We start from the raw sequence: 115,343 nt of genomic DNA on the forward strand, positions 1-115,343 counted from the left end.
CCGGTGAGAACACCCCGCTGCGAACAGCCTGCAACACGTCGTTCAGGCGGCTGGACGCGGCAATCGCCGCACTGGCGCCAAAGTCACCGTCGCGCCGCCTGGCCTCCACCTGCTGCGCAGTAAGGCCGAAGATGAACATGTTTTCGGTACCCACCTGCTCGCTCATCTCGACATTGGCACCATCCAGGGTACCGATGGTCAACGCGCCGTTCAGGCCGAACTTCATGTTGCTGGTGCCGGACGCTTCGTAACCGGCGGTGGAAATCTGCTCGGAAAGGTCCGCCGCCGGGATGATGCTTTCAGCCAGACTGACGTTGTAGTTGGGCAGGAACACCACCTTCAGCAGGCCGCGCACGGTGGGGTCGTTGTTCACCACCCGGGCGATGTCGTTGGCCAGCTTGATGATCAGCTTAGCCTGGTGATAGCTGGCCGCGGCCTTGCCGGCGAAGATCTTCACCCGCGGCACCCAGTCGGTACCGGGGTCGTTGCGCATGGCCTGGTACAACGCCACGGTGTGCAGCAGGTTGAGCAACTGGCGCTTGTATTCGTGGATGCGCTTGACCTGCACGTCGAACAACGCCTCGGGGTTCACCGTAACGCCCAGGCGGTCCTGGATGATGCTGGCCAGGGCACGCTTGCTGTGCAGGCGCTGCGCGGCGAACTGCTTGCGGAAACCGCTCTTGTCGGCGAACGGTACCAGATTGGCCAGGCGTCCTTCGGGGTCGTCCAGCAGATCAGGGCCCAGCGCCTCGATCAGCATCGCGGTCAGCTGCGGGTTGGACTGGTACAGCCAGCGGCGGAAGGTAATGCCGTTAGTCTTGTTGTTGATCCGTTGCGGGTAGAGCTTGTGCAGCTCGGCGAACACCGTGCTTTTCATCAGCTTGCTGTGCAGCGCCGACACACCGTTGACGCTGTGCGAGCCGAGGAACGCCAGGTTGCCCATGCGCACCCGGCGGCCATTGTCTTCCTCGATCAACGACACAGCCCGCAACACGTCGAAGTCGTGCAGGCCTTTCGCCCGCAGCGCGTCGATGTGGTAGGCGTTGATCAGGTAGATGATCTGCATGTGCCGCGGCAGCATGCGTTCCATCAGCGCAACGGGCCAGGTTTCCAGGGCTTCGGGCAGCAAGGTGTGGTTGGTGTAGGCCAGGGTGCCGACGGTCAACTCCCAGGCGGTATCCCAAGGGATCTCATGCTGGTCGACCAGCAGGCGCATCAGCTCGGCCACGGCGATCGACGGGTGGGTGTCGTTGAGCTGGATGGCCGCCGCATCCGGCAGGTTGAGCAGGTTGTCGTGCATGTTCAGGTGGCGGCGCAGCAGGTCCTGCAACGAGGCCGAGACGAAGAAGTATTCCTGGCGCAGGCGCAGTTCCTGGCCCGCCTCGGTACTGTCGGCCGGGTACAGCACCCGCGAAATGCTTTCGGCCCGTGCCACCTCGGCCACCGCGCCCAGGTGGTCGCCGGCATTGAAGCGTTCCAGGTGCAGCTCTTCCAGCGCCCGCGCACGCCACAGGCGCAGGGTATTGACGCTGGCCCCGCGCCAACCGACCACCGGGGTATCGTAGGCCACCGCCCGCACGGTCTCGCCCGGCCACCATACCTGGCGCTGCTGGCCGTGGGTGTCGTGCACCGTTTCGACGCTGCCGCCAAAGCTGATGGGGTAGATCACCTCGGCGCGCTCGAACTCCCAGGGGTTGCCGAAGTCGAGCCAGTTCTCGGTCTGCTCCTGCTGCCAGCCATCGACCATGGCCTGACGGAACAGCCCGTGCTCATAGCGGATGCCATAACCGTGAGCAGCGATGCCCAGGGTCGACATGCTCTCCATGAAGCACGCTGCCAGGCGACCCAGGCCACCGTTGCCCAGCGCGGCATCGGGCTCGAGCAGGCGAATGCGCTCCAGGTCCACGTTCAGCCCTTCCAATGCGTCGCGGGCAATGTCGAGCAGGCCCAGGTTGCTCAGGCTGTCATACAGCAGCCGGCCGATGAGGAATTCGAGAGAAAGGTAATAGACCCGCTTCTGGCTGCGGCGATACGCCTGGCGGGTGTGGTCCATCCAGTGATCGACCATGTGATCGCGCGCGGCCAGGGCGATGGCCTCGAACCAGTCGTGGTCGAAGGCGTGCTCTGGGTCCTTGCCAACCGCGTAGGTCAGCTTGTCCAGTACAGCGGCGCGAAATTCGGCCACCTCGGCGTCACGAGCTTTGGGTTCCTGGGACATGCGGCATCCTCGGGCAAGTTGACGAAAACGGAGGGAGACTGTTGAGCCTAGACCCTTCGACAGGGAGTGACAGTTAGCGTTCGCAGTTTTCATGCCCACTTTGCGATTCCGGCAAAAGGTTGTTCATAAATTGAACAATTCCGGTATGATCGCGCGCCCCAAGACCGTGATACACCCCATAAAGATGAAAACGACCCTGATCGCCGCAGCCGAAGTCGACCGCCTGGAGACCTGGCAGCGCTACACCAGCAACATGTGCCATGGCTGCCATTCGACCTGCTGCACCCTGCCGGTGGAGGTGAAGATCAAGGATCTGATCCGTATCGGCGTGGTCGACGAGTTCGAGAAAGACGAACCGCCGAAGAACATCGCCAAGCGCCTGCAGAAGGATGGCATCATCGAACGCTTCAACCAGAAGTCGGGGATCTTCACCCTGACCCGGATGAGCAATGATGACTGCCTGTATCTGGATCGTAAAAGCCGGCTGTGCACCATTTATGACAAGCGGCCGGATACCTGCCGCAACCACCCCAAGGTCGGGCCGCGGCCGGGGTATTGTGCGTACAAGCCCAAGGTGGTCGGGCGCTGATCGCTAGCCTTCAAGGGCCTCTTCGCGGGCTTGCCCGCTCCCACAAGGGTCGCGCAAATCATGGGCTCAGCGACACACCTGTGGGAGCGGGCAAGCCCGCGAAGGGCCGCAAAGCGGCCCCAATTCGCTTAGCTTACTGGCATTAGGACACGCCCGTGAAAAACGGTGAAGCCGGTGCAATCCATTTCAGTATTCAAGCGGCCACTGCTGGCCAATTATGTGCCAAGCCAGATTTCTACTTTCCGCCAGAGGGAAAGCTCCTGCATGCACCACCCTGCTCCGCCGGTGGATGTTCGGGATAGGTCTGCGGCAGCACGCTGACCGGGCTGGTAGCGATAAAGCCATCAGCAAACTTCGCTTCGACGAACTGCGCCCGCCATCCCACCGCCGGCGGCGTGCGCTGCAGGGTGAAGCTCTGCATGGGAGCGAGCGTCTCGGATTGGTAGCGCACCCCGCAGGCAAAACGGAAGTCGCGGTCCTGGCTGTTGCTCGCCGTCCACACCTTCACCGCCACTGGCGGCTCAGAGAAGTCGACGCTCATCTGCCCGGCATACCCGCTGGCCGACACCTGCACGCTTGGCAAAGGTGTGCCATCGCGCAGGCGCGTCACTGCAGGTACCAAGGTACTGACTACCGCTTGACGCACCCCGCCATGGTCAGAGTTCGGCAATACCCTGAGGCTGGTCTGGCCCGGCAGGCGCTGCTGATAATTGGTGACCGGGTCAGGGGCGAAGAAATCGTCACCACTGGCGGACACCAGGTACTTGGGAATGGCCAGACGCTGCCTTTTCTCGTTCAGGTACTGCATCGGGTCCATCATCGCCATCAGCCGCTCGAATGCCGGGGTGCCCAGCTGCTGCAGGACACCAGCCTGCTGGTAGGAACCCAGCGCCAAGGGCCAGTGACCACCATAACGCTTGCGCAATCCGGCCAGCATGTCCGAAGTATCCGCGACGTCGATCACACTGGGCACGATGGCCACCACCCGCTCATCGGCCAATGCCGTGAGCCATGCGCTCCAGCCGCGCTTGGAGGCACCCGTGATAATGAAGCGGTCCACCGTGAGCCCTTGCCCTGCCAGCTCTTGCTCGGCCAGATCCATCGCCCGGCTTGCCGCCGCGGCCATCGGCACGTGCAGTGGCAATTCCGGCGCGGCGCCGCGAAGCGCATGAGCCCAGGTATGGGCCACGGCGTCATCCTCGCGCAAGGGCTTCTCGTTATCGTTGAAGGTCACGTACTGATTGGGCACATCGCTGATCATGACCACGGCCATCCGTGCCTTGAGGGCGACCTCGCGCAATGCCTCGCGGGTATAGTCCGGGGTTTGCGCCGGTCCGAACCGTACACCGTTGTTCACCACCAGCAAGGCTTTGCCGGGCACGGCATTGTGCGGGATATGCAGCTCGACATCATGCTCCCAGCGGCGCGGCTCAACCACCGGCGCTGGTTCCCAAACCTGCGAAACCATCTGCAAGCGACGGAACGCATACCCAGGCTCGGAGGCTTGCTCGAGCAATACGGCTTCCAAGGGTGCCTGACGCACCTTGCCAATATGGCACTGGACAACATCCTGCGGACGCAGGCTGGCACAATCCTGCATGGTGCAAGCCTGCAAGCCTGCCATCAGGCAGGGGATGGCCAGCGCTAAACGGTAATTCATGTGCATGCTTCCGGCTTCGAGAAAGCACTTCACGCTAGGGAAGGTCTGAAAAAGACTTCCTGAATCTGGTGAAATACGCCGATCCCGCCAGCCGAGTTTTTCCATGAAGCAGATGACCTTCGCCGACGCCGAGTACGCCGGCAAGCGCAAGCAGACCCGTAAGGAATTGTTCCTGATCGAGATGGATCAGGTGGTGCCGTGGAAGGGATTGATTGCCCTGATCGAGCCACACTACCCAAAGGGTGAAGGTGGTCGTCCAGCCTATCCGCTGATGGCCATGTTACGTATCCATCTGATGCAGAACTGGTTCGGCTACAGCGACCCGGCCATGGAAGAAGCGCTCTACGAGACGACCATCCTGCGTCAGTTCGCCGGGCTGAGCCTCGAGCGTATTCCCGACGAAACCACCATCCTCAAGTTCCGTCGCTTGCTGGAGAAACATGAGCTGGCAGCCGGCATCCTCGGCGTAATCAATGGCTACCTGGGGGATCGCGGCCTGTCGCTGCGCCAGGGCACTATCGTCGATGCCACACTGATCCACGCGCCCAGCTCGACCAAGAACCAGGACGGCAAGCGCGACCCGGAAATGCACCAGAGCAAGAAAGGGAACCAGTATTACTTTGGCATGAAGGCGCACATCGGCGTGGATGATGAGTCGGGGCTGGTACACAGCGTGGTAGGCACGGCAGCCAACGTGGCGGATATCACCCAGGTCGAAAAACTGCTGCACGGTGACGAGAACGTCGTCTGCGCCGATGCCGGCTACACCGGCGTCGAAAAGCGCCCCGAACATGCTGGCCGCGAAGTGATCTGGCAGGTCGCAGCACGCCGCAGCACCTACAAGAAGCTCGATAAACGCAGCGCCCTGTACAAAGCCAAGCGCAAGATCGAGAAGGCCAAGGCACAAGTGCGAGCGAAGGTCGAGCACCCGTTTCGAGTGATCAAGCGCCAGTTCGGTTACGTGAAGGTGCGCTTCCGTGGCCTGGCCAAGAACACCGCTCAGCTGGTGACGCTGTTCGCGCTGTCGAACCTATGGATGGCGCGCCGACATTTGCTGACTACCGCAGGAAAGGTGCACCTGTAATGCGGAAAATGGCTGCTGCGAGGTGCTCGCGGCGGCCAAAAACGGAGAACTGAGCGGGTTACCTGGTCGAATTTGATCGACGGCCCGCTTTCAAAAGCAGCGAGGGCTGAAGTCGACCGGAAATACAGGGCTACTTCAGACCTTCCCTAGGCATCACAACAAGCGCGCACAAGTCGCAAAAGGCCGTGAAGGATGCAACCTACATCAGCTTGAGATATCACCTACAAAAAACCTGCGTCATACAAACAAAAACGCCCCCGGCGATGCGTGCGAGGGCGTTTTGACTCGAACGAGCAAAATGGGAATAGCTCTATTTCTATATCAACCCTGCCGAGCAAGGTCGCGCAGATGAAGTACAACCATAACGATCGCGGCTATGGCGGTCACTATTGATGCCAAGGTACCCAACACGACCGTGGACATTATCGATTCATTGTTCCAAACCACGACCTGTTGATTGAGACGATCGTCGTAGAGTATTTGCCCGTCCAACGTGGCGAGTTCACGCACGGTGCTACCATCATCCCCACGTTCCACTGTAAGAATAACCTTCGCATTGATACGAAGCCCCGATGCCTCATACAACTTCCGGTAAGTATAAACACGTTTACCCTCCCGCCTTCCATCAAGCTTATATGCTACGCCAAAATGTACTAGCGAACGGTTATGCTCCCAAACGTCTGGATAACCGGATACTCGCCCCTCGATAACTAGTAGCCTAGACGAATCAGGGGCCTTATATACTTCCAGCTGACTGAAATAAAGCGCAACACCTGCAAGCATCGTAATCACGACAATCGCAAGCAATTGAGCTCGCTTTAAAGGAGGGGACACTCTGAGCAACTTTATGAATCCAGAAAATGACTGCACACGCCCCTCCTGCTATTTTAAATAGGAAAATCACCTAAAAATCTTTAATGATACCTATCAACTCCACCTACGCCCCCGCCAGGCGGGATGATCTCTATAGGACCTATATCAATATTCCACTTGGGGAGTTCCGGCAATGGGAATACCATAGGCCCGCCACCGAAGTCCGGCTCAATATAGCCACCCCCGCCGCCGCCAGATATTCCGTACAGGTGAGAAAGGTCGCTTCCAAGCAGCACGCCTTGCGTATCCGGGTTCCACTGGGTTACCGCAACTCGGCCCGCATAGATTGCGCTGATTTGGGCGAGCGATGCAAGGGCCAAGTCCGGCGCTACCCAGTAATCAGGGTAGGTGGCATTTGTATTTGCAACGAAATGTTTTTGCACTACAGGTGCGATAAAAGAATGATACAAATTTGTTGCCGCATCGGAATTGAGTATCCCCAAGGCATTAGCCCCAACGCCCACAGCAGTGAAAATAACTGCGGGAGTGCCAGCCCCAGCAAGCAAGCTTATACTGCCGACAATCCCCGCAACATTTCCAACCAGGCTCAGGACGTCACCTTTTTCAAATTACTGGTCGGTCTTGTACTGAGCAGTAATTTTTAGAAATACTGTAGTCGCAGCAAGCGTATTCACCTTGATATTGAGGAAGGGTGTAAAACCCGCAGTCAGCTTTACTATTGACGTGATCCCGGCGACTGCAGCTCCGGTTTGGGCACTCTGATTCACTAGAACGAACCCTGACTTGTCGCTATTGTACTGATCCGTCAGGGAAGTAGCTGCCGCACCCACCGCTACCGGTTTTTCAACGTAGCCCAAGATAATCTCAAGTGTTTTGATCATCTTTCGCTACTCCCTGATCAATGTCTTGAAGGCGATGCTCATACGCAGCCGATTACAACTCACACCAGGCGCCCGAGCACCATGCGGCACTTCCCCATTGAAGATTACAACCCGCCTCGGCTTAGGCTGTACCGACAGCACAATACTTTCTTTGTCAGCGTCGTAGAATACAAGCTCACCACCCCAGCAGGTGGCCCAGTACTCGCTGCAAAACAGCATTACAGTTTTCCCTGGCGCCTCGGCTGTATTGTCACGATGAATAGGACCATCCTGGCTGCTTGTTTGACCATTGGCGTATACCCCTAACAGGGTCGCCGAAGGCATATGCGCAGCCTTGATACGTGCCCAGATATTCGCCAGAAAAGCCCAGTCCGGTCGCTCTCGTAGTTCTTGCTCACAGTCTTCCAATTCATTTCTGCGAGTACCGGCGATAAAACTGTGCCAACATGGACGATCAAGGGGAGCATACGGATAGGGCCAGCCATAACGCCAGAGCGAGCCAGTTAGGAGCCTCAATATTTTCGTGTGCTCTTCGTCCGTTATTCCATCATCAATCACACAGATATTTTTACAAGCAGTCAAACCTACCATTACTTCAATCTCCTGATCTCAACATAGCGATTGGAGACTGAAAGTTAAAACACCTTTAGATATTCTCACACAGGGAAACAGCCGCTCAGCCGGTGACCTTTACCATAGCCTTGACGTGATAACAGATTTAGTCGCCATAACGAGTTCCAATTTTCTTTACCTCAAAAAAACTTTTTTCAGACTGACACCAACCTGAAGCTTTACCAGCCCCCAAGCATTTACCATGATAAAAGCACGTGTGCGTGAGAGACCGCAGGCAGCCACTGCCCTTGGCTTCACTCAGAATTGGACATAAAAAAACGCCCCCGGCATTTCGACCGGGGGCGTTTTCGTTTCAGCTCAAGCTAGACGATCAAGCCTTGGCTTTCTTGGCAGCGCGGGTACGCTCGCCTTCGTCCAGGATCTTCTTGCGCAGGCGGATCGACTTCGGAGTCACTTCGCACAGCTCATCGTCCTGGATGAATTCCAGGGCCTGTTCCAGGGTGTGGCGAACCGGCGGTACCAGGGCGATGACTTCGTCTTTGCCCGAAGCACGCATGTTGTCGAGCTTCTTGCCTTTGGTCGGGTTCACGCCCAGGTCGTTGTCACGGCTGTTCAGGCCGATGATCTGACCGTTGTAGATGTCCTGACCGTGCTCGATGAACAGCTTGCCGCGAGCCTGCAGGGTTTCCAGCGAATAGGTCAGCGCCTTGCCGGTCTCGATCGAAACCAGTACACCGTTCAGGCGACCGGACATCTGGCCGGCTTTCATGGTGTCGTAGCGATCGAAGATCGAGGTCAGGATGCCTGCACCGTTGGTCAGAGTCAGGAACTGGTTACGGAAACCGATCAGACCACGAGCAGGTACGTTGTACTCCAGACGTACACGGCCTTTGCCATCCGGCGCCATGTTGGTCAGGTCGCCCTTACGCAGGCCCATTTCTTCCATGACCTTGCCCTGGGATTCTTCAGGGATGTCGATGGTGACGTTCTCGAACGGCTCCTGCTTCACGCCGTTGACTTCGCGGATGATCACTTCAGGGCGGCCTACAGCCATCTCGAAGCCTTCACGACGCATGGTTTCGATCAGAACCGACAGGTGCAGCTCACCACGGCCGGAAACCTTGAACTTGTCAGCCGAGTCGCCTTCTTCAACGCGCAGTGCAACGTTGTACAGCAGCTCTTTGTCCAGACGTTCCTTGATGTTACGGCTGGTGACGAACTTGCCTTCCTTGCCGCAGAACGGCGAGTCGTTGACCTGGAAGGTCATCGAAACGGTCGGCTCGTCAACGGTCAGTGGCTTCATCGCCTCGACGTGGTTCATGTCGCACAGGGTGTCGGAGATGAACAGCTCGTCGAAACCGCTGATGCAGACGATGTCGCCAGCCTGGGCTTCTTCAACGTCGACGCGGTGCAGGCCGTGGTGGCCCATCAGCTTGAGGATACGGCCGTTACGCTTCTTGCCTTCGGTGTCGATGGCAACAACCGGGGTGTTCGGCTTGATACGACCACGGGCGATACGGCCAACGCCGATAACACCGAGGAAGCTGTTGTAGTCCAGAGCGGAGATCTGCATCTGGAACGGGCCATCGACGTCAACGTTCGGCGCCGGTACGTTGTCGACGATCGACTGGTACAGCGGGGTCATGTCTTCGGCCATGTCGGTGTGGTCCAGACCGGCGATGCCGTTCAGGGCCGAAGCGTAGACAACCTGGAAGTCCAGCTGATCATCGGTGGCACCGAGGTTGTCGAACAGGTCAAAGATCTGGTCCAGAACCCAGTCAGGACGCGCGCCCGGGCGGTCAACCTTGTTGATCACGACGATCGGCTTCAGGCCAGCTTCGAAAGCCTTCTTGGTCACGAAGCGGGTTTGCGGCATCGGGCCGTCCTGGGCATCGACCAGCAGCAGCACGGAGTCGACCATCGACATTACACGCTCAACCTCGCCACCGAAGTCGGCGTGGCCGGGGGTGTCGACGATGTTGATGTGGTAGCCGTTCCAGTTGATGGCGGTGTTTTTCGCCAGGATGGTAATGCCGCGCTCTTTTTCCTGGTCGTTGGAGTCCATCACGCGCTCGTCGTTGAGCTCGTTACGCTCCAGGGTGCCGGACTGGCGCAGGAGTTTGTCGACCAGGGTGGTTTTACCATGGTCAACGTGGGCGATGATGGCGATGTTACGCAGATTTTCGATCACAACTGTATCTCGATCAGAGGATTCGGTTGCCGCCAGTGTAGGCGGCGAATATGTATGGTTTGAGGCTCAGCGGGCCCGGTGGTCGGGAGGGCGATGGCGGATGCTGCCGCCATACAGCCCTGGCGTCTTATGCCGGACGATAAACACGCACATTGGCATGTCCCTCACTGAGCAGGTGGTGTGCGTGCAGACGGCTCATCACACCTTTGTCGCAATACAGCAAGTACTGGCGGTTGGCATCCAGCTGCTTGAACTTGCTGTTGATGGCATAGAACGGCATGGCCTGGACTTCGATACCGTCCAGCACCAGAGGTTCGTCTTCCTGGGCATCGGGGTGACGAATGTCGATAACGATCTGGCCGGGCAGCGCCTCGGTCACTTCCTCAATTTCGATGTCCTTGCCCAGTTCGTCGATCACATGGTCGATGGAGATCAACCGGGCGCGTTCCAGGGCGCGCTCCAGCACGGCCATGTCGAACTGCTTCTCTTCATGCTCCATGCGGTGGCGCTTGGCGTGAGTGGTCGGGTTTACCGAGATCACGCCGCAGTATTCTGGCATGTGCTTGGCGAAGTCGGCAGTGCCGATCGCGTAGGCCTGGTCGATGATGTCCTGCTTGTGGCTGGCCAGCAGGGGGCGCAGCACCAGCTTGTCGGTGGCCGAGTCGATGATCGACAGGTTCGGCAAGGTCTGGCTGGACACCTGGGAAATCGCTTCGCCGGTGACCAGGGCATCGATCTCCAGGCGGTCGGCCATGTGCGCGGCACCACGCAGCATCATGCGTTTGAGGGTCACGCCCATGTAGCTGTTGTCGACCTTGTTCAGAATCTCGCCGACCACTTCCTCGAACGGCACGCTGATGAACAGCACGCGCTGGCTGCTGCCGAACTTCTTCCACAGGTAGTGAGCCACTTCCATCACGCCCAGCTCGTGGGCACGGCCACCGAGGTTGAAGAAGCAGAAGTGGGTCATCAGGCCGCGGCGCATCATCTGATAAGCCGCCACGGTCGAGTCGAAGCCACCGGACATCAGTACCAGTGTCTGCTCCAGGGCGCCCAGCGGGTAGCCGCCGATGCCCTGGTGCTGGTTATGGATCACGTACAGGCGCTGGTCGCGGATTTCGATGCGCACCAGCACTTCCGGGTTCTTCAGCTCGATGCCGGCGGCGCCGCACTGCTGGCGCAGCTGGCTGCCGACGTAACGGTCGACGTCCATAGAGGTGAAGTCGTGGTGACCACCGCGCTTGCAGCGCACGGCGAAGTGCTTGCCGGCCAGCAGGTGGCCGAAGTGCTGCTTGCACTTGGCGACGATGTCATCGAAGTCGCCGAGCGGGTATTCCTCTACCTGCAGGAAGTGGGTGATACCCGGGGTGCAGGTGAGGCGCTCGATCATCTCGCGCTGGACCTTTTCGTCTTCGACGCGGGTGACCACTTCGAGATTGTCCCAGACACCATCGACCACGAGCTCAGGATCGAGGTCCTTGAGCACGTTGCGGATGTTCTTGCCGAGCTGGCGGATGAAGCGCTTGCGCACCGGCCGGCTCTTGATGGTGATTTCTGGGAAGACTTTGACGATAAGTTTCATTGGTTAACAGCGCGCGCAGGGCCTGCCGAAAATGAGGGGCGCGAATTATAGCGGAAATTGCTCAGGATTTGACCAACTTTTGTACAGAAGGTCGGATTTATATTGCCTGCACCGGCCTCATCGCCGGCAAGCCAGCTCCCACAGGCTATCCACAGTTCTCAAGACCTGCGCCCTACCTGTGGGAGCTGGTTGCCGGCGATGAGGCCCTCAAAGAAAGCACACAACTCAAGCAATGCACACTATTGGTGCACCGCTACCAAAATTCGCATCTTAAGAGTGCACTTCTCCCCAGCAACCCACCCCCAGATGCCCGCAAACGCCCCCTTTTATCCCGCCCTCGCCATTTTCGGGCACTGGCATGCAATTTGCTCCCTTGTGAGGCAGGTAAGCTTGGCCGACTATCCGCGCCCGGCAACACCCTTTTTCCAGGGCAGCGGCCCACCGCGCTCTAGACCATCCGGAGGACAACATGTCGAAGTCGGTTCAACTCATCAAAGATCATGACGTCAAGTGGATTGATCTGCGTTTCACGGACACCAAAGGCACTCAGCACCACGTGACCATGCCGGCGCGTGATGCACTGGAAGACGACTTCTTCGAAGTCGGCAAGATGTTCGACGGTTCCTCCATCGCTGGCTGGAAAGGCATCGAAGCCTCCGACATGATCCTGATGCCGGTCGACGAAACTGCCGTACTGGACCCGTTCACCGAAGAGCCGACCCTGATCATCACCTGCGACATCGTCGACCCGTCGAGCATGCAGGGCTACGATCGTGACCCTCGCGCCATCGCCAAGCGCGCCGAAGAGTACCTGAAGAGCACCGGCATCGGTGACACCGTATTCGCAGGCCCGGAGCCAGAGTTCTTCATTTTCGACGAAGTGAAGTTCCAGTCGGACATCTCCGGCTCGATGTTCAAGATCTTCTCCGAGCAAGGCTCGTGGATGACCGGCGCTGACGTGGAAGGCGGCAACAAAGGCCACCGTCCAGGCGTGAAGGGCGGCTACTTCCCGGTTCCGCCGTTCGACCACGACCACGAAATCCGTACTGCCATGTGCAACGCACTGGAAGAAATGGGCCAGACCGTCGAAGTTCACCACCACGAAGTGGCGACTGCCGGCCAGAACGAAATCGGCGTCAAGTTCAACACCCTGGTGAAGAAGGCTGACGAAGTACAGGCGCTGAAGTACGTCGTGCACAACGTTGCCGACGCCTACGGCCGCACCGCTACCTTCATGCCGAAGCCACTGTACGGCGACAACGGCTCGGGCATGCACGTGCACATGTCGATCTGGAAAGACGGCAAGAACACCTTCTCGGGTGAAGGCTATGCCGGCCTGTCCGACACCGCCCTGTACTTCATCGGCGGTATCATCAAGCACGGTAAGGCCCTGAACGGCTTCACCAACCCGTCGACCAACTCCTACAAGCGTCTGGTCCCAGGCTTCGAAGCCCCGGTAATGCTGGCCTACTCGGCTCGCAACCGTTCCGCCTCGATCCGTATTCCTTACGTCGGCAGCCCGAAAGCCCGCCGTATCGAAGCTCGCTTCCCGGACCCATCGGCCAACCCATACCTGGCCTTCGCGGCCCTGCTGATGGCCGGCCTGGACGGTATCCAGAACAAGATCCACCCAGGCGATGCTGCCGACAAGAACCTGTACGACCTGCCGCCTGAAGAGGCCAAGGACATTCCGCAGGTTTGCGGCAGCCTGAAGGAAGCTCTGGAAGAGCTGGACAAGGGCCGTGCGTTCCTGACCAAGGGCGGCGTGTTCTCCGACGACTTCATCGATGCCTTCATCGAGCTGAAGAGCGAAGAAGAAATCAAGGTCCGCACCTTCGTTCACCCGCTGGAATACGAGCTGTACTACAGCTGCTGATCTGATCGGCGCCTCGCGCCGATGACATGATCACGAACGGCCTCCTTCGGGAGGCCGTTTTCGTTTCCGTGGCTGCGTCCTCGATTTCATACAGAACCGGCAGATGCCGCTGACATTTCGCCGCCCCCCTCAGCACGCAGGGTAGGCGTCCCTTCAGTCAAAGGACATCACGCCATGCGCAAACTTCTACCTGCAATGATTACCGTATCCGCCCTCCTCACCGGCTGCGCCAGCAATGGCACCGCGCCAGGCCAGGCAACGTCACAGGTGCTTCACCGCGCCACCGGCAGTTGGGACGGTACTCCCTATCTCGATTACCCCGAAGGACGACCAGTGCTGTCGCTTGTGAAAGTCAGCATTCCCGCCCACACCACCCTTGGCTGGCACTGTCACCAGGCGCTCAATCTAGGCTATCTGACCGAGGGACGACTCGAGGTGGAAACCCGCGACGGCAAGCGGACAAGCCTGGTTGCAGGCCAGACGCTGGCCGAACTTCAAGGGGAAGTGCACCGCGGGCACACCACTGGGCAGCCCGCCACTGTCATGGTGTTCCACGCAAGCAATGAAGACCTTGCGTTTTCAACGCCAGAAGCCGAATGCCCGCCAACTGTGCGATAAACCCTGAAACCACCTATGCTCCATATTGGTGCGCGCTGTGGACTAACGCCCCCGAATGCACCCCAAAAGCGATCACATGAACCGTTTAATCAGTTCATTCTGGTGCGAATTTTCCCGTTTCCAGGGCTTTATCGGCAAATTCCGCTTCTTTTCGGAGCCTTGGTTTGGTTCTTGCATTTTTTGCCCAAAGACTGGAATCAGCGGATCCACCGCGCGCCCGACCATGGCCGCGCCCATGCCCGACACGCGCCAAAAGAGGTCGACGACGCCCTATGACCATCAGCGATGCCCAGCACCGTCTACTTCTGGACAACCTGACCACCGCCACGCTGCTGCTCAACGCCGAGCTGCGCCTGGAGTACATGAACCCGGCCGCGGAAATGCTTCTGGCAGTGAGTGGCCAGCGCAGCCATGGGCAGTTCATCAGCGAGCTGTTCACCGAGTCGACCGAAGCGCTCAGCTCGCTGCGCCAGGCGGTCGAGCAGGCGCATCCGTTCACCAAGCGCGAAGCGCAGCTCACCTCGCTGACCGGGCAGACCATCACCGTCGACTACGCGGTTACGCCGATCCTGCACCAGGGCCAGACCCTGCTGCTGCTCGAGGTGCACCCGCGCGACCGGCTGCTGCGCATCACCAAGGAAGAGGCCCAGCTGAGCAAGCAGGAAACCACAAAGATGCTGGTACGCGGCCTGGCCCATGAAATCAAGAACCCCCTCGGCGGCATTCGCGGCGCAGCTCAGCTGCTGGCTCGCGAGCTGCCTGAAGAAGGCCTGCGCGACTACACCAACGTGATCATCGAGGAAGCCGATCGCCTGCGTAACCTGGTCGACCGCATGCTCGGCTCGAACAAGCTGCCGTCGCTGGCCATGACCAACATCCACGAAGTGCTTGAGCGGGTCTGCAGCCTGGTCGAGGCCGAAAGCCAGGGTTGCATCACTTTGGTGCGCGATTATGACCCCAGCCTGCCTGACGTATTGGTCGACCGCGAGCAGATGATCCAGGCCGTGCTCAACATCGTGCGCAATGCCATGCAGGCGATCAGTTCGCAGAACGAACTGCGCCTGGGCCGCATCACCCTGCGCAGCCGTGCCCTGCGCCAGTTCACCATCGGCCATGTGCGCCATCGCCTTGTGGCGAGGGTGGAGATCATCGACAACGGCCCGGGCATCCCGCCGGAACTGCAGGACACCCTTTTCTATCCCATGGTCAGCGGTCGCCCGGACGGTACCGGGCTGGGCCTGGCCATTACCCAGAACATCATCAGCCAGCACCAGGGCCTGATCGAGTGTGAAAGCCATGCAGGCCACACCGCATTCTCGATCTACCTGCCCCTGGAACAAGGAGCCACCGCCTCATGAGCCGAAGTGAAACCGTATGGATCGTCGACGATGATCGCTCCATCCGCTGGGTCCTGGAAAAAGCCCTGCAACAGGAAGGCATGACCACCCAGAGCTTCGATAGCGCCGATGGCGTCATGGGCCGCCTGGCACGCCAGCAACCTGACGTGATCATTTCCGACATCCGCATGCCGGGCACCAGCGGCCTCGACCTGCTGGCACAGATCCGTGAGCAGCACCCGCGCCTGCCGGTCATCATCATGACCGCCCACTCCGACCTGGACAGCGCCGTTGCGTCGTACCAGGGCGGTGCATTCGAGTACCTGCCCAAGCCATTCGATGTGGACGAGGCGGTCTCGCTGGTCAAGCGCGCCAACCAGCACGCCCAGGAGCAACAAGGGCTGGATGTGCCGCAGAGTCTGGCGCGCACCCCGGAAATCATCGGTGAAGCACCGGCAATGCAGGAGGTGTTCCGCGCCATCGGCCGCCTCAGCCACTCCAACATCACCGTGCTGATCAACGGTGAGTCCGGTACCGGCAAGGAGCTGGTGGCCCACGCCCTGCACCGCCACAGCCCGCGTGCGGCCTCACCGTTCATCGCCCTGAACATGGCGGCCATCCCCAAGGACCTGATGGAGTCCGAGCTGTTCGGCCATGAAAAGGGCGCCTTCACCGGCGCCGCCAACCTGCGCCGAGGGCGCTTCGAGCAGGCCGACGGCGGCACCCTGTTCCTCGACGAGATCGGCGACATGCCCGCCGACACACAGACCCGCCTGCTGCGAGTGCTGGCCGATGGCGAGTTCTATCGCGTGGGCGGCCACGTACCGGTCAAGGTCGATGTGCGCATCATCGCCGCCACTCACCAGAACCTGGAGTCGCTGGTGCAGGCCGGCAAGTTCCGCGAGGACTTGTTCCACCGCCTGAACGTGATCCGCATCCACATTCCGCGGCTGGCCGACCGCCGCGAAGATATCCCTGCCCTCGCCCGCCACTTCCTCGCCCGCGCCGCCCAGGAACTGGCGGTCGAGCCGAAGATCCTCAAGCCGGAAACCGAGGAATTCATTCGCAATCTGCCGTGGCCGGGCAACGTACGGCAGATGGAGAACACCTGCCGCTGGATCACCGTGATGGCCTCCAGCCGCGAAGTGCTGATCGGCGACCTGCCGCCGGAGCTGCTGAACCTGCCACAGGACGCCGCACCGGTAACCAACTGGGAGCAGGCCCTGCGCCAGTGGGCCGACCAGGCGTTGGCGCGTGGGCAGACCAGCCTGCTGGACAGCGCAGTGCCGAGCTTCGAGCGGATCATGATCGAGACAGCCCTCAAGCACACGGCTGGCCGTCGGCGCGATGCGGCACTGTTGCTGGGTTGGGGACGCAACACCCTGACGCGCAAGATCAAGGAACTGGGGATGAATGTGGCGGGGGGCGATGATGAGGAAGGTGACGAGCACTGAGTTCCAGGTAAACCCATAGTTCTCTGGGGCTGCTGCGCAGCCCATCGCGACACAAGGCCGCTCCTACAGGAGAATGCGATCCCCTGTAGGAGCGGCCTTGTGTCGCGATGGGCCGCAAAGCGGCCCCAAACATTTCAGCCCTTCGATGCACCGATCCTGTGCCCGATGCACCTCACTAAGGCACAAATCCCCTCAAAAAACGGCCAATTCACCCTGAAAGCCCAGATTCACGGGCTTTTCAAAACTGGCACGCCCCCTGCAATAAACAATACATATCCAGTTTCGGGGGCCCTGGTACAGGCAGGCCGGGTGAACCCCTCTTTTATTCGCAACATCGCCAGTTTTGGGGACCTCGGTACAGGCAGGCCGGGCCATCCCCCCTTTATACGCAGTACCCCTTTCGGGGACCCTGGTACAGGCAGGCCGGGATATCCCCTCTTTTATTCGTGCAGTTTCACCTGCAACCGCCAGCGCCCAGCGTCCTCTGCACCGGCCCACTCGCCGTGCAGGGGGCGCGCAGCCACCACCGTCAGCAACAGCCCTTCCTTGCTATTCTGCACCCGCCAACTCACAGGCTTGCCCTGCAGGCTCAGTTGCCCTTGCCGGGCCTTGCCTTGGGCCTGGAACAACAGTGCTACCGTACCGTCCACATTCTCGCCATGCAGCTGAGGCTCTTCGTTGAACCACAGCTCCAGGCCATCCTGCACCACCTCCACCTGCTGCAACTCGCGCTCGTCGGGTGTAGTCAGGCGGCCGATCATCAGCCCTACCATCAAGCCGACGATCGCCAGCGACAGCATCACCCGCGGGAACGCCTTCGAACGCACGTCCGGTTCGGGGGTAGAATGCCCGTCATCTTCACGCTTGGAGCCGTGCATGTTTCACGTCATCCTTTTTCAACCAGAAATTCCGCCGAATACCGGCAACATCATTCGCCTCTGCGCCAACAGCGGCTGCGACCTGCACCTGATCGAGCCCATCAGCTTCGAGCTGGACGACAAGCGCCTGCGGCGCGCGGGGCTGGATTACCACGAGTATGCCACGCTCAAGCGCCACGAAAGCCTGGCCGGATGCCTGGAAAGCCTGGGCAACCCACGGCTGTTCGCCTTCACCACCAAGGGCTCGCACCCGTTCCACGAAGTGGCTTACCAGCCGGGTGATGCCTTCCTGTTCGGGCCAGAAAGCCGCGGCCTGCCGGCCGAAGTACTGGACAGCCTGCCGGCCGAACAACGCCTGCGCCTGCCCATGCGGCCCGGGTGCCGCAGCCTGAATCTGTCCAATACCGTGGCTGTGACGGTGTATGAGGCGTGGCGGCAGAATGGGTTTGCCGGCAGTTGATGCGCTGCCTGCACTGACTCTATCGCCGGCAAGGCAGCTCCCGCAGGGACCGCACCGCCCTTGAAACCTGTGCAGTACCTGTGGGAGCTGGCTTGCCGGCGATAGGGCCGGAACAGGCCAACAAAAAAGGCGACCGAAGTCGCCCTTTTTCAAACGCAGCTATTACTGCACTGTCGGCGCTTCGCCGGCTTCCTGCATGCGCTGCATTTCTTGCGCGTACAGGGCGTCGAAGTTGACCGGCGACAGCATCAGGGCCGGGAACGAACCGCGGGTCACCAGGCTGTCCAGGGTCTCGCGGGCGTACGGGAACAGGATGTTCGGGCAGAACGCACCCAGGGTGTGGCTCATCGAAGCCGCGTCCAGATTCTTGATCAGGAAGATACCGGCCTGCTGCACTTCAGCGATGAAGGCCACTTCGTCACCGTTCTTGACGGTAACCGACAGGGTCAGCACCACCTCGTGGAAGTCGCCTTCCAGGGCTTTCTGCTTGGTGTTCAGGTCCAGGGCAACGCTCGGCTCCCAGGTCTGGCGGAAGATCTGCGGGCTTTTCGGGGCTTCGAACGACAGGTCGCGCACATAGATGCGCTGCATGGAGAACTGAGGGCTGTTGTCTTCTGCAGCAGCGCCGTTGGTCTGTTGGTCAGTCATGGCAGATCCTTATCCTAATGTTTTTGAATGCAGTGCAAATCAGGCCGCCAGCAGCGCGTCGAGCTTGCCAGCGCGCTCCAGGGCATAAAGGTCATCGCATCCACCGACGTGGGTGCTGCCGATCCAGATCTGCGGCACAGATGTACGGCCGGCCTTCTGGCTCATCTCGGCACGAACCTGTGGCTTACCGTCGACCTTGATTTCCTCGAAGGCCACGCCCTTGCTCTCGAGCAGGTACTTGGCGCGCATGCAGTAGGGGCAGTAGTCGCTGGAATAGACGATGACGGGCTTCATATCACTTCACCAGGGGCAGGTTATCGGCTTTCCAGCTGGAAACGCCACCGCTCAGTTTGGCGGCGTTGTAACCAGCCTTGAGCAGCTCGCGGCAGATGGTGCCGGACTGCTGGCCCATCGAGTCGACGACGATCAGGGTCTTCTCTTTGTGCTTGTCCAGCTCGCTCATGCGGTTGACCAGCTTGTCCTGCGGGATGTTCACCGCACCGACGATGTGACCGGCGGAGTATTCCTTGGTCGGGCGAATGTCGATGACCAGGGCTTTCTCGGCATTGACCAGGGCAGTCAGCTGGCCGTTGCTCAGGCTCTGGCCGCCGCGACGGATTTCGTTGACCAGCAGCGCGACCAGCAAAACAACGAAGATCGCCACCAGGATGTAGTGGTTTGTCGCAAATTGAATCAGGTTAGCAACCATCTGGGGTGTTCCACGCGATTGAAAATGCCGGCCAGTATACACAGGCCCTTATTGCCACCAAAGCCCGACGGGCCGGCCGGAAAGGTACCTTCATGTTGCCACATTGGCCACGCTGGTCAGGGAACAGGACGAATATTCGCCGCCGGTGGCGCATTTGCCCTAAAATGCGTGTCTTTATCATCTTTGAACAACCGTGAGTTTGATTGATGACGAGTACGCCCAAACCCCTGGTCCTGATCATCCTGGATGGCTTCGGCCACAGCGAAAGCCCCGAATACAACGCCATCTATGCCGCCAACACACCGGTCTATGACCGCCTGCGCGCCAGCCAGCCGCATGGCCTCATTTCCGGCTCAGGCATGGATGTCGGCCTGCCGGACGGGCAGATGGGCAACTCCGAAGTCGGTCACATGAACCTCGGTGCCGGCCGCGTGGTGTATCAGGATTTCACCCGGGTGACCAAAGCCATCCGCGACGGCGAGTTCTTCGAGAACCCGGTACTGACCGGCGCCGTGGACAAGGCAGCCAGTGCCGGCAAGGCTGTGCACATTCTCGGCCTGCTGTCCGATGGCGGCGTACACAGCCACCAGGACCACCTGGTAGCCATGGCCGAACTGGCCGCGCAGCGCGGCGCGCAGAAGATCTACCTGCACGCCTTCCTCGATGGCCGCGACACGCCGCCACGCAGCGCGCAGTCGTCCATCGAACTGCTCGACGCCACCTTCGCCAAGCTGGGCAAGGGCCGCATCGCCAGCCTGATCGGCCGCTATTACGCCATGGACCGTGACAACCGCTGGGACCGTGTCAGCGCCGCCTACAACCTGATCGTCGACAGCGCTGCCGAATACACCGCCGACACCGCCTTGGCCGGCCTGGAAGCGGCCTACGCCCGCGACGAGAGCGACGAGTTCGTCAAGGCCACGCGCATTGGTGAAGCAGTCAAGGTCGAAGACGGCGACGCGGTGATCTTCATGAACTTCCGCGCCGACCGCGCCCGCGAACTGTCGCGCGTGTTCGTCGAAGCCGACTTCAACGAATTTCCGCGTGCCCGCCTGCCAAAACTGGCCGCCTACATCGGCCTGACCCAGTACTCGGCAAAAATCCCGGCCCCCGCCGCCTTCGCCCCGGCCAGTCTGAACAACGTGCTGGGCGAGTACCTGGCGAAAAACGGCAAGACCCAGCTGCGCATCGCCGAGACCGAGAAGTATGCCCATGTCACCTTCTTCTTCTCCGGCGGCCGTGAAGAGCCTTTCGAAGGCGAAGAGCGCATTCTGATCCCGTCGCCGAAGGTCGCCACCTACGACCTGCAGCCGGAAATGAGCGCACCGGAAGTTACCGACCGCATCGTCGAGGCTATCGAGCAACAGCGTTATGACGTGATCGTGGTCAACTACGCCAACGGCGACATGGTCGGCCATACCGGCGTGTTCGAGGCTGCGGTGAAGGCCGTCGAGGCCTTGGATGGCTGCGTCGGGCGTATCGTCGAAGCACTGGACAAGGTCGGCGGCGAAGCGCTGATCACCGCCGACCATGGCAACGTCGAGCAAATGGAAGACGAGTGCACCGGCCAGGCGCACACCGCGCATACCACCGAGCCGGTACCGTTCATCTATGTGGGCAAGCGCAACGTCAAGGTGCGTGACGGCGGCGTGCTGGCCGATGTGGCGCCGACCATGCTGAAGCTGCTGGGGCTGGAAAAGCCGGTGGAAATGACTGGTACCTCGATTCTGGTCGATGCCTGATTCGGTGCCAAAGGGAGCCGCTTTGCGGCCCATTCGCAGCACAAGGCTGCTCCTACAAAGGGCTCATGCAATGCCTGTAGGAGCAGCCTTGTGCTGCGAATGGGCTGCACAGCAGCCCCAATAACACATGAATTCCAGACAAACGCCCCTCTGCACCCGCAGCGAGGCGTTTTTTTTGCCCGCCCGCGCGGGCATACTAGGCCAGTCTCCATCCTTGGTACGCCAAACCCCATGCTTCGCGCCCTGATCCTCCTAGCCCTGTCTTGCCTGCTCAGCCCGGCCTTTGCCGATGAGCGTGCGCAGACCCAGCAGCAACTGGACGCCACCCGCCAGGACATTGCCGAGCTCAAGAAGACGCTGGGCAAGCTCCAGGAAGAAAAGGCCGGTGTGCAAAAGGACCTCAAAGCCACCGAGACCGATATCGGCAACCTCGAAAAGCAGGTGGAGGCCCTGCAGCAAGAACTAAAAAAGACCGAGGGCGAGCTGGAGCGCCTTGATACCGAGAAAAAAAAACTCCAGAGCGCCCGCGTTGAACAACAGCGACTGATCGCCATCCAGGCCCGTTCGGCCTACCAGAACGGCCGCGAGGAATACCTCAAGCTGCTGCTCAACCAGCAGAACCCCGAGAAGTTTGCCCGCACCCTCACCTACTACGACTACCTGAGCAAGGCGCGCCTGGAGCAACTGCGCACCTTCAACGAGACCCTGCGCCAGCTGGCCAACGTCGAACAGGAAATCGCTACCCAGCAGCAACAGCTGCTGGCCCAGCGCGCCGACCTCGACAGCCGCCGCCAGGCCCTGGAAACCGAGCGTGGCAAGCGCCAGCAGGTGCTGGCCAAGCTCAACAGCGACATGAAGGACCGCGACCAGAAGCTGCAATCGCGCGAGCAGGATCAGGCCGACCTGTCCAAGGTACTCAAGACCATCGAGGAAACCCTCGCCCGCCAGGCCCGCGAGGCCGAAGAAGCGCGCAAGAAGGCCTTGCTGGCCCAGCAGGAAGCGGAAAAGCGCCGCCAGCAGGAAGCCCTCGCTGCCGCTGCCGCTCGCGAACAGGCCCGCGAACCGGTGGAGCCACCGAAAAAGGCCCGCACCACCCTGGGCCCGCTGGTTTCCAGCGACGGCGCGAACTACGGCGGCGCATTTTCTGCCGCACGGGGAAAACTTCCCTGGCCAGTCAATGGTCGATTGCTGGCACGTTTCGGTGATGCCCGCGGCAGCGATGCCCGTGCCAAGTGGGACGGGGTGATGATCAGCGCCAACCCGGGCACTCAGGTACGTGCCGTGCACGGCGGGCGCGTGGTGTTCGCCGACTGGTTGCGCGGTGCCGGGCTTCTGGTCATTCTCGACCATGGCAACGGTTACCTGAGCCTGTACGGCCATAACCAGAGCCTGCTCAAGAGCGCCGGTGATATCGTCAAGGCCGGCGAGGCCATTTCCACCGTTGGCGACAGCGGCGGCCAGGACGCTGCCGGCTTGTACTTCGCCATCCGCCAGCAGGGCCGGCCTACCGACCCTTCGCAGTGGTGCCGGGGCTAGTCAAATTTCTACGGGGTAGCCCACGGGCTGCGCCGATGCTCCCCAGGGAGCGCTTACAGGATCAGGAGTTCGTTCGACATGCTGCACTCGCCTCGTCTCACCCAGCTGGCCCTGTCCATCGCCCTGGCGGTCGGCGCGCCCCTGGCCACTGCCGCGGAGCCGGCCAAGCCGGCCGCAGTACCGGCCACCGAGGTGACCGCCAAGGCGCCACTGCCGCTTGAAGAGCTGCGCACCTTCGCCGAGGTCATGGACCGCATCAAGGCGGCCTATGTGGAGCCGGTGGATGACAAGACCCTGCTGGAAAATGCCATCAAGGGCATGCTCAGCAACCTCGACCCGCACTCGGCCTACCTCGGCCCAGAGGACTTCCAGGAGCTGCAGGAAAGCACCAGCGGCGAGTTCGGCGGGCTGGGCATCGAAGTAGGCCAGGAAGACGGCTTCATCAAGGTGGTCTCGCCGATCGACGACACCCCGGCATCGCGTGCCGGCGTGCAGGCCGGCGACCTGATCGTCAAGATCAACGGCGCCCCGACCCGTGGCCAGACCATGACCGAAGCGGTCGACAAGATGCGTGGCAAGGTGGGCGAGAAAATCACCCTGACCTTGGTGCGTGACGGCGGCACCCCCTTCGACGTGACCCTGGCCCGCGCGGTCATCCAGGTCAAGAGCGTGAAGAGCCAGCTGCTGGAGAACGACTACGGCTACATCCGCATTACCCAGTTCCAGGTCAAGACCGGCGACGAAGTAGGCAAGGCCCTGGCCAAACTGCGCAAGGACAACGGCAAGAAGCTGCGCGGCGTGGTGCTGGACCTGCGCAACAACCCGGGCGGCGTGCTGCAGTCGGCGGTGGAAGTGGCCGACCACTTCCTGACCAAGGGCCTGATCGTCTACACCAAGGGCCGCATCGCCAACTCCGAGCTGCGCTTCTCGGCCGACCCGGCCGACGCCAGCGACGGCGTGCCACTGGTGGTGCTGATCAACGGCGGCAGTGCCTCGGCCTCGGAAATTGTCGCCGGCGCCCTGCAAGACCAGAAACGCGCCGTGCTGATGGGCACCGACAGCTTCGGCAAAGGCTCGGTGCAGACCGTGCTGCCACTGGCCAACGACCGTGCCCTGAAGCTCACCACCGCGCTGTACTTCACCCCCAACGGCCGCTCGATCCAGGCCCAGGGCATCGTCCCCGACATCGAAGTGCGCCCGGCCAAGCTCACCGCCGAAGCCGACACCGACAACTTCAAGGAAGCCGACCTGCAGGGCCACCTGGGCAACGGCAACGGCGGTGCCGACCGCCCGACCGGCAGCGGCAAGCGCAAGGAGCGCCCGCAGGATGACGACTTCCAGCTGAGCCAGGCTCTGAGCCTGCTCAAAGGCCTGAACATCACCAAGGGCGACTGATCCACTCCATGCGTTATCTGCTGTGTCTGCTGTTCTGCCTGATGGCAGGGGTCGCGCAAGCGGCGCCGGCCGGCAAGGCCTACATGAGCATCATCATCGACGACCTCGGCCAGAGCAGCGAGCGCGACAGCCGCACCTTGGCCCTGCCAGGTCCGGTGACCATGGCGATCATGCCCGACACCCCGCATGCCACCGACTTTGCCCGCCAGGCGCACAAGGCTGGCAAGACGGTGATCCTGCACATGCCCATGGACCCGGCCACCGGCCCTTACGCCTGGCACCCCGGCACGCCTCTGCCGGAGCTGGCCCGGCGCCTGGACGCCGCCCTGGCGCAGGTGCCGGGCGCAGTCGGCATCAACAACCACATGGGCAGCCGCATGACCGCCGAACCCGAAGCAATGGCGATGCTGATGGCTGACCTGCAACGCAGGCACCTGTTCTTTGTCGACAGCCGCACCAGCGCTGCCACGGTAGCCGCATTCCAGGCTCAGGCCCAGGGCCTGGCACAGGTATCCCGCGATGTATTTCTGGACAACGTACGTACGGTCGAGGCCATCGGCAGCGAATTGCAGCACGGGGTCGAACTGGCTCGCAAACAAGGCTCAGCCGTGCTGATCGGCCACCCTTATCCGCAAACCCTCGAAGTGCTCGAACGCGAACTGCCCCGGCTGAAGCGCCAGGGCGTAGAGCTGATCGGCCTGGAACAGATGATTGCCGAGCGGGGCAATCAGACGATGCCTGCACATATCAGGCACCACCCCACTGCCCCCGTTGGCCGGCTCAACGGAAAGGAATGATTCCTCGGGCCTCGGCCAGCGTAAGTCTTCCCCTGTGCACCCGCTGGCCCGCAGCTGCAGCGGCCTGGCTACTCAAACTGCGCTGCTTCCAAGTCTTGAGGTGACCCACCGTGAAATTATCAGCGTTAGCGTCCAGCGAGGGTAAATGGAAGTGTGCAGCCCAGAGGCTCAGCTTGCTCGGTAGACGCCGGATCCGGTATTCGTCAAAAGCGCTGCCATCCTGCATGGTGCGCCGCTCCACATATTCGACCTGTATCAGGCGCTTTCCGTGGAGATACTGCAAACCTTCGGCCGACGGATACTTGGTGTCGGTATAGAGCGTGGTCATCTGAAATGTTTTATCCGCCTCCAACTTGTCCAGATCCACTTCCAGCGTCCTGATCAGCTTGTCGTTTCCTCCGGCATCACGCACCACACTGAGTGCCTGATTCAGCTTTTCCAGATGCTGATCGAACAACTGCTTGAGCAACGCCCCTTTGATGTCGTGCTTGACATAGTCCTTGGCCTGCTCCCTGACTGCATCGCTCTCGTCCAGAAGCGCCTGTACCCACATGGGCAGGTCAGTTGGAGCGGCTTCGTCCGACAATGAAGGGCGCTTGCTTTCACGCTGTCGCCATTCCCCATCCACCAGGTCGAAGGTTGCCAGTACTTCTTCACTGAACGTCTCCCGCACTTCAACGATCTGGCTTTCGTCTATCGTCCTTTCCACCCCGATCATCAACTGCCCAGCAAGGTTGCGCACCACTCGCTGCTCTTCGGTAGACACCTTGTAGGGCCTGCGCTTTTGCGCGACCGTTCCACCCTCCTGCTCCGAGATCGCGGCAACCAGCCGCTGTCCTGCATCTTCCTTCAGTTGCTTTACATGGTTGCGATACCGCTCGAGCATCACGGGTTCGATCAGTTCGCCACCTTCACGGAGAATGCGGGCACTGTTGAGTAATGCGGCAGAGTACTCATCCCATGCCTCTTGCAGGATCACGATGCGGTCGTCTGCCGTCAGATTGGCGAAGTCAAGCTCCCCATGAGTCTCTGCGGCATTGCGCAAGGCCGTGCTGACCAGTTCGTCACGGTAGCGGGCGACTGTCTGGAGGCCGCCGGGAGCATTGAGGTGCAAGGCCAGGTCTGCCAGGTTCTGCACCTGATGGAAGCGCATCTGCACGGTCGAAAACGGTCTTTCGTCGATCAGATGCCCCACTGTGCGATGGTCACCAGGGGGGTTGGAAGGTATGACAAGCTCAACCGGCGACTCGGCCAGCAAATTGTCCAGGTGCACTCGTATGGCGAGCATGCGGTCCTGATACTCCACCACCTGCTCCAGCTTGATACGAAACGCAGCATATTGTTCGCCGACTTCAGCCAATGGCTTACCATCAATAGCCCGTTGCAGCGCGGCAAGTTGCGGATAGTCCGTAAGGCTCCAGAGCTCGTTGTAAACGAAGACACAATCGCGAATCAGCTCTGTGCGAGCATTCTCTTCATGCTTGGCAACAGGCTTATCCAACCCATCTTTTTGGCGTTGCCCGGCATATTTGGGTTCCGCCATCGTGATCAACAGCTTTAGCTGTTCGTCTTCCTTGCCAATGGCCTCTTCAAGCAGCGAAACGATTTGCTCACGCTGCTGGGCGATACTTTCCCGCGCATCCATCGCTCGTTGTTCATACTGCGCGGTCAGTGACCGGAGAGCTGTCGTATCGGTACCTGCCGGGGCCGAATTCACATCCTCCTGCGCCTTTGCCTTCAACGCGTCCATTTTGACGAGGCTCTGGTGCAAAGCCATCATCTGCTGACTCGCTGCCTGAACCGTCGACTTCAACTTCGGGATTTCCGCATCCAACTGGACGACGCGGTCGTAAAGTTTCTTGAATCGGACCGATACCGAAGTTCTGGGGCTGGGAGCCCCTCCTGCAAGGCGCAATTTCGTATCCACCCGCCAAGCCCCGTCGACAAATGCCAACCAGGGCCCGTAACCGCCAGTCGCATCGACTACCCGAACTCCCTCAGCCAGCAACTCCACGCTATAGAGGTCACCAGCCATGGCCGCGTAGTAGTTCTTATCGATCTGGTACAGGCCTTCACCATCGCCCGCTGTCAAAGGCTTCAACCCATTGACAGAGACGCTGGAGCGCATGGCTTGCAACCTTTGCCGCTGTTGCGCGGGCAGCCAGTTGAACCCATGCTGGCCGCGCCAGGAAAAGTCCAGCACCTGGCTGCCCAGTTCGCCCAGCGTGCCTTCCGGTTCTTCACGCGCCTCGATAGCTAGTTCGGCAAACGCGCCGTTTTGCCGGTCAGGTCCTTCGAACAGTGAAACATCAGGCAGCCGCCTTGTGGGCACTGTCTCCTGCTTCGGTTGATGGGCATGCAGCAGCGTCATCCCGAGGTTGAGCAACAAGTCGGCCACTGCAGCAGACCGATCGAACTCACCACCCTGCTCCAACGCGGTCAAGTCGTTTTGCAGCGAAGCCAGAAACTGTACCAACCAGGCCACAGACGCGACCGGACCGCGTATCGCCTGAGTCACCACATCGAACAACAGCCAGGCGCCTTCGCACAGGAGCTGCCAGCGGCTCTCGGCGTCAGATACCGATTCCAGCCCTGCCAGCTCGACCAGCAGATCTCGATTGGCCTGGTAGATTTTCTCGTCAACCTTGTTGCGCCACAGCTTCAGGTCGAGCATCGCCGGCTCCGGCTTGGCCGGGAGCGTATAAGGGTCGATACCAATACTCACAATGTGCGGCTCGCTGAAACCACCCTCTGCATATACGTCGCGCGCGGTCGGGTCGATCCAGTCAAGAATGCTCTCTTGGAAGAGAGCCGACTCACGAATATGTGCAAGCAAGGCCTCAAGGCTTGCGTACTCGCGAACCGTGTCCTGTCGATATAGCGGGCGGTACACCAGAACCTTTGCCGGCTCGGCGCAGAACAGCAAGTACATGCCGCGCACAGTGTCTTTCTTGCGCGAATGGCGGCTGCGCCTGAAAGCCAAGGGGATCAGTGACATGCGCGGAACCAAGGGGTCCTGATGACCTGCGCAAAAATCGACCACGCACTGTAAACCCACCTCGGAGACTTTAGCGTCGAGCCTGGCCGAAATGGCGCTGGAAAGAAACGCGCTTCGCCACTCCCTGCCCAAAAGCTCGACGCGCTCGGCACGCATGGCCTGATCATCCAACTGTCCGGCAACATAGGCCGGGTAGCGGCCACCAATGTCTACCTGGGTGACCAATCGCTTCGCTGCATCGGCATTCAGCCACTTCGGAAGCTTGATGCTCTTCTGATGGCGGACCTGCTTGATGTACGCGCCCTTGAGCGAAGCAAGGTTACCAATGGCGAATTCGGTAAGCGACTTGGTGCCCACGAACGCCAGTGGCTCGCCACCGCCGGCTCCAGTCGCAGCGCCACCAGGCACACCCCGGGCGATGTACAGGTCAAGAAGCACCTGATCTGGAGAAATTTCGTCCCCGTGCTCGCTTTTTATCTGCTCGGTCAGTTGCTGCGCGGTATACGCCGTCAATGACTGGATGCCGTCCAGCACCGAAACACCTCCGGCATCCAGTTGGTCGAGGGAGAGTTGCAACAACGCGGCGCGACAGGCAAAGCTGTCCTGCGGGGCGCTGGCCCTGAGCCCCGGCGGGGCTACGGTGGCTGGCGTGTCGTCTTCGTAGCGCACGAACCAGGCCGCCGGGTCGCTCAGCTCGGCAAAACGTTGCTCCAGCGAAGCCACATCCGCCAAGCCACTGAAGCGCATCTGGTCGAAAGCCAGGAACATGGACTCAAGCAACAGCGAAACCTGTTGGGCAAAGACGTTGCCCTCGACCGGCTGACGCGTCCACGACAGGCTTTGGAAGCTGTAGTGCCGCGCCAGTTCGTTGCGCAGCGCGTTACCGAAATCGATCAACGAGGCGAAGCTGCGCGTGATACCGGACGGGGCGCACCAGAGCACCACTTGCCGCTCATCGTAATCGGCAGTGACCAGCAGGTGACTGAGCATCTGGTCGTATTGAATCGACCCACAAGTCAGGCTGGCTTTGACGAAATAGACCGAGGGCTGGGCAGCGCCACCGCGGATCAACCCGCGGATGCAGGCCTGCTCCTGAACATCCAGCCCTTGCAGTGGCAGGCCGCGCAAAAGCGTAGTCTTGAGCAGTAATTGCAGCCACTGGTCACGGCTCACTCCCGCACTGCCCTTGTCACTCCAGTACTTGAGCTGTGCCTCGCAGAACAGCCGTGGCAACCGTTGCACCAGTTCGTCGAGTGCATCGGACAGGCCGCTCAGTTGACGGGTGTCGAACGCGCTGTCCGAGCCAGGAAAACGGTATGAGGAGGTCAATGCAAGATTGTGATGCCGCTCACCGACAGGCTCGATGTCCAGCGGCTGTGCTTCGAGCAATGCCTGGAGCACACGGTCGACCAGCGGTTGCGTGGTCCAGTAAGGCGTGCTGGGGTCGGGACTATCCAGCATGAGAGGGTCGGCGTTGGACAGCGCCGGCTTCACAAAGGCAAGCCAGGACAGCTTCTCCTGCAGCACGGTCCACAGCTGCTCGCTGGTCACCTGCCGCAATGTTGGCCGACCACTGAACTGACTGGCTGCAGCGTACTGAAAATCGAATGTGGGAATAACGGAACGTTTCATAAAGCATGCCTCCGGAAGAAAACCGGCAGGCTGAAGCAAACTTGTCCGTTACCCGGGCTAATTATTGCTTGCCCATGAAAAAGGCCCTGCGTCCTGCAGGGCCTCCTCACCGCTCAAGAATCAGCTGTACACACGCCCCAGCAACTGGCGGTGGCTTTCGAACTGGTCCAGCACATCACGCACGATCTGCTCCGGCGCAAAGCCCATCAGGTCGTACTCCTGGCTGCCATCGTGCAGGTATACCTCGGCGCGGTAGAAGCGCTGGCGCACCTCCGGCTCACCTTCCACCGGCGCTTCGCTCGGCGCGGCCAGGTAGCCATCCAGGCTCACTTCATAGACGAACGGGTTGCCCTCTTCCATCATCACCCGCAGGCCCATCATGTTGCGCGACTGGCCAACCCGGGTTTCCACCTCGAAGCCCAGGGTCTGCAACTGCGCGGCAGCTTCTTTCAGCGCCGGGCTGACCTGCTTGTCCATGAAGCGCTGTACAACGGCCTGGGTCGGCTGCAGCTCCAGCTGGGTCAGGCGCTCGCTGAAGCCACGACGGCCACGTGCGGCCAGCTCGGCACGCTCCTGCTCCACCGCCACGTCCTGCTTCATGGCCTTGTACAGGCCGAACATGAACAGCACCAGCACCACCGAGAACGGCAGACCCGCCAGCACCACCATGGTCTGCATGGCTTCGAAGTTACCGGCGAACAGTAGGCCGATGGTGACCAGGGTGATGACCACCGACCAGAACACCACCATCCAGTGCGGGGCGTCTTCGTCGACCTTGCCACCTTTGCACGACAGGTTGGCCATCATCACCGCGCCGGAGTCGGCCGGGGTGAGGAACAGCACGAAGCCGACGAACACCGCTACACCGATCACGATCTTGGCCGCCGGGAAGTATTCCAGCAGCTGGTAGATCGACATCGACGGCTGTTCAAGGGCGGTCTTGCCCAGTTCCACGGCGCCTTGGTTGATCACCAGGTCCAGCGCGGTGTTGCCGAAGATCGACAGCCAGGCCAGGGTGAAGCCCAGCGGGATCAGCAACACGCCGCTGACCAGCTGGCGCACGGTGCGACCCTTGGAGATACGGGCAATGAACATGCCGACGAACGGGCCCCAGGAAATCCACCAGGCCCAGTAGAACACGGTCCACAGGCCCAGCCAGCGTTCGGACTTGCCAGCTTCGCCTTCATATACGTAGAGGTCGAAGGTTTTCAGCACGATGCCGTTGAGGTAGTCACCGATGTTCTGCACGAAGCCGTTAAGCAAGTGCAGGGTTTCGCCGCCCAGCAGGACGAAGATCAGCAAGCCGCTGAACAGCACGATGTTGAGGTTGGACAGGCGGCGAATGCCGTTTTCCACACCCGAGACCGCCGCCACGGTGGCGACGCCGGCCATGACCAGGATCACCACCAGCAGGTTGGTCTTGCTGTGATCCATGCCGAACAGGTATTCCAGCCCGGAGGCCACCTGCATCGAGCCGATGCCCAGGTTGGTCACCAGGCCCAGCAGGGTTACGAACATGCCGAAGATGTCCACGGCATTGCCCGCAGCACCCTTGACCCAACGCTCACCGACCAGCGGGTACAGCGCCGAGCGCAGGGCCAGTGGCTGATTGTGGCGGTAGGCGAAGTAACCCACGGCCAAGCCGACCAGGGCGTAGATCGCCCAGCCGTGCAAACCCCAGTGCAGGAAGGTCAGCTGCAGGCCCTGACGCGCTGCGTCGAGGCTGGCAGAAGTGCCTTCCGGTGGGTTGAAGTAGTGGTCCAGCGGCTCGGAGGCGCCGAAGTACAACAGCGAAATGCCGATACCGGAGGAGAACAGCATGCCGGCCCAGGCGCCATAGCTGAAGTCGGGCTGGTCATCCTTGCCGCCAAGCTTGAGCTTGCCGTAGTCGGAGAAGGCCAGGTAGATGACGAACAGCAGGTAACCGCCGATCACCAGCATGTAATACCAGCCGAAGGTGCGCGTCAGCCATTTCTGGGCCACGCCCAGCACTTGGCCGGCGGTTTCGGGTACAGCGATAAGCAAGGCAGTCAAAACGAGAATCATCAGCGCGGAGGTGAAGAACACCACGCGGTTGACCCGTACCCTCTCGGCCGGAGGGTTGGTAAGTGAGGCAGAACTCATTGCACGAATGCTCCGGGCAGTGCGGCTGTGGAGGCTAATCAGTCTTTCCCGAGCAATTGGTGGAATATCCCCACTGCATCAGGTGTTATAAAAGCACCCTTGGAAACCGTGATCCCGAATCGATACGTTGCAAAAAACAGACAGGTGGCCTGCTGCAAATGCCACGCCTCAGCTGAGGTGCGCGCATTGGTCACAGATCACCCCGCCCGCTCCAAGGGCCCGCCGCAGGGTCCATGACCGCACGGCAGAATCTGCATTTCGCATCGCTCATGCCCGTCAACGCCTTGTATTCAGGGGGTTACGCGATTTCCTGGGGTGTCAATCCGTGCCTTCTCGACCGCCTTAAAAACTGTCAATGGCACAAATTGTCGCAGAGCTTATTCTTTATTGATTGAACGTTCAATCAAAACAAAATAGACTGGCCTTCGCCGAGTCAGCCGCCCGTCGTCTGCTCGCAGGCCTGAGGAGAACGCAAGATGCCCAAGGTCGGTATGCAACCCATCCGCCGCCAGCAGTTGATCGAAGCCACGTTGCAGGCGGTCGATCAGGTCGGACTGGGTGACGCCAGCATTGCGCTGATTGCCCGTTTGGCCGGTGTGTCGAACGGCATCATCAGTCACTACTTTCGGGACAAGAACGGCCTGATAGCAGCGACGATGGGTTACATCATGAACATGCTCAACGAAGGTGTTAGAGCACGTCGCCAGGCCCTGACGGACGACAGCCCGCGCGCCCACCTGAAAGTGATCATCGAGGGCAACTTCGATGCCAGCCAGGTAAACGGCCCGGCGATGAAAACCTGGTTGGCCTTCTGGGCTTCCAGCATGCACCAGCCCGATTTGCACAGGTTGCAGCGGATCAACGACCACCGCTTGTATTCCAACCTGTGCTGCCAGTTCCGCCGCGCGCTGCCGCTCTACCATGCGCGCAAGGCAGCCCGCGGCCTGGCAGCTTTGATCGACGGCTTGTGGCTGCGTGGCGCCCTGTCGGGTGATGCATTCGACACCGACCAGGCGATACGGATTGCTTACGAATACATGGATCTACAACTGGCTAAACAGCACACCCTGGGTACAAACGACCAGGCCGCTGAACAACCGCGCACGGCCCTTGCCAACCCAGCAGGAGCGTGACGCGCAAGCCAAACCACACACTGCACTTGCGAGGACACTATGGCCCGTTTCGGAACGCAAAAACTCTACATTGATGGCGCTTACGTCGACGCTGGCAGCGATGCCACCTTCGAAGCCATCAACCCGGCTACCGGCGAAGTCCTCGCCCACGTGCAACGTGCCACCGAGGCTGACGTCGAGAAGGCCGTCGAAAGCGCCGAGCGAGGCCAGAAGGTCTGGGCCGCGATGACCGCCATGCAGCGTTCGCGCATCCTGCGCCGCGCCGTCGAGATCCTGCGCGAGCGCAACGACGAGCTGGCCATGCTGGAAACTCTGGACACCGGCAAGTCGTACTCGGAAACCCGCTACGTCGACATCGTCACCGGCGCCGACGTGCTGGAGTATTACGCTGGCCTGGTTCCGGCCATCGAAGGCGAGCAGATCCCGCTGCGTGAATCGTCCTTCGTCTACACCCGCCGCGAGCCGCTGGGCGTGACCGCCGGTATCGGTGCCTGGAACTACCCGATCCAGATCGCCCTGTGGAAATCCGCCCCGGCCCTGGCCGCCGGCAACGCGATGATCTTCAAGCCGTCGGAAGTCACCTCGCTGACCACCCTGAAGCTGGCCGAGATCTACACCGAAGCCGGCTTGCCGAACGGCGTGTTCAACGTCCTGACCGGCAGCGGCCGTGAAGTCGGCACCTGGCTGACCGAACACCCACGCATCGAAAAAGTCTCCTTCACCGGCGGCACCACCACCGGCAAGAAGGTTATGGCCAGCGCCTCGAGCTCGTCGCTCAAGGAAGTCACCATGGAGCTGGGCGGCAAGTCGCCACTGATCATCTGCGCCGACGCCGACCTGGACAAGGCCGCCGACATCGCCATGATGGCCAACTTCTACAGCTCGGGCCAGGTTTGCACCAACGGCACCCGCGTGTTCATCCCGGCTGATATGAAAGCTGCCTTCGAGGCCAAGATCGTCGAGCGCGTTGCCCGCATCCGCGCTGGCAACCCGGAAGACGAAAACACCAACTTCGGCCCGCTGGTCAGCTTCCAGCACATGGAAAGCGTGCTTGGCTACATCGCCAAGGGCAAGGAAGAAGGCGCACGCGTGCTGTGCGGTGGCGAGCGTCTGACCGCCGGTGATTTCGCCAAGGGTGCATTCGTGGCCCCGACCGTGTTCACCGACTGCACCGACGACATGACCATCGTCAAGGAAGAGATCTTCGGCCCGGTGATGAGCATCCTCACCTACGAAACCGAAGAAGAAGTCATCCGTCGCGCCAACGACACCGAGTACGGCCTGGCCGCCGGTGTCTGCACCAACGACATCACCCGCGCTCACCGCATCATCCACAAGCTGGAAGCCGGTATCTGCTGGATCAACGCCTGGGGCGAATCGCCGGCCGAAATGCCGGTCGGTGGCTACAAGCAGTCGGGCGTCGGCCGTGAGAACGGCGTCAGCTCGCTGGCTCAATACACCCGCATCAAGTCGGTCCAGGTCGAGCTGGGCGGCTACAACTCGGTCTTCTAAGGCCCTGTCCAGCCACGCCCGTGCCTCAGCGCACGGGCGTTCCTGCTCCCTGAACACCGCCAACACGAGGGTACTTTCATGTCCCAAGAATTCGATTACATCATCGTCGGTGCCGGTTCGGCCGGTAACACCCTGGCGACCCGCCTGACCGAAGACGCAGGCGTCACCGTATTGCTGCTGGAAGCCGGTGGCCCCGACTACCGCTTCGACTTCCGCACCCAGATGCCAGCAGCCCTGGCCTTCCCACTGCAGGGCCGCCGCTACAACTGGGCCTACGAGACCGATCCGGAGCCGTACATGGACGGCCGCCGCATGGAATGCGGTCGCGGCAAAGGCCTGGGTGGCTCGTCGCTGATCAACGGCATGTGCTACATCCGCGGTAATGCCCTGGACTTCGATGGCTGGGCAGAACTGCCAGGCCTGGAAGACTGGACCTATCTGGACTGCCTGCCGTACTTCCGCAAGGCCGAAACCCGCGACATCGGCCCGAACGACTACCACGGTGGCGAAGGCCCGGTCAGCGTGACCACGCCGAAAGCCGGCAACAACCCGCTGTTCCACGCCATGGTCGAAGCCGGCGTGCAGGCCGGTTACCCGCGCACCGAAGACCTGAATGGCTACCAGCAGGAAGGCTTCGGCCCGATGGACCGTACGGTGACCAAGAACGGCCGCCGCTCCAGCACCGCCCGTGGCTATCTGGACCAGGCCAAGAAGCGCCCGAACCTGACCATCGTCACCCACGCCCTGACTGACCGCGTGCTGTTCGACGGCAAGCGCGCCATCGGCGTGACCTACCTGGTCGGTGACAGCGAAGAGCGCGTTGAAGCCCGTGCCCGCAAGGAAGTCATCGTCAGCTCCGGCGCCATCGCTTCGCCGCAGCTGTTGCAGCGCTCCGGCGTTGGTCCGCGCGCCCTGCTGGAAAGCCTCGACATCCCGGTGGTGCACGATCTGCCAGGCGTTGGCGAAAACCTGCAGGACCACCTGGAGCTGTACCTGCAGTACGCCTGCACCCAGCCGGTGTCGCTGTACCCGTCGTTGCTGTGGTGGAACCAGCCGGCCATCGGTGCCGAGTGGATGTTCAACGGCACCGGCATCGGCGCCAGCAACCAGTTCGAGGCCGGTGGTTTCATTCGTACCCGCCCTGAATTCAAATGGCCGAACATTCAATACCACTTCCTGCCAGTGGCCATTAACTACAACGGCTCCAATGGCGTGAAGGAACACGGCTTCCAGGCACACATGGGTTCCATGCGCTCGCCTGCCCGCGGCCGCATCCAGGCCAAGTCGAAGGACCCGCGCCAACACCCGAGCATTCTGTTCAACTACATGTCCACCGAGCAGGACTGGCAGGAATTCCGTGACGGCATCCGCCTGACCCGTGAAATCATGGCCCAGCCGGCACTGGACCCGTACCGTGGCCGTGAGATCAGCCCCGGCGCGCACGTGCAGACCGATGAAGAGCTGGACAAGTTCATCCGTGAGCACGCCGAAACCGCCTTCCACCCGTCCTGCTCGTGCAAGATGGGCACCGACGACATGGCGGTGGTCGACGGCGAAGGCCGCGTGCATGGCATGAAGGGCCTGCGTGTGGTCGATGCGTCGATCATGCCGCTGATCATCACCGGTAACCTCAACGCCACCACGATCATGATCGCCGAGAAAATCTCGGACAAGATCCGTGGCCGCAAGCCGCTGCCGCGCAGCACTGCCAAGTACTACGTGGCGGGCGATGCACCGGTGAAGGGCAAGCCGATGCGTGAAATCAAGCAGGCGTAAACTGCACCGGCCCTTTCGCGGGCATGCCCGCTCCCACAGGACTCTCACAGAACTTGAGATTTGTGATTCACCTGTGGGAGCGGGCGCGCCCGCGAAGAGGCCCACCCAGGCAACACCCGAAAAGGCACCCACCGCGGTGCCTTTTTTTCATCTGCAGAAACGCTTTACAGCCTGCCAATTCATCAGGTTAGAATCATTTGGCACGCGACCTGCTAGCGTCATGCTATCAAGTCCCCTCCCCCGCGGTCCCCGGAGTACCTGCCTTTGGATGCAAGCACCATCAACAGCCTGTTCCTGATCGGCGCATTGCTGGTGGGCGCAAGTATCCTGGTCAGTTCGCTGTCGTCGCGCCTGGGCATCCCTATCCTGGTCATCATCCTTGCGGTCGGCATGATCGCCGGCGTCGATGGTGGCGGCATCATCTTCAACAACTATCCGACCGCCTACCTGGTGGGCAACCTGGCTCTGGCCGTGATCCTGCTCGACGGTGGCCTGCGCACACGGGTGGCGAGCTTCCGCGTGGCGCTGTGGCCGGCGCTGTCGCTGGCCACCATCGGCGTAATGATCACCACCGCCCTCACGGGCCTGGTCGCCGCCTGGCTGTTCGACCTGAGCCTGATCCAGGGCCTGCTCATCGGCGCCATCGTCGGTTCCACCGACGCTGCGGCGGTGTTCTCGCTGCTCGGCGGCAAAGGCCTGAACGAGCGGGTCACGGCCACCCTGGAGATCGAGTCGGGTAGCAACGACCCGATGGCAGTTTTCCTCACCGTCACCCTGATCGACATGATCGCCAGCGGCCAGACCGGCCTGCACTGGAGCCTGCTCACCCACCTGCTGCGCGAATTCGGCATCGGCGGGCTGGTGGGCCTGGGCGGCGGCTGGCTGATGCTGCAACTGGTCAACCGCATCAAGCTGGCTGGCGGCCTGTACCCAATCCTGGTGATCGCTGGCGGCCTGGTGGTGTTCTCGCTGACCAACGCCCTGCATGGCAGCGGATTCCTTGCCGTGTACCTGTGCGGCCTGGTGCTGGGCAACAAGCCCATCCGCAGCCGCCACGGCATCCTGCACATGCTCGACGGCATGGCGTGGCTGGCGCAGATCGGCATGTTCCTGGTGCTGGGGCTGCTGGTTACGCCCCATGACCTGCTGCCCATCGCCCTGCCGGCGCTGGGCCTGGCGCTGTGGATGATCCTGGTAGCGCGCCCGCTGTCGGTGGTCGCCAGCCTGTTGCCGTTCAAGGCCTTCCACGGCCGTGAAAAGGCCTTCATTTCCTGGGTCGGCCTGCGCGGTGCGGTACCGATCATCCTCGCGGTGTTCCCGCTGATGGCCGGCCTGCCGGACGCCCAGCTGTTCTTCAACCTGGCCTTCTTCATCGTGCTGGTGTCGCTGCTGGTGCAAGGCACCAGCCTGCCGTGGATGGCCAAGCTGCTGAAAGTGACGGTACCGCCAGACCCGGCGCCGATCTCCCGTTCGGCGCTGGAAGTGCACATCACCAGCGAGTGGGAAATGTTCGTCTACCGCCTGGGTGCCGAAAAATGGTGCATCGGCGCCGCCCTGCGCGAGCTGAAGATGCCCGAAGGCACGCGAATCGCCGCGCTGTTCCGGGGCGAGCAACTGCTGCACCCGTCCGGCAGTACGGTACTGGAAGTAGGCGACATGCTCTGTGTGATCGGCCACGAGCACAACCTGCCGGCCCTGGGCAAGCTGTTCAGCCAGGCGCCACAACGTGGCCTCGACCTGCGTTTCTTCGGCGACTTCGTGCTCGAAGGCGATGCCGAACTGGGTGCGGTGGCAGCGTTGTACGGTCTGAAACTCGACGGCCTGGACGCGAAAATGCCACTGGCCCAGTTCATCCGACAGAAGGTCGGAGGCGCTCCAGTAGTAGGTGACCAGGTCGAATGGCATGGCACGATCTGGACCGTGGCCACCATGGACGGGAACAAGATTCAGAAAGTAGGCGTCAGATTCCCCGAAGGAACGCGACCCGGACCAGGATTGTTCCTCTAAACTTCGTTTCTGCCGGATCCACAAGTAGTCTGCCTATGTCCCTGCGCGTGTACCTCCGCACAGCCCTGTTCGGGCTGTGCCTGTCTCTCTCTTTTGCAGCCACGGCAGCAGAAGCCCCGACCACCGCCAGCATCCAGAACAGCCTCGACAAGATCGCCGAGCGCAAACTGCCCGAGGCCGAGCAGAAAGCCCTGCAGCAGGTGCTGGAGCAAACCCTCAGCCTGCTCGCCAGCAAGGAAGACAATGAGAAGAAACTCGCCGCGCTGAAGCAGGAGCTGACCGGCGCGCCGAAAGAAACCAGCGACAGCCAGCGCGAACTGGCCAGGCTCAAGGAAACCAAGCCACAGCCGGTAGCCCAGCGTTATGCCGCCCTTTCCGTGCCGCAACTGGAGCAGATGCTCAGCGAGCGCAGCACCCTGCAGGGCGAGCTGCAGAAGGCGTTGTCCGAAGCCAACAGCCTGATCATCAACTCGCAGACCCGCCCGGAACGCGCCCAGGCCGAAATCAGCAACAGCCAGGCGCGCACCCAGCAGATCAACAGCATCCTCAAGACCGGCAAGGACGCCGGCAAACCGATCAACACCGACCAGCGCAACCAGTTGAATGCCGAACTGGCCTCGCTCAACGCGCTGACCCTGCTGCGCCGCCAGGAGCTGGCCGGCAACAGCCTACTGCAAGATCTGGGCAACGCCCGCCACGACCTGCTGATCGAACGGGCCGCGCGCCTGGAGCAGGAAATTCAGGACCTGCAGACCCTGATCAACGACAAGCGCCTGGCCCAGTCCCAGGAAGCGGTCACCCAGCAATCGATCGAGGCCCAGAAAGCCGGCGGCAGCAGCCTGCTGGCCACCGAAAGTGCGGTCAACCTCAAGCTTTCCGACTACCTGCTGAAAAGTACCGACCGCCTCAACGAACTGACCCAGCAGAACCTGCGCACCAAGCAGCAACTGGACAGCCTGACCCAAGCCGACCAGGCGCTGGACGAGCAGATCAACGTGCTCAAGGGCAGCCTGCTGCTGTCGAAGATCCTCTACAAGCAGAAGCAGACCCTGCCGCACCTGAAGGTCGATCGCGACCTGGCCGACCAGATCGCTGACACCCGCCTGTACCAGTTCGAGGTCAACCAGCAACGCGAGCAGATGAGCAGCCCGGTCACCTACGTCGACAAGCTGCTGGCTGCCCAACCACAGGAAGATGTGACACCACAGCTGCGCAAGGCCCTGCTGGAAGTGGCGATTACCCGCAGCGACCTGCTGGAGCGGCTGAACCGCGAGTTGTCGGCACTGCTCAACGAATCGATCACCCTGCAGCTCAACCAGAAGCAGCTGCTGGGCACCGCCCAGAGCCTGCGCACCACCCTCGACGAGCAAATGTTCTGGATCCCCAGCAACAAGCCGCTGGACTGGGACTGGCTGCGCTATGTGCCGGAACGCCTGGCCGACCAGGTGGCCAACTTGCCGTGGGGCTCGGGCCTGAAGGAGCTGGGCGACGGCCTGAGCCAGCGCCCGTTGCTGTTCCTGCCGCTGCTGCTGGTGATCGGCGCCCTGCTGTGGCGGCGCAAATACCTGTACCAACGGCTGGGCAAGGTGCACCAGGACATCGGCCACTTCCGCCGTGACAGCCAGTGGCACACGCCCCAGGCGATCCTCATCAACATCCTGCTGGCAATGCCCGTCAGCCTGGGCCTGGCCCTGTGCAGCTACGCCCTGCAGATCGACGCCCGCGGGCAGAACGCCAACCTTGGTGCAGCCCTCTGGCAACTGGCCCAGGCCTGGCTGGTGTTCTACACCGCCTACCGCATCCTCGCCCCGGGCGGAGTGGCGGAAATCCACTTCCGCTGGCACAAGCCGCAGGTCGAGTTCCTGCGCGGCTGGGTGCGCCGCCTGGGCACCGTGGTGCTGGCACTGGTCGGTGTGGTGGCGGTGGCCGAGCATCAGCCTTCGGCGCTGGCCGATGATGTGTTGGGTATCGGCGTGGTACTGACCTGCTACGCACTGATGGCCTGGCTGCTCAGCCGCCTGCTGCTCAGCAGCCCGGCGCACCGCGATACCTCGCTGTTCCGCAAGGCCGTGGGTGTGGCCTTCACCGCCCTGCCCATCGCCCTGTTCGTGGCCGTGTGCTTCGGCTACTACTACACCGCGCTGAAACTTACCGACCGGCTGATCTATACCTTGTACCTGCTGCTGTTCTGGCTGGTGATCGAAGCCGCGTTCGTACGTGGCCTGTCGGTGGCGGCACGGCGCCTGGCCTACCAGCGCGCGCTGAGCAAGCGGGCGGCGGCCAAGGAAGGGCTGGATGGCGAAGTCATCACCGAAGAACCAGCGCTGGACATCGAACAGGTCAACCAGCAGTCACTGCGCCTGATCCGCCTGGCCCTGCTTGGCGGCTTCATCGCGGGCCTGTACTGGGTGTGGTCGGACCTGATCTCGGTGTTCGCCTACCTCAACAACTTCGTCCTCTACGAATACACCAGCGGCACCGGCGCCGCCGCCAGCATGGTGCCGATCAGCCTCGGCGACCTGCTGGGCGCACTGGTAATCGTCGGCATCACCTTTGCCCTGGCCGGCAACTTGCCGGGCCTGCTGGAAGTGCTGGTGCTGTCACGCCTGAACCTGGCCCAGGGCAGTGCCTACGCCACCACCACGCTGTTGTCGTACACCATCGTCGGTATCGGTATCGTCAGCACCCTGTCGACCCTGGGTGTCAGCTGGGACAAGCTGCAATGGCTGGTGGCCGCGCTGTCGGTGGGCCTGGGCTTCGGTATGCAGGAGATCTTCGCCAACTTCATCTCCGGCATCATGATCCTGTTCGAGCGCCCGGTACGGATTGGCGACACCATCACCATCGGCAACCTGTCGGGCACGGTGAGCAAGATCCGCATCCGCGCCACCACCATCACCGACTTCGACCGCAAGGACATCATCGTCCCCAACAAGACCTTCATCACCGGCCAGCTGATCAACTGGTCGCTGACCGACACGGTCACCCGGGTAACGCTGAAGCTGGGCATCGACTATGGCTCCGACCTGGACCTGGTCCGCGACCTGCTGCTCAAGGGGGCCCACGAAAACCCACGCGTGCTCAAGGACCCGGAGCCGATCGTGTACTTCCTCAACTTCGGCGAGAGCTCACTGGACCACGAGCTGCGCATGCACGTACGCGACCTGGGCGACCGCAACCCGACGCTGGACGAGATCAACCGCTACATCAACCGCGAGTTCAAGGCGCACAACATCAAGATCTCGGTGCGCCAGGTCGAGGTGTTTCTGATGGATCCGAAGGGCGGCAAACAGCAGCTGATTCCGGTGGAGCAGCCGAAACCGGATGGCACTCACCCTGTGTGAGTGGACTCCATAGAGCATGAACGCCCAGAATGCCTGCGAGGGCTTCGCCCTCGATCGCCGGCAAGCCAGCTCCCACAGTGACCGTGCCGCACCCAAGCCCTGCACATCCCCTGTGGGAGCTGGCTTGCCGGCGATGGGCCGCAAAGCGGCCCCCTAGGTACCGACTTCCAGGAGCAGCCCGTGAAAGCCCTAGACCAACTCACCTTCGACAATCGCTTCGCCCGCCTGGGCGACGCGTTCTCCACCCAGGTCCTGCCCGAACCCATCGCAGACCCACGCCTGGTGGTAGCGAGCGAGTCGGCCATGGCGCTGCTCGACCTCGACCCAGCCCAGGCAGAGCTGCCGGTTTTCGCCGAGCTGTTCAGCGGCCACAAGCTATGGGAAGAGGCCGACCCGCGGGCGATGGTCTATTCCGGCCATCAGTTCGGCTCCTACAACCCACGCCTGGGTGATGGCCGCGGCCTGCTGCTGGCCGAAGTGCTGAATGACCAGGGCGAGCACTGGGACCTGCACCTCAAGGGTGCCGGCCAGACGCCCTACTCACGCATGGGCGACGGCCGCGCCGTGCTGCGTTCCTCGATCCGCGAGTTCCTCGCCTCCGAGGCCCTGCACGCCCTGGGCATTCCCAGCAGCCGGGCACTGTGCGTGATCGGCTCGAGCACCCCGGTTTGGCGCGAAACCCGCGAAAGTGCGGCAATGCTCACCCGCCTGGCGCAAAGCCATGTGCGCTTCGGGCATTTCGAATACTTCTACTACACCAGGCAACCAGAACAGCAGCGGGTGCTGATCGACCATGTGCTGGAGCAGCACTATCCGGAATGCCGCGACGCCGAACAGCCCTACCTGGCCATGTTCCGCACCATCGTCGAACGCAATGCCGAACTGATCGCCCGCTGGCAAGCCTATGGTTTCTGCCACGGGGTAATGAACACCGACAACATGTCGATCCTCGGCATCACCTTCGACTTCGGCCCGTATGCCTTCCTCGACGACTTCGACGCCAACTTCATCTGCAACCACTCCGACGACCGTGGCCGCTACAGCTACGCCAACCAGGTACCGATCGCCCACTGGAACCTCAGTGCGCTGGCCCAGGCGCTGACCACGGTGATCGAAGTCGAACCGCTCAAGGAGGCGCTGGGCCTGTTCCTGCCGCTGTACCAGGCACACTACCTGGACCTGATGCGCCGCCGCCTGGGCCTGACCACCGCGGAAGAGGACGACATGGCGTTGGTCGAGCGCCTGTTGCAGCGCATGCAGAGCGGTGGTGTGGACTACAACCTGTTCTTCCGCAAGCTGGGCGATCAGCCCGTGGCCGAGGCGCTGAAGGTGGTGCGTGACGACTTCATCGACCTGGCCGGTTTCGATGCCTGGGGGGCGGACTACCTGGCCCGTTGCGAGCGCGAAGCGGATAATGTCGAAGGACGGCGTGAGCGCATGCATGCGGTGAACCCGCTGTATGTGCTGCGCAACTACCTGGCACAGAAAGCCATCGAAGCGGCCGAAGCGGGGGATTACAGTGAAGTGCGACGGCTGCATCAGGTGTTGAGCAAACCGTTCGAGGAGCAGGCCGGGATGCAGGGCTATGCCGAACGCCCGCCGGAATGGGGCAAGCACCTGGAAATCAGCTGCTCATCATGAATCCTGGGACCGCTGCGCGGCCCATCGCGACACAAGGCCGCTCCTACAAGGGTACGCGGACTCCTGTAGGAGCGGCCTTGTGTCGCGATGGGCTGCAAAGCAGCCCCAAAAACCTCAAGGAAACGACATGTCCGAACCACTGGTAATCCCCTGCCCCCACTGCAACGGCCTCAACCGCCTGCCCGCCGAGCGCCTGGGCGACGCGCCGAAATGCGGCCGCTGCAAACAGGACGTGCTGCTGAGCACTCCCTTCGAACTCACCGAAGCCAGCTACGCCAACCAGATCAAAGGCGACCTGCCACTGCTGGTCGACATCTGGGCCGACTGGTGCGGACCGTGTAAATCCTTCGCCCCCACCTTCGAACAGGCCGCCCGCCAACTGGCCGGCCGCTGCCGCCTGGCCAAGCTCGACAGCGAAGCCAACCGCAACCTGGCCGGGCAACTGGGCATCCGCTCTATCCCAAGCCTGCTGCTGTTCAAGAATGGCCGTGAAGTCAGCCGTCAGGCCGGGGCGTTTCCACTCCAGTCGTTGCTGGAGTGGTTGCGTAGCCAGGGGGTTTAAGCGTTCTCTTCTAGTAGCGAATGCAACTCGACAAACTGCTGGGTCAGCTTGTGCCTGGGCTCCAGGTGAATCAGCGGAAGGCTGGCATGGTGCGACTCACGCATCTTCACCGAGCTGCCCAGGTACACCGGTAGCACCGGGAGCCCTTCGGCCAGCAGCTCGTCGAGCATCTGCTGTGGCAGGCTGGCACGGGACTGGAACTGGTTGACCACGATGCCTTCGACCACCAGGTCTTCGTTGTGGTCGTCCTTGAGCTCTTCGATCTCAGCCAGCAGGCCATACAGTGCCTGGCGCGAGAAGCTGTCGCAGTCGAAAGGAATCAGCACGCGATCGGCGGCGATCAGTGCGGAAACCGCATAGAAGTTCAGCGCTGGCGGTGTATCGATGTAAATGCGCTCGTAGTCCTCGTCCAGTTCGTCGAGCAACTTACGCAGCTTGTTGATCTTGTGCTTCGCCTCAAGCTTCGGCTGCAGATCGGCCAGCTCGGCCGTGGCGGTGACCACGTGCAAGTTGTCGAACGGGGTTTCGTAGATATCGACCTGGTTCTTCTTGCTGAACGGCCCGCTGGACAGGCTTTGCTTGAAGAAGTCGGCGATGCCCATGGGGATATCGTCGCCGGTCAGGCCAGTCAGGTACTGGGTCGAGTTGGCCTGGGCATCCAGGTCGATCAGCAGGGTCCGATAACCTTCGCTGGCGCTCACAGCCGCCAGGTTGCAAGCGATGCTCGACTTGCCCACACCACCTTTCTGATTGAACACCACGCGCCGCATGATTGACCTCCGTGTATCAACGAATGCCCGAGTATGTGGCGCCGCTGCGGCAATGACCAGTGCCATTTGCCCGGAACAACAGCCTTGTGCTGCCTGCCCTGGCCCTATCGCCGGCAAGCCGGCTCCCACACCGACCGCATAAGCCTCAAGCCATGTGCGTCCCTTGTGGGAGCTGGCTTGCCGGCGATGGGGCCCGATCAGGCAACTACACTGCCCCCGCCAACCACCTGCCCCGTGAGCAACTCGGCAAATGCCCGTGCCATCGCCGACCCACCATGCTCGCGCTGCACCAGCCACACCGCCGACATCGCCCCTTCATCCAGCAGCGTGCGATAAACCACCCCCTCGATGCGCATCCGCTGGAACGACGCCGGCAGAACCGACACCCCAAGCCCTGCCGATACCAGCCCGATGATGGTCATCGCCTCCCCCGCCTCCTGGGCAAAATGCGGGCTGAAACCCGCCTGGCGCGCCAGGCTCAGCAACTGTGCGTGCAACCCGCTGCCATAGCTGCGCGGGAAGAACACGAACGGCTCATGGGCCAGCGCGGCCATGTGCAGGCCATGTTCCGTGCCTTCGGCCAATGGATGCGAGGCATTGATCACTGCCACCAGCGGCTCGCGAAACAACTCGGTGGCCACCAGCCCTTCCGGCAGCGGCATCGGCCGCATCAGCCCGACCTCGATGGACTCGTCGAACACCCCTTCTGCGACGTCGCGACTGCTCATTTCCTTGAGGTTCAGGTGTACCGCCGGGAAACGCTTGCGGAAGGCGTGGATGGCCTTGGGTATCTTCGAAGTAAACGGTGCCGAGGAGGTAAAGCCGATCTTCATCTCCCCCAGCTCCCCCAACTGCGCACGCCGGGCGACATCGGCGGCCTTTTCCACCTGCGCCAGCACCTGGCGGGCTTCCTCGAGGAACAACCGCCCCGCCTCGCTCAGCTCGACCCGACGGTTGGTACGCTCGAACAGCCGGGCCCCCAGCTCCTGCTCCAGCGCCTGGATCTGCTGACTCAAGGGTGGCTGCGAAATGCCCAGCTGCTGGGCAGCGCGGCCAAAATGCAGCTCTTCGGCCACGGCGATGAAGTAACGCAGATGGCGCAGTTCCATGATCAGCTCCAAACAGGTCGTATAACGTCTCAAATAGGTCGAACAATATATTGGATCTAATCATTAGCCAGCTATATGCTTTTTTCATTGCGCCAGAGGTACCCGCCCGTGAAAACTGCTGTAGCTCCCCTTCCCGCCGAGCCAGAACCTGCCTCGCTGAACGAAATGTGGATCGAAAAAGGCACCCCCGCCTTCATGAAGACCGTGCTGGCGCTATTCAGCGGCGGCTTCGCCACCTTCGCCCTGCTGTACTGCGTGCAGCCGATGATGCCGTTGCTGTCGAAGGAATTTGCCATCAATGCGGCGCAGAGCAGCCTGGTGCTGTCGGTCTCCACAGCCATGCTGGCGTTCGGCCTGCTGATCACCGGCCCTATCTCCGACCGCATCGGGCGCAAGCCGGTGATGGTGTTTGCCCTGGCCTGCGCCGCCCTTTCCACCCTGGCCAGCGCGGCGATGCCGAGCTGGGAGCTGGTACTGGCCACCCGCGCTCTGGTCGGCCTGTCGCTGAGCGGCCTCGCGGCGGTGGCGATGACCTACCTGAGCGAAGAGATCCACCCGCAGCACATCGGCCTGGCCATGGGCCTGTACATCGGCGGCAACGCCATTGGCGGCATGAGCGGGCGCCTGATCACCGGCGTGCTGATCGACTTCGTCAGCTGGCACACGGCGATGCTGACCATCGGCGGCCTGGCCCTGGTGGCGGCGCTGGTGTTCTGGAAGGTGCTGCCCGAATCGCGCAATTTCCGCCCGCAGTCGATGAACCCACGCAGCCTGCTGGATGGGTTCGTCATGCACTTCAGGGATGCCGGCCTGCCCTGGTTGTTCCTCGAAGCCTTCCTGCTGATGGGAGCCTTCGTCACCCTGTTCAACTACATCGGCTACCGCCTGCTGGCCGAGCCGTATCACATGAACCAGGCGCTGGTCGGCTTGCTGTCGGTGGTTTACCTGTCGGGCATCTACAGCTCGGCGCAGGTCGGTGCACTGGCGGATAAACTGGGCCGGCGCAAAGTGTTCTGGGCCAGTATCGTGGTGATGGCGGGCGGCTTGCTGATGACCCTGGCCAGCCCGCTGGTGATGGTGATCGTCGGTATGCTGGTGTTCACCTTCGGCTTTTTTGGCGCGCACTCGGTGGCCAGCAGCTGGATCGGCCGCAGGGCTTTGAAGGCCAAGGGACAGGCGTCGTCGTTGTACCTGTTCAGCTATTACGCCGGGTCGAGCGTGGCCGGTACGGCGGGCGGGGTGTTCTGGCACCAGTGGGGCTGGAATGGCATCGGGCTGTTCATTGGCAGCCTGCTGGCGGTGGCGTTGCTGGTGGCGCTGCACCTGAGCAAGTTGCCACCGAAATCGGGCTGAACCCCATCACGACAAAAGGCCGCTACTACAGCGGAACGCGATTCCCTGTAGGAGCGGCATTGTGTCGCGATGGGCTGCAAAGCAGCCCCAAAATCTCGGATCAGTTGATGATCTCGACCATATCCACATCCACCTCCCGGCTCATCAGGTGCTTCTCCACCTCACCGGTCAGCTTGACCTTTGTCTTGTCGTTGAACGGCGTCGGCGGCAGGTCTTCATCATCGATTTCCACGGTGATGGTGCCGGTGTTGTCCTTGAACTCGTACTTGTCGTCGTTGTTGATCTTCTTGGTCACGAAGCCTTGCAGCACCACTGGGGTGTCGTCGGCTGCATCGTTGGCCGCAGCTACGGTGGTCACCGACTGGGCGCCCGGACCGGTGTAGCCGGCAGCCAGGGCGGCAGTGCTGAACAAGGGGGCAAGAATCATCGCAAGGTAACGTGCTTTCATGAGGATCAGGTCCTGTTTCGGTTTCGATGGGACCAGATTAACGATGATCGCTGAATTAAAACTTAATGAACAAAAAGCCCGACACATGGCCGGGCTTCGTGTTCAGCGATCGACTCACTGATGGTATTGCGCCGACAGCTCATGCACGGCGTTGATGAACACGCCAGCGTGCTCCGGGTCGACTTCCGGTGTGATGCCGTGGCCCAGGTTGAACACATGGCCCGTGCCGTGGCCATAGCTGGCCAGGATACGCGCCACTTCCTTGCGGATGGCCTCGGGCTTGGCGTACAGCACGGTCGGGTCCATGTTGCCCTGCAGCGCCACCTTGTCACCCACGCGGCGGCGAGCATCGCCGATCTCGCAGGTCCAGTCCAGGCCCAGCGCGTCGGCACCGGCTTCGGCGATGCTTTCCAGCCACAGGCCGCCGTTCTTGGTGAACAGGATCACCGGCACCTTGCGCCCCTCGTGCTCGCGGATCAGGCCGCTGACGATCTTGCGCATGTAGGCCAGGGAGAACTCCTGGTAGGCCGCCGCCGACAGGTTGCCGCCCCAGGTGTCGAAAATCTGCACGGCCTGGGCACCAGCGAGGATCTGGCCGTTGAGGTAGCTGGTGACCGACTGGGCCAGCTTTTCCAGCAGCAGGTGCAGGGCCTGCGGGTTGTCGTAGGCCATGGCCTTGGTCTTGCGGAAGTCCTTCGACGAACCGCCTTCGACCATGTAGGTGGCCAGGGTCCACGGGCTGCCGGAGAAGCCGATAAGCGGCACGCGGCCGTTGAGCTCGCGGCGGATGGTGCTGACCGCGTCCATCACGTAGCCGAGGTCTTTCTGCGGGTCGGGGATTGGCAGCGCTTCGATGTCGGCCGGGGTGCTGATGACCTTCTTGAAGCGCGGGCCTTCGCCGCTTTCGAAGTACAGGCCCAGGCCCATGGCATCGGGGATGGTGAGGATGTCCGAGAACAGGATCGCCGCGTCCAGCGGGTAGCGGTCCAGCGGCTGCAGGGTGACCTCGCAGGCGAACTGCGGGTTCATGCACAGGCTCATGAAGTCACCGGCCTTGGCGCGGCTGGCGCGGTACTCCGGCAGGTAGCGGCCGGCCTGGCGCATCATCCACACCGGGGTGACGTCTACGGGTTGCTTGAGCAGTGCACGCAGGAAACGATCGTTCTTCAGGGCAGTCATGTCGGCATCCGGAAAAATAGTGCGGGCATTTTCTCAGACGCCAGCGCAAAAGGCACGGTCAAGGCCATGCGTTTTGTCTATTGGATGCCATGGATCAAGGATTTTTGTATACAAAAATGCCTTTGGGGCTGCTTGCAGCCCGTCGCGACACAAGGCCGCTCCTACAGGAAGTACGCGATCCCCTGTAGGAGCGGCCTTGTGTCGCGATGGGCCGCGAAGCGGCCCCGACAATCAATCAGACTTCCAGGTAGTCCAGAATGCCTTCAGCAGCAGTACGCCCTTCGAAGATAGCCGTCACCACCAGGTCCGACCCACGCACCATGTCGCCGCCGGCAAACACTTTCGGGTTGCTGGTCTGGTGCTTGAACTTGCCTTTCTCCGGTGCAACCACGCGGCCCTGGCTGTCCAGTTGGATGCCATGCTGCTCGAACCAAGGCGCCGGGCTTGGGCGGAAGCCGAAGGCGATGACCACGGCATCGGCCGGCAGAATCTCTTCAGACCCCGGGATCGGCTCCGGGCTGCGGCGGCCACGGGCATCCGGCTCGCCGAGACGGGTCTCGACCACCTTCACGCCTTCGACCTTGTCCTCGCCGACAATGGCGATAGGCTGGCGGTTGTAGAGGAACTTCACGCCCTCTTCCTTGGCGTTCTTCACCTCACGACGCGAACCCGGCATGTTGGCCTCGTCACGGCGATAGGCGCAGGTCACCGACTTGGCGCCCTGGCGGATCGAGGTGCGGTTGCAGTCCATCGCGGTGTCACCACCGCCCAATACCACCACCTTCTTGCCCTGCATGTCGACGAAGTCCTCCGGCGACTTCTCGAAGCCCAGGTTGCGGTTGACGTTGGCGATCAGGAAGTCCAGCGCATCATGCACGCCCGGCAGGTCCTCGCCCGGGAAGCCGCCCTTCATGTAGGTGTAGGTACCCATGCCCATGAACACCGCGTCGTACTCGGCGAGCAGTTGCTCCATGGTCACGTCCTTGCCCACCTCGGTGTTCAGGCGGAACTCGATGCCCATGCCGGTGAACACTTCACGGCGGTTGCTGAGCACGGTCTTTTCCAGCTTGAACTCGGGAATACCGAAGGTCAGCAGGCCGCCGATTTCCGGGTTGCGGTCGAACACCACCGGGGTCACGCCGGCACGTACCAGCACGTCGGCACAGCCCAGGCCGGCCGGGCCTGCACCGATGATGGCGACGCGCTTGCCGGTTGGCTTGACCTTGGACATGTCCGGGCGCCAGCCCATGGCGAAGGCGGTGTCGGTGATGTACTTCTCCACCGAGCCGATGGTCACCGCACCGAAGCCGTCGTTCAGGGTGCAGGCACCCTCGCACAGACGGTCCTGCGGGCATACGCGGCCGCACACTTCCGGCAGGGTATTGGTCTGGTGCGACAGCTCCGCCGCAGCCAGGATGTTGCCTTCGGAAACCAGCTTCAGCCAGTTGGGGATGAAGTTGTGTACCGGGCACTTCCATTCGCAATACGGGTTACCGCAGCCCAGGCAGCGGTGCGCCTGCTCCACGGACTGCTGCGGCTTGAACGGCTCGTAGATTTCCACGAACTCCTTCTTGCGCTGGCGCAGCAGCTTTTTCTTCGGATCCTTGCGGCCCACTTCGATGAACTGGAAGTCGTTGTTCAGACGTTCAGCCATTTTTCAAAACCTCTTTACCGCAGTTGCCAGCCTCAGGCTGCAAGCTGCAAGACGATCACTTGAGCACGACGGGCCCCGCGCACGGGGCCGTCACTTGCAGCTGTTGTTACTGCGGGTTGGCACGGGTGCTGGACAGCAGTTGCTTCAGGTTGGCTGCCTTCGGCTTGACCAGCCAGAAGCGCCGCACGTAGTCGTCCAGGTTCTCCGAGAGCTCACGCCCCCACTCGCTGCCGGTCTCTTCCACGTACTCGGCAAGGACCCGCGCCAGGTGGCTGCGGTAGGCCTCCATCGCTTCACCACTGATACGCTGGATTTCCACCAGCTCATGGTTGAGCTTGTCAACGAAGGTATTGTCCATGTCGAGCACGTAGGCGAAGCCGCCAGTCATGCCAGAACCGAAGTTGTAACCGGTCTTGCCCAGCACACAGACAAAGCCGCCGGTCATGTACTCACAGCAGTGATCGCCAGTGCCCTCGACAACAGCGTGGGCGCCGGAGTTACGTACAGCGAAGCGCTCGCCAGCAGTACCGGCGGCGAACAGTTTGCCGCCAGTGGCGCCATACAGGCAGGTGTTGCCGACGATGGCGCTGTGCTGGGTTTCGAACGGGCTGCCGGCTGGCGGCACGATGGTGACCTTGCCACCGGTCATGCCCTTGCCGACGTAGTCGTTGGCATCGCCTTCCAGGTGCAGGTTCAGGCCACCAGCGTTCCACACGCCGAAGCTCTGGCCCGCAGTGCCCTTGAAGCGGAAGGTGATCGGTGCCGCGGCCATGCCCTGGTTGCCGTGCAGGCGGGCGATTTCACCCGAGACCCGCGCACCGATCGAGCGGTCGCAGTTGCAGATGTCGAGGCTGAACTCGCCACCGGCCTGGTCGCGGATGGCCGGCATGGCCATTTCCACCATCTTCTCGGCCAGCTCGCCCTGGTCGAATGGTGGGTTCTTGTCGACTTCGCAGAACTGCGGCTTGTCAGCCGGGATGTGCGAGCTGCCCAGCAGCGGCGTCAGGTCCAGGTACTGCTGGCGCTCGGTGTCGCCTGGCAGCACGTCGAGCAGGTCGGTACGGCCGATCAGCTCGCCGAGGCTGCGTACGCCCAGCTTGGCCAGCCACTCACGGGTTTCTTCGGCGACGAAGGTGAAGAAGTTGATCACCATGTCGACGGTGCCGATGTAATGGTCCTTGCGCAGCTTGTCGTTCTGGGTGGCCACGCCGGTAGCGCAGTTGTTCAGGTGGCAGATGCGCAGGTACTTGCAGCCCAGGGCGATCATCGGCGCGGTACCGAAGCCGAAGCTTTCGGCGCCGAGGATGGCTGCCTTGATCACGTCCAGGCCAGTCTTCAGGCCGCCGTCGGTCTGTACCCGTACCTTGCCGCGCAGGTCGTTGCCGCGCAGGGTCTGGTGGGTCTCGGCCAGGCCCAGCTCCCATGGGGCGCCGGCGTACTTGATCGAGGTCAGCGGCGAAGCACCGGTACCACCGTCGTAGCCGGAGATGGTGATCAGGTCGGCATAGGCCTTGGCCACACCGGCGGCGATGGTGCCGACGCCGGCTTCTGCCACCAGCTTGACCGAAACCAGGGCCTGCGGGTTGACCTGCTTGAGGTCGTAGATCAGCTGGGCCAGGTCTTCGATCGAGTAGATGTCGTGGTGCGGCGGTGGCGAGATCAGGGTTACGCCCGGTACCGCGTAACGCAGCTTGGCGATCAGGCCGTTGACCTTGCCGCCTGGCAGCTGGCCGCCTTCACCGGGCTTGGCGCCCTGGGCAACCTTGATCTGCAGCACTTCGGCGTTGACCAGGTACTCCGGGGTCACGCCAAAGCGGCCGGTGGCCACCTGTTTGATCTTCGAGCTCTTGATGGTGCCGTAGCGCGCAGGGTCTTCACCGCCCTCGCCAGAGTTGGAACGCGCGCCCAGGCGGTTCATCGCCTCGGCCAGCGCTTCGTGAGCCTCCGGCGACAGTGCACCCAGCGAAATACCGGCGGAGTCGAAGCGTTTGAGGATCGCCTCCAGCGGCTCGATCTGCTCCAGCGGCAGCGGCTGGTCAGCCACTTTCACCTTCAGCAGGTCGCGGATCATCGACACCGGGCGCTGGTCGACCAGCGTGGTGTATTCCTTGAACTTGGCATAGTCGCCCTGCTGCACGGCAGCCTGCAGGGTGTTGACCACATCCGGGTTGTAGGCGTGGTACTCGCCACCGTGAACGAACTTCAACAGGCCGCCTTGCTGGATCGGCTTGCGCGCGCTCCAGGCTTCGGCTGCCAGCAGCTTCTGGTCGCTTTCCAGGTCTGCGAAACGCGCACCCTTGATGCGGCTGGAAACGCCCTTGAAGCTCAGGCCGACCACTTCCTCGGACAGGCCGATGGCTTCGAACAACTGCGCACCACGGTACGAGGCAATGGTGGAGATACCCATCTTCGACAGGATCTTCAGCAGGCCCTTGGAGATGCCCTTGCGGTAGTACTTGAAGACTTCGTCCAGGTCGCCCAGCACTTCGCCGGTACGAATCAGGTCAGCCAGCACTTCATAGGCCAGGTACGGGTAAACGGCCGAGGCACCGAAGCCCAGCAGCACGGCGAAGTGGTGCGGGTCGCGGGCGGTGGCGGTTTCCACCAGGATGTTGCTGTCGCAACGCAGGCCCTGTTCGGTCAGGCGGTGGTGTACCGCACCAACGGCCAGCGAGGCGTGCACCGGCAGTTTGCCAGGGGCAATGTAGCGGTCGCTCAGCACCAGCTGGGTCTTGCCAGCGCGCACGGCTTCTTCAGCCTGGTCGGCGATGTTGCGGATGGCCGCTTCCAGGCCGACGCTCTCTTCATAGTTGAGGTCGATCAGCTGGCGGTCGAAACCTTCGCGCTCCAGGTTCATCAGCGAACGCCACTTGGCGGGCGAGATGACCGGCGAGCTGAGGATTACCCGCGAAGCGTGCTCGGGGGATTCCTGGAAGATGTTGCGTTCGGCGCCCAGGCAGATTTCCAGGGACATGACGATCGCTTCGCGCAGCGGGTCGATCGGCGGGTTGGTCACCTGGGCAAACTGCTGGCGGAAGAAGTCGTACGGCGAACGCACGCGCTGCGACAGAACGGCCATCGGCGTATCGTCACCCATCGAGCCGACCGCTTCCTGGCCCTGCTCGCCGAGCGGGCGCAGTACCTGGTCACGCTCTTCGAAGGTGACCTGGAACATCTTCATGTACTGCTTGAGCTGGTCGGCGTCGTAGCTGGCCACGCCCTGGTCATCGGTCAGCGTCGCCTGGATGCGCGTGGCGTGCTGACGCAGCCAGCGCTTGTACGGGTGGCGCGACTTCAGGCGGTTGTCGATGGCGTCAGTGTCGAGGATCTGGCCGGTTTCGGTGTCCACGGCGAAGATCTGGCCCGGGCCAACGCGGCCCTTGGCGATGACGTCCTCGGGCTTGTAGTCCCAGACACCGATTTCCGACGCCAGGGTGATGTAGCCGTTCTTGGTGGTCACCCAGCGCGCCGGGCGCAGGCCGTTACGGTCGAGCAGGCACACCGCATGGCGGCCTTCGGTCATGACGATACCGGCCGGGCCATCCCACGGTTCCATATGCATGGAGTTGTATTCGTAGAAGGCACGCAGGTCGGCGTCCATGGTCTCGACGTTTTGCCAAGCTGGCGGTACCAGCATGCGCACGCCACGGAACAGGTCGATGCCGCCAGTGAACATCAGCTCCAGCATGTTGTCCATGCTAGAGGAGTCGGAGCCGACGCGGTTGACCAGCGGACCGAGCTCTTCGAGGTCGGGGATCAGGTCGTTGGCGAATTTGGTGCGACGGGCCATGGCCCAGTTGCGGTTGCCGGTGATGGTGTTGATCTCGCCGTTGTGAGCGAGGAAGCGGAACGGCTGCGCCAGCGGCCATTTCGGCAGGGTGTTGGTGGAGAAGCGCTGGTGGAACACGCAGATCGCGGTTTGCAGGCGCTCGTCACCCAGGTCCGGGTAGAAGGCCGCGAGATCGCGCGGCATCATCAGGCCTTTGTAGATGATGGTCTTGTGCGAGAAGCTGCAGATGTAGTGGTCGGCGTCGTGGGCGTTGGCCACGGACGAACGGCGACGGGCACTGAACAGCTTGATGGCGAATTCCTGGTCGCTCAGGCCTTCACCGCCGATGAACACCTGCTCGATCTGTGGCAGGCGCTCAAGGGCCAGGCGGCCGAGCACGCTGGTATCGATCGGCACCTTGCGCCAGCCGACCAGTTTCAGGCCAGCAGCGAGGATTTCGCGGTCCATGTTGGCGCGGGCGGCTTCCGCTTTGACCGGGTCCTGGTTGAAGAACACCATGCCGACGGCGTACTGCTTGGGCAGCTCGACGGCGAAGTGCTCCTGGGCCACGGCACGCAGGAATTGATCGGGCTTCTGCATGAGCAGACCGCAACCGTCACCGGTCTTGCCGTCGGCGTTGATACCGCCGCGGTGGGTCATGCAGGTCAGTGCCTGCATGGCGGTTTGCAGAAGGTGGTGGCTCGGTTCGCCCGTCATATGGGCGATCAGGCCAAAACCACAGTTGTCCTTGAATTCTTCGGGATGGTACAGACCTGTTTTCATAGACACATTCTCACCAGGTTCACCTCTCAACGGAGGTAAATCTCTTTTTTAACAACCACTTACCATCCACGCCGATCAAACGCCAGCTTTTTTGCGGTGGCCATGGAAAACCATTGTTGCACAGCGACAGCGATGCCCACAAATTTTCATGTCTCACCATTGAAAATTTATGTCGCAATTTTGAATGTTTTTGCGCCATGCGCCGTGATAGCGGCTTGGCTCGAGTCTGAAGCGTTTCAGCCATGACTGCAAGTAAGGCTTGTGGCCGGCAGCCTGGGACAGAAAAGCCTGCCGCGTGACAACGCAGCAGGCTAGTCGAAAGTCAGTAATCGCTCAGCAACTGGGCGGCGGGGTGGTGCCGCCCGGAAGGTATCAGCGGGCCGAGGCCAGCTCTTGTTGGACGCTGGCGACGGTACGTGGCCAAGGTTTACCAGCCTGGACCTTCGCTGGCAAGTTCTTGATTGCCGCAACCGCTGCGTCGCGGTTGGCGAAGTTGCCGTAAGTGACTACGTACAGCGGCTTGCCCTGCAGGTTTTTCTTGAAGTAGCGATAGTCGCCACCTTGAGCCTTCACGAACGCCTGAGCCGAAGCCTCGGAGCTGGTACCCAGGATCTGCACCACATAATTGCCCGGTTTCTGCCCGGCGTACCAACCGCTGTTGCCGCTGCCACCGGCTGCCGGCTTCTCGACAGGCTTGGCGGCCGGCTTGGCCACGGCGACCTGGGTTGGTGCTGGTGCAGGCTTGGCAGGCGCAACCGGCTTGGCAGGTTGGGTTGCGACAGGTTTTGGCGCAGGCGCAACCGGCTGCGGTGGCGTCTGTACTGGCTGGGCTGGCGCCGCGGCTACTGGCTGGGCAGGTACCGGTGCCGGGCCCGCTGGCACACCTTGCGGCGGCGCGATGGTGGTCACGGTTGGCGGCGGGTTGCCTGGCTGCAGGGCGGTATCACCGGCCGGGCTGCCCTCTTCACCCTCGCCCATGCCCGCGGCCTGGGCCAGTGGCTCGCGCATCACCGGCTGCGACTGGCCAACCAGCGGCAGCGGCATCGGCTGGGACGAACCCGAGAACTCGATGGCGGGATTGCCACCATTGGCCTGGCCCTCGCCAAGCGGCAGCTGGGCCTGGGCGGCCGGCGCTTCGGCAGGTGCCTTGTCACCTTTCTTCGGCATCAACACCGCGGCCGCAACGGCGACCACAACCACAGCGGACAGCGCGAGCACATGTTTTTTAGGCATCTTGAACCCCATGGATGGTCGCTTGGCCGTCGAGCGGCTGGCGATCATGGCTTCGATCAAAGTGTCACGGGCGACCTGGTTGATGTTGCCAGGCCAGCCGTCGGAGTTTTCATGGATATCGACGATCTGTTCACGGCTGAACACCTCGATGCCCCGGCCAGCACCTTCCAGGCGCTGCTCCAGGTACTCGCGGGTTTCTTCTTCACTGTAGGGGGCGAGTTCGATGATGTGGAAGCGTTCTTCCTCGATATTGATCTCGTCCAGCCCGGCAATCAGCGACGGCTCACCGAACAGGAACACGTGCGGGCGCCCTTCCGGTACACCCGCCGCCAATTCCAGCAACGCTTGGAGTGCCGACTCGTCGAGTTGTTCCGCATCGTCCACCAGCAAATACACTTCCTGGCCGGTCAGTGCCAGTTGCACCACCTTGGCCAGGATCGCCTGCATTTCGGCCTCGGCCACATCCAGGTTCTGTGCAACCTGGCCGAGTACGCTGGCGGCATCGCTGGCGCCACGGGCGGACACCACCACGCTCTGCACCGCCTGCTTGTTGGTACTGGCCACCAGGGCCTGGCGCAGCAGGGTCTTGCCACTGCCCAGCGGGCCGGTGACAACCAGCATCAGCTGGCTGTAGCGCGCCAGGTGATGCAGCTGGCCGAGCACGGGCTTGCGCTGGGCCGGGAAGAACTTGAAGCCGGGCACGCGGGGCGCGAACGGATCATGGCTCAACTGGTAATGGTCGAGAAAGGCCTCATCGGCATGCAAACTGGTCATTGCGCTGTCACAACCTCAAAGCTGGGCCACGATCGCGCGGTAATCCGCCGACAACGTGGCCTGTAGAATCTCTTTCGGATAGTCGTCGGTCACCACGGCCTCGCCCATCTGGCGCAGCAGCACCAGACGCAGGCGGCCGTCGAGCACTTTCTTGTCGACCGCCATGTGCTCCATGAAATGCGCCGGGGTCATTTCCTGTGGTGGCACCACCGGCAAACCTGCGTCCTGCAACAGGCGGATTCCGCGATCGCGCTCGGCCTGGTCGATCCAGCCAAGGCGCATGGACATCTCCAGGGCCATCACCGTGCCCGCCGCCACGGCTTCGCCGTGCAGCCACACGCCGTAACCCATGTGGGTCTCGATGGCATGCCCGAAGGTATGCCCCAGGTTCAGCGTGGCGCGCACGCCAGACTCGCGCTCGTCGGCACCCACCACCGCGGCCTTGGCCGCGCAGGAGCGGCGGATGGCTTCGGTCAGCGCCACCGGGTCGAGGGCACGCAGTGCCTGCATATTGTCCTCGAGCCAGGCGAGGAACGGTTTGTCGCAGATCAGGCCGTACTTGATCACTTCGGCCAGGCCTGCTGACAGCTCGCGTGCCGGCAGGGTCTTGAGGCTGGTGGTGTCTATCAGCACCGCATTGGGCTGGTAGAAGGCACCGACCATGTTCTTGCCAAGCGGGTGGTTGATACCGGTCTTGCCGCCGACCGAGGAGTCGACCTGGGACAGCAAAGTGGTCGGCACCTGGATGAAGTCGACGCCGCGCTGGTAGCAGGCGGCAGCGAAGCCGGCCATGTCACCGATCACGCCGCCGCCCAGGGCAACCACGGTGGTGCGGCGGTCGTGCCGTGCAGTCAGCAGGCCATCGAAGATCAGCTGCAGGGTTTCCCAGTTCTTGTGGGCTTCGCCATCGGGCAATACCACCGGCAGCACCGAATAGGCCCCCAGGGTCTTGCTCAGGCGTTCGAGATACAGGGGCGCGACGGTCTCGTTGGAAACAATGGCAACCTGCCGCCCGGCAATGTGCGGCGCCAGCAGCTCAGGCTGGTCCAGCAGGCCTTCGCCAATGTAGATCGGGTAGCTACGCTCGCCCAGGTCGACCTTTAGTGTCTGCATGTATCCCCACAATGTACTTGTGCGCGGCGCCGCTCGGGCACCTACGCGGTTACGTTGAACCTCGCCTCGGCGCTGGTGGCCGAGAATAGTCCCGGGCTAACGGGGCGGCAACTGCTGCAAGCGCTCGAGAATATCGATCACCACCATGCGTGGCGGCCGCTCGTCGGTTTCTACCACCAGGTCGGCGATCTCGCGGTAGAGCGGGTCGCGGGCTTCCAGCAGGGCGCGCAAGGTCGCCTCGGGGTTGGCGGTGCGCAACAGGGGGCGATTGCGATCACGCGCGGTGCGACCAACCTGCTGTTCGACCGAAGCATGCAGATAGATCACCCGGCCACCCTGGTGCAGGGCCTTGCGGTTGGCTTCGCGCATTACCGCACCACCGCCGGTCGCCAAGACCACGCCATCGAGTGCGCACAGCTCGGCGATCATCGCCTGCTCGCGGTCACGGAAACCCGGCTCGCCTTCCTTGTCGAAAATCCACGGGATGTTGGCGCCGCATCGCAGTTCGATTTCCTTGTCGGAATCCTTGAACAGCAGGCGCAGCTCTTTGGCCAATAGGCGTCCGATGGTGCTTTTACCAGCACCCATGGGCCCCACAAGTATCAAATTTCGCACAGAATCAACGACTCACAGCAATCGCCTGGTCACTCATGATACGCGGAGTCAGGAAGACCAGCAGCTCGGATTTTTTCTCTTGTAATGCATCGCGTCGAAACAGCCGCCCAACATACGGCAGATCGCCGAAAAATGGCACCTTGTCGACCACATTGTTTTGCGAAGTCGAGTACACGCCACCGATCACGATCGTTTCTCCGTCCGTCACGCGAACCTTCGCATTGACCTCGTTCTTGCGGATCGGCGGTACGTTGTTCAAGGCATTGACGTAATCCGGCTCGTCCTTGGTCACCCTGACGGTCATGATCACCTTGTTGTCCGGAGTGATCTGCGGGGTCACTTCCAGCGACAACGAGGCTTCGCGGAACGCTACCGAGGTGGCGCCGCTCTTGCTGGTTTCCTGGTACGGCACCTCGGTGCCTTTGAGGATCCTGGCCGTTTCCTTGTCGGCCGTGACCACCTTGGGCTGCGAGATGATTTCGCCGTTGCCGCTCTTTTCCATGGCACTGAGTTCCAGGTCGAGCAGCACATCGCCACGCAACAAGCCCAGACCGATGCTACCGCCCACCCGCTCCACCCCGAGATCGACGAACAGATCCTTGCCCGGGCGCGGGTTCTCGACATACAGCGGCCCACCCCAGCGCACCCCCAGGCTTTTCTCGTAATCGACGTTGGCCTCGACGATACGTGCCTCGATCGCCACCTGACGCACCGGCACATCCAGCTGCGCCACCAGCTGCCTCAGTTCGGCAAGGCGGTCTGCCGGCTGGTACACCACCAGCGTATTGGTGCGCTCATCGACACTCAGGCTGCCCCGACCGTTGAGGATGCCGTCATCCGCCAGGCTCGCCAGCAGCAGCTCTGCCAGCTCGGCGGCCTTGGCGTGATGAATGGGCAACAGCTCCCGACGCAACGGCTGCAACTGTGCATCCAGCGCCTGGCCCACATGGGCATCGACAGACTGCGCGGCAAACTCCGCCGCGGGCGCCACCAACAGCACATTGCCCTCCTGTCGCCGGGCCAAGCCCTTGCTGCGCAGCACCAGATCCAGCGCCTGGTCCCATGGAACATCCTCAAGGCGCAAGGTGACGCTACCCTGCACGGCATCGCTGGCAACCAGGTTGACACCGGCATAGTCAGCCAGCACCTGCAGCACCGAGCGCACTTCCACATCCTGGAAGTTCAGCGACAGTGGTTCACCCTGATAAGGCATTGCCGACGCCAGCGGGAACGGCAGCAGGGCTGCCAGCATCCATTTCATCAATCTTTTCATCGTCGTCCGGGGCCTCCTTGCCCAGGTGCTTTGCCAGCGTGATGAACGCCGTGCGTTCATGCCACCCCCCTGCCATGAACAGCCGTTCGCGTACTTCGACCTGGGATTGATCAACTCTCGCCACCACCCCCTGGTCACGCCCGACCCGGTCCCCAGGGCGTACGCGATAGAGCCTGCCCGCCGCCATCAGCAGTGCTTCGTGTTCCGCTCCACGTGACAGGCTGCCGACCATCTCCAGTTGCGCCAAAGGCACGCCGGCCAACCCGCTGGCCGACAATCGCGTCGCTCCAGGCGCAAACGGGTCGACTGCGGGCGCTGCCGTCCCGCCCCTGGCTGGCATGCGCGCTAGCATCGCAGGCTGCGGCACTGGCGCCAGCGCCTGATAGGCATCAACCCGCAACTGCAGGCGCAGCAGCCCAGGCTTGCCATCTGCTGGAGCCAGTTGCAGGTCACCACTACGCAAAACACGCGCCTGGCCCAACCAGTCACCCAGCCACTGGCGCAATGCCGCGTATCGCCCCACCACCTGTAGCTCCAGCGGCACCTGGCGGAAACCGGCCTGCTGTTCGTCTTCATGAACGTCGAAGCGCTCGATCAGCAAGCCATGCGCGTGCCCCGAAGCCGCCAGACGCTCGAGAAGGTCACTCATGCCCTCACCGGCCGCCAGGTGCCAGTGCGCCTCGCGCAAGCGTTGCTCGGCGATGGTTACCGACGCGTGGAGTTGCTCCAACTCGGCCAGTTGCACCGCGCCGGCTGAATGCTGTTCGTTCAACTCGGCGTGCCGAGCCTCCTCCTGCGCCTGCTGTTGCAGCGCTGCAGGCAGACGTATGGCGCAGCCCAGGCCGAACAACGCCAAGGCCACCAGCACTGGCGCCAGCTGCCTGAAGCGGCTGGAGCTCTCGGCCATGGCCAGCCAGCCGAGCACCTGCGCAACATTCACGACCAGAACGCCGAAACGCGCGCCCCCAGCAGGAATTCATCGCCGCCTGGCAGGCTCCTGACGCGTTTGAGTTCCAAACCGACCAGCGCACTCGAGCGACTCAGGTCACGCATGAACTGTGCGACCACGGCACCTGACTTGGCCAGCCCGGTCATCTGCAGATTGCCATCTTCCAGGCTGAGGTCGAGCAGTTGCACACCCACCGGCAACGCCCGCTCGAGGTCAGCGAAGACCCCGACCAGCACATCCTGATGGGCGCGCAGTGCTTCCAGCGCCACCACGCGTGCCAGCAGCGCCTCATGCTGCGCATGCACATCGGCCAGCGGCTGCAACTGCTCGCCCAACGCCTCAAGGGCTGCCTGGTGCCGGGTATTGGCCAGCGCCTGCTGCTCCCCGCGCTGGCGCGCCAGCTGGTCGACCAACATCACGCCACACAGGGCCAGTAGAGCGCCGGCGACCAGTTGCCTGCGGAAAGACCGCAACGCGGCTTGCCGCTGCCGTTCGCGCCAGGGCAGAAGGTTCAGCCGCATCATCGACGCAATCCTCCGAGAGCCAGGGCGCAAGCCAGAATCATCGCACCATCGACGTGTTCCAGGCGCGCCAGGTCAGGCACCAGGCGGCACGGAAGGTTCAGCTGGGAGCCGAGGCTTTGCAACTGGCCCGCTTCGACCGGAGAACAGCTGGCAATCAACAGGCATTCCGGCAAAGGCTCACCGGCGAGCAAGGCCAGCAGGCGCTCTGGCAGCGCCCCGGTTATCGTCGACAGCCCCAGGCTCAGCTCACGCCGTTGCTGAGGCTGCCCCGAATGCCAGCCATAAAGAATGGTGCTGTGCGCCTCGATACGCAGCAACGCCGAGCTTTGGTGCCGGCCCTGCGGCAGCATGCGCCCCAAGGCAATGCTGTCGACCTCCACGGCCTCCAGTTGCAGCCCTGCCTCCTCGACGATGCCTTCAAGTGGCGCCAGTGCGCTCTGCCGACATGCCGCCACCATAACCTCGGCGCAGCCTGGCTGGACGCGAGAACCGCCCAGGACCTGAAAATCCAGGGCCAGGTCTTCCAGCGGAAATGGAAACAGCCGTTCGGCGTCAGCCAGCAGCTGCGCCTCCACTTCTGCACCGCCCTGTTCCACTGGCAGGTGGCATAGCTTGCAGATCACCTGGTTACCCGGCAGTGCCAGCGCGACCCGGCGCTGTCTGAGGCCGCTGCGCCTGTAGGCGCGCCTCAAGGCAGCCGCCACGGCGCCAGGCTCTGCCGCCCAATCACTGCCAGCCAATGATTCGAACGGCTCTTGTACCGAGGCAAGCACCCGGCAGCGCCGGTTACGCCGCTGCAGTTGCACAATCCGAACGGAGTCAGGGGCAATTTCCACCCCCACGAGTGAACCGGCATCCTTGCCGAAGCGTCCTAGCATCGTGGCATCCTTGTTGTCTGTCGCCGCCATCTTTCGCGGCTACCTGCCCCAACCCCGCGTCAGCACTAGGCCGCGCCTGCCCATCGAGGCGACGGGCAGCCTGGCCGGTAACCCGGAGAGGCGAAAAAATGCTTATAATGCCCAGCGTTTTTTGGTCCGCCGGACCTGCGTGCAATCCACTCCCAACCTGGACACCGAAAAGCCTTGATACGTCTGCTGAAGTTCTTCTGGTGGTCTTCCGTCGCAGTCATCTGCGCGCTCGTACTCGGTGTGAGCGGTGCGTTTCTGTATCTTAGCCCCAACCTGCCCTCGGTCGAGTCGCTCAGAAGCATCCAGTTGCAGATCCCCCTCAGGGTGTACAGCAGCGACGGCAAGCTGATTGCCGAGTTCGGCGAAATGCGTCGCTCACCGATCCGCTTCGAGGAAATTCCCCCACAATTCATCCAGGCGCTTCTGTCGGCCGAGGACGACAACTTCCTCAATCACTACGGTGTCGACCCCAGCAGCCTGATGCGCGCCGCGACCCAGTTGGTGAAAACCGGCCATATCCAGACCGGCGGCAGTACCATCACCATGCAGGTGGCGAAGAACTTCTTCCTCACCAGCGAGCGCAGCTTCTCGCGCAAGACCAATGAAATCCTGCTGGCCCTGCAGATCGAGCGTGAGCTAACCAAGGACGAGATCCTCGAGCTGTACGTGAACAAGATCTACCTGGGCAACCGCGCCTACGGTATCGATGCCGCCGCGCAGGTGTACTACGGCAAGTCGATCCGCGACGTGAGCCTGGCGCAGATGGCGATGATCGCCGGCCTGCCCAAGGCACCCTCGCGCTTCAACCCGCTGGCCAACCCCGTACGCGCCAAAGAGCGCCGCGACTGGATCCTCGGCCGCATGTACAAGCTGGGCAAGATCGACGAAGCCAGTTACCAGGCGGCCCTGGCCGAGCCGCTCAACGCCAGCTACCACGTGCCCACGCCTGAAGTGAATGCGCCTTACATCGCCGAAATGGCCCGCGCCGAAATGGTCGGTCGCTACGGCAGCGACGCCTACACCGAAGGCTTCCGCGTCACTACCACGGTGCCCAGCGACATGCAGGAAATGGCCAACAAGGCCATCCTCAACGGTCTCTCCGACTACGATGAGCGCCACGGCTACCGCGGGCCCGAAGCACGCTTCCCGGGCCGCACCCAGGCAGCCTGGCTGCAGGAACTGGGCAAGCAGCGCAGCCTCGGCGGCCTGGAGCCGGTCATCGTCACCCAGGTTGAAAAAACCGGCCTCAAGGTGCTGACCCGCAGCGGCCAGGAAGAGCAGGTGGCCTGGGACACCATGAAATGGGCGCGCCCGTTCATCAACAGCAACTCCCAGGGCCGTGCGCCGCAGTCACCGGCAGATGTGGCCCAGGTTGGCGACCTGGTGCGCGTGCAGCGCCTCGAGGATGGCAAGTTCAAGTTCAGCCAGGTACCTGGCGCGCAGAGTGCGCTGGTCACCCTCGACCCTTACAACGGCGCCATCCGCGCCCTGGTCGGCGGTTTCTCGTTCGAGCAAAGCAACTACAACCGCGCCATGCAGGCCAAGCGTCAGCCGGGCTCGAGCTTCAAGCCGTTCATCTACAGCGCCGCACTGGACAGTGGCTACACCGCATCCAGCCTGGTCAACGATGCACCAATCGTGTTCGTCGACGAGTACCTGGACAAAGTCTGGCGACCGAAGAACGACACCAATACCTTCCTTGGTCCGATCCGCATGCGCGAAGCGCTGTACAAGTCGCGCAACCTGGTGTCGATCCGCCTGCTGCAGGCCATGGGCGTGGACCGCACCATCGACTACATCGCCAAGTTCGGCTTCAACAAGCAGGACCTGCCACGCAACCTGTCGCTGGCACTGGGCACCGCCACCCTGACCCCTATGGAAATCGCCACAGGCTGGAGTACTTTTGCCAACGGCGGGTACAAGATCACCCCGTACCTGATCGATCGCATCGAAAGCCGCAGCGGCGAGACGCTGTTCACCGCCAACCCGGCTCGGGTACCGCAAGGTGCCGAGGACCAGGCGGGTGTGGCCGCGCCCGAACAGCCGATCAGCACAACCGCCATGCCTGGCGAGGCACCCGCTGCCTTCAGCCAGGTGGCTTCTGCACCGCAGGCGCCGGCCGTGGCCGAGCGGATCATCGACGGTCGCACCACCTACATCCTCACCAGCATGCTGCAGGACGTGATCAAGCGCGGCACCGGCCGCCGGGCGCTGGCCCTGGGCCGCACCGACCTGGCAGGCAAGACCGGTACCACCAACGAGTCCAAGGACGCCTGGTTCTCTGGCTACAACGCCGACTACGTGACCACCGTGTGGGTCGGCTTCGATCAGCCCGAAACCCTTGGACGCCGCGAGTACGGCGGCACGGCGGCACTGCCGATCTGGATGAGCTTCATGGGCGCGGCACTCAAGGACAAGCCTGCGCATGCGCCGGCAGAACCGGAAGGCATCCTCAGCCTGCGCGTCGACCCGGTCAGCGGCCGTGCCGCTTCGCCGAGCACGCCGAATGCCTACTTCGAGCTGTTCAAGGCCGAGGACTCGCCGCCGTCGGTGGACGAACTGGGCACTGGCGCAGCACCGGGCAGCCCACTGCCGGCGGATGAAGCGGCGCCGATGGACCTGTTCTGACGGCAGGTGCTTGTCTCAGGTTTTTGCGTGGGCGCGTAAATCGAGCGCCGCCCGCGCGGCGCTTCGCGGCACAAGGCCGCTCCCACATTTGTTGCAACGTGCCGAACCTGTCAGGCCATGGTTGCCCGCCTTAGTGCATGGTTTTAGCCAGACGGGGCGGCATCAATGCCCACCTTGAAATCCAGTCATGCCAACAAGGCTGACAACCATGGCCTCACAGACATGGCCACGTTGCAACAAATGTGGGAGCGGCCTTGTGCCGCGAAGCGCCGCGCGGGCGGCGCTCGATCTCATAGGCGACAAATTTGCCATGGCAAACACCAGCAGCCCTGACACATCCTTCACAACGGCAAACAAAAAGCCCCGGCTCATACGAGCCGGGGCTTTTTTGTGTCGCCAGGCAGCAATCAGCCTTTGAACACGTCATCCACGCTGGTCAGCGGGTAGTGCTTCGGATACGGCAGGGTTGCCACGCCGGATTCGATGGCGGCCTTGGCCACAGCGTCGGAAACGACGGTGATCAGGCGTGCGTCCAACGGCTTCGGAATGATGTACTCACGACCAAATTCCAGAGCCTGTACGCCGTAGGCGTCGCACACTTCCTTCGGCACTGGCAGCTTGGCCAGATCTTTCAGGGCGATGGCGGCGGCGATTTTCATTTCTTCGTTGATGCGCTTGGCGCGAACGTCCAGGGCACCACGGAAGATGAACGGGAAGCCCAGTACGTTGTTGACCTGGTTCGGGTAGTCGGAACGACCGGTAGCCATGATCACGTCGCTGCGAGTGGCATGCGCCAGCTCTGGCGAGATTTCCGGGTCCGGGTTCGAGCAGGCGAACACGATCGGGTTGGCAGCCATCGACTTCAGGCCTTCGGCGCTCAGCAGGTTCGGGCCGGACAGGCCTACGAACACGTCGGCACCGTCGAGGGCGTCAGCCAGGGTGCGCTTGTCGGTGGCGTGGGCGAACTGCGCCTTGTACTGGTTCAGGTCGTCACGGCCAGCGTGGATCACGCCGCTGCGGTCGATCATGTAAATGTTTTCGACCTTGGCACCCATGCTTACCAGCAGCTTCATGCAGGAGATGGCGGCAGCGCCGGCACCCAGGCAGACGATCTTGGCGTTTTCCAGCTTCTTGCCGGCGATTTCCAGGGCGTTGATCATGCCGGCAGCGGTCACGATGGCGGTACCGTGCTGGTCATCGTGGAATACCGGGATGTCGCACTGTTCGATCAGGGTGCGCTCGATTTCGAAGCACTCAGGCGCCTTGATGTCTTCGAGGTTGATGCCACCGAAGGTGATCGAGATGCGGCGAACGGTGTCGATGAACGCCTGCGGGCTTTCCGACTCCACTTCGATGTCGAACACGTCGATACCGGCGAAACGCTTGAACAGAACACCCTTGCCTTCCATGACCGGCTTGGAAGCCAGTGGGCCGAGGTCACCCAGACCGAGGATGGCGGTGCCATCGGAAATCACCGCAACCAGGTTGCCTTTGCCGGTGTATTTGTAAGCCAGCTCTGGATCACGGCCGATTTCACGCACGGGCTCAGCAACACCTGGGCTGTAGGCCAGGGCGAGGTCACGGGCAGTGGCTGTGGGCTTGGAGAGTTCGACGCTCAGTTTCCCCGGACGAGGTTGAGCGTGATATTCGAGAGCGGCGGTTTTCAGGTCTGACATGGTGGGCATTCCGCTATTTACTGTTCTGACGGACCGCCGAGGATACGCAAAGAGCCGGGGAGCCACAAGACTGGTCGGTCACTTGTGTCAAGGCCTTTAGCCTACGACTTTACGCTATAACCCACGGGGCATACGCCTAACAGTGTGTACAATCCAATAGCGAAATGTCTACATCTTTTAGCCTGAAATGCGCTCCAACATGCTCGGATCGGTCAACGGCAACAGCCAACGTCGCTGCCCGGGCTTGAGGCCGCCCTTGCGGGAACGATCCAGCACCCAGCCACGCGCCTCGACTTGGCGTCCCTTGAGGTTATCGAAGAAGCTGGCGGGGAAGTTGCGCTGCAGACGAGCGGGAACCTGCAGCACCACCGCACCGTCCAGGTTCAGCCAGACCCCGCCACGGTTGCGCTCCACGCCTTCGATGCGGCCCGCAATGACCGCGAAACCCGACTGCCGGACATCCCCGGCACGCACCACCGGCGAACGACGCCACAGCCCGGAGCCAGCCTTGCGCGCAGCCTGCTCGGCAAGCTGCTGGCAAGCGCTGAGGCGCACATTGGGGGCAACCGCGACGCGATAGCCCAAGCCCTCGCTGAGCAGCTGTGCTTCGATATTGTCGCCATTGCGCCCGTAGATATGCGCCAGCGTGCGGCCGTATTTGTCCTTGGACTCGACGCCCGGCTCCAGCCCTACACGCCCGTCGCTGGCTTTGACCAAAGCCTGCAAACGCTGCCTGGCGGCCTCGGCATAGGGTTCGCTAGTGCGCCCGTTACGGCCGATTTCCGGGGCATTGATGCCGATCAATCGCACGCTGCGGCCATCGACCAGGCGCAAGGTATCGCCATCGACCACCTGGCGCACCGCCACCTGCTGAGGGCTGCCTGGTAGCGGGCAGAACGCCAGGGCCGGGAATTGCCAGATGACGCCCATAAAAAAGGCGCCCACAAGGGGCGCCTTTTTTTGCAGCAATGCGAAACCCGAGGGGTTCGCCATGCGCATGATTACTTCTTGGTACCGAACATACCGAAGCGATCGGCGAACTTCTGTACGCGACCACCGGTGTCCAGGACTTTCTGCTTACCGGTGTAGAACGGGTGGCACAGGTTGCAAACGTCGATCGCCAGGGTGCTGCCCAGGGTCGAACGGGTTTCAAACTTGTTGCCGCAGCTGCAGGTGACTGCAACTACTTCGTAGTTCGGATGAATATCTGCTTTCATGGTCACTTCCTCGAGCTGCGTGCCGCCACCCAACACCAATTGTTGAATACCGCACGTAATTAGGCGGCGAATAATACCAGAGCATCACGCCAACGCAAGTTGTCGCTTGCACCGACCGTCGTCTGCTAGGCTCGCCAGTCTTTGAAACGCCCTCCGAGACTTTCCGCGTGTCCGACGTCATCCTGCGCCTTGCCCTGCCCTCCCCGCTGCGTCGCCTGTTCGACTACAAGGCGCCGGCAAGCATGGCACGCCAGGCCTTGACTCCGGGCATGCGCATTCGCGTGCCATTCGGCCGCCGCGAAATGATCGGCGTGCTGGTGGAGGTGTGCGAGCAGAGCGAAGTGCCCGCCGACAAGCTCAAGCCGGCCAGCGCCCTGCTCGACCCGGTATCACCGATCCCGCCGTCGCTGTTCAAGTTGTGCTTGTGGACCGCCCAGTATTACCAGCACAGCCTGGGTGACACGCTGAGCTGGGCCTTGCCGACCCTGCTGCGCCAAGGCGAACCTGCCGAGATGCGCCAGGAGCGCTTCTGGCACGTCGCCCCCGGCGCCCGCCTGGAAGACCCGCGCATCGCCCGCGCTCCGCGCCAGCGCGATGCCCTCAAGACCCTGGCCCAGCACCCGCATGGCGTGGCCCACAGCCTGCTGGCCAAGCTCAATCTGAACAAGGACAGCCTCGACCTGCTGCTGGCCAAGGACCTGGTGCAGATCGAGGTCCGCCGCCATCTGCCGGCACTTCGCCACGAACACTGGCTGGCACAGCCGGAACTGCCGCTCAACGAAGAGCAACGCGAAGCATTCGACGCCGTGCGCGAAGGCTTTGGCGGCTTTGGCGCCTTCCTGCTGGCCGGTGTCACCGGCAGCGGCAAGACCGAGGTGTACCTGCAACTGATCCGCGAAACACTGGAAGCCGGCAAGCAGGCCCTGGTGCTGATCCCGGAGATCAACCTCGGCCCGCAGACCCTGGCCCGCTTCGAGCAACGCTTCAACGCCCGCATCGCCCTGCTGCATTCGGCGGTGAACGACCGCGAACGCCTGGATGCCTGGCTGGCAGCCCGGGACGGCGAGGCCGACATCATCATCGGCACCCGCTCGGCACTGTTCACGCCGATGAAGAACCCCGGCCTGATCATCATCGACGAGGAGCACGACGGCTCCTATAAACAGCAGGAAGGCCTGCGCTATCACGCCCGCGACCTGGCGCTGGTACGTGCCCACCAGGAAAACGTCCCGATCCTGCTCGGTTCTGCCACGCCATCGCTGGAAACCCTGCACAACGCCCTGACCGGTCGCTACCGCCTGCTGCGCATGAACCAGCGTGCCGGCGGTGCCCGCCCGCCACGCATGCTGCGCCTGGATGTGAAGAGCCTGCCGCTGGACAGCGGCATCAGCGGCCCACTGCAGCAAGCCATCCGCCAAACCCTGGAAGCGGGCCAGCAAGTACTAGTGTTCCTCAACCGCCGCGGTTTCGCCCCGACCTTGCTGTGCCACGATTGTGGCTGGCTGTCCGAATGCCCGCGCTGCGATGCGCGCATGACCGTGCACCAGCGCTCCGGCGTGCTGCGTTGCCACCATTGTGGCTATGACGAGCGCCTGCCGCAGCAGTGCCCGCAGTGCAACCACGTTGACCTGCGCCCGGTCGGCGCCGGCACCGAGCGCGCCGAGGAGCGCCTGAAAGTGCTGTTCCCGGATTACCCGATCCTGCGTGTGGACCGCGACAGCACCGCGCGCAAGGACGCCATGCACAACCTGTTCAGCACCATCCAGCGCGGCCAGCCGAGCATCCTTGTCGGCACCCAGATGCTCGCCAAGGGCCATCACTTCCCGCGGGTGACCCTGGTGGCCATCCTCGATGCCGATGGCGGGCTGTTCTCCGGCGATTTCCGCGCCAGCGAACGCATGGCACAGCTGATCGTGCAGGTTGCCGGGCGGGCCGGGCGGGCCGAAGAGCCCGGCAAGGTCATCATCCAGACCCACCTGGCCGACCATCCACTGCTGGTGCAGCTTACCGAGCAGGGCTACTTCGCCTTCGCCGAGCAGGCCCTGGACGAACGCCGCGCCGCCGGGCTGCCGCCTTACTCGCACCTGGCGCTGCTGCGCGCCGAAGCGCACAAGCCCGGACAGGCCGAAGGTTTCCTCGACGAGGCCTGCGCCGCCGCCGAGCGCCTGGTGGCCGAACAGCGCCTGCCCGGCATCGAGCTGCTGGGGCCGGTGCCAGCACCGATGGAGCGCCGCGCCGGGCGCTTCCGCGCACAACTGTTGATACAGGCCAATACCCGGGCGCCTTTGCATCGACTGATCAGCGCCTGGTTGCTAGTGTTGGAGCAGATGCCGAGCGGGCGCCAGGTGCGGTGGTCGCTGGATGTCGACCCGGTAGACCTGTACTGAATCGACCGGCCTCATCGCCGGCAAGCCAGCTCCCACAGGTTGCGCGCACTCTTCTGTGGGAGCTGGCTTGCCGGCGATGAGGCCCTCGAACACAACATGGAACCCTTGATGGTTGCACCCCAAAGGTTGGCAACCCGCCCCCAGCCACGGATAATGCCCAGTTTTTCCACCTGCGCATCCAAGCGCTCCACCGCGCTTGCGGTCGAAAAGAGATCCCCATGAAAGACACCATTCGCCAGCTGATCCAGCAAGCCCTCACCCAACTCGTCACCGACGGTGTGCTGCCTGAAGGGCTGTCGCCGGCGATCCAGGTGGAAAACGCCCGGGACAAGACCCACGGCGACTTCGCCAGCAACATCGCCATGATGCTGGCCAAGCCGGCCGGCATGAAGCCGCGCGACCTGGCCGAGAAACTGATCAATGCCCTGCCGGCCAGCGCCGACATCAGCAAGGTCGAGATCGCCGGCCCCGGCTTCCTCAACTTCTTCCAGAACACCGACGCCCTGGCCAACCGCCTGGATGCCGCACTGGCCGACGCCCACCTGGGCGCGCGCAAGGCCGGCCCTGCGCAAAAGGTTGTGATCGACATGTCGGCACCCAACCTGGCCAAGGAGATGCACGTCGGCCACCTGCGTTCGACCATCATCGGTGACAGCGTGGCGCGCGTGCTGGAGTTCCTCGGCGATGACGTGATCCGCCAGAACCACGTGGGCGACTGGGGCACCCAGTTCGGCATGCTGCTGGCCTACCTGGAAGAAAACCCGATCACCAGCGACGAGCTGTCGGACCTGGAAAACTTCTATCGCGCCGCCAAGAAGCGCTTCGACGAATCCGAAGAATTCGCCACCCGCGCCCGCGGCCTGGTGGTCAAGCTGCAGGCCGGCGACCCGGACTGCATGGCCCTGTGGACGCGTTTCAAGGACATTTCGCTGTCGCACTGCCAGAAGACCTACGAGCTGCTCAACGTCAAGCTGACCATGGCCGACGTGATGGGTGAAAGCGCCTACAACGACGACCTGGCCAACGTGGTCGCCGACCTCAAGGCCAAGGGGCTGCTGGTCGAAGACCAGGGCGCCCAGTGCGTGTTCCTCGACGAGTTCAAGAACAGCGAAGGCGAGCCACTGCCGGTGATCGTGCAGAAGGCCGACGGCGGCTACCTGTACGCCACCACCGACCTGGCTGCCGTGCGCTACCGCAGCAACGTGCTCAAGGCAGACCGCGCCCTGTACTTCGTCGACCAGCGCCAGGCCCTGCACTTCAACCAGGTGTTCGAAGTTGCACGCCGCGCAGGCTTCGTGGGCCACCCGATGCAGATGGAGCACATGGGCTTCGGCACCATGAACGGTGCCGACGGCCGCCCGTTCAAGACCCGTGACGGCGGTACCGTGAAGCTGATCGACCTGCTCACCGAGGCCAAGGAACGCGCCTACGCGCTGGTCAAGGAAAAGAACCCGAGCCTGGCCGACGAAGAACTGCGCCACATCGGCGAAGTGGTTGGCATCGGCGCAGTGAAGTACGCCGACCTGTCCAAGCACCGCACCAGCGACTACAGCTTCAACTTCGAGCTGATGCTCAACTTCGAAGGCAACACCGCGCCTTACCTGCTGTACGCCTACACCCGCGTGGCCGGCGTATTCCGCAAACTGGGCAAGGGCTTCGATGAAGTCGACGGCAACATCGTGCTGCAGGCTGCCCACGAGCAGGACCTGGCCGCGCGCCTGGCGCAGTTTGGCGAAATCCTCAACAACGTCGCCGACAAGGGCACGCCGCACGTGCTGTGCAGCTACCTGTACGACCTGGCCGGCCTGTTCTCCAGCTTCTACGAGAACTGCCCGATCCTTGCCGCCGAAACCCCGCAGCAGCAGCAGAGCCGCCTGCGCCTGGCGGCCCTGACCGGCCGCACCCTCAAGCAAGGTCTGGAACTGCTCGGCCTGGAAACCCTGGAGCGCATGTAAGTTGGCTGCCAAGAAAAAACCTGCACCCAAACGCGGCGCCAGCCGCCAGACGGCGCCGGCCAAGCAGCCGATTCCCGGTTGGGTATGGCTGGCGGTCGGCCTGACCGTAGGCGCGTTCATCGTGTTCCTGATGAAGCTCGAGCCTGGTGGCGAAGACATCAAGCGCACCAAGCCGGAGCAGCAGAAAGCGGACAAAGTGGCCGAAGCCGGCAAGTCGGCGCAGCCCACTCCGCAGCAGCCTGTGAAGCCGAAGTACGACTTCTACACGCTGCTGCCGGAGTCCGAGGTGATCGTGCCGCCGGAGGCCGTACCAGAGAAGACACCACCCGTCCCGGCCCAGCCGGTGACCCCGGTGACGCCAGCCGAAGCGGCAAAGATCGACACGGCGCGAGCCCAGGCAGCATTGATGGGCCAGACACCGCCACCGGCACCGCCAGTCATCAAGCCGGCGGCGACCACCCAGTTCTTCCTGCAGGCCGGCTCGTTCCGCAAGCAGGCCGATGCTGACAAGGTGCGCGCGCAGATCATCCTGCTGGGGCAGTCGGTAAAGGTAGAGTCGGGCACGGTCAAGGACGAAACCTGGTACCGCGTGCTAGTGGGCCCGTTCAGCAACCGCGAGCAGCTGACCGGGGCGCAGAAGCAGTTGGCCGGGGCAGGTTTCAGCAACCTGCTGCTGCAACAGCGGCAGACCCGTCAGTAACCTGCGTTCGGGGGGCGCTTTGCGCCCCTATCGCGACACAAGGCCGCTCCTACAATGTGCGGGTAAACCTGAAAGTCGGGTTTACGCGCCCCCTGTAGGAGCGGCCTTGTGTCGCGATAGGGCTGCAAAGCAGCCCCCATGTGAACTCAACCCCGCCCCGCATTCCGCTCGGAAACCTGGCTGTTCAGCGTCCAGAAGTCATACAGAACCCCCACCAGGAACAGCCCGCCGGTAAAGAAGTAGATGATTGCGGTGATCCACTTGCCCTGATACAGCCGGTGCAGACCAAACACCCCTAGGAAGGTCAGCAGGATCCAGGCGATGTTGTAGTCAATGCGCCCGGACTGGAACCGGAGGTCAGCTTCACGGTCCATGGACGGGATCAGGAACAGGTCAATCAACCAGCCGATGCCCAGCAGGCCCAGGGTGAAGAACCAGATGGTGCCGGTTACGGGCTTGCCGTAATAGAAACGATGCGACCCGGTAAAGCCGAAAATCCATAGCAGGTAGCCAATGGTCTTGCTGTGGGTGTCGTGAAACGGCGCCCCCTGTTGATAACTGTTCATTCATAGCCCCCGTGGGTTATCCGAAAATTTTCTAAGAAAAAATGTGACTTTCTTGTCGCAGGCCGACGTACGGCACCTGGACAATCGACCAACGGATCAAAGATTGATCAAAAAGCTGTTATAAAGTTGCGCGCCCAACACATAACTATTCATAAGAGCTTCATCTATGCCGCCTTTACTCAAGACATGGCTGACCCTCTGCCTATTATTGCCCCTGGCCGCCCACGCCACCAATCGTGAGCAACGTCTTCCCAATGGTTTTACCGGCTACACCACCAATGCCTCGGTAAGACACGCACCAGTCAAGCAGACCGCGCTGCGCACCCGCCCAAGCAATGCCGCCATCAGCCGCAGCGTGCCCGGTGCGCCAGTCGCTGCCATGTCGCCGAAGCAGAGCAGCGATGTGCTCAGCCGCGCGGTAAATGTGCTCGGCACCCCTTATGTCTGGGGCGGCAGCAGCCCGAAGAAAGGCTTCGACTGCAGCGGGCTGGTCAAATACGCCTTCAACGACGTCGCCGACGTCGACCTGCCGCGCACCTCCAATGCCATGGCCCAGGGCCACGGCATCAAGGTGGCCAAGGGTGACCTGAAGCCAGGCGACCTGATCTTCTTCAACATCAAGAGCCGTCGGGTGAACCACGTTGCCATCTACCTGGGCAACGACCGCTTCATCCATGCTCCACGCCGTGGCAAGCGGGTGAGCATCGACACCCTGAGCAAGCCTTACTGGCAGAAGCATTACGTGGTGGCCAAGCGAGTGCTGCCGAAAGAACAGCAGCAACTGAGCCTGGCCAAGCGCTGATCTGATCGGCGCTCTCCTGTATCGGCCTCTTCGCGGGCACGCCCGCTCCCACAGGTACACCACAGCATTCGAAGGCTGTGTTATCCATGTGGGAGCGGGTTTACCCGCGAAAGGGCCAGCACAGGCACTATAGATCGCTGATCAGCCCCCTCTCCTTCAACCCTCGCATCGCCCCTTCCATCGTCCGCATCCCGTCCGCACCACCCGCCTGCATCACCGAACACAACTGCGCCATTCGCCCTTCCCGAACCAGGTTACGCACCGCTGACGTCACCACCAGCACTTCCCGCGCAGCAACCCGCCCTCCGCCCGCGCGCCTGACCAGCACCTGCGCTACCACCAGGCGCAACGACTCGGCCAGCATCGCCCGCACCAACGGTTTCTCTTCGGCAGCGAACACCTCCACCAACCGGTCAACACTGCTCACCGCCGAACGGGTATGCACGGTCGCCAGTACCAGGTGCCCGGTCTCAGCCGCACGCAAGGCCAGGCGAATGGTTTCCAGGTCGCGCAGCTCACCGATCATGATCACATCCGGGTCCTGGCGCAGGGCACTGCGCAGCCCCTGGGCGAACCCACCGCAATGGCGGCCGACCTCACGCTGGTTGACCAGGCTGCGCTGGCTGCTGTGGATAACTTCGACAGGGTCCTCAAGGGTGATGATATGCAGAGCACGATCTCGGTTCAGTTGGTCGAGCAGTGCCGCCAAGGTGCTGGACTTGCCACTGCCGGTCGGCCCACCGACGAGGATCAAGCCATCTCGGCACTGCGCAACAGCTTGAAACACATCGACCAGGTCGAGTTCATCGAGCGTGGCTATATGCCCCGGGATCAGGCGAAAGGTGGCCGCAGGGCCGTGCAACTGGCGAAACAGATTCAGCCGAAAGCGCCCTAGCGCCGGCAATTCCAGCGCCAGGTCCAGCTCATCACCCTGGGCCCACTGTCGGCGCTGGTCTTCATCCAGCAAGGGTGCCAAGCCCTTGGTCAAGGTCGCCGGGCCCAAGGTCGGCAGGGCCATGCGCTGCAGCTCGCCATCCAGGCGCAACATCGGTAACTGGCCCGCCGCCAGGTGCAGGTCGGAAGCCCCCGCATCCACGGCCCGGGCCAACAGGTCGGTCACATCCATGAGACTCCCCAAAGGCCTTCAAGTAGGTAGAATGCCGCAAACCCTCCAGCCGCCGGCATCAGTCCATGTCCACCCTAGCAGACAACCTTTCCGCTATTTCCGCCCGTATCGCCAGCGCTGCCCAGGCTGCCGGGCGTGATCCGGCCAGCGTCCAGTTGCTGGCCGTGAGCAAGACCAAGCCAGCCAGCGCCATCCGCGAAATCCACGCCGCCGGCGTATGCGATCTCGGGGAAAACTACCTACAGGAAGCGCTGACAAAGCAGCAGGCACTCGGCGACCTGCCCTTGATCTGGCACTTCATCGGCCCCATCCAGTCGAACAAGACCAAAGCCATCGCCGAGCATTTCGACTGGGTACATTCCGTGGACCGCCTGAAAATCGCCCAACGCCTCTCGGAGCAGCGCCCGGCCGGTCTGCCACCACTGAACATCTGCCTGCAGGTGAACGTCAGCGGCGAAGACAGCAAATCCGGCTGCACCCCTGCCGACCTGCCGGCCCTGGCCAAAGCGGTAGCCGCACTGCCCAACCTTCGCCTGCGCGGGCTGATGGCCATTCCCGAACCCACTGATGACCGCGCCGCCCAGGAAGCCGCCTTCGCCACCCTGCGCCAGTTGCAGGAAGGCCTCGGCCTTGGTCTGGACACCCTGTCCATGGGCATGAGCCACGATCTGGAAGCGGCCATTGCACAGGGTGCGACCTGGGTGCGTATCGGTACCGCCCTGTTCGGTGCCCGCGATTACGGGCAGCCCTGATTCCATGCTTTACTCACTCTTTCCTACAAGGACCTGACATGAGCAAGACTCGTATTGCCTTTATCGGCGCCGGCAACATGGCCGCCAGCCTGATCGGTGGTCTGCGTGCCCAGGGCCTGGACGCCTCGCAGATCCGCGCCAGCGACCCGGGCGCCGAGACCCGCAGCCGCATCCAGGCCGAGCACGGCATCGAAACCTTCGAGAACAACGCCCAGGCCATCGATGGCGCCGACGTCATCGTGCTGGCGGTCAAGCCGCAGGTCATGAAAGCCGTATGCCAGTCCCTGCAACCGAACCTGCAGGAAGGCCAGCTGATCGTTTCCATTGCCGCCGGCATCACCTGCGCCAGCCTGCAAAGCTGGGTCGGCGCTCGCCCGGTGGTGCGCTGCATGCCCAACACCCCGGCACTGCTGCGCCAGGGCGTCAGCGGCCTGTACGCCACCGCGGAAGTATCCAGCGAACAACGCCAGCAGGCCGAGCAACTGCTGTCGGCCGTGGGCACCGCCCTGTGGCTCGAGCAGGAGCAGCAACTGGACGCCGTGACGGCAGTCTCCGGCAGCGGCCCGGCGTACTTCTTCCTGCTGATCGAAGCCATGACCGCGGCAGGCGAAAAGCTTGGCCTGCCACGTGAAACTGCCTCCCAGCTGACCCTGCAGACTGCCTTGGGCGCCGCACGCATGGCGGTTGCCAGCGATGTCGATGCTGCCGAACTGCGCCGCCGAGTCACCTCGCCTGCAGGCACTACCGAAGCGGCGATCAAGTCGTTCCAGGCCAGCGGCTTCGAAGCCATCGTCGAACAGGCGCTGCAGGCTGCGGCTACACGTTCCGCCGAGCTGGCCGAACAACTGGGCAAATAAGGAGCTTCAGATGAATGCACTGTCCGGCGCCGCGATCTTCGTGGTGCAAACCCTGGTCAGCCTGTACCTGGTGATCGTCCTGCTGCGCTTTGTCCTGCAGCTGGTCAAGGCCAACTTCTACAACCCGCTGTGCCAGTTCGCCGTGCGCGCCACACAGCCGCTGCTCAAGCCGATTCGCCGAGTCATCCCCAGCGTTGGTGGGCTGGATACCTCGTCGCTGCTGTTGTCGGTGGTCATCCAGGCGCTGCTGATGGCTTTCGTGCTGATGGTCACCTACGGGACCTTCGGTGACATCCTGCACCTGCTGATGTGGGCCATCATCGGTATCACCTCGCTGTTCCTGAAGATTTTCTGGGTCGCGATGATCGTCATGGTGATCGTGTCCTGGGTTGCTCCCAACAGCCACAACCCGGCGGCTGAGCTGGCCTACCAGATCAGTGAACCGGTGCTGGCACCGTTCCGCCGCATCGTGCCCAACCTGGGCGGCATGGACATCTCGCCGATCTTCGCCTTCCTCGCGATCCAGGTAATCCAGTCGTTCGTCATGCCGCCGCTGGCCGCCTACGCCGGCATGCCACAAGAGCTATGGCGGATGATCTGAGCCCCAGCTGACTCTGGTTGCTTCCAGCGACAAGCCTCTGCTTGCCGCTGGGGGTAGCGCTCTTTAGACTTACGCCTCCGTCAAGCGTGAGCAGGGTCGATGTCCACTGTCTTTCCCGAAGATTCCGTCGGTCTGGTAGTACCGCAAACCGCCCGGTTCGATGAACCGCTGGCCCTGGCCTGCGGTCGCTCCCTGGCCAGTTACGAACTGGTCTACGAGACCTATGGCACCCTGAACGCCAGCGCGAGCAACGCCGTGCTGATCTGCCATGCCCTCTCCGGCCACCACCATGCCGCTGGCTACCATGCCGCCACCGACCGCAAGCCGGGCTGGTGGGACAGCTGTATCGGCCCTGGCAAGCCGATCGACACCAACCGCTTCTTCGTGGTCAGCCTGAACAACCTGGGCGGCTGCAACGGCAGCACCGGCCCCAGCAGCATCAACCCGGCCACCGGCAAGCCCTACGGCGCTGACTTCCCGGTGCTGACCGTGGAAGACTGGGTGCACAGCCAGGTGCGCCTGGCCGAGCGCCTGGGCATCCAGCAGTGGGCCGCCGTGGTCGGTGGCAGCCTGGGTGGCATGCAGGCGCTGCAGTGGACCATCAGCTACCCCGAGCGTGTGCGCCATTGCGTCGACATCGCCTCGGCTCCCAAGCTGTCGGCACAGAACATCGCTTTCAATGAAGTGGCACGCCAGGCCATCCTCACCGACCCCGAATTCCACGGCGGTTCATTCCAGGACCAGGGCGTGATCCCCAAGCGTGGCCTGATGCTGGCGCGCATGGTCGGCCACATCACCTACCTGTCGGATGACTCGATGGGTGAAAAATTCGGCCGCGAGCTGAAGAGCGACAAGCTCAACTACGACTTCCACAGCGTCGAATTCCAGGTCGAGAGCTACCTGCGCTACCAGGGCGAGGAATTTTCCGGGCGCTTCGACGCCAACACCTACCTGCTGATGACCAAGGCGCTGGACTACTTCGACCCCGCCGCCGCCCAGGGCGGCGACCTGGCAGCCACCCTGGCCCACGTCAAGGCGGATTACTGCATCATGTCGTTCACCACCGACTGGCGCTTCTCCCCGGCCCGTTCGCGCGAGATCGTCGACGCCCTGATGGCCGCGCGCAAGAATGTCTGCTACCTGGAGATCGACTCGCCTTACGGGCACGATGCCTTCCTGATCCCCACGCCTCGCTACATGCAGGGTTTCTCGAACTACATGAACCGCATTGCCATCTGAGGACAGCATGAGAGCCGATCTGGAAATCATCCACGACTGGATCCCCGCCGGCAGCCGGGTACTCGACCTGGGTTGCGGCAGCGGCGAACTGCTGGCCTCGCTGCGCGACCGCAAGCAGGTCACCGGCTATGGCCTGGAGATCGACGCCGACAACATCGCGGCCTGTGTGGCCAAGGGCGTCAACGTCATCGAGCAGGACCTGGACAAGGGCCTGGGCAACTTCGCCAGCAACAGTTTCGACGTGGTGATCATGACCCAGGCCCTGCAGGCCGTGGAGTACCCCGACCGCATCCTCGACGAGATGCTGCGCGTGGGCCGCCAGTGCATCATCACCTTCCCCAACTTCGGCCACTGGCGTTGCCGCTGGTACCTGGCGACCAAAGGCCGCATGCCGGTTTCGGACTTCATGCCGTACACCTGGTACAACACGCCGAACATCCACTTCTGCACCTTTGCCGACTTCGAAGAGCTGTGCCACGAGCGCCGCGCCAAGGTGCTAGACCGCCTGGCGGTCGACCACTTGCACCGCAACGGGTGGGGTGGCCGGCTTTGGCCTAATCTTCTAGGTGAGATCGGCATCTACCGTGTCAGCAGCCCGGGCCTGCAAGAACATCAGCTCGCGGTCTGACGCCCACCGGAGGAATCACCCCATGCGTCGCCTAGCCCTGTTCCTGATCAGCCTGTGCCTGGCCCTGCCGGTACTGGCTGCCGATGCTGCCCGTCCCGAGCGCAAGGAAGTGTTTGGCGACGTGACGGTGCACTACAGCGCGTTCACCTCGAGCATGCTGACACCGGAGGTGGCCGCAGCCACCGGCCTGGTACGCAGCAAGAACCAGGGCGTACTCAACATCGCCGTGCTCAAGGCCAACAAACCCGCCATGGCGGTGGTCAGCGGCACGGTCAAGGACCTGACCGGGCGCAGCAGCCCGCTGTCGTTCAAGCAGATCACCGAACAGGGCGCGGTGTACTACATCGCCCAGTTCAAGATCGACCAGCCAGAAACCGTCACCTTCGACCTGAATATCGAAACCGGCGGTATCAGCAACTCCCTCAGTTTCAACCAGGAAGTGTTCCCAGGCGAATGATGAATTTCCAGCAACTCGTATTGGCCAGCCACAACGCCGGCAAACTCAAGGAACTCCAGGCCATGCTCGGCGCGTCCGTGCAACTGCGCTCGATCGGCGAGTTCAGTCAGGTCGAGCCGGAAGAAACCGGCCTGTCGTTCGTCGAGAATGCCATCCTCAAGGCGCGCAACGCCGCACGCATTTCCGGCCTGCCGGCCCTGGCCGACGATTCTGGCCTGGCGGTGGACTTCCTCGGCGGCGCGCCGGGCATCTACTCGGCGCGCTATGCCGACGGCAAGGGTGATGCGGCGAACAATACCAAGCTGCTCGAAGCACTGAAAGACGTGCCTGAAGCCGAGCGCGGTGCTCAGTTCGTCTGCGTCCTGGCACTGGTGCGCCATGCTGACGACCCGCTGCCGATCCTGTGCGAAGGCCTGTGGCACGGGCGCATCATGTTCGAGGCCAGTGGCGAGCACGGCTTTGGCTACGACCCGCTGTTCTGGGTACCGGAGCGCAGCTGCTCCAGCGCCGACCTGGCCCCTGTGGACAAGAACCAGCTCAGCCACCGCGCCCGCGCCATGGCCCTGCTGCGCCAACGTCTGGGCCTGGCATGATCGAAACGCTGTCCAACCCCGGCGCGGCGGGTTTCACCAGCCTGCCGCCGCTGGCGCTGTACATCCACATCCCGTGGTGCGTACGCAAATGCCCTTACTGCGACTTCAACTCCCACGCTGCCGGGCCTGAACTGCCGGAAGATGCCTACGTCGCCGCCCTGCTGACCGACCTCGACCAGGAGCTGGCTGCCGTGCAAGGCCGGCCGATCAGCTCGATCTTCTTCGGCGGCGGTACCCCCAGCCTGTTCAGTGCCGACGCCCTTGGCCGGCTGCTGCGTGGCGTGGAACAACGTATCCCGTTTGCGCCGGACATCGAAATCACCCTGGAGGCCAACCCGGGCACGTTCGAGCAGGACAAGTTCAAGGCCTACCGGCAAACCGGTATCAATCGGCTGTCCATCGGTGTGCAGAGCTTCCAGCCAGCCAAACTGCAGGCGCTGGGGCGTATCCACAATGGCGATGAAGCGGTCCGCGCCGCCGGCATGGCGCGCGCCGCCGGCTTCGACAACTTCAACATGGACCTGATGCACGGCCTGCCCGACCAGTCGCTCGACGACGCGCTGGGCGACCTGCGCCAGGCCATCGACCTGGGGCCGACGCACCTGTCGTGGTACCAGCTGACCGTGGAGCCGAACACGGTGTTCTGGAACCAGCCGCCCGAGCTGCCCGAGGACGACATCCTCTGGGATATCCAGGAGGCCGGCCAGGCACTGATGGCCGAACACGGCTTCCGCCAGTACGAAGTCTCGGCCTATGCCCAAGCGGGGCGCGCTGCCCGGCACAACCTCAACTACTGGCGCTTTGGCGACTTCATCGGCATCGGCGCTGGTGCCCACGGCAAGCTGACCTTCGCCGACGGGCGCATCCTGCGCACCTGGAAAACTCGCCTGCCCAAGGACTACCTGAACCTGGCCAAGCCGTTCAAGGCCGGCGAAAAGCTGCTGCCAGTCGACGAGCTGCCGTTCGAGTTCCTGATGAATGCCCTGCGCCTGACCGATGGGGTGGAAGCCGAACTGTTCACCCAACGCACCGGTTTGCCGCTGGCACAACTGCGCGAGGCACGCCGCGCGGCCGAACAAAAGGGCCTTTTGCAGGTCGAACCGGATCAACTGGTGGCCACGCCGAGGGGCCAGTTGTTCCTCAATGACCTGCTGCAGTATTTCTTGACCTAAGGATGACCCATGGATCTGGTACTTGATCTGCTCGCGACGGTTTCTCGCTGGAGCCGCAGCAACCTGTCGGAGATTTCACTGGCCTTGGTAGGCTGCCTGCTGGTGCTGTTCGGCACCGATATCAAGGGCTGGGTGGAACAACGCCTGGGCGGCCTGGCGGGCGCCCTGCGCGTACCGTTCATGGCCCTGCTGGTGATGATCGGCAGCGGTGCGGCGCTGATCTATGCCACGCCTTGGGTGGTGAAAGGGCTGAGCCAGTTCAACAACTACGCGCTGGCGCCGGTGTTGCTGGTGGTACTGGTGCTGATCGGGGTGGTGGCGGATCGACGGGGCTGAACCACGGCCTTGCACTGAACCTTGCAGGAGCGGCCTTGTGTCGCGAAAGGGCCGCAAAGCGGCCCCAGCAATTGCTGCCTCACCGCTGAGATCCTGGGGCCGCTACGCGGCCCATCGCGACACAAGGTCGCTCCTACAATGACCGCGTAATCTGGCGAGTACAGAGATGGGTTGTAAAAGCTGCCCCGGAGAATCAGGGCAGCCCTACCACCTGACTAGCCCTTACCGGGCATCATCGAAGTGATCGCGCATGAAGTCCCGAACGGTCTTGAGCACAGTCAAAATCCGGATGAACGTCCAAACGCGGCTCAGCGCATCAAGCAAACGCTTCATATGCCTTGGCCTCCGTGTTGGCGGGCCAATCTTCCAGCATCTAACCGGCACTTCGATGCCTTCGAAAACTGTGTGAGAGTCTTCTGTGAAGTGGCCAGGTCAATGGCCCTTCGAAGAGGTGCACCGGCACGGTTCTCAGGCCGTGTCGAAGGGACCGGAAAGCAGAATTCTTCTCCTACCCGGCCCATCACTGATTTCATCCACACAGGAGCAGCGCGATGATACTTGGAATGCTCATCCAAGACTGTTAACCGCTCCGACACACGTGATGCCGGATATTTCTGAGCATTGACGTTCCCCCGCTACGCTGCCTATGATCAGCCAACTGTGTGAGGGTTTTCTGTGAAACCTCAGAGCGAAGGATACTCAGTCCTGTCGCTCACATAAAAAAACCGCCCTTCTCAAGGCGGTTTTTTTCGCCTGCATTTCTGCAGGCATCGGCATATCGAAAGGCCGTATCAGCCGGTCAATCCACCTTCTCGAACTTCAAATCCCAAACCCCGTGCCCCAGCCGCTCGCCGCGGCGTTCGAACTTGGTGATCGGGCGTTCTTCCGGCCGTGGCACGTAAGTACCGTCGGCCGCACGGTTGCGATAGCCCGGGGCAGCGCTCATCACTTCCAGCATGTACTCCGCATACGGTTCCCAGTCGGTGGCCATGTGGAACACGCCACCGGGCTTGAGCTTGCGCCGTACCAGTTCGGCGAACTCCAGCTGGACGATGCGGCGCTTGTGGTGGCGCGCCTTGTGCCATGGGTCGGGGAAGAACAGCATCAGGCGGTCGAGGCTGTTGTCCGCCACGCAGCGGTTCAGCACTTCGATGGCATCGCAGTCATATACCCGCAGGTTCTTCAGGCCCTGGCTCAGCACGCCGTTGAGCAGCGCACCAACACCCGGGCGGTGTACTTCCACACCGATGAAGTCCTGTTCAGGCGCGGCAGCAGCCATTTCCAGCAGGGAATGGCCCATGCCGAAGCCGATCTCCAGGGTGCGCGGCGCCGAGCGACCGAACACCTGGTCGTAGTCCACCGGGCTGTCGGCCAGCGGCAGGATGTACAGCGGGCCGCCCTGCTCCAGGCCACGTTGCTGGCCTTCGGTCATGCGCCCGGCGCGCATCACGAAACTCTTGATGCGGCGGTGCGGGCGGGCTTCGCCGTCGGGGGTGATCGGCGTATCGTGCGATTCAGTCATCAGGGGCTCTTACTTGATCAGACCATCCAGCGGCGAAGAGGCGCTGGCATAGAGTTTCTTCGGCATACGGCCGGCCAGGTAGGCCATGCGACCGGCAACGATGGCGTGCTTCATGGCCTCGGCCATCAGCACCGGCTGCTGGGCGTGGGCGATGGCCGAGTTCATCAGCACAGCTTCGCAGCCCATTTCCATGGCGATGGTGGCGTCGGACGCAGTACCCACACCAGCATCCACCAGCACCGGCACCTTGGACTCTTCCAGGATGATCTGCAGGTTGTAGGGGTTGCAGATACCCAGGCCGGTACCGATCAGGCCAGCCAGCGGCATGACCGCAATGCAGCCGGCTTCGGCCAACTGGCGGGCGATGATCGGATCATCGCTGGTGTAGACCATCACATCGAAACCGTCTTTGACCAACACTTCGGCGGCCTTGAGGGTTTCGATCACATTGGGGAACAGGGTTTTCTGGTCGGCCAGTACTTCCAGCTTGACCAGGTTGTGGCCATCCAGCAGTTCGCGGGCCAGGCGGCAGGTGCGCACGGCTTCGACCGCGTCGTAGCAGCCCGCGGTGTTCGGCAGGATGGTATAGCGGTCCGGAGGCAGCACATCGAGCAGGTTCGGCTCGCCCGGGTTCTGGCCAATGTTGGTGCGGCGCACGGCTACGGTGACGATTTCGGCACCCGAGGCTTCGATGGCCAGGCGGGTTTCTTCCATGTCACGGTACTTGCCGGTACCGACCAGCAGGCGCGACTGGAAAGTACGCCCGGCCAGGGTGAAGGGCTTGTCGCTACGAACGTTGCTCATGGTTGTTCCTCGGGAAAAGGTTGCTGGGCTTGCAGGTGAATCGCCGGCCAGAATCAGCCGCCACCGATGGCGTGGACCACCTCGACCTGATCGCCGTCGTTCAACAGCGTGCTGTCGTGCTGGCTACGCGGCACGATATCCAGGTTCAGTTCCACCGCGACGCGGCGCCCGGTCAGCTCCAGGCGGGCCAGCAGGGCCGCGACACTTTCGCCAGCGGGCAATTCGTAAGGTTCACCGTTCAGTTGAATGCGCATGCGCACGGCCACCATTGTTCTTTGGGGGCCCGCATTCTAGCGCTGAACCGCCCTGCAACCCAAGGGCGCTGCACACCATTAGTCGTGATTGTGGACCACCCGGTCAACCGAGCCGCCAGGCTGCCAGGCCCAGGCACAGCCAGCCGGCGAGGAAGCACAGGCCACCAATCGGGGTGATGATGCCGAGCTTGCCCAGGCCGCTGAGGGTCAGCAGGTACAGGCTACCGGAGAACAGCACTATCCCCACGGCAAACAGGCCGCCAGCCCAGCCGACCAGGCGCCCTGGCAGGTGCACCGAGAGCACGGCGACAGCGAAGATCGCCAGGGCATGCACCAACTGGTAGGTCACACCAGTCTGGAAGATCGCCAGATAGTCGGCCGTCAGCCGGCTTTTCAGGCCATGGGCGGCGAAAGCGCCCAGGGCGACACCGGTGAAGCCGAAAAAGGCGGCAAGCATCAGGAAGCTGCGAAGCATGGGACGACTCCTTGGATCGGGTCTGTATAATGGCCCCTTCCACCCGTACGGCCAAGCCATCGCCATGCTGCCAACCCTTCTCCGCCGCCTCTCTCGCGCCCTGCTCTGGTTCGCTGCCGGCAGCATTGTGCTGGTACTGGTGTTCCGCTGGGTCCCACCACCCGGTACGGCGCTGATGGTGGAGCGCAAGGTGCAGTCCTGGGTGAATGGCGAGCCGATCGACCTGCAGCGCGACTGGGAGCCGTGGGAGAACATCTCCGACGACCTCAAGGTCGCGGTCATTGCCGGCGAGGACCAGAAGTTCGCCAACCACTGGGGCTTCGACATCCCGGCCATCCAGGCAGCGCTGGCCTACAACGAGCGCGGCGGCAGCATTCGCGGTGCCAGCACCCTGACCCAGCAGGTGGCCAAGAACCTGTTCCTGTGGTCCGGGCGCAGCTGGTTCCGCAAAGGCCTGGAGGCCTGGTTCACCGCGTTGATCGAGCTGTTCTGGTCGAAGGAGCGGATTCTCGAGGTCTACCTGAACAGTGCCGAATGGGGCAAAGGTGTGTTTGGCGCCCAGGCGGCAGCGCGCTACCACTTTGGCGTCGATGCCAGCCGGCTTAGCCGCCAGCAGGCGGCGCAGCTGGCGGCGGTGCTGCCGAGCCCGATCAAGTGGAGCGCCAGCCGGCCGAGCGCCTATGTGGCCAGCCGTGCCGGCTGGATTCGCCGGCAGATGAGCCAGTTGGGTGGGCCCAGCTACCTGATGCAGCTCGACACTTCGCGCAAACTTTGAGCCTTTTGGGGCTGCTGCGCAGCCCATCGCGACACAAGGCCGCTCCTACAGGGGATCGCAGTCTCTTGTAGGAGCGGCCTTGTGTCGCGAAAGGGCCGCAAAGCGGCCCCAAAATCCCCCGGCCAAAAAAAAGCCGCTCACCCTATGCGGGCCAGCGGCTTTTCCTTGCAGCCAGGGCTCGATCAGACCGCGATCAGCGCCTTGACCTTGTTCATCGCATTCTTCTCCAGCTGGCGAATCCGCTCAGCCGAAACGCTGTACTTGTCCGCCAGCTCATGCAACGTGGCCTTCTCTTCCGCCAACCAGCGCTGGTAGAGAATGTCGCGGCTACGCTCGTCCAGCCCTTGCAATGCTTCGTGCAGGTTGCTGGTGGAGTTGTCGCTCCAGTCGGCATCCTCCAGCTGCACCGCCGGGTCATAACGGTGGTCTTCCAGGTAATGCGCAGGCGACTGGAAGGCACTGTCGTCGTCAGCTTCCGCTGCCGGGTCGAAGGCCATGTCCTGGCCGCTGAGGCGACTTTCCATCTCGCGCACTTCACGCGGCTCCACGCCCAGGCTTTCCGCCACGCGGTGCACTTCGTCGTTGTTCAGCCAGGCTAGACGCTTCTTCTGGCTGCGCAGGTTGAAGAACAGCTTGCGCTGGGCCTTGGTGGTGGCCACCTTGACGATGCGCCAGTTGCGCAGGATGAACTCGTGGATCTCTGCCTTGATCCAGTGCACGGCGAACGACACCAGGCGCACGCCCATTTCCGGGTTGAAGCGCTTGACGGCTTTCATCAGGCCGACGTTGCCTTCCTGGATCAGGTCGGCCTGGGCCAGCCCGTAGCCGGCATAGCTACGGGCGATATGTACGACGAAACGCAGGTGGGCCATCACCATTTGACGAGCGGCCTCGACATCCTGCTCATAATAGAGACGCTCGCCCAGATCACGCTCCTGCTCGACAGTCAGCAGCGGGATGCTGTTGACCGTGTGCACGTAGGCTTCCAGGTTTGCACCAGGTACCAGGGCATAGGCAGGTTGCAACGATGTGGTCATTCAAGAACCTCCGACTTACAGAACTTGCGCCTTGTGGGCGCTGCCAACATTGACCTGGAACGACGGTACAAGTTCCATGGTGAATAATTTGTCAATGCTGGCACGTAAAAACTATCGCGGCGCCAGCTCGTTCAGATGACGAGCCACTGCGATCCATGCACCGATATACCCCAACAGCACCGCTCCGATCAAGAGCGACAGACCATCGGACGCCGGCACCCCACCCAGGGCGAAGTCGCTGCCGTACAGCCCGGAAAGCCCTACCACCGCCTCGTTCAGCCAGTTCAGGCCAAACGCCAGAATACCCCAAGCAATCACCCCTGCACCCAGGCCATACAGTGCGCCCATGTAAAGGAAAGGCCGGCGTACGTAGGCGTCTGTACCACCGACCAGCTTGATCACTTCGATCTCGGTACGGCGGTTTTCAATATGTAGACGAATTGTGTTACCGATTACTAACAGCAGGGCAGAAATCAGCATCACGGCCAGGCCGAAGACGAAGCGGTCACCCAGCTTGAGGATGGCCGCCAGGCGCTCGACCCATACCAGGTCGAGTTGCGCCACCTCCACCCGCGGCAGCTCCGACAGGCGCTGACGCAAGGCTTCCAGGGCCGGCTTGTCGACTTCGGTCGGGGTCACCACCACTACGCCGGGCAGCGGGTTGTCAGGCAGTTCACGCAGGGCTTCGCCCAGGCCAGACTGTTGCTGGAACTCCTCCAGCGCCTGCTCGCGGCTGACATACTGAGCGTCGGCCACGCCGGGCATGCCCTTGATCTCGTCGCGCAGCGCCTCGCCTTCGCGGCTACCGGCATCGAGCTTGAGGTATAGCGAGATCTGTGCGGCGCGCTGCCACGAGCCGCCAAGCTTCTCGACGTTCTTCAGCAGCAATGACAGGCCCATGGGCATGCTCAGCGCCACCGCCATCACCAGGCAGGTGAAGAAGCTGCCGATCGGCTGCTTGCCCAGCCGGCGCAGGCTGTCGGCCATGCTGGCACGGTGGCTTTCCAGCCAGGCATGCAGCAGCGTGCGGAAATCCGGGCCGTCATCGTCGTCGTGCTTTTTCTTCGCCGGTTGCGGGTCGGCCGGCTTCGGCGCAACCCGCTCGGAAACCTTCGGCGTACGTGTAGTGCTCATTGCCCGGCCTCCCCATCGCCGATCAAGCGGCCGCGCTGCAAGGTCAGCATGCGGTGGCGCATGCGCGCAATCAGTGCCAGGTCGTGGCTGGCGATCAATACCGTGGTACCCAGGCGGTTGATGTCCTCGAACACCCCCATGATCTCCGCGGCCAGGCGCGGGTCGAGGTTACCGGTGGGTTCGTCGGCCAGCAGCAGGGCCGGCTGGTGAACGATGGCGCGGGCGATGCCCACCCGTTGCTGCTGCCCGGTGGACAGGTCGGCCGGGAACAGCTCGCCCTTGTCGGCCAGCGACACTCGCTCCAGCGCCGAGTCCACGCGCTTGGCGACCTCGGCCTTGGACAGGCCGAGAATCTGCAGCGGCAAGGCGATGTTGTTGAACACCGTGCGGTCGAACAACAGCTGGTGGTTCTGGAACACCACGCCGATCTGCCGACGCAGGAACGGGATCTGCGAGTTGCTGATCTGGCCCAGGTCCTGCCCGGCCAGCATCAGCTTGCCGCTGGTCGGGCGCTCCATGGCCAGCAGCAGGCGCAGCAAGGTGCTCTTGCCCGCGCCCGAGTGGCCGGTGACGAACAGGAATTCGCCCCGGCGCGCCCGGAAACTCAGCTCATGCAAACCCACATGACCATTGGGATAGCGCTTGGCAACCTGTTCGAATCGGATCATGTTCAGTCTCGCTCGGCGAACAGAGCCTTGACGAACGGCTCGGCTTCGAAGGTACGCAGGTCGTCGATGCCTTCACCGACACCGATGAAGCGGATCGGCAGCTTGAACTGCTTGGCCAGGGCGAAGATCACCCCGCCCTTGGCAGTGCCGTCCAGCTTGGTCAGGGCCAGGCCGGTCAGTTCGACGCTCTGGTTGAAGTACTTGGCCTGGCTGATGGCGTTCTGGCCGGTGCCCGCATCGAGTACCAGCAGCACCTCGTGCGGCGCCTCGGCGTCGAGCTTTCCGATGACCCGGCGGACCTTCTTCAGCTCTTCCATCAGGTTGTCTTTGGTGTGCAGGCGGCCAGCGGTGTCGGCGATCAGCACGTCGACGCCACGGGCCTTGGCGGCCTGTACGGCATCGAAGATCACCGAAGCGGAGTCGGCGCCGGTGTGCTGGGCGATCACCGGGATCTGGTTACGCTCGCCCCACACCTGCAGTTGCTCGACCGCAGCAGCACGGAAGGTGTCGCCAGCAGCCAGCATCACTTTCTTGCCTTCGAGCTGCAGCTTCTTGGCCAGTTTGCCGATGGTGGTGGTCTTGCCGGCGCCGTTCACACCGACCACCAGGATCACATAGGGCTTGTTCTGCGCCTGCACCACCAGCGGCTGCTCGACCGGGCGCAGCAGCGCAGCCAGTTCTTCCTGCAGCGACTTGTACAGAGCATCGGCGTCGGCCAGCTGCTTGCGGGCAACCTTCTGGGTCAGGTTCTGGACGATGGTGGAAGTGGCTTCCACGCCAACGTCGGCGGTCAGCAGTCGGGTTTCGATTTCGTCAAGCAGGTCGTCATCGATGACTTTCTTGCCCAGGAACAGGCTGGCCATGCCCTCGCCGATGCTGGCGCTGGTCTTCGACAGGCCCTGCTTGAGGCGGGCGAAGAAGCCGGGCTTGGCCTGTTCGGCCTGCACGGCGACCGGGGCTGCAGCCACAGGGGCAACAGGCTCTGGTGCAGGGCGTTCCGGGATGGCGGGCGGCGCTTTCGGCTCCAGATCCGGCACCAGGGCCACGGGCTCTTCAGCAACCGGCAGCACCAGGTTGCTGACCGGCGCGGCCGGTTCGACGACCGGGGCCGCCTCGATCGGGGCCGTCTGCAAGGGCATCGACGCGACCGGCTGCGGTGCAGGTGCCACCAGCGGCTGGGAAGCGACCGGCTCGGGTTCAGGGGCCTGCAACGGCTGGGAAGCAACCGGTTCGGGGACAGGGGCCTCGACCACTGGGGATTGGACGGGTGCGGCGACCTGCTGCGGTTCTGTCAGCTGTGGGGCCGCAGGGGCCTGAACGGGTTCAGGGGCCTGTGGCGCTTCGGCGGTAGCCCCTTCGACCGGAGCGGCTGCAGGCTGCTCGACGGCTGGGGGTTCATTCGCGGGCACGCCCGTTGCCACAGGTTGCTGCGGCTTCTTGCGAAACCAGCTGAACAGGCCTTTCTTCTCACCAGCCTCGGCTGGCGCTTTTTTGTCGTCGTTGGAACCAAACATGGAAGACGGCTATCTCAGGGTAGCGATGGGCCAGCTATGGCGCATCGGGAATTCTCTCTACGCAGAACAGACTATCTTGAAGCCGGCTGGTTCATGCGCAACGTTTTGTCTTAGTGTCCTGCGGGCCAGAACGGCGACAGGCATGGTCGCCAGGCAACCGGATCAGTATCCTAGCACCTCCTGGCCCGCCGACGCTAAACCAGCGGGCCGCCGAACAGGTTAAACACCGTATGAATGCTCTAGCCCGCCGCGCCGCTGGCCTGTTGCTCGGCACGCTCTGCCTGCCGCTCGCGGCCTTCGCCGCCGATGTGCAACCCACCCATGAATTCATCCTCGACAACGGCCTGAAAGTAGTCGTGCGCGAGGACCATCGCGCCCCGGTGGTGGTCTCGCAGATCTGGTACAAGGTTGGCTCCAGCTACGAAACCCCTGGCCAGACCGGCCTGTCACACGCGCTGGAACACATGATGTTCAAGGGCAGCGCCAAGGTCGGCCCCGGCGAGGCCTCGCGCATCCTGCGTGACATTGGCGCCGAAGAAAACGCCTTCACCAGCGACGACTACACCGCCTATTACCAGGTGCTGGCCCGCGACCGCCTGCCGGTGGCCCTGGAGCTGGAGGCCGACCGCCTGGCCAGCCTGCGCCTGCCCGCTGACGAATTCAGCCGCGAAATCGAGGTGATCAAGGAAGAACGCCGCCTGCGCACCGACGACCAGCCCAACTCCAAGGCGTTCGAGCTGTTCCGCGCCATGGCCTACCCGGCCAGCGGCTACCATACCCCGACCATCGGCTGGATGGCCGACCTGGAGCGCATGAAGGTCGAGGAACTGCGCCACTGGTACGAATCCTGGTACGCCCCCAACAACGCCACCCTGGTGGTGGTCGGCGATGTCACCGTCGATGAGGTCAAGGGCCTGGCGCAGAAGTACTTCGGCAGCATCCCCAAACGCGCCGTGCCACCGGCCAAGTTGCCGCTCGAGCTGGTCCAACCAGGCCAGCGCCAGCTGACGCTGCACGTGCGCACCCAGTTGCCGAGCCTGATCTACGGTTTCAACGTACCTGGCCTGCCCACCGCCAAGGATCCGCGTACGGTGCATGCCCTGCGCCTGATCTCGGCATTGCTCGACGGCGGCTACAGCGCCCGCATGCCGGCACGCCTGGAACGCGGCCAGGAACTGGTGGCCGGCGCTTCGTCCAGCTACAACGCCTTCACCCGCGGCGACAGCCTGTTCCTGATCTCGGCCACGCCGAACGTGCAGAAGCAAAAAACCCTCGCCGATGTCGAGAAAGGCATCTGGCAGCTGCTTGATGAGCTCAAGACCACCCCGCCCAGCGCCGAAGAGCTGGAGCGCGTACGCGCCCAGGTCATTGCCGGCCTGGTCTACGACCGCGACTCCATCAGCAGCCAGGCCACTACCATCGGCCAGCTGGAAACCGTCGGCCTGTCGTGGAAGCTGATCGACAGCGAGCTGGATGAGCTCAAGCGCGTTACTCCGCAGGATATCCAGAACGCCGCGCGTACCTACTTCACCCGCGAACGCCTGAGCGTTGCCCATGTACTGCCCGAGGAGTCCGCTCATGAGTAATCGCCGCGTACCACGCCCAACCCTGCTGACCACGGGCATCCGCGCCCTGGCGCTGGCGGCAGTGCTGGCCGCCCCGGCCATGGCTGACAATGCCGCCAAAGCCGACAACAACGCGGCACGCCCGGCCAATACCTTGCAGTCACTGGCCGAACTGGATGGCAAGGCGCCCAGCCGGCGCCAGTTGAACATACAGCACTGGAACACTGCAGAAGGCGCCCGCGTGCTGTTCGTCGAGGCCCGCGAACTGCCGATGTTCGACCTGCGCATCACCTTCGCCGCCGGCAGCAGCCAGGATGGCGGCACGCCAGGCCTGGCCGCCCTGACCAACGCCATGCTCAACGAAGGCGTGGCCGGCAAGGATGTGACTGCCATCGCCGAAGGCTTCGAGGGCCTGGGCGCCGACTTTGGCAACGGCTCCTACCGCGATATGGCCGTGGCTTCGCTGCGCAGCCTCAGCGCCAAGGACAAGCGTGAACCGGCGCTCAAGCTGTTCACTGAAGTGGCCGGCAAGCCTAGCTTCCCCGAGGACGCCCTCAAGCGCATCAAGAACCAGATGCTCGCCGGCTTCGAATACGAGAAGCAAAACCCCGGCAAGGTCGCCAGCAAGGCATTGTTCGCCAATCTCTACGGCGACCACCCCTACGCTCACCCGAGCGACGGCACCGCCGAGAGCATCAATGCCATCAGCCTGGCACAGCTGCGCGCTTTCCATGCCAAGGCCTACACCGGCGGCAACGCAGTCATTGCCCTGGTCGGCGACCTCAGCCGTAGCGAGGCCGAAAGCATCGCCGCCCAGGTATCCGCCGGCCTGCCCAAGGGCCCGGCACTGGCAGCACCGGCCCAACCTGCTGAAACCTACCCGAGCCTCAACCACATCGATTTTCCGTCCACGCAGACACACCTTATGCTCGCCGCCCTGGGTATCGACCGCCAGGATCCGGACTGGCCAGCACTATCGCTGGGCAACCAGATTCTCGGTGGGGGTTCCTTCGGTACCCGATTGATGAGCGAGGTGCGCGAGAAGCGCGGCCTGACCTACGGCGTGTACTCGGTATTCAGCCCGATGCAGGTGCGTGGCCCGTTCATGATCAACCTGCAAACCCGTGCCGAGCTCAGCGAAGGTACGCTCAAGCTGGTACAGAGCATTCTCGCTGATTACCTCAAGACCGGCCCCACCCAGCAGGAACTGGACGACGCCAAGCGCGAGTTGGCTGGGAGTTTCCCACTGTCCAATGCAAGCAATGCGAGTATCGTCGGCCAACTGGGCGCCATCGGTTTCTACAATCTGCCGCTGACCTGGCTGGAGGACTTCATGCAGCAGTCCCAGGCACTCACCGTCGAGCAGGTCAAAGCAGCCATGAACAAACACCTGTCAGCGGATAAACTGGTGATGGTTACCGTGGGCCCGAAAGTGCCACAGAAACCGCTGCCTGCCCCCACTGACAAGCCCTCCGAGCAGCCGCTCGGGGTACCGGAGCACTAATGCCAAGATCCACCCCTCCCGCCCGCCCGCAACCCGGCCAAAGCAAGGGCCAGGGCCACCTGCGCATCATCGCCGGCGAATGGCGCAGCCGCCGCCTGTCGGTGCCGGATGGAGAAGGCCTGCGGCCAACGCCCGACCGCGTGCGCGAAACCCTGTTCAACTGGCTGGCACCCTATATCGAGGGAGCCCGCGTGCTGGACGCCTTCACCGGCAGCGGCGCCCTGGTGCTCGAAGCCCTGTCCCGCGGGGCCGAGGACGCGGTCGCGCTGGACAGCAACCCGGCGGCCATCGCCAACCTGAAGAACAACCTCGAGATACTGCGCTGCCCGCGCGGGCAGATCCTGCAGACCGACGCCCTACGTTATCTGCAAGGCCCAGCCAAGCAGCAGTTCGATGTGGTGTTCCTTGACCCACCGTTCCACCAGGACCTGCTGGCCGACACCTGCAACCTGCTGGAACAGAACCAGTGGTTGCGCGAACAGGCGTGGGTCTACACCGAAAGCGAGGCCGCACCGTCGACCTTGCAGTTGCCGGGCAACTGGCGCCTGCACCGCGAGAAAAAGACCGGCCAGGTGCACTACGCACTTTGGCAACGGGGTTGATCCGGTAACCCTGGGTTGCCGTATTTAGTTACCACAAACCCGCCGCCTTCTTGGCTGAAGCTGCTCCTCCGATTCCTGCAGGAGCACTTCAACCATGACCCACCACCCCGCCCCACCCGCGCCGGCAGGCTCGGTGCACAGCTTTACCCTCGCCAACGGCCTGCGCGTCTACCTGCGTGAAGACAACCGCGCGCCGCTGGTCAGCGTGCAGCTGTGGTACCACGTAGGCTCCAGCTACGAGCCTGAAGGCCACACCGGCCTGTCCCATGCCCTGGAGCATCTGCTGTTCGAAGGCAGCAGCAAACTGGCTCCAGGCCAGTATTCTGCCCTCATGAGCCGCCTGGGCGGTGACCCGAATGCCTTTACCTACGCCGATGCCACGGTCTTTCCGCTGACTTTGCCACGCAACCGCCTGGAGATTGCCCTGGAGGCGATGGCCGACGTCATGGCCAGCGCCACCCTCAGCGAAGTACCTTTTGCCCGTGAACTGGCAGTAGTCATGGCCGAGCGACGCGAGGATATCGACAACAGCCCCTTGGCACTGGCAGTGGAACATCACCAGTTGCTGGCCTATGGCAACAGCGGCTATGGCACCCCCGTGACCGGCCACAAGACCGACCTCGGCCATATGACCCCGGCGGCGGCGCGCACCTGGTACCAGACCTGGTACCACCCCAACAACGCCACGCTCGCCGTGGCCGGTGACATTGCCCTGGCCCAGCTGCAAAAGCTGGTGACACGGCACTTTGCAGCGATCCCCGCCAACCGCCTGCCAACACGGCAAACACCCATAAAGCCTTCTGGGCAAGTTCGGCGCAGCCAGACCCTTCGCTGGCATGGCCTGTACACCGGCGTGATCATCAGCTTCAACCTTCCCAGCCAATGCACCGCACGCTCTGGCTCACACGCCTGCGCACTGCGCCTGCTGCCGGACATTCTTGCCGAAGGCCACTCCAGCACGCTGCAGCGCCTGTTGGTACAGGACACTCCGCTGCTACAGGGCTTGAGAGCGACCTATGAGCCATGGCAGCGCGGTGACAGCCTGCTGACCTTGTACGCGTTCTGCAGCCCGCAGGTTACGCCGGAGGCCGCAGCCGAAAGGCTGATGCTGGAAATCGAAGCGTTCCGCCAGTCGGCCCCCTCCAAGGAAGACCTTCAACGCGCCAAGGCTCGCCTGCTGGCCAGGCAACTGTTCGAAAGGGACGACATCGGCAAACAGGCAGAGGCCATCGGCAAACAGGCCGCCTGCGGTCTGGACCCCGTTGCCCTGGATGATGAGCGGCAAGCCATCGAAGCCGTGACAGCCGAGCAGGTAGGCCTGGTTGCGCTGGAGTTCCTGACTGATGCCCGTGCGGCCATCACCTTCATGCACCACAAGGAGAGTACCGATGAATGACAAGATCGCGAGCATGCCGCAACCGGCTGTAGCCAACGGAAGTTACAGTGGTCTGGTCTCGGCCCAAGGGGTTGATCTGGACCAGCTCGACACCCTTCAGACGCAGGTGCAGGCGTGGACCACCGAAGCAGGCACAGGCGTGAAGTTCGTAGAAGCCCGCGGGCTGCCTATCGTCGATGTGGTCTTGCGGTTCAAGGCCGGCACGACCCAGGACACCTTGCAACCCGGCCTGGCAGCCTTGACGCTGTACATGCTCGACGAGGGCAGCAGGCGCTACACCAGCGCCCGGCAAGCTGAGGGCATGGAGCGCCTGGGCGCGATCATGGAAAAGCAGATACGCCTGGAGCATGCAACGCTGAGCCTGCGCAGCGTGAGCACGAAAACGATACTTGAACCTGCCCTGGACCTGTTTACCGACCTCGTGGCAAACCCGGCTTTCCCCGCGCCTGCCCTGGAAAAGGTCAAACGCCAGCTCGTGCAGCACAACGCATCACGCGAACGGCGCCCCAGGCTCAGGGCGCGCAGCGAGGCGTTTCGCCATTTGTTCCAGGGCCATCCCTATGGCAACCCGCTGGGCAGCACCATTCAAGGCGTGGACGCCGTCAGCCCTGAAGACTTGCGGGCATTCCACCAACGCGCCTACAGCGCCAGCAACCTGGAAATGGTGCTTGTCGGGGACCTGGCCCTGAGCGAGGCGCAAGCCATCGCGCAACAGATCAGCCAGGCCCTGCCGAAAGGCTGGTCCGCCGTTGACCTGCCAGCCATCCCGGTAGCGACACATGCAACCATCAACGTCGAACAGCCCGGCACCAGCAGTGCAGTGCTGCTGGCTCTGCCCATGAACGTTCCCGCCAATGACCCGGAATTCCCAGCCCTGGTGCTGGCCAGTGAAGTGTTGGGTTCAGGCCTCGAATCGCGCCTGATGGTGGAACTGCGCCAACGTCGCGGGTTGACCTACGGCATCTACAGCCATGCTTCGCCGTTGAGTGCCGGCGGGCTGTTCACCATAGAGTGGGAGATCGCGCCACCGTACGTGCAAGGCTCCCAGGAACTTGTAGCAGCCTTGCTGCGCGATTTCATGGAGCAAGGGCCAACCCAGGCCGAGCTCCAGCTGGCGCGCAAACAGCTGGCTGGGCAGTTGCTGCGTGGCGTGGCGCAGAACAACAGCCTGGCAGCATTGCTCACGGCGATCACCCAGCAGCATCAGCCTGCAGACCACCTGAACAGCTACATCGAGCGCATCGGCAGGCTGAGCCCGGCAGATATCCGTGCGGTGATGCAGCGCCGGCTCGACCTGAACTGCAAGGTGCTGGTCAGTGTCGGCCCACGTGTCGACCAGCAACCGCTGCCAGCCACCGACCAATAGCGCAGGTACAGTGGCGTTGTTTCATGGCACTCTAGGCAGGCACATCACGAGTCGTCCAGCATGCCCAGCCCCAGCGCCACATTCCGCCCGGCCATCGGCCTGTCCAACCCCCACCTGCAAACTCTGTGGGGGCCATTGTGGCGAAAACTGCCAGAGCTGCAGCGCAACCGCGAGCGGCTATGGCTGGCCGATGGCGACTTCATCGACCTGGACTGGCACGGCCCGCACCAGCCCCATGCGCCGTTGGTGCTGGTGCTGCACGGCTTGACCGGCTCCTCCCACTCGCCCTACGTCAAAGGTTTGCAGCAAGCGCTGCACGGCCGCGGCTGGGCCAGCGTGGCGGTGAACTGGCGCGGTTGCTCGGGCGAGCCCAACCTGCTGCCACGCAGCTACCATTCCGGTGCCAGCGAAGACCTGGCCGAAATCGTCAGCCACCTGCGCGCCCAGCGCCCGTTGGCGCCGTTGTATGCGGTGGGTTATTCGCTGGGGGGCAATGTGCTGCTGAAATACCTTGGCGAAAGCGGTGTCGCCAGCCAGCTGCAGGCTGCGGTGGCAGTGTCGGTGCCGTTTCGCCTGGACCACTGCGCCGACCGCATCGGCCAGGGCTTTTCAAAGGTGTACCAGGCGCATTTCATGCGCGAGATGCTGGCTTATGTTCAGCTCAAGCAGCGGCACTTCCACGACAAGGGCCAGCATGAACGGCTGGCGACGCTGCAACGGCTGGGGCCGCTGGTCAACCTGCGCACGTTCTGGGAATTCGACGGCAAGGTCACCGCACCGCTGAACGGTTTTCGCGATGCGCACGACTACTACCGCCGCTCATCGAGCCATTTCTTCCTCGGCCAGAACCGCACACCGACGCTGATCATCCATTCCAGCGATGACCCTTTCGTCTCCGGCCACAGCCTGCCAACAGCCCGCGAACTGGCGCCGCAGACCCGCTTCGAACTGCACAGCCGCGGCGGCCATGTGGGCTTTGTCGATGGCAGCCTGCGTAACCCGGGGTATTACCTGGAGCGGCGGATTCCACAGTGGTTGGTGGAAGGCCAATAGGAGCTGCAGACTTCATTGGCAGTACCGACCTAATCGCCGGCAAGCCTGCTCCCACAGGTGTGCCACAGGCCCGATGGGTAGTGATGTACCTGTGGGAGCTGGCTTGCCGGCGATGAGGCCGGGCCTGCTTACTCGCCAGTGGCTACGCCATGCTGCGGATCGTTGATCCACTCGCTCCACGACCCGGCATACAGCTTGCCCAGTGGATATCCCGCCAACGCCAAGGCGAAAAGGTTATGACACGCCGTCACCCCCGACCCGCAATACGCCACCAACTGCTCCGGTGCACGCCCGGCGAGCTTTTCAGCAAAGCGCTGTTTTAGCTGGTCCGAAGGCAGAAAACGCCCATCAGCCCCAAGGTTGTCGGTAAACGCCGCGCACTGCGCCCCCGGAATATGCCCCGCAACCGGGTCGATCGGTTCCACTTCGCCACGGAAGCGCGGCAAGGCACGCGCATCGATCAAGGTCAGGTCTGGGTTACCCAGACGCTTGGCCAGGTGCTCGGCATCGATCAGCAGCTTGCCGTCCGGCTCACCGTTGAAGGTGCCTTCCCGCTTGAGCGGCGGGTCCAGGCTGAGCGGCAGGTGCGCCGCATGCCAGGCCTTCAGGCCACCGTCGAGGATCGCTACACCGCTGCGCTTGCCCAGCCAGGCCAGCAGCCACCAGGCACGGGCGGCAAAAGCGCCTGGGCCGTCGTCGTACAACACCACCTCGCTGTCATCGTCCAGCCCCCACTCACGCAAGCGCTCGACCAACCGGCGCGCATCCGGCAATGGGTGGCGCCCGGTGCGTCCCTTGCTCACAGGCCCGCTGAGGTCACGCTCCAGGTCGGCAAAATGCGCTCCGGCAATATGCCCTTGGGCATAGCTGCGTTGGCCATAGTCCACATCCTCGAGGGCAAAGCGGCAGTCGAGGATCACCAACTTGGGCGAGCCCAGACGCTCGGCCAACTGCTGCGGGGTGATCAATTGCGCAAGGGGCATGACAATCTCCTGATCGATGGCACTATCGATAACACTTTGGCCCTGGGTTAGTGCTCCAGGGCCTGGTTGAACGGTACATGGAATTCCTGGCAAAGGGCGTCCACCGCATTGCGGGCGTTGTCGGTGACGAAGCCGAGCTCCAGCACCAGTACCTGGTAGACGCCGCGCTTGAAGGCTTCTTCACCCAGGTGCGCGGAATGTTCCCGCGTGGTGCTGAGAAAACGTACCCAGGACGTCAATACGATCCAGGCATTGATGGTCAGCGATTCGATCTGGGCTGGTGTCATGGCCAGGATGCCCGCCTCGACGAAACCGCGGTAGATCGCCTGGCCCTGACGCAGGCAGCGTTCGGAAAAGCGCCGATAACGTGCGGCCAGCTCCGGGTCGCTGTCCAGCAGATGCTCCAGATCACGATGCAGAAAACGGTAGTTCCACATCGCCGCCAACAGCGCCTTCAGGTAGAAGCGCTTGTCCTCCACGGTCGCCGAACGGCCTTGCGGCGGGCGCAGGAAGCTGTCCACCAGTTCTTCGTACTGACTGAACAGCAAAGCGATGATCGCCTGCTTGTTGGGGAAGTGGTAATACAGGTTGCCGGGCGAAATTTCCATGTGCGCGGCAATGTGGTTGGTACTGACGCTGCGTTCGCCCTGCTGGTTGAACAGCTCCAGGCTGTTCTGCACGATGCGCTCTCGGGTCTTCATGCGCGGGGCCATGCTCAGCTCCCAGTCTGCGGGCCTTCAACAAAGGGGCATCTTACGGCGTATTGGCGGTGGAGTGCACCGCTCGATAAAGCGGAAAAATTCGCACCATGGTACAAATTAGAGTATAGGCTCTAGTGATTTCCTGCTCGGACTCGGAGCCGCCATGACCTCGCCCAGTGCCTTGCCCCCTGTGCAATTCGACCTCGACCTTGCAGCGACGTTCGCCACCCAACGCCAGGCCTTTGCCGGCAACCCACTGCCACCAGCTGCGCAGCGGCGTCAATGGCTGAAAAGCCTGCGGGAAGCCCTGCTGGCCAGCCAGGCCGAACTGATCGAGGCAATCGGCCAGGACTTTGAAGGGCGCAGCGCCGACGAAACCCTGCTGGCCGAGCTGCTGCCCTCGGTGCAAGGCCTGCGCCACGCCGAAAAACACCTGCGGCGCTGGATGCGCGCCAGCCGGCGCAGGGTCGGCCTGGCCTTCCAGCCGGCCAGCGCGCATGTGCGGTACCAACCCCTGGGCGTGGTCGGCATCATCGTGCCGTGGAATTACCCGCTGCTCCTTGCCATCGGCCCCCTGACCTGCGCTCTGGCTGCCGGTAATCGGGTCATGCTCAAGCTCAGCGAGGCCACGCCTGCCACTGGCCTGGCGCTGAAACAACTACTTGAGCAAGTGTTCCCCACCGATCTGGTCAGCGTGGTGCTCGGCGAGATCGAGATAGGCCAGGCCTTTGCCCGCCTGCCGTTCGATCACCTGTTGTTCACCGGCGCCACCAGCGTGGGGCGCAAGGTAATGCTGGCTGCGGCGCACAACCTGACCCCCGTCACCCTGGAGCTGGGTGGCAAGTCGCCAGCCATAGTCTCGGCAGACGTACCGCTGGACAGCGCCGCCGAACGCATTGCCTTCGGCAAGACCCTAAACGCCGGCCAGACCTGCGTCGCCCCCGACTACGTGCTGGTGCCACGCGAGCGCCTGGAGGCCTTCAGCGACGCCTACCAGCGTGCAGTACGCCGGCTATACCCGCGCATCGCCGACAACCCTGACTACACCGCAATCATCAACTCGCGCCAACTGCAGCGCTTGCAGCATTTACTGGACGATGCTCACGCCAAAGGAGCGCAGGTACTTGACCTGTACCCGGGTGAAACCCGCCAGGGCCGGCGCCTGCCACCACACCTGCTACTGGGCGTGAACGATGACATGCAGGTGATGCAGGACGAAATCTTCGGCCCGCTGCTACCGCTGGTTCCCTACGACAACCTCGAGCAGGCACTGGCCTACATCAACCAGCGCCCGCGCCCGCTGGCGCTGTACTACTTCGGCTATGACCGCGCCACACAGGAGCAGGTGCTGCGCCACACCCACTCCGGCGGAGTGTGCCTGAACGACACCCTGCTGCACGTGGCTCAGGACGACTTGCCGTTCGGCGGCATCGGGCCTTCAGGCATGGGCCATTACCATGGCCATGACGGCTTCCTGACCTTCAGCAAGGCCAAGGCGGTGCTGACCAAGCAACGCTTCAACGCTGCCCGGCTGGTCTACCCGCCTTATGGCAAAGCCTTGCAGCGCCTGGTCTTCAAGCTTTTTATCCGCTGAGGGCCGGCAGATGCACCGCCGCGAACTGTTGCGCTTCAGCCTTGGCGCCAGCGTCTTTCTGGCCGGTACCAGCCTGGTCGGCTGCAGCGCACAGACAGCCGCAACGGGTTACCGGGTACTGCGGGACGACGATCTGCCGATGTTGCGCGCGCTGATCCCGGTAGTACTGGCCGGCACGCAGGCTGCCGATACTCTGGTGCTGCACAGTCTCGACCACAAGCTGGCGGCGCTGTCGCCGGAAATGCTCAAGCTCACCCGGCAGTTGTTCGACGTGCTAAACCTGTCGCTCACCCGCGGCCCCCTGACCGGCGTCTGGGGCGCCTGGGAACAAGCCAGCGCGGCACAGGTCACCGCCTTCCTGCAACGTTGGCAGGACAGCTCGCTGAACCTGCTGCGCATGGGCCACGCCTCGCTGTTGCAGTTGCTGCAGATGGCCTGGTACGAACGCCCCGAATCCTGGGCCGCCTGCGGCTACCCCGGGCCACCGAAAATCTGAAAACAACAAGAGCAGCACCAATGCCTGTACCCGACCCGTTTCGCCAAGGCCTGGAAAGCGGCTGGATCACCCACGACGCGTCGCGCCTGGAGCACGACCTCACGCTGGAAGCCGACGTTGCCGTGATCGGCAGCGGGGCCGGCGGCGCTACCAGCGCGCAAATGCTCAGCACTGCCGGCTTCAAGGTGCTGCTGATCGAAGAAGGCCCGCTGAAGACCAGCAGCGATTTCCACCTGCTGGAAAACGAAGCCTATGCCAGCCTGTACCAGGAAGGCCTGGGCCGCATGAGCAAGGACGGCGCCATCACCATCCTCCAGGGCCGCGCCGTGGGCGGCACCACGCTGGTCAACTGGACCTCCAGCTTTCGCACGCCGCCACAGACCCTGGCGCACTGGGCCGCAGCCCACAACGTGACCGGCATGGGCGAGGAGCAAATGCGCCCCTGGTTCGAGCGCATCGAGCAGGAACTGGGCATCACCCCCTGGGCCCTGCCACCGAACGCCAACAACGATGTGCTGCGCCGTGGCTGCGAACAGCTGGGCTACCGCTGGGCGGTGATCCCGCGCAACGTGCGCGGCTGCTGGAACCTGGGCTACTGCGGCATGGGTTGCCCGGTGAATGCCAAGCAGTCGATGCTGGTAACGCGTATTCCCGCCACCCTCGAACAGGGCGGCGAGCTGCTGTACCTGGCGCGGGCCGAGCGCTTCGAACACAACGGCGAGCGCATCCAGGGCCTGTCATGCCAGGCCCTGGATAGCCACGGCATACATGCCACAGGCCGGCAGGTCCGCGTTCGCGCGCGTCACTACATCCTTGCCGGTGGCGGCATCAACAGCCCGGCCTTGCTGCTGCGTTCCGACGCGCCCGACCCGCATGGACGCCTGGGCAAACGCACCTTCCTGCACCTGGTCAACTTCAGCGCAGCACGCTTCAACGACCGTATCGACCCCTACTACGGCGCCCCACAGTCCATCTACAGCGACCACTTCCAATGGCAAGGCGGCAACGATGGCCCGATTGGCTACAAGCTGGAGGTGCCACCGCTGCACCCGGCCCTGGCCAGCACGCTGCTGGACGGGCATGGCCACGAGAATGCCCAGCGCATGGCCGAGCTGCCACATACCCACGTGATGCTGGCGCTGCTGCGTGACGGCTTCCACCCGCAAAGCCAGGGCGGGACCGTGGAGCTGCGCGGCGATGGCTCACCGGTGCTCGATTACCCGGTCACCGATTACCTGCGCGACGGCCTGCGCCGCGCCTATCGCAGCATGGCGCAGATCCAGTTCGCCGCTGGTGCCACCCAGGTCACCCCCGTGCACAGCGACGCCAACGCCGCGTCCCGCCTGGAACACGCCTTGGCCATGATCGACAAGTTGCGCCTGGAGCCGTTCCGCACGCGCCTGGGCAGCGCTCACGTGATGGGTGGCTGCGCCCTTGGCGACGACCCGCGCCAGGCAGTATGCGACAGCCTGGGCCGCCATCACCAGCTGGAAAACCTGTCGGTTCACGATGGCTCACTGTTCCCCACCAGCATCGGCGCCAACCCGCAACTGTCGGTGTATGCCATCAGTGCCAGGCTCACCGAAGCACTGGTCGCCCGCCTGGCACACAGTGCATGACAAGGAACAGGCCCCCTGTCTATAGTGCCGTCAGCCGGCCGCATGACTTGGCCGGGGCGCCGTCGCTGCGCTACCATCCGACTCCCCAACGCACTCCAGCCAGGATGACGCGATGAACCGAGTGTTGTACCCGGGTACTTTCGACCCCATTACCAAAGGCCATGGCGACCTGGTCGAGCGTGCCTCGCGGCTGTTCGACCACGTGATCATCGCGGTGGCGGCCAGCCCGAAGAAAAACCCGCTGTTCCCGCTGGAACAACGGGTGGAGCTCGCCCGTGAGGTCACCAAGCACCTGCCCAATGTCGAAGTCATCGGCTTCTCCTCCCTGCTGGCGCATTTCGCCAAGGAACAGGGCGCCAACGTCTTCCTGCGTGGCCTGCGTGCGGTGTCCGACTTCGAGTACGAGTTTCAGCTGGCGAACATGAACCGGCAACTGGCCCCCGACGTCGAGAGCCTGTTCCTCACGCCTTCGGAGCGTTATTCGTTCATTTCCTCGACCCTGGTCAGGGAAATTGCCGCCCTGGGCGGTGATATCAGCAAATTCGTCCACCCAGTGGTGGCCGAGGCGCTGACCGAACGCTTCAAGAAATGACCTTTAGCGGCTGATTATCGCGCCCGCGTGCACTGCGGGCGCGAATGCGGCACAATTGTGCCCACTGCGTTGAACATGCCCGGGCGCGGAGCCCCGGCCGGAGTCCCCATGTCCCTGATCATCACCGACGACTGCATCAACTGCGACGTCTGCGAACCCGAGTGCCCGAACGAGGCCATCTCCCAAGGCGAAGAGATCTACGTGATCGACCCTAACCTGTGCACCCAGTGCGTGGGCCATTACGACGAGCCACAATGCCAGCAGGTCTGCCCGGTCGATTGCATCCCGCTGGATGAAGCGCACCCGGAAACCGAAGAAGAGCTGATGGCCAAGTACCGCCGGATTACTGGCAAGGCCTGATCCCCTCAGCCCTACGCTGTACCTGTAGGAGCGGCCTTGTGTCGCGATGGGGTGCGAAGCGCCCCCAAATTTCAGCTCCGCAGCAGAAATTGCCGGGGCCGCTTTGCGGCCCATCGCGACACAAGGCCGCTCCTACAAGTTTTTGCGTAACTTGCCTCAGCGCTGGCAACGCGGGCAATACACACTCGCCCTCTGCCCCAGCTTCACCTCGCGCAACTCCGTGCCACACACCTTGCACGGCTGCCCGCCCCGCCCGTACACGAACAATTCCTGCTGGAAGTACCCCGGCTGCCCGTCGCCACCGATGAAGTCGCGTAGCGTGGTGCCGCCCTGTTCGATCGCCGCCGCCAGCACACGCTTGATCTCGATCGCCAGCTTCAAGTAGCGCGCCCGGGAAATCCCGCCCGCTTCCCGACGGGGGTCGATGCCAGCGGCAAACAGCGCCTCGGTGGCGTAGATGTTGCCCACTCCCACCACAACCGCGTTGTCCATGATGAACGGCTTGACCGCCATCGACCGCCCACGGGACAGCTGGAACAGTCGCTCGCCGTCGAACAGGTCGGTCAGCGGTTCAGGCCCCAGGCGCAGCAGCAGTTCGTGATTGAGCGGGTCCAGGCTCCACAGCATCGCGCCAAAGCGGCGCGGGTCGGTGTAGCGCAGCATCAACCCCGACTCCAGCTCGATATCCACATGCTCATGCTTGGCCGCCGGCAAGCCCAGTTCGACCAGGCGCAGGTTGCCCGACATGCCCAGGTGACTGATCAGGGTGCCGACCTCTGCATTGATCAACAGATACTTGGCGCGCCGCTCGACACTGACGATGCGCTGCCCCGACAGTCGCACATCCAGGTCTTCCGGAATCGGCCAGCGCAGGCGCCGGTCGCGCACCACTACCCGGCTGACACGCTGGCCTTCCAGATGGGGCGCAATACCGCGTCGGGTGGTTTCTACTTCTGGCAATTCCGGCATGTGTCAGTGCCCGCCCATCTCGCGAATATTCTGCTTGAGGTTCTCGAAATCGTATTCCGACAAGCCGATGTAATCGAGCACCAGCGGGCCGACCACATTCCATTCGTGGTCCACGGCCTGGTTGCCCAGCACCCGGTACGATGCGCAGATGTGCTCGGCCATCTTCAGCACCGCCAGCAGGTTTTTAAGCTGGCTCTGGGTATTGCGCGAGCTCTCGTCGCGGAACACCGCCAGAGCGTTGTGGTGGTTGGCAATGGCCGCGCTGAGGTGCTCGGGCAGGCGCCAGGATTTGGCAGTGAAATAGCCGACCACAGAATGATTGGTGTTGAACACGCGGTTTTCGGTGTCGACCACGCGGGTTTCCTCGTCGGACTTGGCATAGGCGTCCTCCAGCACATCCATATAGTCGGGGAAGCGCTTGAGCATCAGCGGCACGCCACAGTCATGGAACAGGCCCAGGGTGTAGGCCTCGTCCGCCGCCTGGATGCCGGTGCGCTTGGCCAGGGTCAGACAGGTCATCGCCACGTCCTGGGCAGTGTCCCAGAAGCGGTTGAGGGTAACGATGGTCTCGTCGGTCATCTCACCCTTGATCGACTGGGCGTTGATCAGGTTGATGATCGAACGGCTGCCCAGCAGGTTCACCGCGCGCTGGATCGAACCGATCTTGTTGGAAAGACCGAAATGCGGGGAATTGACCAGCTTGAGCAAGGCGCCCGAGAGGCCCGGGTCCTGGGAAATCAGCTTGGCGATGGTTTCCAGGTCCGGGTCAGGCATGTACTGCTCGAACTGCAGGTCGACCATTATCTGCGGTTGCGGCGGGATGGTGATGCCTTGCAAGGCTTGCTGGATCTGTTCGGCGCTGAGTTCTTGGGACATACGTGCACACTCGTTTGGGACCGGCGATTCTAACCCTCCAGACCGGAAAGGGACCAACCACTGAATCGTTGCGCCGGAACTTTACTCTATCCATGCGGGCCTCTTTCTCATATTCATCAAGGAAAGGAGCAAGGCCCATGAGTGCAGAACTGAACGGCAAGCGAGTGGCTTTCCTGGTCACCAACGGCTTCGAGCAAGTGGAACTGACAGGCCCTCGCGAGGCCCTGGAACAGAGCGGCGCGGTGGTGGACATCCTCAGCGACAAAGAGGGAACGGTACGCGGCTGGAACCACGACCAGCCGGCTGACGCATTCGCCGTGGACGCAACCTTCGAAAGCGCCCACCTGGACCTCTACGATGCCCTGGTGCTGCCCGGTGGCGTGCAAAACTCTGACACGATTCGGTTGATTCCCGCTGCGCAGAAACTGGTGAAAAGCCACGATTCGGCTGGCAAGCTGCTGGCGGTGATTTGTCATGGTGGCTGGTTGCTGGTGTCCTGCGGGTTGGCCAAGGGCAGGCGGCTGACCAGCTACAAGACCCTGCAGGACGACATCCGCAATGCCGGCGGAGACTGGGTGGATGAAGAAGTGGTGGTCGATGGCAACCTGATCACCAGCCGCCAGCCCGATGACATTCCGGCGTTCAACCGGCAGCTGATCAAGGCATTGGCAGCCTGACGTCATCTCATGGCCGACGCGAGGCTGCTCCTGCAAGGGACGAGTGCCCAGGCAACAGGCTATAATCCCGCTCTTTTTCCCGGAGCGACGTCATGTCCCTGCCCAGCCTACGCCTCAAAGCCAATGCCGACCGCCGCCTGCGCGCCGGCCACCTGTGGGTCTACAGCAACGAAGTCGACGTCAGCGCGACCCCGCTGCAAGGCTTCCAGGCCGGCCAGCAGGCTGTTCTCGAGGCGGCCAACGGCAAGCCGCTGGGTATCGTCGCACTGAGCCCGAACAACCTGATCTGCGCCCGCCTGCTGTCGCGCGACGCCAAGCTGCCGCTGGACAAGTCGCTGCTGGTGCACCGCCTGAACGTCGCCCTGTCGCTGCGCCAGCGCCTGTTCGACCAACCGTGCTACCGCCTGGTCTATGGCGATTCCGACCTGTTGCCAGGCCTGGTGGTCGACCGCTTCTTCGACATCCTCGTGGTGCAATTGGCCTCCGCCACCATGGAAGCGCACAAGGACGACGTGATTGCAGCCCTGGTACAGGTGCTCAAGCCAAGCGGCATCCTGTTCAAGAACGACTCCTCCGCACGGGATGCCGAAGGCCTGCAGCGCTATGTCGAAACCGTCTATGGCGAGGTGCCGGACTGGGTGCCGCTGGAAGAAAACGGCGTCAAATTCGAAGCCCCGGTACGCGAAGGCCAGAAGACCGGCTGGTTCTACGACCACCGCATGAACCGTGCACGCCTGGCGCCGTACGTGAAAGGCAAGCGCGTGCTCGACCTGTTCAGCTACATCGGTGGCTGGGGCGTGCAAGCCGGTGCCTTCGGCGCCAGCGAAGTGTTCTGCGTCGACGCCTCGGGCTTCGCCCTGGACGGCGTGGAGCGTAACGCCGCGCTGAACGGCATCAGCGAGAAACTGACCTGCATCGAAGGCGATGTGTTCGAGGCCCTGCGCGAACTGAAGGCCGCCGAAGAGCGCTTCGACGTGATCATTGCCGACCCACCCGCCTTCATCAAGCGCAAGAAAGACCTGAAGAACGGCGAAGCGGCCTACCGCCGCCTGAACGAACAGGCCATGCGCATGCTGACCAAGGACGGCATCCTGGTCAGTGCCTCGTGCTCGATGCACCTGCCCGAGGACGACCTGCACAACATCCTGCTGACCAGCGCCCGTCACCTGGACCGCAACCTGCAGTTGCTCGAACGCGGCGGCCAAGGCCCGGACCACCCGGTGCACCCGGCCATTGCCGAAACCCGCTACATCAAGAGCATCACCTGCCGGTTGCTGCCAAACAGCTGATATCCGCTAAAAAGGGCCGCCTAGCGGCCCTTTCCTGCTGCAATCTCCCCGCCAGCTATCCACATCTGCATTCCCTCGCCGCGCCAGCGGTGTAGAATCGGCCTATTCATCGCCAGTCATCCCCGGCGGGTTTATGAGCTCTGCCCAAGCACGCGGCGATCCCGCGCGGTCTTCGGCCCCATCCGTGCCAGTGGCAACCGGCCTGCGGTACAAAGGACAAGAGAAGCTCACTCCCCTTTTTGTGACCTGATTAAGCCGCCAGGAGTGTTTCATGCCTGATTATCGTTCCAAGACTTCCACCCAAGGCCGCAACATGGCCGGCGCCCGTGCCCTGTGGCGCGCCACCGGGATGAAGGACGAAGATTTCAAGAAACCGATCATCGCCATCGCCAACTCGTTCACCCAGTTCGTCCCGGGCCACGTGCACCTGAAGGACCTGGGCCAGCTGGTCGCCCGCGAAATCGAACGCGCCGGTGGCGTGGCCAAGGAATTCAACACCATCGCGGTCGATGACGGCATCGCCATGGGCCACGACGGCATGCTCTACTCGCTGCCAAGCCGCGAGATCATCGCCGACGCCGTGGAGTACATGGTCAACGCCCATTGCGCCGACGCCATCGTGTGCATCTCCAACTGCGACAAGATCACCCCCGGCATGCTGATGGCCGCCCTGCGCCTGAACATCCCGGTAATCTTCGTCTCCGGCGGCCCGATGGAAGCCGGCAAGACCAAGCTGGCCAGCCACGGCCTGGACCTGGTCGACGCCATGGTCATTGCCGCCGACTCCTCGGCTTCCGACGAAAAAGTCGCCGAATACGAGCGCAGCGCCTGCCCTACCTGCGGTTCGTGCTCCGGCATGTTCACCGCCAACTCGATGAACTGCCTGACCGAAGCCCTGGGCCTGGCCCTGCCGGGCAACGGTTCGACCCTGGCCACCCACGCCGACCGCGAGCAGTTGTTCCTCACTGCCGGCCGCACCATCGTCGAGCTGTGCAAGCGCTACTACGGCGAGAACGATGAGTCGGTACTGCCGCGCAACATCGCCAACTTCAAGGCGTTCGAGAACGCCATGATGCTCGACATCGCCATGGGCGGCTCGACCAACACCATCCTGCACCTGCTGGCTGCCGCCCAGGAAGCCGAGGTGGCGTTCGACCTGCGCGACATCGACCGCCTGTCGCGCAAGGTGCCGCAGCTGTGCAAGGTTGCGCCGAACATTCAGAAATATCACATGGAAGACGTGCACCGTGCCGGCGGCATCTTCAGCATCCTCGGCTCGCTGGCCCGTGGCGGCCTGTTGCACACCGACCTGCCGACCGTGCACAGCCGCAGCATGGAAGAAGCCATCGCCAAGTGGGACATCACCCAGACCGATGACGAAGCCGTGCACACCTTCTTCAAGGCCGGCCCTGCCGGCATCCCGACCCAGACGGCATTCAGCCAGTCGACCCGTTGGGAATCCCTGGATGACGACCGTGAGAACGGCTGCATCCGCAGTGTCGAGCACGCCTATTCGCAGGAAGGCGGCCTGGCCGTGCTGTACGGTAACATCGCGCTGGATGGCTGCGTGGTGAAAACCGCCGGTGTCGACGAGTCGATCCTGGTGTTCGAAGGCACCGCGAAGATCTTCGAGAGCCAGGACAGCGCCGTACGCGGCATCCTCGCCGACGAAGTGAAGGCCGGCGACATCGTGATCATCCGCTACGAAGGCCCGAAAGGTGGCCCGGGCATGCAGGAAATGCTGTACCCGACCTCGTACCTGAAGTCCAAGGGCCTGGGCAAGGCTTGCGCCCTGCTCACCGACGGCCGCTTCTCGGGCGGCACCTCGGGCCTGTCGATCGGCCACGCCTCGCCGGAAGCCGCCGCTGGCGGCGCCATCGGCCTGGTGCGCGACGGCGACAAGGTGCTGATCGACATCCCGAATCGTTCGATCAACCTGCAGGTCAGCGACGAAGAGCTGGCCGAGCGCCGTGTCGAGCAGGACAAGAAGGGCTGGAAACCGGCTGAAGTACGCCCACGCAAGGTGACCACCGCGCTGAAGGCCTATGCCCTGCTGGCGACCAGTGCCGACAAGGGTGCTGTGCGTAACAAGGCGATGCTGGAAGGGCTGTGAGGCTCTGACGGTGTGAATGAAGAACCGGCGCCCTGGGCGCCGGTTTTTTATGCCTGTAAGGGCCCTTTCGCGGGTAAACCCGCTCCCACAGGTACAGCGCCTGGCTCAAAGGCTGCGGAGTCCTGGTGGGAGCGGGCGTGCCCGCGAAGAGGCCAGCACAGGCACCACAAGGCTTACTGAATCTGCTCCGGCGTCACGACCACCCAGTTCTTGTCCGCCGTCACCGGCAACCCTTCCTTGGCCTGCGCCGCCGCATTTTTGGCAATCATCCCGTTGATCTGGTCCATGTATTTGGCCTTGCGGTTTATCCACAAGTGGATGCCACCTTTGCCCACATCCACCCCATGAAACTGCATGTAGCCATCGCTGGTCGGCGTATCGCCCCCCACCAGCACCGGCTTCTTCCACTCATCGATATAGGTCAGGATCGCCGCCTGCTTGCCCGCCATCCAGGTGGCCGGAGTCCACAGGTACGGGGTCAGCTCCAGCCCCACGTTGGCCTTGGCATCATAGTGCCCGGCGCTGATCTGCTTGCGCGCGGTGGTCAACTGGCCGCTGGCGCGGTCCTTCAGCAACAGGCTGACGCCAATCACGTTCTGCGGCTTCACGTTGTAGCCGTACTTGGGGTCCGACGCGACCATGCGCACCAGTTCCTCTGATGCCGCGGAAATCACATAGACCTCGATACCGTTCTCCATGAGCTTGTTGTACAGCTCGGCCTGGCCCTTGAAGACCTTGGGCGGCTGTACCTCGATGGCCTTGACCTGATCGCCTTCGTAATAGGTGCTGGGGATCGGCTTGCCGGAGGCCATCAGCTCATCCACCTGCACTTTCAGCTCCTGTAGGGTAAAGCCGGAGAACACCTGGGCCACCCACGGGTAGCAGACCATGTCATCGACTTCGCACAGCCGGTAGTAGTAACTGAACAGGCTTTCCTTATGTTCGGCGGTGTCCTTGAACGGCATCAGCTTCAACGACGGGTCGAGCTTGTCACGGCTCAACAGGCCCTTGTTTTCCATGAAAGGCAGCAAGGCCTCTTCAAGATCGTAGCGGTAGCTGGTGTTGTCCATGTCGAATACCGCGTAGTTACCCTTGTTGGCATTGGCGGCGATCATGCTGTCGAGCTGCTTGGCCGCCTCGGCGGGCCAGTGTTTGAGCTCGGTGGCGAAGGTTTCGATACTGAACAACAGGGACAGGCCGACGGCGACGGCTTTCGGAGCAAACTTCATGTACGAATCTCCTGAAATGACCCAGAAACGCTAGTGCAACACCCTCCGCTGGCAGCCCTCGATAACGACCTCCATGCAGCTGCAAACGCCGCGTTCATTGCAATCCGCGACACATCGTTATTCCATAAACGACTATACACATTCCATTTGGGTATAAATTCGTTTGTTTTCAGGCTGTTAGCATTTCCGTTCGCAATCGCTCACAGGGGCGATGCCTCTTCTGCTTTTTTCTGCTGGAGCTTCAATGAACCTGCCGCTGTCCCTTAACCTGCTGGCGTTCCTGGCCCTGTTGCTGGGCCTGGCACAAACCCGCCGCACCGACTGGAGCCTGGCCAAGAAGGTATTGCTGGGCCTGGTGCTGGGCGTGGTGTTCGGCCTGATCCTGCATACCGTCTATGGCGCGGGCCACCCTGTGCTCAAGGCCACCATCGCCTGGCTCGACCTGGTCGGCAACGGCTACGTCGGCCTGTTGCAGATGATCGTCATGCCGCTGATCTTCGCCTCGATCCTCAGTGCCGTGGCGCGCCTGCACAATGCCTCGTCGTTGGGCCGCATCAGTGTGCTGAGCATCGGCACCCTGCTGCTGACCACCGCCATCGCTGCGTTGATCGGCATCGTCCTGACCAACCTGTTCGGCCTCAGCGCCGAAGGCCTGGTGGCCGGCGCCCAGGAAAGCGCGCGCATGCAGGTTATCCACAGCGACTACGCCGGCAAGGTCGCCGACCTCAACATCCCGCAACTGCTGCTGTCGTTCATCCCCAGCAACCCGGTAGGTGACCTGGCACGGGCCAAGCCGACCTCGATCATCAGCGTGGTGATCTTTGCCGTGTTCCTGGGCCTGGCCGCGCTGCAGCTGATCAAGGACGATGCCGAGAAAGGCGAGCGCGCACTGTCGGCCATCGACACCCTGCAGGCCTGGGTGATGCGCCTGGTGCGGGTGGTAATGAAGTTGACCCCGTATGGCGTACTGGCGCTGATGACCAAGGTGGTGGCCAGCTCGAACATGGAAGACATCCTCAAGCTGGGCAGCTTCGTGGTGGTGTCGTACCTGGGCCTGGCGCTGATGTTCGTGGTGCACGGCATTATCCTCGCCGCCACCGGCGTGAGCCCGCTGCGCTTCTTCCGCAAGGTGTGGCCGGTGCTGACCTTCGCCTTCACCAGCCGCTCCAGCGCCGCCAGCATTCCGCTGAACATCGAAGCGCAAACCCGCCGCCTGGGCGTACCGCAGTCGATTGCCAGCTTCAGCGCATCGTTCGGTACCACCATTGGCCAGAACGGCTGCGCCGGGCTCTATCCCGCGATGCTGGCGGTGATGGTGGCGCCGGCGGTGGGCATCGATACCTTCGACCCGCTGTGGATCGCCACCCTGGTGGCCATCGTCACCCTGAGTTCGGCAGGTGTTGCCGGCGTAGGTGGCGGTGCAACTTTCGCCGCACTGATCGTGCTGCCGGCCATGGGCTTGCCGGTGGAGCTGGTGGCGTTGCTGATTTCGGTGGAGCCGCTGATCGACATGGGCCGCACGGCGTTGAACGTGAACGGTTCGATGACCGCAGGGGTGGTGACCAGCCAACTGCTGAAAGAGACCGACAAGGATGTGCTGGCTGGCGATGAACATGCCGAGCTGAGTCATTCCTGACAGATTGCCGGGGGCGCGTTGCGCCCCTGTCGCGACACAAGGCCGCTCCTACAATCGCCCAGCGTACGCCGATCAATGTAGGAGCGGCCTTGTGTCGCGATAGGGCTGCAAGGCAGCCCCGGCAATCTCAAACCTTGTCCCAGACCTCGAAATGATACCCAGGCTTGCCTTCCTCAGCCTGCGCCTCGCTCGATACCCGCTTCCACTGCCCCCGATCGAACTCAGGGAACCACGCATCCCCTTCCGGCGACAACTCGACCCGCGTCAGGTACATGCGGCTGACCAGCCCTTTCTCCAGCGCTTGCCCATACAGCTGCGCCCCGCCAATCAGCATAAGCTCATCAACGCCCTGCTCACGCGCCCACTGCTCGGCCCGCACCAGCGCCTCTTCCAGCGAGCCAAACACCTCGGCCCCCGCCAGTTCCAGCCCTGCCTGCCGGCTGACGACGATATTCAACCGCCCGGGCAATGGCCTGCCCAGCGAGTCCCAGGTCTTGCGCCCCATGATGATCGGCTTGCCCAGGGTAGTGGCCTTGAAGTACTTGAAGTCCCCCGGCAGATGCCAGGGCATGGAGTTGTCGACGCCGATCACGCGGTTCTCGGCGTGAGCCGCGATCAGGCTGAGGGGGAGTGATGTATTCATGCCAGCGAGGATAGCACCGGGCGTGTGGGTTATGCTTCTGCCCTGACCTGTGCAATGGAAGACCTTGTGACTGCACCCACTTCACTGGACAAGCGCTGGCTCACCGAAGCGGTACGCCTGCGCGAGGAACATGCCGGCCCGCTGGAGGACCAGGAAGCCAACCGCTGCGCCCGCCAGGCAGGCGGTGACCTGGCGGCCCGCATCGAAACCCGTGCCCTGTTCCTGGCCGAACGCGACGGCATCACCACCGCCCTGCGCCACTGGAAACAGGGCGCACGCCTGGCGCTGCTGGCCTTGCTGGTACTGGCCGTGCTCAGCGGCGCAGGGTTGGCCCTGGCCGCCTTGAGCGACGGGCAGCGCCCGGTGAATGTGTTCTGGGCCCTCGGCAGCCTGCTCGGGCTGAACCTGCTGATGCTGCTGGGCTGGGCCATCGGCTTTGCCCTGAGCGGCGAGCATGGCGCGGGGCTGGGCCGTTTGTGGCTGTGGCTGAGCGAACGCTTTGCCCGTGACGCCAAGGCCGCGCACCTGGCACCGGCGCTGCTGGTGCTGCTGCAACGTCAACGCCTCAACCGCTGGCTGCTCGGCCTGCTGGTGCATGGCCTGTGGCTGCTGGCGATGATCACCGCGCTGGGCATGCTGCTGGCCTTGCTGGCGACCCGGCGCTATGGCTTTGTCTGGGAGACAACCCTGCTCGCCGCCGACCCGTTCATCCACCTGACCCAGGCCTTGGGCGCGCTGCCCTCGTTGCTGGGCTTCACGGTACCCGACGAGGCCATGATCCGCGCCAGCGGCGACAGCCAGCCGGCCCTGGACCTGGCGCGCCAGGCCTGGGCCAGCTGGCTGCTTGGCGTGGTGCTGGTGTACGGCCTGCTTCCGCGCCTGCTGTTGGCCGGGCTGTGCCTGTGGCGCTGGCGTCAAGGCCGCCAACGCCTGGCGCTGGACCTCAGCCTGCCCGGCTACGCGCAGCTGCGTGAAGCGCTGATGCCGCGCAGCGAACGCATCGGCGTCCAGGATGCCGCGCCCGAGGCCTTGCCGCAGTTTGCCGCTGGCCAGCTGGAAAGTGGCAGCAGCGGCGCCCTGCTGGTCGGCCTGGAGCTGGACGACCAGCACCCCTGGCCGCCCGCGCTGCCAAAAAGCGTAACCAGTGCCGGCGTGCTCGACAGCCGAGAATCGCGTAACCGCCTGCTCGAACAGCTCAGCCGTTTCCCGCCAGCACGCCTGGCCATCGCTTGCGACCCGCGCCGCTCTCCCGATCGTGGCAGCCTGGCGTTGCTCGCCGAACTGGCACGCAACGCCGGCGCCACCCGTATATGGCTACTGCAGGCCGCACCGGGCGAGGCCCTGGACGCCCAGCGCCTGGGCGACTGGCACGAAGCCCTCGACCGCCTTGGTCTGGCGCATGCCGATACCTCGCCGCTGACCTGGCTGGAGCATGGCCATGACTGAGCCGCTGAAACTGGCCGTGGTCGGCCACACCAACGTCGGCAAGACCTCGCTGCTGCGCACCCTGACCCGTGACGTCGGCTTTGGCGAAGTTTCCCACCGCCCCAGCACCACCCGCCATGTGGAAGGTGCGCGGCTGTCGGTGGACGGCGAACCTTTGCTCGAGTTGTATGACACCCCGGGCCTGGAAGACGCCATTGCCCTGCTCGATTATCTCGAACGCCTGGAGCGCCCGGGCGAGCGCCTGGACGGCCCGGCCCGCCTCGAGCGCTTTCTGCAAGGCAGCGAGGCACGCCAGCGTTTCGAGCAGGAGGCCAAGGTGCTACGCCAGCTGCTGGCCAGCAATGCCGGCTTGTATGTGATCGACGCCCGCGAACCAGTGCTGGCCAAATACCGCGACGAACTGGAAGTGCTGGCCAGCTGCGGCAAACCGCTGCTACCGGTGCTCAATTTCGTCGCCAGCCATCAGCACCGCGAGCCGCAATGGCGTGAAGCCCTTGCCAGGCTTGGGCTTCAC

General features: G+C 62.8%; 97 protein-coding genes (2 of these 97 cut by a window edge). 51 read left to right on the forward strand and 46 right to left on the reverse strand.

Annotation, left to right across the window (positions count from 1 at the left end):
- Positions 1 to 2,218: the 5' portion of a glycogen/starch/alpha-glucan phosphorylase gene (locus tag ACK56M_RS27280; protein ID WP_015272110.1), read on the reverse strand. It extends 233 nt beyond the left edge of the window; 2,218 of the gene's 2,451 nt are visible here — the first part of the coding sequence; the start codon lies at positions 2,216 to 2,218; its stop codon lies beyond the left edge, outside the window.
- 184 nt (positions 2,219 to 2,402) lie between these two features.
- On the opposite strand from ACK56M_RS27280, the gene ACK56M_RS27285 reads away from it, so the two are divergent.
- Positions 2,403 to 2,807, forward strand: coding sequence for a YkgJ family cysteine cluster protein (locus ACK56M_RS27285; protein WP_003259873.1), 405 nt, complete (start codon positions 2,403 to 2,405; stop codon positions 2,805 to 2,807).
- A 235-nt stretch (positions 2,808 to 3,042) separates the two neighbouring features.
- Here ACK56M_RS27285 and ACK56M_RS27290 read toward each other — a convergent pair whose 3' ends face one another.
- Positions 3,043 to 4,467, reverse strand: coding sequence for a PhoPQ-activated pathogenicity-related family protein (locus ACK56M_RS27290; RefSeq protein WP_411959158.1), 1,425 nt, complete (start codon positions 4,465 to 4,467; stop codon positions 3,043 to 3,045).
- A gap of 103 nt (positions 4,468 to 4,570) precedes the next feature.
- On the opposite strand from ACK56M_RS27290, the gene ACK56M_RS27295 reads away from it, so the two are divergent.
- Entirely contained in the window at positions 4,571 to 5,551 is a 981-nt protein-coding gene (locus ACK56M_RS27295) for an IS5-like element ISPpu18 family transposase (protein ID WP_058178368.1), read from the forward strand.
- A 321-nt stretch (positions 5,552 to 5,872) separates the two neighbouring features.
- On the opposite strand, the gene ACK56M_RS27300 is transcribed toward ACK56M_RS27295, so the two are convergent.
- The 6 genes from ACK56M_RS27300 to thiI all read right to left on the reverse strand — a co-directional run bounded on the left by ACK56M_RS27300 (position 5,873) and on the right by thiI (position 11,612).
- Positions 5,873 to 6,421 (reverse strand): hypothetical protein, encoded by a 549-nt coding sequence (locus tag ACK56M_RS27300; RefSeq protein WP_411959159.1) that lies wholly within the window; start codon positions 6,419 to 6,421, stop codon positions 5,873 to 5,875.
- 44 nt (positions 6,422 to 6,465) lie between these two features.
- A complete protein-coding gene (locus tag ACK56M_RS27305; RefSeq protein ID WP_411959160.1) occupies positions 6,466 to 6,867 on the reverse strand; it encodes a hypothetical protein in 402 nt (133 codons plus the stop codon).
- A gap of 126 nt (positions 6,868 to 6,993) precedes the next feature.
- Entirely contained in the window at positions 6,994 to 7,266 is a 273-nt protein-coding gene (locus tag ACK56M_RS27310) for a hypothetical protein (protein ID WP_411959161.1), read from the reverse strand.
- Between the two features lie 6 nt (positions 7,267 to 7,272).
- Complete coding sequence (locus ACK56M_RS27315; RefSeq protein ID WP_080604908.1) at positions 7,273 to 7,857, reverse strand: 2OG-Fe(II) oxygenase; 585 nt, start codon at positions 7,855 to 7,857, stop codon at positions 7,273 to 7,275.
- Positions 7,858 to 8,209: 352 nt separating this feature from the next.
- On the reverse strand, positions 8,210 to 10,030 hold the full coding sequence (gene typA / locus ACK56M_RS27320; protein WP_013974573.1) for a translational GTPase TypA: 1,821 nt from the start codon (positions 10,028 to 10,030) through the stop codon (positions 8,210 to 8,212).
- 127 nt (positions 10,031 to 10,157) lie between these two features.
- Positions 10,158 to 11,612: a tRNA uracil 4-sulfurtransferase ThiI gene (gene thiI / locus ACK56M_RS27325; RefSeq protein ID WP_013974574.1), complete on the reverse strand. Its 1,455-nt coding sequence runs from the start codon at positions 11,610 to 11,612 to the stop codon at positions 10,158 to 10,160.
- 469 nt (positions 11,613 to 12,081) lie between these two features.
- On the opposite strand from thiI, the gene glnA reads away from it, so the two are divergent.
- From glnA to ntrC, 4 genes are all read left to right on the forward strand, one after another.
- Positions 12,082 to 13,488, forward strand: coding sequence for a type I glutamate--ammonia ligase (glnA, locus tag ACK56M_RS27330; protein WP_015272115.1), 1,407 nt, complete (start codon positions 12,082 to 12,084; stop codon positions 13,486 to 13,488).
- A gap of 174 nt (positions 13,489 to 13,662) precedes the next feature.
- A complete protein-coding gene (locus ACK56M_RS27335; protein ID WP_015272116.1) occupies positions 13,663 to 14,106 on the forward strand; it encodes a cupin domain-containing protein in 444 nt (147 codons plus the stop codon).
- A gap of 272 nt (positions 14,107 to 14,378) precedes the next feature.
- Positions 14,379 to 15,464, forward strand: a complete 1,086-nt coding sequence (glnL, locus tag ACK56M_RS27340; protein ID WP_013974577.1) for a nitrogen regulation protein NR(II) — start codon at positions 14,379 to 14,381, stop codon at positions 15,462 to 15,464.
- Entirely contained in the window at positions 15,461 to 16,897 is a 1,437-nt protein-coding gene (gene ntrC / locus ACK56M_RS27345; protein ID WP_013974578.1) for a nitrogen regulation protein NR(I), read from the forward strand. Before glnL ends, ntrC begins: the two co-directional genes overlap by 4 nt.
- A 440-nt stretch (positions 16,898 to 17,337) precedes the next feature.
- Here ntrC and ACK56M_RS27350 read toward each other — a convergent pair whose 3' ends face one another.
- A complete protein-coding gene (locus tag ACK56M_RS27350) occupies positions 17,338 to 17,775 on the reverse strand; it encodes a hypothetical protein (RefSeq protein WP_015272117.1) in 438 nt (145 codons plus the stop codon).
- Between ACK56M_RS27350 and trmL the strand changes: the two genes are divergently transcribed.
- Positions 17,774 to 18,235 (forward strand): tRNA (uridine(34)/cytosine(34)/5-carboxymethylaminomethyluridine(34)-2'-O)-methyltransferase TrmL, encoded by a 462-nt coding sequence (trmL, locus tag ACK56M_RS27355; RefSeq protein ID WP_013974580.1) that lies wholly within the window; start codon positions 17,774 to 17,776, stop codon positions 18,233 to 18,235. The two genes, ACK56M_RS27350 and trmL, sit on opposite strands and share 2 nt — an antisense overlap.
- Before the next feature lie 162 nt (positions 18,236 to 18,397).
- Here trmL and secB read toward each other — a convergent pair whose 3' ends face one another.
- From secB to ACK56M_RS27370, 3 genes are read right to left on the reverse strand one after another with little or no spacing between them, the layout of a single operon-like run.
- The gene (gene secB / locus ACK56M_RS27360; RefSeq protein ID WP_013974581.1) at positions 18,398 to 18,883 is read right to left on the reverse strand and encodes a protein-export chaperone SecB; all 486 of its coding nucleotides are present in this window, start codon (positions 18,881 to 18,883) and stop codon (positions 18,398 to 18,400) included.
- A gap of 39 nt (positions 18,884 to 18,922) precedes the next feature.
- Complete coding sequence (gene grxC / locus ACK56M_RS27365; protein WP_003249204.1) at positions 18,923 to 19,177, reverse strand: glutaredoxin 3; 255 nt, start codon at positions 19,175 to 19,177, stop codon at positions 18,923 to 18,925.
- Between the two features lies 1 nt (position 19,178).
- Positions 19,179 to 19,592, reverse strand: coding sequence for a rhodanese-like domain-containing protein (locus ACK56M_RS27370; protein ID WP_003259887.1), 414 nt, complete (start codon positions 19,590 to 19,592; stop codon positions 19,179 to 19,181).
- Between the two features lie 206 nt (positions 19,593 to 19,798).
- Here ACK56M_RS27370 and gpmI point away from each other — a divergent pair, with 206 nt between their 5' ends.
- From gpmI to ACK56M_RS27390, 4 genes are all read left to right on the forward strand, one after another.
- Positions 19,799 to 21,334, forward strand: a complete 1,536-nt coding sequence (gene gpmI / locus ACK56M_RS27375; protein ID WP_054572194.1) for a 2,3-bisphosphoglycerate-independent phosphoglycerate mutase — start codon at positions 19,799 to 19,801, stop codon at positions 21,332 to 21,334.
- Positions 21,335 to 21,565: 231 nt separating this feature from the next.
- Positions 21,566 to 22,870, forward strand: a complete 1,305-nt coding sequence (locus tag ACK56M_RS27380; RefSeq protein ID WP_015272119.1) for a murein hydrolase activator EnvC family protein — start codon at positions 21,566 to 21,568, stop codon at positions 22,868 to 22,870.
- A 78-nt stretch (positions 22,871 to 22,948) separates the two neighbouring features.
- Positions 22,949 to 24,265, forward strand: a complete 1,317-nt coding sequence (locus ACK56M_RS27385) for a S41 family peptidase (RefSeq protein ID WP_015272120.1) — start codon at positions 22,949 to 22,951, stop codon at positions 24,263 to 24,265.
- Positions 24,266 to 24,273: 8 nt separating this feature from the next.
- Positions 24,274 to 25,062 (forward strand): divergent polysaccharide deacetylase family protein, encoded by a 789-nt coding sequence (locus ACK56M_RS27390; RefSeq protein ID WP_100412789.1) that lies wholly within the window; start codon positions 24,274 to 24,276, stop codon positions 25,060 to 25,062.
- On the opposite strand, the gene ACK56M_RS27395 is transcribed toward ACK56M_RS27390, so the two are convergent.
- Together ACK56M_RS27395 and ACK56M_RS27400 are read right to left on the reverse strand one after the other, a co-directional pair.
- Positions 25,046 to 29,692 carry a dermonecrotic toxin domain-containing protein gene (locus ACK56M_RS27395; RefSeq protein WP_217189986.1) on the reverse strand — a complete coding sequence of 1,549 codons (4,647 nt, stop codon included), beginning with the start codon at positions 29,690 to 29,692 and terminating at the stop codon, positions 25,046 to 25,048. The two genes, ACK56M_RS27390 and ACK56M_RS27395, sit on opposite strands and share 17 nt — an antisense overlap.
- 120 nt (positions 29,693 to 29,812) lie before the next feature.
- Complete coding sequence (locus ACK56M_RS27400) at positions 29,813 to 31,759, reverse strand: BCCT family transporter (RefSeq protein WP_223998156.1); 1,947 nt, start codon at positions 31,757 to 31,759, stop codon at positions 29,813 to 29,815.
- Positions 31,760 to 32,292: 533 nt separating this feature from the next.
- On the opposite strand from ACK56M_RS27400, the gene betI reads away from it, so the two are divergent.
- From betI to trxC, 7 genes are all read left to right on the forward strand, one after another.
- Positions 32,293 to 32,949 carry a transcriptional regulator BetI gene (gene betI, locus ACK56M_RS27405; protein WP_003259891.1) on the forward strand — a complete coding sequence of 219 codons (657 nt, stop codon included), beginning with the start codon at positions 32,293 to 32,295 and terminating at the stop codon, positions 32,947 to 32,949.
- A gap of 39 nt (positions 32,950 to 32,988) precedes the next feature.
- Entirely contained in the window at positions 32,989 to 34,461 is a 1,473-nt protein-coding gene (gene betB, locus ACK56M_RS27410; RefSeq protein WP_015272124.1) for a betaine-aldehyde dehydrogenase, read from the forward strand.
- 78 nt (positions 34,462 to 34,539) lie between these two features.
- The gene (gene betA, locus ACK56M_RS27415; protein WP_015272125.1) at positions 34,540 to 36,237 is read left to right on the forward strand and encodes a choline dehydrogenase; all 1,698 of its coding nucleotides are present in this window, start codon (positions 34,540 to 34,542) and stop codon (positions 36,235 to 36,237) included.
- Positions 36,238 to 36,501: 264 nt separating this feature from the next.
- Entirely contained in the window at positions 36,502 to 38,244 is a 1,743-nt protein-coding gene (locus ACK56M_RS27420) for a potassium/proton antiporter (protein WP_013974590.1), read from the forward strand.
- Between the two features lie 35 nt (positions 38,245 to 38,279).
- Positions 38,280 to 41,588: a mechanosensitive channel MscK gene (gene mscK / locus ACK56M_RS27425; RefSeq protein ID WP_015272126.1), complete on the forward strand. Its 3,309-nt coding sequence runs from the start codon at positions 38,280 to 38,282 to the stop codon at positions 41,586 to 41,588.
- 180 nt (positions 41,589 to 41,768) lie between these two features.
- Positions 41,769 to 43,229 carry a protein adenylyltransferase SelO gene (gene selO / locus ACK56M_RS27430; protein ID WP_013974592.1) on the forward strand — a complete coding sequence of 487 codons (1,461 nt, stop codon included), beginning with the start codon at positions 41,769 to 41,771 and terminating at the stop codon, positions 43,227 to 43,229.
- Between the two features lie 127 nt (positions 43,230 to 43,356).
- Positions 43,357 to 43,791 (forward strand): thioredoxin TrxC, encoded by a 435-nt coding sequence (trxC, locus tag ACK56M_RS27435; protein ID WP_015272128.1) that lies wholly within the window; start codon positions 43,357 to 43,359, stop codon positions 43,789 to 43,791.
- On the opposite strand, the gene ACK56M_RS27440 is transcribed toward trxC, so the two are convergent.
- A complete protein-coding gene (locus ACK56M_RS27440; protein WP_013974594.1) occupies positions 43,788 to 44,561 on the reverse strand; it encodes a ParA family protein in 774 nt (257 codons plus the stop codon). The genes trxC and ACK56M_RS27440 overlap by 4 nt on opposite strands.
- Before the next feature lie 197 nt (positions 44,562 to 44,758).
- Positions 44,759 to 45,670 carry a LysR family transcriptional regulator gene (locus ACK56M_RS27445; RefSeq protein WP_015272129.1) on the reverse strand — a complete coding sequence of 304 codons (912 nt, stop codon included), beginning with the start codon at positions 45,668 to 45,670 and terminating at the stop codon, positions 44,759 to 44,761.
- A 165-nt stretch (positions 45,671 to 45,835) separates the two neighbouring features.
- Here ACK56M_RS27445 and ACK56M_RS27450 point away from each other — a divergent pair, with 165 nt between their 5' ends.
- A complete protein-coding gene (locus ACK56M_RS27450) occupies positions 45,836 to 47,023 on the forward strand; it encodes an MFS transporter (protein ID WP_015272130.1) in 1,188 nt (395 codons plus the stop codon).
- A 100-nt stretch (positions 47,024 to 47,123) separates the two neighbouring features.
- Here the strand turns inward: ACK56M_RS27450 and ACK56M_RS27455 are convergent, their stop codons facing one another.
- The 11 genes from ACK56M_RS27455 to pilM form a co-directional block, all read right to left on the reverse strand.
- Entirely contained in the window at positions 47,124 to 47,471 is a 348-nt protein-coding gene (locus ACK56M_RS27455) for a YgiW/YdeI family stress tolerance OB fold protein (protein WP_015272131.1), read from the reverse strand.
- Between the two features lie 114 nt (positions 47,472 to 47,585).
- The gene (gene hemE / locus ACK56M_RS27460; RefSeq protein ID WP_015272132.1) at positions 47,586 to 48,650 is read right to left on the reverse strand and encodes a uroporphyrinogen decarboxylase; all 1,065 of its coding nucleotides are present in this window, start codon (positions 48,648 to 48,650) and stop codon (positions 47,586 to 47,588) included.
- A 235-nt stretch (positions 48,651 to 48,885) separates the two neighbouring features.
- Complete coding sequence (locus tag ACK56M_RS27465; protein ID WP_013974599.1) at positions 48,886 to 50,304, reverse strand: FAD-dependent oxidoreductase; 1,419 nt, start codon at positions 50,302 to 50,304, stop codon at positions 48,886 to 48,888.
- A gap of 106 nt (positions 50,305 to 50,410) precedes the next feature.
- Complete coding sequence (gene gltB / locus ACK56M_RS27470; RefSeq protein WP_411959162.1) at positions 50,411 to 54,856, reverse strand: glutamate synthase large subunit; 4,446 nt, start codon at positions 54,854 to 54,856, stop codon at positions 50,411 to 50,413.
- 372 nt (positions 54,857 to 55,228) lie between these two features.
- Positions 55,229 to 56,863, reverse strand: coding sequence for an SPOR domain-containing protein (locus tag ACK56M_RS27475; protein WP_100412792.1), 1,635 nt, complete (start codon positions 56,861 to 56,863; stop codon positions 55,229 to 55,231).
- Positions 56,864 to 56,878: 15 nt separating this feature from the next.
- The gene (gene aroB / locus ACK56M_RS27480) at positions 56,879 to 57,976 is read right to left on the reverse strand and encodes a 3-dehydroquinate synthase (protein ID WP_015272135.1); all 1,098 of its coding nucleotides are present in this window, start codon (positions 57,974 to 57,976) and stop codon (positions 56,879 to 56,881) included.
- 96 nt (positions 57,977 to 58,072) lie between these two features.
- Positions 58,073 to 58,591: a shikimate kinase AroK gene (gene aroK, locus ACK56M_RS27485; RefSeq protein ID WP_015272136.1), complete on the reverse strand. Its 519-nt coding sequence runs from the start codon at positions 58,589 to 58,591 to the stop codon at positions 58,073 to 58,075.
- Between the two features lie 4 nt (positions 58,592 to 58,595).
- A complete protein-coding gene (locus ACK56M_RS27490) occupies positions 58,596 to 59,864 on the reverse strand; it encodes a type IV pilus secretin PilQ (protein WP_080604909.1) in 1,269 nt (422 codons plus the stop codon).
- Complete coding sequence (locus ACK56M_RS27495; RefSeq protein ID WP_043936291.1) at positions 59,788 to 60,789, reverse strand: pilus assembly protein PilP; 1,002 nt, start codon at positions 60,787 to 60,789, stop codon at positions 59,788 to 59,790. The genes ACK56M_RS27490 and ACK56M_RS27495 overlap by 77 nt, the downstream gene beginning before the upstream one ends.
- An 11-nt stretch (positions 60,790 to 60,800) precedes the next feature.
- Positions 60,801 to 61,337 carry a PilN domain-containing protein gene (locus ACK56M_RS27500; protein ID WP_139657891.1) on the reverse strand — a complete coding sequence of 179 codons (537 nt, stop codon included), beginning with the start codon at positions 61,335 to 61,337 and terminating at the stop codon, positions 60,801 to 60,803.
- A complete protein-coding gene (pilM, locus tag ACK56M_RS27505; RefSeq protein ID WP_054572203.1) occupies positions 61,334 to 62,215 on the reverse strand; it encodes a type IV pilus biogenesis protein PilM in 882 nt (293 codons plus the stop codon). The genes ACK56M_RS27500 and pilM overlap by 4 nt, the downstream gene beginning before the upstream one ends.
- Before the next feature lie 207 nt (positions 62,216 to 62,422).
- Here pilM and ACK56M_RS27510 point away from each other — a divergent pair, with 207 nt between their 5' ends.
- Positions 62,423 to 64,873, forward strand: a complete 2,451-nt coding sequence (locus tag ACK56M_RS27510) for a penicillin-binding protein 1A (RefSeq protein WP_371035194.1) — start codon at positions 62,423 to 62,425, stop codon at positions 64,871 to 64,873.
- Between the two features lie 407 nt (positions 64,874 to 65,280).
- Here the strand turns inward: ACK56M_RS27510 and ACK56M_RS27515 are convergent, their stop codons facing one another.
- The 3 genes from ACK56M_RS27515 to rpmE all read right to left on the reverse strand — a co-directional run bounded on the left by ACK56M_RS27515 (position 65,281) and on the right by rpmE (position 67,766).
- A complete protein-coding gene (locus ACK56M_RS27515) occupies positions 65,281 to 66,549 on the reverse strand; it encodes a malic enzyme-like NAD(P)-binding protein (RefSeq protein ID WP_015272142.1) in 1,269 nt (422 codons plus the stop codon).
- A 177-nt stretch (positions 66,550 to 66,726) separates the two neighbouring features.
- Entirely contained in the window at positions 66,727 to 67,548 is an 822-nt protein-coding gene (locus ACK56M_RS27520) for a thermonuclease family protein (RefSeq protein ID WP_043935970.1), read from the reverse strand.
- A gap of 2 nt (positions 67,549 to 67,550) precedes the next feature.
- Complete coding sequence (rpmE, locus tag ACK56M_RS27525; RefSeq protein WP_003257833.1) at positions 67,551 to 67,766, reverse strand: 50S ribosomal protein L31; 216 nt, start codon at positions 67,764 to 67,766, stop codon at positions 67,551 to 67,553.
- A gap of 167 nt (positions 67,767 to 67,933) precedes the next feature.
- Between rpmE and ACK56M_RS27530 the strand changes: the two genes are divergently transcribed.
- From ACK56M_RS27530 to ACK56M_RS27540, 3 genes are all read left to right on the forward strand, one after another.
- The gene (locus tag ACK56M_RS27530) at positions 67,934 to 70,153 is read left to right on the forward strand and encodes a primosomal protein N' (protein ID WP_015272144.1); all 2,220 of its coding nucleotides are present in this window, start codon (positions 67,934 to 67,936) and stop codon (positions 70,151 to 70,153) included.
- Positions 70,154 to 70,371: 218 nt separating this feature from the next.
- Positions 70,372 to 72,108 (forward strand): arginine--tRNA ligase, encoded by a 1,737-nt coding sequence (gene argS, locus ACK56M_RS27535; protein WP_013974613.1) that lies wholly within the window; start codon positions 70,372 to 70,374, stop codon positions 72,106 to 72,108.
- Between the two features lies 1 nt (position 72,109).
- Positions 72,110 to 72,808: an SPOR domain-containing protein gene (locus ACK56M_RS27540; RefSeq protein WP_003257831.1), complete on the forward strand. Its 699-nt coding sequence runs from the start codon at positions 72,110 to 72,112 to the stop codon at positions 72,806 to 72,808.
- 146 nt (positions 72,809 to 72,954) lie between these two features.
- On the opposite strand, the gene ACK56M_RS27545 is transcribed toward ACK56M_RS27540, so the two are convergent.
- Positions 72,955 to 73,374 carry an NINE protein gene (locus ACK56M_RS27545; RefSeq protein WP_013974614.1) on the reverse strand — a complete coding sequence of 140 codons (420 nt, stop codon included), beginning with the start codon at positions 73,372 to 73,374 and terminating at the stop codon, positions 72,955 to 72,957.
- Positions 73,375 to 73,540: 166 nt separating this feature from the next.
- On the opposite strand from ACK56M_RS27545, the gene ACK56M_RS27550 reads away from it, so the two are divergent.
- The gene (locus ACK56M_RS27550) at positions 73,541 to 74,176 is read left to right on the forward strand and encodes a C40 family peptidase (RefSeq protein ID WP_043935972.1); all 636 of its coding nucleotides are present in this window, start codon (positions 73,541 to 73,543) and stop codon (positions 74,174 to 74,176) included.
- A gap of 127 nt (positions 74,177 to 74,303) precedes the next feature.
- Here the strand turns inward: ACK56M_RS27550 and ACK56M_RS27555 are convergent, their stop codons facing one another.
- On the reverse strand, positions 74,304 to 75,302 hold the full coding sequence (locus ACK56M_RS27555; RefSeq protein WP_411959163.1) for a type IV pilus twitching motility protein PilT: 999 nt from the start codon (positions 75,300 to 75,302) through the stop codon (positions 74,304 to 74,306).
- A 65-nt stretch (positions 75,303 to 75,367) separates the two neighbouring features.
- Here ACK56M_RS27555 and ACK56M_RS27560 point away from each other — a divergent pair, with 65 nt between their 5' ends.
- The 9 genes from ACK56M_RS27560 (at position 75,368) to ACK56M_RS27600 (ending at position 81,937) form a co-directional block, all read left to right on the forward strand.
- Positions 75,368 to 76,054 (forward strand): YggS family pyridoxal phosphate-dependent enzyme, encoded by a 687-nt coding sequence (locus ACK56M_RS27560; protein WP_015272147.1) that lies wholly within the window; start codon positions 75,368 to 75,370, stop codon positions 76,052 to 76,054.
- Positions 76,055 to 76,092: 38 nt separating this feature from the next.
- Entirely contained in the window at positions 76,093 to 76,911 is an 819-nt protein-coding gene (gene proC, locus ACK56M_RS27565) for a pyrroline-5-carboxylate reductase (protein ID WP_015272148.1), read from the forward strand.
- Between the two features lie 10 nt (positions 76,912 to 76,921).
- Complete coding sequence (locus tag ACK56M_RS27570; RefSeq protein ID WP_013974619.1) at positions 76,922 to 77,512, forward strand: YggT family protein; 591 nt, start codon at positions 76,922 to 76,924, stop codon at positions 77,510 to 77,512.
- A 99-nt stretch (positions 77,513 to 77,611) separates the two neighbouring features.
- Positions 77,612 to 78,751, forward strand: a complete 1,140-nt coding sequence (metX, locus tag ACK56M_RS27575; protein WP_013974620.1) for a homoserine O-succinyltransferase MetX — start codon at positions 77,612 to 77,614, stop codon at positions 78,749 to 78,751.
- Positions 78,752 to 78,758: 7 nt separating this feature from the next.
- A complete protein-coding gene (gene metW / locus ACK56M_RS27580) occupies positions 78,759 to 79,379 on the forward strand; it encodes a methionine biosynthesis protein MetW (RefSeq protein WP_015272149.1) in 621 nt (206 codons plus the stop codon).
- Positions 79,380 to 79,401: 22 nt separating this feature from the next.
- On the forward strand, positions 79,402 to 79,836 hold the full coding sequence (locus ACK56M_RS27585; RefSeq protein ID WP_013974622.1) for a DUF4426 domain-containing protein: 435 nt from the start codon (positions 79,402 to 79,404) through the stop codon (positions 79,834 to 79,836).
- A complete protein-coding gene (gene rdgB / locus ACK56M_RS27590; protein ID WP_015272150.1) occupies positions 79,833 to 80,429 on the forward strand; it encodes an RdgB/HAM1 family non-canonical purine NTP pyrophosphatase in 597 nt (198 codons plus the stop codon). The genes ACK56M_RS27585 and rdgB overlap by 4 nt, the downstream gene beginning before the upstream one ends.
- Positions 80,426 to 81,601 (forward strand): radical SAM family heme chaperone HemW, encoded by a 1,176-nt coding sequence (hemW, locus tag ACK56M_RS27595; RefSeq protein WP_015272151.1) that lies wholly within the window; start codon positions 80,426 to 80,428, stop codon positions 81,599 to 81,601. The genes rdgB and hemW overlap by 4 nt, the downstream gene beginning before the upstream one ends.
- Before the next feature lie 9 nt (positions 81,602 to 81,610).
- Positions 81,611 to 81,937, forward strand: a complete 327-nt coding sequence (locus ACK56M_RS27600; RefSeq protein WP_003257821.1) for a DUF3392 domain-containing protein — start codon at positions 81,611 to 81,613, stop codon at positions 81,935 to 81,937.
- Positions 81,938 to 82,736: 799 nt separating this feature from the next.
- On the opposite strand, the gene trmB is transcribed toward ACK56M_RS27600, so the two are convergent.
- The 4 genes from trmB to ACK56M_RS27620 all read right to left on the reverse strand — a co-directional run bounded on the left by trmB (position 82,737) and on the right by ACK56M_RS27620 (position 84,992).
- Positions 82,737 to 83,459, reverse strand: coding sequence for a tRNA (guanosine(46)-N7)-methyltransferase TrmB (gene trmB / locus ACK56M_RS27605; RefSeq protein WP_100412796.1), 723 nt, complete (start codon positions 83,457 to 83,459; stop codon positions 82,737 to 82,739).
- Positions 83,460 to 83,468: 9 nt separating this feature from the next.
- Entirely contained in the window at positions 83,469 to 84,263 is a 795-nt protein-coding gene (locus ACK56M_RS27610) for a thiazole synthase (protein WP_013974625.1), read from the reverse strand.
- Positions 84,264 to 84,316: 53 nt separating this feature from the next.
- On the reverse strand, positions 84,317 to 84,517 hold the full coding sequence (gene thiS / locus ACK56M_RS27615; protein WP_003257817.1) for a sulfur carrier protein ThiS: 201 nt from the start codon (positions 84,515 to 84,517) through the stop codon (positions 84,317 to 84,319).
- Positions 84,518 to 84,620: 103 nt separating this feature from the next.
- Complete coding sequence (locus ACK56M_RS27620) at positions 84,621 to 84,992, reverse strand: DUF423 domain-containing protein (protein WP_015272153.1); 372 nt, start codon at positions 84,990 to 84,992, stop codon at positions 84,621 to 84,623.
- 64 nt (positions 84,993 to 85,056) lie between these two features.
- Here ACK56M_RS27620 and mtgA point away from each other — a divergent pair, with 64 nt between their 5' ends.
- Positions 85,057 to 85,767 (forward strand): monofunctional biosynthetic peptidoglycan transglycosylase, encoded by a 711-nt coding sequence (gene mtgA, locus ACK56M_RS27625; RefSeq protein WP_015272154.1) that lies wholly within the window; start codon positions 85,057 to 85,059, stop codon positions 85,765 to 85,767.
- A 182-nt stretch (positions 85,768 to 85,949) separates the two neighbouring features.
- Here the strand turns inward: mtgA and rpoH are convergent, their stop codons facing one another.
- The 4 genes from rpoH to ftsY form a co-directional block, all read right to left on the reverse strand.
- The gene (rpoH, locus tag ACK56M_RS27630) at positions 85,950 to 86,804 is read right to left on the reverse strand and encodes an RNA polymerase sigma factor RpoH (protein ID WP_015272155.1); all 855 of its coding nucleotides are present in this window, start codon (positions 86,802 to 86,804) and stop codon (positions 85,950 to 85,952) included.
- Between the two features lie 111 nt (positions 86,805 to 86,915).
- Positions 86,916 to 87,938, reverse strand: coding sequence for a permease-like cell division protein FtsX (ftsX, locus tag ACK56M_RS27635; RefSeq protein ID WP_013974629.1), 1,023 nt, complete (start codon positions 87,936 to 87,938; stop codon positions 86,916 to 86,918).
- Positions 87,935 to 88,606, reverse strand: coding sequence for a cell division ATP-binding protein FtsE (gene ftsE, locus ACK56M_RS27640; protein WP_013974630.1), 672 nt, complete (start codon positions 88,604 to 88,606; stop codon positions 87,935 to 87,937). Before ftsE ends, ftsX begins: the two co-directional genes overlap by 4 nt.
- A 2-nt stretch (positions 88,607 to 88,608) precedes the next feature.
- The gene (gene ftsY, locus ACK56M_RS27645; protein ID WP_411959164.1) at positions 88,609 to 90,120 is read right to left on the reverse strand and encodes a signal recognition particle-docking protein FtsY; all 1,512 of its coding nucleotides are present in this window, start codon (positions 90,118 to 90,120) and stop codon (positions 88,609 to 88,611) included.
- 230 nt (positions 90,121 to 90,350) lie between these two features.
- Between ftsY and ACK56M_RS27650 the strand changes: the two genes are divergently transcribed.
- From ACK56M_RS27650 to ACK56M_RS27675, 6 genes are all read left to right on the forward strand, one after another.
- Positions 90,351 to 91,706, forward strand: coding sequence for a M16 family metallopeptidase (locus ACK56M_RS27650; RefSeq protein WP_015272157.1), 1,356 nt, complete (start codon positions 90,351 to 90,353; stop codon positions 91,704 to 91,706).
- Positions 91,699 to 93,189: a M16 family metallopeptidase gene (locus ACK56M_RS27655; protein ID WP_102083242.1), complete on the forward strand. Its 1,491-nt coding sequence runs from the start codon at positions 91,699 to 91,701 to the stop codon at positions 93,187 to 93,189. The genes ACK56M_RS27650 and ACK56M_RS27655 overlap by 8 nt, the downstream gene beginning before the upstream one ends.
- A complete protein-coding gene (gene rsmD / locus ACK56M_RS27660; protein ID WP_015272159.1) occupies positions 93,189 to 93,791 on the forward strand; it encodes a 16S rRNA (guanine(966)-N(2))-methyltransferase RsmD in 603 nt (200 codons plus the stop codon). Before ACK56M_RS27655 ends, rsmD begins: the two co-directional genes overlap by 1 nt.
- Positions 93,792 to 93,885: 94 nt before the next feature.
- On the forward strand, positions 93,886 to 95,187 hold the full coding sequence (locus ACK56M_RS27665) for a M16 family metallopeptidase (protein ID WP_015272160.1): 1,302 nt from the start codon (positions 93,886 to 93,888) through the stop codon (positions 95,185 to 95,187).
- Entirely contained in the window at positions 95,180 to 96,553 is a 1,374-nt protein-coding gene (locus tag ACK56M_RS27670) for a M16 family metallopeptidase (RefSeq protein ID WP_015272161.1), read from the forward strand. Before ACK56M_RS27665 ends, ACK56M_RS27670 begins: the two co-directional genes overlap by 8 nt.
- A gap of 60 nt (positions 96,554 to 96,613) precedes the next feature.
- A complete protein-coding gene (locus tag ACK56M_RS27675) occupies positions 96,614 to 97,606 on the forward strand; it encodes a hydrolase (protein ID WP_013974637.1) in 993 nt (330 codons plus the stop codon).
- A 128-nt stretch (positions 97,607 to 97,734) separates the two neighbouring features.
- Here the strand turns inward: ACK56M_RS27675 and ACK56M_RS27680 are convergent, their stop codons facing one another.
- Both ACK56M_RS27680 and ACK56M_RS27685 read right to left on the reverse strand, forming a co-directional pair.
- The gene (locus ACK56M_RS27680) at positions 97,735 to 98,589 is read right to left on the reverse strand and encodes a sulfurtransferase (protein WP_013974638.1); all 855 of its coding nucleotides are present in this window, start codon (positions 98,587 to 98,589) and stop codon (positions 97,735 to 97,737) included.
- 47 nt (positions 98,590 to 98,636) lie between these two features.
- Positions 98,637 to 99,302: a TetR/AcrR family transcriptional regulator gene (locus tag ACK56M_RS27685; RefSeq protein WP_015272163.1), complete on the reverse strand. Its 666-nt coding sequence runs from the start codon at positions 99,300 to 99,302 to the stop codon at positions 98,637 to 98,639.
- 151 nt (positions 99,303 to 99,453) lie between these two features.
- Here ACK56M_RS27685 and ACK56M_RS27690 point away from each other — a divergent pair, with 151 nt between their 5' ends.
- The 5 genes from ACK56M_RS27690 to ACK56M_RS27710 all read left to right on the forward strand — a co-directional run bounded on the left by ACK56M_RS27690 (position 99,454) and on the right by ACK56M_RS27710 (position 103,951).
- Positions 99,454 to 100,884: a coniferyl aldehyde dehydrogenase gene (locus ACK56M_RS27690; protein WP_054573397.1), complete on the forward strand. Its 1,431-nt coding sequence runs from the start codon at positions 99,454 to 99,456 to the stop codon at positions 100,882 to 100,884.
- Positions 100,885 to 100,894: 10 nt separating this feature from the next.
- On the forward strand, positions 100,895 to 101,380 hold the full coding sequence (locus tag ACK56M_RS27695) for a hypothetical protein (RefSeq protein WP_015272165.1): 486 nt from the start codon (positions 100,895 to 100,897) through the stop codon (positions 101,378 to 101,380).
- Between the two features lie 20 nt (positions 101,381 to 101,400).
- Complete coding sequence (locus ACK56M_RS27700; protein WP_411959165.1) at positions 101,401 to 102,999, forward strand: GMC family oxidoreductase N-terminal domain-containing protein; 1,599 nt, start codon at positions 101,401 to 101,403, stop codon at positions 102,997 to 102,999.
- Positions 103,000 to 103,111: 112 nt separating this feature from the next.
- Complete coding sequence (coaD, locus tag ACK56M_RS27705) at positions 103,112 to 103,591, forward strand: pantetheine-phosphate adenylyltransferase (RefSeq protein WP_014861498.1); 480 nt, start codon at positions 103,112 to 103,114, stop codon at positions 103,589 to 103,591.
- Positions 103,592 to 103,699: 108 nt separating this feature from the next.
- The gene (locus ACK56M_RS27710; protein WP_013974644.1) at positions 103,700 to 103,951 is read left to right on the forward strand and encodes a YfhL family 4Fe-4S dicluster ferredoxin; all 252 of its coding nucleotides are present in this window, start codon (positions 103,700 to 103,702) and stop codon (positions 103,949 to 103,951) included.
- A 156-nt stretch (positions 103,952 to 104,107) separates the two neighbouring features.
- On the opposite strand, the gene mutM is transcribed toward ACK56M_RS27710, so the two are convergent.
- Positions 104,108 to 104,920, reverse strand: a complete 813-nt coding sequence (mutM, locus tag ACK56M_RS27715) for a bifunctional DNA-formamidopyrimidine glycosylase/DNA-(apurinic or apyrimidinic site) lyase (protein ID WP_010955661.1) — start codon at positions 104,918 to 104,920, stop codon at positions 104,108 to 104,110.
- Between the two features lie 3 nt (positions 104,921 to 104,923).
- Positions 104,924 to 105,742, reverse strand: coding sequence for an HDOD domain-containing protein (locus tag ACK56M_RS27720; RefSeq protein WP_170976286.1), 819 nt, complete (start codon positions 105,740 to 105,742; stop codon positions 104,924 to 104,926).
- A gap of 191 nt (positions 105,743 to 105,933) precedes the next feature.
- Between ACK56M_RS27720 and ACK56M_RS27725 the strand changes: the two genes are divergently transcribed.
- From ACK56M_RS27725 to ilvD, 3 genes are all read left to right on the forward strand, one after another.
- Positions 105,934 to 106,473 (forward strand): type 1 glutamine amidotransferase domain-containing protein, encoded by a 540-nt coding sequence (locus ACK56M_RS27725; RefSeq protein WP_054573399.1) that lies wholly within the window; start codon positions 105,934 to 105,936, stop codon positions 106,471 to 106,473.
- A gap of 92 nt (positions 106,474 to 106,565) precedes the next feature.
- A complete protein-coding gene (locus ACK56M_RS27730; RefSeq protein ID WP_013974648.1) occupies positions 106,566 to 107,762 on the forward strand; it encodes a class I SAM-dependent rRNA methyltransferase in 1,197 nt (398 codons plus the stop codon).
- A 271-nt stretch (positions 107,763 to 108,033) separates the two neighbouring features.
- Positions 108,034 to 109,875, forward strand: a complete 1,842-nt coding sequence (gene ilvD / locus ACK56M_RS27735) for a dihydroxy-acid dehydratase (RefSeq protein ID WP_025340988.1) — start codon at positions 108,034 to 108,036, stop codon at positions 109,873 to 109,875.
- A gap of 173 nt (positions 109,876 to 110,048) precedes the next feature.
- Here the strand turns inward: ilvD and ACK56M_RS27740 are convergent, their stop codons facing one another.
- On the reverse strand, positions 110,049 to 111,104 hold the full coding sequence (locus ACK56M_RS27740; protein ID WP_411959166.1) for a haloacid dehalogenase-like hydrolase: 1,056 nt from the start codon (positions 111,102 to 111,104) through the stop codon (positions 110,049 to 110,051).
- 244 nt (positions 111,105 to 111,348) lie between these two features.
- On the opposite strand from ACK56M_RS27740, the gene ACK56M_RS27745 reads away from it, so the two are divergent.
- The gene (locus ACK56M_RS27745) at positions 111,349 to 112,740 is read left to right on the forward strand and encodes an L-cystine transporter (protein ID WP_015272173.1); all 1,392 of its coding nucleotides are present in this window, start codon (positions 111,349 to 111,351) and stop codon (positions 112,738 to 112,740) included.
- 127 nt (positions 112,741 to 112,867) lie between these two features.
- Here the strand turns inward: ACK56M_RS27745 and ACK56M_RS27750 are convergent, their stop codons facing one another.
- On the reverse strand, positions 112,868 to 113,383 hold the full coding sequence (locus ACK56M_RS27750; protein ID WP_054573402.1) for a dihydrofolate reductase: 516 nt from the start codon (positions 113,381 to 113,383) through the stop codon (positions 112,868 to 112,870).
- Between the two features lie 54 nt (positions 113,384 to 113,437).
- Between ACK56M_RS27750 and ACK56M_RS27755 the strand changes: the two genes are divergently transcribed.
- Together ACK56M_RS27755 and ACK56M_RS27760 are read left to right on the forward strand one after the other, a co-directional pair.
- A complete protein-coding gene (locus ACK56M_RS27755; RefSeq protein ID WP_085721773.1) occupies positions 113,438 to 114,829 on the forward strand; it encodes a DUF2868 domain-containing protein in 1,392 nt (463 codons plus the stop codon).
- Positions 114,822 to 115,343, forward strand: partial view of a GTPase/DUF3482 domain-containing protein gene (locus tag ACK56M_RS27760; RefSeq protein ID WP_061550299.1) — the start only. The gene runs 843 nt beyond the window's last position; the window shows 522 of its 1,365 coding nt (coding positions 1-522); it begins with the start codon at positions 114,822 to 114,824; its stop codon lies off the right edge, out of view. The genes ACK56M_RS27755 and ACK56M_RS27760 overlap by 8 nt, the downstream gene beginning before the upstream one ends.

Origin of the sequence: Pseudomonas sp. s4, from assembly GCF_046764235.1 — a bacterium.
Classification (GTDB): Bacteria; Pseudomonadota; Gammaproteobacteria; order Pseudomonadales; family Pseudomonadaceae; genus Aquipseudomonas; species Aquipseudomonas asiatica.

Excerpts from the sequence above, each read along its gene's own strand:
- ACK56M_RS27700 (WP_411959165.1), top strand. The coding sequence starts at position 101,401 with ATGCCTGTACCCGACCCGTTTCGCCAAGGCCTGGAAAGCGGCTGGATC.
- ACK56M_RS27490 (WP_080604909.1), bottom strand. The coding sequence starts at position 59,864 with ATGAAAAGATTGATGAAATGGATGCTGGCAGCCCTGCTGCCGTTCCCG.
- ACK56M_RS27730 (WP_013974648.1), top strand. The coding sequence starts at position 106,566 with ATGTCCCTGCCCAGCCTACGCCTCAAAGCCAATGCCGACCGCCGCCTG.
- ACK56M_RS27570 (WP_013974619.1), top strand. The coding sequence starts at position 76,922 with ATGAATGCACTGTCCGGCGCCGCGATCTTCGTGGTGCAAACCCTGGTC.
- betA (WP_015272125.1), top strand. The coding sequence starts at position 34,540 with ATGTCCCAAGAATTCGATTACATCATCGTCGGTGCCGGTTCGGCCGGT.
- ACK56M_RS27390 (WP_100412789.1), top strand. The coding sequence starts at position 24,274 with ATGCGTTATCTGCTGTGTCTGCTGTTCTGCCTGATGGCAGGGGTCGCG.
- ntrC (WP_013974578.1), top strand. The coding sequence starts at position 15,461 with ATGAGCCGAAGTGAAACCGTATGGATCGTCGACGATGATCGCTCCATC.
- ACK56M_RS27740 (WP_411959166.1), bottom strand. The coding sequence starts at position 111,104 with ATGAAGTTTGCTCCGAAAGCCGTCGCCGTCGGCCTGTCCCTGTTGTTC.
- ACK56M_RS27610 (WP_013974625.1), bottom strand. The coding sequence starts at position 84,263 with ATGAGCAACGTTCGTAGCGACAAGCCCTTCACCCTGGCCGGGCGTACT.
- ACK56M_RS27755 (WP_085721773.1), top strand. The coding sequence starts at position 113,438 with ATGGAAGACCTTGTGACTGCACCCACTTCACTGGACAAGCGCTGGCTC.
- ACK56M_RS27750 (WP_054573402.1), bottom strand. The coding sequence starts at position 113,383 with ATGAATACATCACTCCCCCTCAGCCTGATCGCGGCTCACGCCGAGAAC.
- trmB (WP_100412796.1), bottom strand. The coding sequence starts at position 83,459 with ATGACTGAATCGCACGATACGCCGATCACCCCCGACGGCGAAGCCCGC.
- ACK56M_RS27395 (WP_217189986.1), bottom strand. The coding sequence starts at position 29,692 with ATGAAACGTTCCGTTATTCCCACATTCGATTTTCAGTACGCTGCAGCC.
- ACK56M_RS27670 (WP_015272161.1), top strand. The coding sequence starts at position 95,180 with ATGAATGACAAGATCGCGAGCATGCCGCAACCGGCTGTAGCCAACGGA.
- pilM (WP_054572203.1), bottom strand. The coding sequence starts at position 62,215 with ATGCTAGGACGCTTCGGCAAGGATGCCGGTTCACTCGTGGGGGTGGAA.
- glnA (WP_015272115.1), top strand. The coding sequence starts at position 12,082 with ATGTCGAAGTCGGTTCAACTCATCAAAGATCATGACGTCAAGTGGATT.
- ACK56M_RS27455 (WP_015272131.1), bottom strand. The coding sequence starts at position 47,471 with ATGAAAGCACGTTACCTTGCGATGATTCTTGCCCCCTTGTTCAGCACT.
- ACK56M_RS27600 (WP_003257821.1), top strand. The coding sequence starts at position 81,611 with ATGGATCTGGTACTTGATCTGCTCGCGACGGTTTCTCGCTGGAGCCGC.
- ACK56M_RS27310 (WP_411959161.1), bottom strand. The coding sequence starts at position 7,266 with ATGATCAAAACACTTGAGATTATCTTGGGCTACGTTGAAAAACCGGTA.
- ACK56M_RS27650 (WP_015272157.1), top strand. The coding sequence starts at position 90,351 with ATGAATGCTCTAGCCCGCCGCGCCGCTGGCCTGTTGCTCGGCACGCTC.
- ACK56M_RS27620 (WP_015272153.1), bottom strand. The coding sequence starts at position 84,992 with ATGCTTCGCAGCTTCCTGATGCTTGCCGCCTTTTTCGGCTTCACCGGT.
- hemE (WP_015272132.1), bottom strand. The coding sequence starts at position 48,650 with ATGACTGCCCTGAAGAACGATCGTTTCCTGCGTGCACTGCTCAAGCAA.
- ftsY (WP_411959164.1), bottom strand. The coding sequence starts at position 90,120 with ATGTTTGGTTCCAACGACGACAAAAAAGCGCCAGCCGAGGCTGGTGAG.
- metW (WP_015272149.1), top strand. The coding sequence starts at position 78,759 with ATGAGAGCCGATCTGGAAATCATCCACGACTGGATCCCCGCCGGCAGC.
- ACK56M_RS27450 (WP_015272130.1), top strand. The coding sequence starts at position 45,836 with ATGTGGATCGAAAAAGGCACCCCCGCCTTCATGAAGACCGTGCTGGCG.
- grxC (WP_003249204.1), bottom strand. The coding sequence starts at position 19,177 with ATGAAGCCCGTCATCGTCTATTCCAGCGACTACTGCCCCTACTGCATG.
- ACK56M_RS27555 (WP_411959163.1), bottom strand. The coding sequence starts at position 75,302 with ATGGATGTGACCGACCTGTTGGCCCGGGCCGTGGATGCGGGGGCTTCC.
- ACK56M_RS27380 (WP_015272119.1), top strand. The coding sequence starts at position 21,566 with ATGCTTCGCGCCCTGATCCTCCTAGCCCTGTCTTGCCTGCTCAGCCCG.
- thiS (WP_003257817.1), bottom strand. The coding sequence starts at position 84,517 with ATGCGCATTCAACTGAACGGTGAACCTTACGAATTGCCCGCTGGCGAA.
- ACK56M_RS27440 (WP_013974594.1), bottom strand. The coding sequence starts at position 44,561 with ATGCGGCGCGTGGTGTTCAATCAGAAAGGTGGTGTGGGCAAGTCGAGC.
- ACK56M_RS27675 (WP_013974637.1), top strand. The coding sequence starts at position 96,614 with ATGCCCAGCCCCAGCGCCACATTCCGCCCGGCCATCGGCCTGTCCAAC.
- rdgB (WP_015272150.1), top strand. The coding sequence starts at position 79,833 with ATGATGAATTTCCAGCAACTCGTATTGGCCAGCCACAACGCCGGCAAA.
- ACK56M_RS27295 (WP_058178368.1), top strand. The coding sequence starts at position 4,571 with ATGAAGCAGATGACCTTCGCCGACGCCGAGTACGCCGGCAAGCGCAAG.
- metX (WP_013974620.1), top strand. The coding sequence starts at position 77,612 with ATGTCCACTGTCTTTCCCGAAGATTCCGTCGGTCTGGTAGTACCGCAA.
- rpoH (WP_015272155.1), bottom strand. The coding sequence starts at position 86,804 with ATGACCACATCGTTGCAACCTGCCTATGCCCTGGTACCTGGTGCAAAC.
- mscK (WP_015272126.1), top strand. The coding sequence starts at position 38,280 with ATGTCCCTGCGCGTGTACCTCCGCACAGCCCTGTTCGGGCTGTGCCTG.
- ACK56M_RS27585 (WP_013974622.1), top strand. The coding sequence starts at position 79,402 with ATGCGTCGCCTAGCCCTGTTCCTGATCAGCCTGTGCCTGGCCCTGCCG.
- glnL (WP_013974577.1), top strand. The coding sequence starts at position 14,379 with ATGACCATCAGCGATGCCCAGCACCGTCTACTTCTGGACAACCTGACC.
- secB (WP_013974581.1), bottom strand. The coding sequence starts at position 18,883 with ATGACTGACCAACAGACCAACGGCGCTGCTGCAGAAGACAACAGCCCT.
- ACK56M_RS27665 (WP_015272160.1), top strand. The coding sequence starts at position 93,886 with ATGACCCACCACCCCGCCCCACCCGCGCCGGCAGGCTCGGTGCACAGC.
- ACK56M_RS27655 (WP_102083242.1), top strand. The coding sequence starts at position 91,699 with ATGAGTAATCGCCGCGTACCACGCCCAACCCTGCTGACCACGGGCATC.
- ACK56M_RS27445 (WP_015272129.1), bottom strand. The coding sequence starts at position 45,670 with ATGGAACTGCGCCATCTGCGTTACTTCATCGCCGTGGCCGAAGAGCTG.
- coaD (WP_014861498.1), top strand. The coding sequence starts at position 103,112 with ATGAACCGAGTGTTGTACCCGGGTACTTTCGACCCCATTACCAAAGGC.
- ACK56M_RS27315 (WP_080604908.1), bottom strand. The coding sequence starts at position 7,857 with ATGGTAGGTTTGACTGCTTGTAAAAATATCTGTGTGATTGATGATGGA.
- gltB (WP_411959162.1), bottom strand. The coding sequence starts at position 54,856 with ATGAAAACAGGTCTGTACCATCCCGAAGAATTCAAGGACAACTGTGGT.
- hemW (WP_015272151.1), top strand. The coding sequence starts at position 80,426 with ATGATCGAAACGCTGTCCAACCCCGGCGCGGCGGGTTTCACCAGCCTG.
- rsmD (WP_015272159.1), top strand. The coding sequence starts at position 93,189 with ATGCCAAGATCCACCCCTCCCGCCCGCCCGCAACCCGGCCAAAGCAAG.
- ACK56M_RS27690 (WP_054573397.1), top strand. The coding sequence starts at position 99,454 with ATGACCTCGCCCAGTGCCTTGCCCCCTGTGCAATTCGACCTCGACCTT.
- ftsE (WP_013974630.1), bottom strand. The coding sequence starts at position 88,606 with ATGATCCGATTCGAACAGGTTGCCAAGCGCTATCCCAATGGTCATGTG.
- ACK56M_RS27515 (WP_015272142.1), bottom strand. The coding sequence starts at position 66,549 with ATGTCAGACCTGAAAACCGCCGCTCTCGAATATCACGCTCAACCTCGT.
- ACK56M_RS27710 (WP_013974644.1), top strand. The coding sequence starts at position 103,700 with ATGTCCCTGATCATCACCGACGACTGCATCAACTGCGACGTCTGCGAA.
- ACK56M_RS27285 (WP_003259873.1), top strand. The coding sequence starts at position 2,403 with ATGAAAACGACCCTGATCGCCGCAGCCGAAGTCGACCGCCTGGAGACC.
- ACK56M_RS27545 (WP_013974614.1), bottom strand. The coding sequence starts at position 73,374 with ATGAACAGTTATCAACAGGGGGCGCCGTTTCACGACACCCACAGCAAG.
- ACK56M_RS27745 (WP_015272173.1), top strand. The coding sequence starts at position 111,349 with ATGAACCTGCCGCTGTCCCTTAACCTGCTGGCGTTCCTGGCCCTGTTG.
- aroB (WP_015272135.1), bottom strand. The coding sequence starts at position 57,976 with ATGCAGACACTAAAGGTCGACCTGGGCGAGCGTAGCTACCCGATCTAC.
- ACK56M_RS27350 (WP_015272117.1), bottom strand. The coding sequence starts at position 17,775 with ATGCACGGCTCCAAGCGTGAAGATGACGGGCATTCTACCCCCGAACCG.
- argS (WP_013974613.1), top strand. The coding sequence starts at position 70,372 with ATGAAAGACACCATTCGCCAGCTGATCCAGCAAGCCCTCACCCAACTC.
- mtgA (WP_015272154.1), top strand. The coding sequence starts at position 85,057 with ATGCTGCCAACCCTTCTCCGCCGCCTCTCTCGCGCCCTGCTCTGGTTC.
- ACK56M_RS27680 (WP_013974638.1), bottom strand. The coding sequence starts at position 98,589 with ATGCCCCTTGCGCAATTGATCACCCCGCAGCAGTTGGCCGAGCGTCTG.
- ACK56M_RS27465 (WP_013974599.1), bottom strand. The coding sequence starts at position 50,304 with ATGGCTGAACGTCTGAACAACGACTTCCAGTTCATCGAAGTGGGCCGC.
- ACK56M_RS27385 (WP_015272120.1), top strand. The coding sequence starts at position 22,949 with ATGCTGCACTCGCCTCGTCTCACCCAGCTGGCCCTGTCCATCGCCCTG.
- ACK56M_RS27725 (WP_054573399.1), top strand. The coding sequence starts at position 105,934 with ATGAGTGCAGAACTGAACGGCAAGCGAGTGGCTTTCCTGGTCACCAAC.
- ACK56M_RS27475 (WP_100412792.1), bottom strand. The coding sequence starts at position 56,863 with ATGACCAGTTTGCATGCCGATGAGGCCTTTCTCGACCATTACCAGTTG.
- betB (WP_015272124.1), top strand. The coding sequence starts at position 32,989 with ATGGCCCGTTTCGGAACGCAAAAACTCTACATTGATGGCGCTTACGTC.
- ACK56M_RS27550 (WP_043935972.1), top strand. The coding sequence starts at position 73,541 with ATGCCGCCTTTACTCAAGACATGGCTGACCCTCTGCCTATTATTGCCC.
- thiI (WP_013974574.1), bottom strand. The coding sequence starts at position 11,612 with ATGAAACTTATCGTCAAAGTCTTCCCAGAAATCACCATCAAGAGCCGG.
- betI (WP_003259891.1), top strand. The coding sequence starts at position 32,293 with ATGCCCAAGGTCGGTATGCAACCCATCCGCCGCCAGCAGTTGATCGAA.
- ACK56M_RS27520 (WP_043935970.1), bottom strand. The coding sequence starts at position 67,548 with ATGCGCATGGCGAACCCCTCGGGTTTCGCATTGCTGCAAAAAAAGGCG.
- proC (WP_015272148.1), top strand. The coding sequence starts at position 76,093 with ATGAGCAAGACTCGTATTGCCTTTATCGGCGCCGGCAACATGGCCGCC.
- ACK56M_RS27290 (WP_411959158.1), bottom strand. The coding sequence starts at position 4,467 with ATGAATTACCGTTTAGCGCTGGCCATCCCCTGCCTGATGGCAGGCTTG.
- ACK56M_RS27370 (WP_003259887.1), bottom strand. The coding sequence starts at position 19,592 with ATGGTTGCTAACCTGATTCAATTTGCGACAAACCACTACATCCTGGTG.
- trxC (WP_015272128.1), top strand. The coding sequence starts at position 43,357 with ATGTCCGAACCACTGGTAATCCCCTGCCCCCACTGCAACGGCCTCAAC.
- ACK56M_RS27695 (WP_015272165.1), top strand. The coding sequence starts at position 100,895 with ATGCACCGCCGCGAACTGTTGCGCTTCAGCCTTGGCGCCAGCGTCTTT.
- rpmE (WP_003257833.1), bottom strand. The coding sequence starts at position 67,766 with ATGAAAGCAGATATTCATCCGAACTACGAAGTAGTTGCAGTCACCTGC.
- mutM (WP_010955661.1), bottom strand. The coding sequence starts at position 104,920 with ATGCCGGAATTGCCAGAAGTAGAAACCACCCGACGCGGTATTGCGCCC.
- ilvD (WP_025340988.1), top strand. The coding sequence starts at position 108,034 with ATGCCTGATTATCGTTCCAAGACTTCCACCCAAGGCCGCAACATGGCC.
- ACK56M_RS27685 (WP_015272163.1), bottom strand. The coding sequence starts at position 99,302 with ATGGCCCCGCGCATGAAGACCCGAGAGCGCATCGTGCAGAACAGCCTG.
- trmL (WP_013974580.1), top strand. The coding sequence starts at position 17,774 with ATGTTTCACGTCATCCTTTTTCAACCAGAAATTCCGCCGAATACCGGC.
- ACK56M_RS27500 (WP_139657891.1), bottom strand. The coding sequence starts at position 61,337 with ATGATGCGGCTGAACCTTCTGCCCTGGCGCGAACGGCAGCGGCAAGCC.
- ftsX (WP_013974629.1), bottom strand. The coding sequence starts at position 87,938 with ATGAGCACTACACGTACGCCGAAGGTTTCCGAGCGGGTTGCGCCGAAG.
- gpmI (WP_054572194.1), top strand. The coding sequence starts at position 19,799 with ATGACGAGTACGCCCAAACCCCTGGTCCTGATCATCCTGGATGGCTTC.
- ACK56M_RS27560 (WP_015272147.1), top strand. The coding sequence starts at position 75,368 with ATGTCCACCCTAGCAGACAACCTTTCCGCTATTTCCGCCCGTATCGCC.
- ACK56M_RS27335 (WP_015272116.1), top strand. The coding sequence starts at position 13,663 with ATGCGCAAACTTCTACCTGCAATGATTACCGTATCCGCCCTCCTCACC.